Raw genomic sequence first — 97,348 nt, forward strand, 5'->3', positions numbered from 1 at the left:
AAGCGGAGGTGTAAACAAACTTTTTCATAATAGTAGGATTTTGGTATTGTTATTTCGTATTGACAAGACAAACATACGACATAGAACACATGTGAACGACAAAATGCATATATATTTAACAATAAATTAACAAATAGAATGATCAAGCGGGGTTATAGATGATCATAAATCGCGCTAAAATAGTTTTATAACTATCATGATATCAGTATTATAATTACTAAATAAACAGTTAAACGAGTTGATGAATGTATTTCTTTGACGAAAATGCATTTTGTCGGTGAAAGTTCGTCTTGTCGGTAAATGACACAGAAGTTGAAGAAAACTTCTTACTGGTCTATAAAAAGAGATTTTAATTCTGGTGTTGGGATCATACAACTGTCTTTTTTGCCGAACCACTTATAGCGGTAATTGGCAATAAAGTCATACACTCCATTACGAATAAACTTAGGAAATATCATAAAGCCATATAGTGCGGGATAGCCCCCTTTGAGGTATTTTGAAATTCGTAGCGCCGCAGATGATTTTACATAGACTTTTCCTACATCGATCAATATGATCGAATCGGTTTCCTTAGGACTAATGTGGTATTTATCCAGTAAAAAAACGCCGATATCACTTTGTAAAGCCGCGTATCGAAATACCTTGTTTTTATCCCTACGTATGATAAAAGTTACAGCACTATTACAAAGATTACAAACTCCGTCAAATAGTATGATCTTTTTATCTTTTGGATATTCCATTTGCAAATTATCCTTTTTTTCGTTCCACTAACTCTAATAAATCTAAGCTTACATTTGTGGTAAAGATACCATAATTCACGGTAGCCTTTCCTTTCTCTATGTCGTCAATACTACCTACTGCCTTACCGTCAAACATGCGAACTTTGTCCCCAAGCTCTAAAACAGGTTTTGGTTTAGCCGCTTCTTTTGTCTCTTCCGTTTTTTTTGCCGCTTTTTTCTTTACTCTTATTTTCTCAATCTTTTGCTTAGCTTCATTTGCGACCTGCTTTTTATGGGCGTCTTCTTTCTTTTTTTCTTTTACATTTTGTTTTTTACGTTTCGCATTTTCTACTTGTACGATTTTAAAAAGCTCATCCATAAGCGGTCGCTTCTTCTTGTTTTGAGCATAACGATCACTAAGTGTATCCAACTTTTGTCCTAAGTAAATTAAACGCTGGTTGGTATCATACAACTCTTGATAGTTTTCTAGCTTACGCTGAATTTTAGCATTAGTCTCATCAAATTGATCCACCTTCTTTTCTAATTCCTGTTCCTTCTTTTGAATCGAAGAAACCTTTTTTGTAAGCTTGCTGCGTTCCTTTTGAAGGTTAGCAATACTTTTATCAAACCGAATTTTTCCGCGTTCTACCTTCTTTTTTGCTCTGTTTATAAGCGAATAAGGGATGCCGTTTTTTTGAGCGACTTCAAACGTGAACGAACTTCCGGCTTCACCGTAATGAAGTTTGAATAAAGGCTGAAGTGTTTTAGCATCAAACATCATATTGGCATTTACGATCTCTGGCGTGCTTGCTGCCATTGCTTTTAGATTTGCGTAATGCGTTGTAATCACTCCAAAGGATTCGCGCTCATGAAACACTTCTAAAAAAACTTCGGCCAGCGCACCACCTAATTCAGGATCTGTTCCTGTTCCAAATTCATCAATCAGAAATAAGGTATTTTCATTGCACTTCCGCAGGAAGTAATTCATGTTTTTCAATCGATAACTATAAGTGCTCAATTGATTTTCAATACTTTGGTTATCACCAATATCTGTGAGAATGAGCTCAAAAAGTGACATACGCGTGTATTCGTGCACGGGTAACAGGATCCCACTTTGCAGCATGATTTGCAACAAGCCTATGGTTTTTAACGTTATACTTTTACCACCTGCATTGGGTCCTGAAATGACGATGATTCGACCTTCCTGTGATAATCGTATATCCTGGGGATAGGTTTTTTCGTCTTTAGCTTTGTTGTTGAGCAAAAGCAATGGATGATACGCATCCTTAAGTTCCAGTTCTTTTTCTTCTACTATTTTAGGGAGTACCCCATCGTATTGTTGGGCATACTTGGTCTTGGCCGCGATCATATCAATATCACTAAGAAGCTGTTGGTATTCCACCAGTAGCTCTCTGTACGGCCGAATGGTTTCAGTCAGCATAAAGAGAATACGTTTGATTTCTTCGCTTTCTTCAAATAATAAATTATTTAATTCACGATAGGACTGGGCTGTAGTTTCTGGCTGAATGTAAACAATACTACCTGTTTTAGAACTACCCATGATGGACCCCTTTACTTTTCTCCTGTGCATGGAGCTTACCGCAAGCACGCGTACATTATCAACAACACTTTCTCTAATTTCATCCAGATATCCATAACCATTATAGGTGGTGAGCGCTTTACCAAAACTACTGTTGATTTTTCCTTTAACTCGATTGATGGATCTTCGGGTTTGTTCTAAAAGTGGAGAAGCGTCATCCTTGATCTCACCAAAATGGTCAATGACTCTATCTACGGCTTCTGTAATTTCTTTAGAAAACACAACTTTTTGTACGGTTCGATGAAGGGTAGGATATAATTCGTGTTGTTTTTTAAAGAAGGATAGGTGATCATTTACGGTTACTTGAAGTGCGCCTATGCGTCTTATTCCACCTACCTCTAACTGGCTGTCTTCTATATTGAGCAATTTGATTTCGTGGGATACGTCATCAAAACCATGATTAGGAATGCGCTTATCCTGCATAAAAGAATCTGTATATTCTTTAGTTTGACGTAATCCAAATTTAACTGCGTTAGCAGAGGTGTAGGGAGTAAAATTTAACGCCTTTTCTTTTCCTAATGCTGTGGTGCAAAATTCACTTATTTGGGCTAGTACGGTGGGATATTCTAAATCGGTAAGTGTTTTCGAATGAATTTTAATCATAGTTTGAGTCCTGTGGACGGATGCAGACGTTAATTGTGTTACAAAACAACAAACTATCCTGCCGGGCTTCTTTATTTTTGATACAAATTTAACGATAAAATACCTATGAATGTTCAGATCGATGAATCCTGGAAAGAATATCTTCAACCCGAATTTGAAAAGCCGTATTTCGAATCTTTAGTTCAATTTATAAAACAGGAATATCAACAGTTCAAGTGCTTTCCTAAAGGGAGTCAGATCTTTAATGCTTTTAATCACTGCTCTTTTGACGAGACCAAAGTTGTTATTTTAGGTCAGGACCCTTATCATGGTGCCGGTCAGGCAAATGGGTTATGTTTTTCAGTAAATGATGGGATTGCTATTCCTCCATCTTTAGATAATATTTTTAAGGAATTGACAAATGATATTAAAATTGATTATCCGTCAAGCGGAAACTTATCGTCATGGGCAGATCAAGGCGTACTTCTTTTAAATGCTACCTTGACAGTAAGAGCACATCAAGCCGGATCACATCAAGGTAAAGGATGGGAATTGTTCACAGATAAAGTAATAGAAATGATTTCTATAGAAAAGGAACATGTAGTTTTTATGTTGTGGGGAGGGTATGCTAAAAAGAAAGGAGCGGTAATAAACCCTGAAAAACATCTTGTCTTAACTTCGGGTCATCCTTCGCCATTAAGTGCAAATAGAGGATACTGGTTTGGAAATGCTCATTTTTCTAAAGCGAATGAATACTTAGTTGCACACGATAAAAAGCCTGTAGCGTGGTAAGCTATGCTGCTTGAGAATCCTCTTCTTCCTTTACTAGTCTTGGTTTGTAATACGCCTTTTCATTTGTAGAAACTTCTTCATCACAATCATTGCAACTATATGTAAACAAAAGTAAGTTTATAACAAGCAGGATTCCTATAATAATAAATACGATGGTCATGTACTTTGATTGGTTCCTTTATAGTATTGATGCAAAAAATACCTTAAGGTTGCCTCAATTTAACACTTATTTTTGAAACAGGCAGTTTTTTCTCAATTAAGTTGAGCGAATATAACTTTTCCTGGACCTCATTTATGGCAGAATCATCTAATTGGGTTTGGCTCCATTCGGTAAGTGAAAGCCACTCCCTAATGTCTTCTAATTTTTGATTATAGCGAAAAGCCAGCATTCTATCAATCGCAGGGATTTGTTTAAACTCCCGGGTTGTGGCATTGAGAATAGTTAACAGTGCTTTTAATTTTGTAGATCTTTGTTGGATAAGCTTATCACTCGCTAAGATCACAAAACAAGGCCAAGGTGTAGGGCAATCTGCAATTCGTCTAAATACGCCTTCATCGACCATCGGTTTAGTAGTAAAGTGCTCCCACATAAAATACTGCGCCTCATCTGCGGGTAATGCTTTGATAGCTCCCTCAAGATTGCGAACTACTTTAAACGAAAGCTTGGAAGTGTCCCAACCTTGATTTTCTGCATTTACATACGCTAAAAGATGTGAGCCTGATCCATACCGGCTAATGGCAGCAGTTGTATTCTGTAAGTCATTTAACGTTTGATATATGGAGTCATTCGCCACATGAATCCCCCAAATAAGGGGACTTGCAATGTAGGATTGAACGATTTTAGCAGGATTACCCTCTACTATATCTTTTACAGCACCTTCGGTTAAGGTAATAGCGATATCAATTTCGTCATTTCTTAATGCCTTACACATAGCTCCGGTGCCACCCGGAAAATCCCTCCAGGATACCTCAATTCCTTCCGTATTGAAATCACCAAGTTCCATACATAAATGCCAGGGAAGATTAAAATGTTCCGGAACTCCGCCTACGCGAAAATGTGTCAACTCATTACTCAAAAGGAAGAAGCAATTAAGGTTAAGGTTTTTTGAATCAAAAGATCTACGGTTTCAAGAGGTGTTTGGCTAAAGCTTCCGTTTGAACGATTGGCTAAGATGGCATTAAGTGAAATAGCTTTATGTCCTAAAAGCTTGGACATGGCATAAATACCGCTGGTTTCCATTTCTAAATTGGTTATTTGCTTACCATGGTGGTCAAAAAAGCTAAGTTTAGACATTAGATCTTTTTCTCTTAGCCGAAGCCGTAAAACTCTTCCCTGCGGCCCATAAAATCCTACATTGGTAGCTGTGATGCCTTTGATAAATGTATCATCTTTCATAAAAACCGAAGCCAATTCCTGGTCTGCATCAATCACATAGGGGCTGGCAAAGTCTGCTGGTAAATCTAAATGACTGAGTAAAGCCTCATGAAAGGAATCTCCAGCGGGTTCAGCTTTATCGTAATAGTGGTAAAGTGCATCAAACCCTATAGCCTTACCTGAAAGGATAAATGAATCAATGGCAATTGAAGGTTGTACGGCACCGCTAGTGCCAATACGTATGATCTTAAGTGAGGTAAGTTCTTTTTTGATTTTTTTTGTGTTGAAATCAATATTGACCAAAGCATCAAGTTCATTAAAAACGATATCAATGTTATCGGTTCCAATACCGGTAGAAATTACAGTAATACGTTTGCTGTTGTAGGTTCCTGTTTGTGTTTTAAATTCTCTGTTATGAACCGTGAATTCAATTTCTTCAAAGTATTTAGTAACCTCGCTCACGCGCTCTGGATCACCTACAGTAATTATGATAGGAGCAATTTGTTCTGGACGCAAATGCAAATGATAAATACTATCATCCTCATTTAGAATAAATTCTGAAGGGGCTAAAGCATTCATAAATTACCCTCCTACACGTTTAGTAATGAATCCTTTATGTTGCAATATTGATATAATTTTATCTCTGTAATCTCCCTGAACAATAATTTGATCATTTTTAAATGATCCGCCTACACCAAGCTCAGTTTTTAGTTCTTTAGCCAAAGCCTTAAAATCATGGGTAGCGCCGGTGTAGCCCTCTATGATCGTAATAGGTTTACCCTTGCGTTTTTCATATTTACAGATAAGAGGCTCATCTTGAATCCACAATCCATCTTGAGATGTGTTGGTAGTATCTGTTTCGGGCTCACTCACCTGATCAGGAAATAAATTTTTGAGTTGATCTTGTAAATCCACTGGAGTTGTATTTAAATTTTTGGGAGTATGATTTAGCTCCCTTATTTTTTAAGCAGGCCTATTTCCACCAAGCGTTGATGTAAAAACTCTCCAGCTGTGATATCAGCATAATGTTTAGGGTGATCTTCATCAATACATTCTTCCAGGCAATTCAATTTCATATCGCTTCTGGGGTGCATAAAAAACGGAATTGAGTATCTGGGCTTATCCCAATCGTCTCTTGGTGGGTTGACTACACGATGTATGGTAGAGCGTAATTTATTGTTGGTATGTCGTTCTAGCATATCACCCACATTAATCACAAGTTCATCTTCTTGCGGGATAGCGTCAATCCATTGGCCATCTTTTCTCAATACTTGCAATCCGCCTGAAGATGCGCCCATGAGCAGAGTGATTAGGTTAATATCTCCATGCGCACCTGCACGAACTGCACCATCTGGTTCGCTGGTAATAGGAGGGTAATGGATTGGACGCAAGATGCTGTTTCCATTTTTTGCCCATGGGTCAAAATAAAATTCATTCAATCCAATGTATAACGCCAGGGCTCTTAACACATATATACCTGTTTTCTCCAGCATGCGATAAGCTTCCATGCCGATTTTATTGAAGTCATCTAGTTCAGTGACCTTGACATTTTTAGGATATTCTTCAATCAAATTTGCATCGGCTTCAGGCTCTTGTCCAAAATGCCAAAATTCTTTTAAATCTGCTTTCTTACTATCTTTAGCGTGTTCTTTTCCGAAAGAAATATATCCGCGTTGTCCACCTCCATCTTCAATTTCATATTTCTTTTTTGTCTCAATCGGTAGAGCAAAAAAGTCTTTCACCTCCCGGTACAAATCTTCAACCAGATCATCGGTAAGAAAATGATTTTTTAGAGATACAAAACCTATATCTTCATAGGCACTCCCTATTTCCTGCACGAACTTTTCCTTTCGCTTAGGATCGTTCGATAAGAAATCGGCTAAATCTACACTTGGGATATTATTCATAAACGTAGGATATCATTAGTGGAACACAAAGGTAAGCATTTAGACAAATTGTATAAAAGTTTAGCGAATGCGATTTTGTCGATCTTGAGAAAGTGTTACTTTTGATTACAATGATTTCAACAAAACAAAAAACCAAACTTCTTTTTAACCGCAATAAACTATCAAAAACAAAATTGCTAGAATTGTATCAGGCAATGTTGCTCCCGCGTTTGATTGAAGAAAAGATGTTGATCCTACTTAGACAGGGTAAAATATCCAAATGGTTTAGCGGGATAGGGCAAGAGGCGATCTCTGTAGGAGTGACTATGGCGTTAGAGAATGATGAGTATATTCTCCCCATGCACCGTAATTTAGGAGTATTCACCACACGTGGGATTCCTTTATACAGACTATTTTCCCAATGGCAGGGCAAAGCAAATGGATTTACTAAAGGACGTGACCGTAGTTTTCATTTTGGGACTCAGGAGTATCGCATTGTAGGAATGATTTCACATTTAGGACCTCAATTAGGTGTGGCAGATGGGATTGCATTGGCACATAAATTAAGAGAGGAGCAAAAAGTAACGGCAGTATTCACTGGAGAAGGCGGAACCAGCGAAGGAGATTTTCATGAAGCCTTGAATGTAGCATCAGTCTGGGATTTGCCGGTATTGTTTTGTATTGAAAATAATGGTTACGGATTATCAACGCCTACTCGGGAACAATATAGGTGCGAAAATTTAGCCGATAGGGGGAAAGGATATGGCATGGAGTCTCACGTGATTTTTGGTAATAATATAGTCGAAGTATTTACTAAAGTCTCAAGAATTGTCAAAAGCATGCGGAAAAATCCGCGACCGGTGTTGATCGAGTTTAAAACTTTTAGAATGCGTGGTCATGAAGAGGCCAGCGGAACGAAATATGTACCCGAAACACTGATGAACGAATGGGCAGAAAAAGATCCGGTACACAATTTTAGAGAGTTTCTTTTAAATCAGGAAATCCTAACCGAAGCCTTAGACGAGAAATTCACGACAGAATTTAAGTCCAGCATCGATCATCATCTTCTTAAAGCGAATACTGAAGATCACATAACATCAAATCAAAGCATAGAATTAAATGATGTATTTAAATCGTTTGATAATAAGGAGGTTGATCATGGAATTGAAAAAACAGAAATACGTCTTGTCGATGCAATTTCAAACGGACTAAAACAATCCATGCAACACCATCATAATCTTATTTTGATGGGACAAGATATTGCAGATTACGGCGGAGTCTTTAAAATTACTGAAGGCTTTGTGAAACTCTTTGGAAAGCATCGCGTGCGCAATACACCTATTTGTGAATCAGCAATTGTGGCGGCAGCAATGGGATTGTCCATCAATGGAATGAAGGCTGTGGTAGAAATGCAGTTTGGGGATTTTGTAAGTTCAGGCTTTAATCCTATCGTGAATTACTTGGCTAAAGTTCATTACCGGTGGAACCAACCCGCAGATGTCGTGATACGAATGCCATGTGGTGCTGGAGTAGGTGCCGGTCCATTTCACAGCCAGACTAATGAGGCATGGTTTACTAAAACTCCGGGACTAAAAGTTGTCTACCCTGCATTTCCGTATGATGCTAAAGGTTTACTGGCGACGGCGATTAACGACCCCAATCCGGTTCTCTTTTTTGAACACAAGGCCTTATATCGCAGCATTCGGCAGGAGGTACCCACAGATTACTACACCTTACCGCTGGGGAAAGCTGCTAAGCTAAAAGAAGGAAATGGGCTATCTATTATCACATACGGCGCCGGAGTTCATTGGGCAATAGAAGAAACTGAAGAACAAAGTTTGGATGCAGATGTGATAGATCTGCGTACATTGTACCCATTAGACCGGGAGGCGATCTTTGCTTCGGTTAAGAAAACGGGAAGAGTACTTGTGCTTCAGGAGGATTCAATGTTTGGCGGGATAGCTTCAGATATTGCTGCACTTATCGCAGAGCACTGTTTTGAATTTTTAGATGCACCTGTAAAGCGTGTGGCGAGTATAGAGACACCTATTCCATTTGCTGCTAATCTTGAAGAAGATTACCTTCCGCGAAAGCGATTAAAATATGCAATTCAAGAACTCTTAGCGTATTAATTCTCCAGATTAACCAAAGAATAACTCGTGTAAGTATCTGCCCGGAGCAAGGGTAAAACCTCCTGCAATTACAATAGCTCCTACATACAACAGGATCATTGAACGTTGGTGAGCTTTAATATTTCCTTTTTTAAGTGACCAAATCGTTTGAGGAACAGCTTGTATGGTGATGACGCTAAAGAGATGGATCCAACCAAAATGAGATAAAAATTGTGGTCCAACCTGCGCGGGTATAAACAGCGTTATAATAGCCGTAAAAAACATCAGGCTTAGATAAATTTTACCTAATAATCGATGAATACCTGCACCCTTTTTAGATATTAATAAAAGATAGGCACCTAAGAAAATACAAGGTATCACAGTGATTAGATGCGTATACATCAAAAAATTATAGAGACTCATTAACGTTAGATTAAAGACGGTTAAAGTTAACGCTTCTTAACAAAATGCCGTTAATTTGTTGTAAAGTATGCTATTCTTAGGTCAATTTATAACATATTCGTAATACAGGAAAGACTCCTGTTTAGGCGTTTTAAATTATTTTAAGGGAATGATTTGAGCGCCGGTTAAACTAACTTAATATTTTAAATTGATTACGTATGAAACGATTAATAGCAAGCGCCTTAGTTGCCCTTATGCTGGTAAGTTGTGGATCTTCTAAAATTGTTCGGCAAGCAACCCGTACTTTCAAGGGAGACTGGAATTTGACAACTATTACTTACCCCGGGAGTTATGGGACATTTGATGTGACATTACTAGGTGAAGCTTCTGCTGAATGCTTTGAAGGAAGCAGTTGGAAATTTGTTCCTAACAACGATACAGGGACATATACCATTAATGACGTAGCATGTTCCCAGGAAACAGGTTTTTTCAAATGGTTTGTAGATGAGGTAGACGCTTCTACCGGAAACTACGATTTTTTACTTAAGCCTACCGACGAACGTTACAAATCTGATGATACAAACACGGGCTATCGTATTAGCTTAATGACTCTTACCGAAAATGACATGGTATGGGAACAGACCGTTTCCTTAGATGGGAAACCATTCAAGATCAGATGGAATTTTATTAAATCAATCCAACAATAGAAACAATGAAAAAAATATATATCACATTACTGTCGGCAACCTTGATTTTAGGAAGCTGTGATTCAGTTAGAAATGCAAATAATACTCAAAAAGGTGGAGCAATAGGAGCTACCGGTGGAGCCGTTATCGGCGGAGTGATTGGAAATAATGTAGGAGATGGTGACAACTCTGTACTCGGTGCCATTATTGGCGGAGTAGTGGGAGGAGCTGCCGGTGCGTACATTGGTAATCGAATGGACAAAGAAGCTAAACGAATTGAAAACGAAATTCCTGGTGCTGAAGTAGAGCGCGTAGGTGAAGGGATTAGTATTGTATTTGATGAGAAAAGCGGAATTTATTTCGACACAAACAAATCAAATATTAATGCAGAATCTGCGCAAACGCTGGATAAACTGGTTGATATTTTTAAAGAATATGAGAAAACCAAAATCATAATTGACGGACACACCGATAATGTAGGTGCAGAGGAGTACAATTTGACGCTATCAAAAAAACGCGCCACTTCTGTTACAGATTATCTTAGAAGTCATGGAATAGATGCCGGACGATTAACGACAGATTGGCATGGTGAAAGCCAGCCGAAATACGATAATAGTACGCCTGAAGGTCGTTCTAAAAACAGACGTGTTGAAATAGGTATCGTCGCCAATGAAGAGCTTATTCAAGAAGCTGAACAAAAAACAAACTAGGTAGAACATTTTTCGGGGAGTATCCCTCCCCGAATTTTTTTAGATAATGACCCCCAATCTAAATATGTTCATGTTATGCAAAATTTTACGCAAATCAATATTGTTGGAGGAGGCCTTGCCGGGCTTACCGCTGCAATTCATCTGGCCAAAAATAAGGCCAACGTAACTGTATTTGAAAAACAACAGTATCCCTTTCATAGAGTTTGTGGTGAATACGTCTCTAATGAAGTATTACCTTACCTGGACAGCCTGGGAGTAGATGTGATCGCGCTTAATGCACAACCGATTTATGAGCTCAAGGTATCTTCAGAAAGTGGTAATACAATGACATCTAAACTGCCTATGGGTGGCTTTGGGTTGAGTCGATATGCCTTTGACAATGCGCTTTATGAGCATGCCAAGAAATTAGGAGTAAAGTTTGTCCATGAAGAAGTAACTATGGTGCATCACAACGATGCTGGATTTACCATAAAAACCAAACAAGGAGGCACCTATTCCTCTTTATTTGCGATTGGATCGTATGGAAAGCGATCTATCTTAGATAAAACCCTTAACCGAGACTTAACGAAAGACAAGTCTTCTTGGATTGGAGTAAAAGCACATTATACACATCCTGATTTTCCTGATCACCAGGTAGGATTACATAATTTTAGTGGCGGCTACTGCGGTCTTTCAAAAACCGAAACAGGTGCAATTAATGCCTGCTATCTGGTTTCTTACGAAAGTTTTAAGCAACACAAGAATGTAGAAGAATTTGAAAAAAAGGTGATGATGAAGAATCCACACCTTAAAAAATTCTTTGGGGAAGCAGAGATGATCTTTAAATCTCCTAAGACCATTGCACAAATATCTTTTGAAGAAAAATCGCCGGTTGAACATGATATGTTGATGTGTGGTGACGCTGCACGGCTTATTCATCCATTGGTAGGAAACGGGATGGCAATGGCTATACATAGCGCTAAAATAGCGTCAGAGTTGATTTTAGAAAGTCTTGCCTGCGACTACCACAAATCCAACCTCACGAATAACATTTATATGTTTAAGTGGAATAAAGCTTTTCGCAGGAGATTACAAACCAGTAGATTTTTACAAAAAGTATTGTTGTCAAAAACCCTGTCAGGTTTTGCAATTAACGGAATGACTAAAATTCCGGGAGCATTTTCAAAGTTAGTCCAATTAACACACGGTAAACCCATTCTTACATGATGTTAACGACCCGTAGTACGCAACGGGAACTCATGGATGATCTTAGTCTTGAGAAAGATCATCTACGCAATGTGCTTAACGATATCAGCACCGCGAATAAACTGTTAAATGGGGATCAGGCTACGTTACAAGCTGTCCTCAAATACATAGATGAAAACCCTAAACCTTCGTATAGGTTTATGGACGTAGGTTGCGGGAATGGTGATATGCTCATTAAGTTGCATAGTGCCTTGGAAGAACGGGAGATTAATGCCGAATATATAGGGATAGATTTAAATCCAACCTCTATTGAAATTGCCCGTGAAGAGACTTTGCTCTATCCTAAGATTAATTTTTTACAACAAGATATTTTCACCTTGGATGCAAAACGATTTGAGTGTGACGTATTGCTGTGCACACTAACCTTACATCACTTTGCATCGCATGAAATCCCCAGGTTTTTAGAAACGTTTAGGGTACTAGCAACTGATCTGGTTATTGTGAATGATTTACAGCGTAACAAAGTGGCGTACCAGCTATTTAAACTGTTTAGCGCAGTGTTCATGAAAACTAAAATTGCCAAGCAGGACGGATTAACCTCTATCGCCAGCGGATTTACCGAAACCGAACTGCATGAACTGGCAGAAAAAGCAAATATCCCAACGTCTCAATATAGCATCGAATCTAAGTGGGCTTTTCGCTATCTTTGGTCAATAAATGCCCACAGATGAACATACGCGTTGTTAACGTCACTACCCAAACTCCTTCATATTCAAAAAAAACCGCAGACATCATCCCTTTTGTAGAGGAATGGCTGAGTGATCAACCAGAGCGTTTTCAGCGTAAAGTGGTCAAAATCTTTGAGGGTGCCGGGATTGATGAACGTTTTTCCATCATGCACCCGGAAGAAGTTTTTACCGCGACTTCCTTTCAGCAAAAAAATGATATTTATGCACGTGAAGTAAAAACACTTGGTTCGCAGGTGTTACAAAATGCATTACAAGATGTCTCCTGGGAGGCAGGCACGATAGATTTTATCATTACGGTAAGTTGTACGGGGATTATGATTCCGTCTTTAGACGCCTATCTGATCAATGAATTACAGCTAAAGCAAGATATTGTCCGCCTTCCGGTAACAGAAATGGGTTGTGTAGCCGGGATTTCGGCAATGATCTATGCTATGAATTTTTTAAAGGCCCATCCGGGGAAGAGAGCTGCAATTGTAGCTGTAGAAAGTCCAACAGCGACTCTGCAACTCAATGACTTTAGTATGGCTAATATGGTAAGTGCAGCTATTTTTGGCGATGGTGCAGCCTGTGTTTTGATGAGTTCAGAAGAGCAGGATAAAGGACCAAAAGCAGTAGCTTCTTCTATGTATCATTTTTATAACGCTACTCAAATGATGGGCTTTAATTTAGTAGATACCGGCTTGCAGATGGTATTGGACACGGAAGTTCCACAAACGATCTCAGATCATTTTCCGGCTATTGTACATCCTTTTTTGGAAGAAAATAACAGCAGTATCCAACGCATTGATCATCTTATTTTTCACCCCGGGGGTAAGAAGATCGTACAAACCGTAGAAGAACTTTTTGGCGCATTGGGTAAAAATATAGAGGACACAAAAGAAGTTTTACGCACCTATGGTAACATGAGCAGCGCCACGGTATTATTTGTGCTAAAGCGATTTTTAGAAAAAGAAATCAAGACAGGAGAGCAGGGACTAATGCTTAGTTTTGGTCCGGGGTTTACCGCACAACGTATTTTATTAGAATGGTAGTTTTGGAGGATTTGGTCAAAAATTTACCTTACGGACCAGAGTTTACCTTTGTAAACCGCATCAAACAAGTATCTCTGGATCATATTGTGGGCGAATTTCGCTTTCGCGGAAGCTTATCCTTTTACCAACATCACTTTAAGGATCACCCGGTGACTCCCGGTGTGATCTTAACTGAATGCTGTGCACAGGTTGGTTTAGTTTGTTTTGGAAGTTATTTACTCCGTGAAGATGATCCCGAAGGATCGGGAGATGCTGAAAATGCAACAATTAAGAAGCAATCCTCCATCGCTTTTACATCTAGCAGTATGGAGTTTTTAGAAGCCGTTTACCCCGAAGAAGTTGTTACCGTTACCGCCAAAAAAATCTATTTTAGATTTAACAAACTCAAAGTCCGCGTAGTAATGACGAATTCTGTCGGCAAAAAAGTCTGCTCAGGCACTTTAGCTGGGATGTTGACATAACGTCTTTTAAATCTCAACATGGGGTGAGCCCTCTTTGTATTGGAACTAGGTTCAATGACCACCGGTGGCAAGAAGTCATAATGCGCTTTGTAAGCTGATTTACTATAGATCCTACGACGATCCAACAGTTGAGGTAATTAATGCAGCTAATGCAAACACAGCACTATTTTGTCTTACTCTCATTTTATTTGTCGGAGAATGTCCGAAAAATATCCACTAAATATTCTCTTCACTCTTGGAGGGAGGTGTCTAAATATTTGAATCTATTTTTTTAATCTTGTTTTTAGTTTTAAAATTCACAATAGTACTGATTATTCCAATAAATTTGCCTTTTATGAGAATGCAACCGAAAATCTCGCTAAAGGTCTTATATAAAACTAAAATAGTATCTTGCTATACGTTGATCTGAAACTATTTAAAATATTTGAAATGAAAAAAATCTACGCTCTCCTCACGTTAATTTTTACCTCATACATACTTTCTGCGCAGTGTTCATATGATACGATGATTACTTCTTCTCCAGACCTTAGCGGGGGTAATGAGATACAATGTAGTGACCAGGTGATTACATTTACAGCGCCTAGTGGATATGATGCCTATCAGTGGAAATATAAATTCTCTCCTTCAGGATCACCAAACAATTTTAATGGGGAGACCAGTAACACGCTAAGTATAGTTGCCGGAGATTTAGGCTTTGGCTATGTCTACGTAACCATGACTGATAACGATTGTACTGCCGATTCTAATGATATACTATTCGATACGTGGGTATTTCAGTTTCCTGCCATTAGCCATGATGCAGATACAGATCTATGTTTTAATGAAACTTCTGTAATTTCGAGTGCGTTTGCTGGACCTTCTAATTTTAGATGGTTGCGTAATGGTAGCGTTGTGCAGGAGGGTCCTCAGAGTTTCTATACTGTTTCAACTGCAGGAGCATATTTGCTAGAAGTTAGTTACGCTCAATGTCCGCAGCAATGGATTTCTAGTGGGGTAGAAGTAGTCTTTACCGTTACTGGCGAAGAGGTAACAATTGAAGAGGTAAATGGTACCCTTGAGACAACACCTAATGGTTCAAGCTATAGTTGGTTTTTGGATGGAAACGAAATCCCGGGTGCAACAGCTTCATCTTATACTCCAACAGAATCCGGAAACTATACAGTAACAGCACTTTTTTCAGGCGTTGAAACCTGTTCTGTAACCTCAGATGTCTATTTCTTTCAAGAATTATCTGTAGTGGATCAGACGTTTGATGAGCGTGTTTTCTTTAGTAATACTGTTGCTAAAGAAGGCGAATTTTTATTGAATAATTTAAGCAGTGAAAAACTAGTGTATACGGTTTTTGATCTTACGGGGAGACAAGTGATCAAAGATATTACTTCTGATGCCCAAATTAGTATAGATGCAGGCACCTGGCCTGCGGGTATCTATCTTTGTAGATCAACGATAGGGGTCAATTCAAAAATAGTTCGATTAGTAGTGCCTTAGGGCTATCGTAGCTATGAATTGCGTTTCATATTAATATAAAATGTAATTCATGAAACAAATGGGGTAATGGCCTTGATCGTAGAATTAGCTTTTACATAGATAGATTACCTATTATTATCTTTTGTAGCTAGTTTAGGTAATGCTAAAATAGTTTTAATTGCTGTGTGGATGACTATGGTGAAATTTTTCGATTACCAATAAACTGAAGAATCGAAATGAAGCAAGATACTCGATTGTTATTCCTTGCCTAATGCGGATTTTTATATTCAACTACTAAAGATGTAAACTTATAACAGTTGCCGGCATCGAATAGTAGAGTATTATATGACATGAAATCACATCCCGTCTGGATGCCATGCTCTTCCTGAATTATTTGGTTCGTTGGAGGCAAGGGGTAGAGAAGCTATTCCCAATCACACTTAAAAATTAAAATTATAAATTAATTGCTTGCATCGAGTAGCGGAGCGTAGCCAGATGCGGAGTCTAATTCTAACCAAAGTATATTTCTATTTTTCCAATTGCTTGTTTTTTAATTATTTACAACCAGAGTGAAACGAAGTATGAGAAATCTTACGATTCTTTCTAAATTACATTTAATTCAACTATGTTTATCTTTTAGAAATTGCAAAACATCAACATGATTTCCTACTCCCCCCGCACCGTCATCACCGGTTTAGGTATTTGTGCTCCCAATGGCATTGGGATAGATCAGTTCCATACCGCTATGCGTGATAAGGTATCGGGGATACGGCATCACAGTGAATTAGAAGCGCTAAAGTTTTCTTGTCAGATAGGAGGGATGCCCCTGGTCACAGAACAGCACTTAACCAATGTCTTTACGCCATTACAACTCCGCGGACTCAATGCCAGCGGGATTGTCTACGGATGTATTGCGGGTATGGAAGCCTGGAATAATGCCGGGTTTGCCGCTCAATCCAACGAAAAACGACCCAACACGGGAGTCATCTTTGGAGCCGGGATCAGCGGGACCGATAAATTTAGAGAAGCTATTCATCATATTGACGATCATAACGTACGGCGTTTAGGCAGTACCAGCGTACTCCAAACCATGACTAGCGGAGTGAGTACCTATTTGGGCGGAATGATTGCCGCCGGGAATCAAGTTACTGCAAACTCCAGTGCCTGTGCTACCGGAGTAGAAGCTTTATTGATGGGTATAGAGCGTATCAGACATGGAAAAGCCAAGGTGATGCTGGTTGGCAGCACCAGCGACAGCGGACCATACATTTGGGGAGGTTTTGATGCCATGCGTATTTTACCATCAAAGTATAATCAAAATCCCACTCAAGCCAGCCGACCTATGAGTGCTTCGGCCAGTGGTTTTGTTCCGGGGAGCGGGGCAGGAGCTATGGTGATAGAAGACTACGAACATGCCAAAGCCAGAGGGGCAACCATCTATGCAGAAGTGCTGGGTGGACATATCAATAGCGGCGGACAAACCAATGGCGGCAGCATGACGGCTCCTAATCCAAGTGCTGTCCAGGAGTGCATTATTAAGAGTTTGCAAAATACTAACATACAGCCAACAGAAATAGATTACATCAATGGTCACTTGACAGCTACAACAAAAGATACTGAAGAGATACAAAATTGGGTCAGCGCGTTGGATCGTAGCGGAAATGACTTCCCTGCCATCAATGCCACTAAGGCGAATATAGGGCATGGTTTGGCAGCTTCGGGCAGTATGGAGTGTGTGGCTACTGTACTTCAGTTAAAATATCAGGCGCTTTACCCGCAACTCAATTGTTCCGATCTGCATCCTAACATTAAGGAGCTCATCGCTCCAACCTGCATTCCGCAGGAATATACTTCAGCAAAAATAGATACTGCCATAAAAGCCAGTTTTGGATTTGGGGATGTCAATGCTTGTGTTATCTTTAAGCGGTTTGAATAATAGTCGATGAGGTGATGAGTGTTGAGTGTATGAGTGGCGATTTTATTCGCGTTGAAGACACGTCATGATCGATAATCATTAACTCAATAACCGATAACGATTAACAATTTTCGATTTCTGATTTTTGAATAATCCATTACCAGAATACCAATAACCCAATAATCCAATAACTCAGTGCCCAATAACCCAATAACAAATAACCTTCCACATTGAATCTTCCCATGAACAACACCCATTACAATAAACTGAAAACAATTATCATACCCTATTTACCAGATGATGTTTTGGTTGAAGAAATAACACCTAAAAGTCATTTGATCAATGAATTAAATATAAATTCAGCTAACTTGGTTGATATCATTTTAGATGTTGAGGATGAGTTTGGGATCAGGTTAGAGAATGAGGATATGGAACAGTTGGAAACCGTAGATGATGCCCTTCGTATTATTGATGAAAAACTAACACGCGCGTAGACTTCTCTTAAATCTCTATTAAACGTGCCGTTAAAATTCCTTAAGGATCTTTGTCAAGATGCCTTCTACAACTACATTGTTTAAAAAAACAAATGAGTGAAGAAAAGTTAAAGGTATTTAGCCGTTTGGATCAACTACGAACTGCAGTATACGGGCATCCTGAGAAAATTCTTTCAGACACCTTTTTGATGAAAATTCCTAAGCATGTTTATCGCTTTGGCAATACCTATGCCATACGACATTTAGATTATCAAAAAATACTCTTGATTGATGCGGTACGACCTGAAAACAAAGAGGCCTTACAACATTTTAAAGATAGTGGCTATGAGATAGCAGGTATTGTTTTAACCCACGGTGATTTACTTGATCAGGCTTACACTTCTTTAGATGAGATTGCTAATGAGTGGGATACAACAATTTATATGCACTTGATGGATGCTAAAAACCAGTCTGGAGCAGTAGAAGATGTAATGACAGAGCCAGATGCGCTTAAAGCATTTGGACTTAAGGTATACCATATGCCCGGACATACTTCGGGAAGCATTATGCTATATACAGGTATCAATGAGGGAATGCTATTTACAGGGGATAGTGCAGTTGGCTCACCTTATGAGAGTGATGAATATTACTTTGAGCGTCCACCAATCACTAATGAACAAACCGATTACGGTCTTATTGAGGCATGGCGATCGTTTAACGAACCTGTACGACACATGTTACCTTTACACGGTAAGCCTCAGTTCGATATGACAGATCAACAACAGGCCGATATGATTAGAAATTTAATCAAAGATGAACCTACAAAATCCTTATAAATGAACGCCAAAGAAACTGATTTATTAAAAAAAACACCTACAGAATACGATATTCATCCTTTAATTAAAAACCGTTGGAGTCCGCGTAAATTTGCAGATACCCCAATCACCGAAACTGATTTAAATCATTTATTTGAAGCCGGAAGATGGGCACCAAGTTGTTACAACTGGCAGCCTTGGCGTATTGTATGGGGAATAAAAGGAAGTGAAACCTATGATAGGATTTTTTCGCATTTATCAGAATTTAATAAAGACTGGGTAATAAACGCTCCTGTTCTTCTGCTTACCGCTTACAAAAAAACTACACCTGAAGGTAAAGATAATTTTCATGCGCTGCACGATTTAGGGCAGTTCGTTGCTATGATGAGTATACAGGCTCAGCATATGGGCATTGCCGTACATCAAATGGCTGGTGTAAACCCAGACAAAGCTAAAGCAGAATTTGGATTCCCTGAAGAATACCATGTAGCTACGGCGGTGGCATTGGGACATTATGGAGGCGATATGGATGATCTTTCTGATGATTTAAAAGATCAAGAAAAAGCAGAGCGCAGCAGAAACAGAGTGGAATATTTCACGTTCCAAGGAAATTATGTTGATCGCGCTGAATTGGATAAGTAATGAGTAAACGATTAGTACATAAGAAGGCTTTAGTGACAGGCAGCGCACAAGGAATCGGCTTCGCAATAGCTAAGAGACTGGCTAGTGATGGAGCAGAAGTGATTTTGAGTGACATTGACAAAGATCAATTAACTGTAAAATCTAAAGAGCTTAATGATCTGGGATATAAAACATCTTATGTATTACTGGATGTTACTAATACTGATCAAATCAAATCGGTTGCCAAATACCATGCATTAGATATCCTGGTAAACAACGCCGGAATTGCAAATGACAAGAAAGCTGAGAATCACAGCAATGAAGACTGGCAAAAAATGATGGATCTCAACTTAAATGGTGTTTTCTATTGTTGTCGGGACTTTGGTAATTCAATGCTTGAGCGAAAATCGGGTTGTATAATAAATATTGCGTCTATTGCGGGAGTTGCTGTAGTTAGTCCAGAGCATCACATTGGGTATGATGTTGCGAAGGCAGGGATTATCCAGATGACTAAAACACTAGGAGTAAACTGGGCTCCTAATGGAATACGAGTAAATAGTGTTTCTCCAGGATATACCAATACGACTATTTTGGAGGAGGTAGGGAGTGAAAGTCCTGAAACCTTGGAACAATGGAAATCTCAAATTCCTAATCATAGCTTTAACGAACCGGAAGAAATCGCAGCAGTAGTTGCCTTTCTGGCAAGTAATGAGGCAAGTGCGATCAATGCTACAAATGTCATGGCAGATGGAGGTTACAGCGTTAGTCAATAATGTCTAATTCAAAACTAGCATATTGGTGTTTCAAACTTGTTTTGGGGATTAGTTTCGCAGCTCATGGAGCAGTACGAATCCCTAAATTACACGATGTAGCTCAAGGTATCAGTGACCAATTTGCTGAAACAGTATTATCTGGAATGCCTTCATTGACAATGGGGTATGTGATTCCCATAGCAGAAGTCGTATGTGGTATGTTCATTCTTGTGGGAAATAGAGTAATGCGTTATGGTTTAGCGGGAGGTATTTTGCTCATGGGAGTATTAATGTTTGGAACGTGTATCTTGGAGAAGTGGGAGTGGTTACCTTCACAACTTTTACACGCACTGGCATTTTATTTGCTGTTACAGAATAAACATACACCATCAGAAAAAAATTGGATGAAAAATGATGGTACTAAAAATGAAGTTTAATAAAAATAGTATACAATGAAAAAACATGGACTCATGCTGGTAGTTTTTCTTTCAGCAGTATTAGCTTTACAAGCTCAGGATCCTTTTTTACAAAAGGGTGATCTTGCAAAAGATGAACAAGCCAGAGAATTAGTTAAAAAATACGATGCTGAGCTGGGCTTACGCGCAGAACAGCGGATGAAGATGGCAATTAAGATTGAAGAATTTTTAATCGATCGTGAAAATGTGATGAATAGTCGCAAGACTGAAGAAGCTAAACTTGACGCACTATATGAATTACAAAAGGCAGAAGAAGCTTCAATGCGCAATATTCTTACCGGAAATCAATATCCTCTTTACCTCGAAGTAAGAGAAAAAATACAACCGCTTAAAATGGTGAACAATGAAGAAAAGAAGTCTTCGAGTAAATCCATGAAGAAGAAGAACGATTTGAGAAAAATGGACGAAGATGAAATGAAACGTAAGCAACAGTAGTGATTAGACGTTCTCATGAGGATTACATGCGTATGGCAATATCACTTGCATACGAAGGAAAACAAGCGATAGGCGGAGCCCCTTTTGGGGCTGTTGTCGTTTTAAATGATGACGTGATTTCGGCGGCGTACAACCAGGTCAACATACAGAACAATTGTCTTTTGCACGCTGAAACATACGCTATTCAGCAGGCTTGTAAACGCCTACGATCAAAAGATTTGTCACAGTGTATTCTCTACACCAGTTGTGAACCCTGTATGATGTGCTTGGGAGCAAGTTACTGGGCAGGATTTAAAAAAATTTATTTTGGTGCTTCGGCTGGGGATGCCAAAAAAGCCGGATATCAATATGCTAACATGTATTATAACTCAACTGAAGAAAAACGTCGTGAGGAATTTAACCTTCATCAACTTTTGCGCGATGAGGCACTTCAGGTTTGGGGGAATGACTAAGATTTAATATTACAACGAACTAACTAATACCAATTATGTCTGAAAATACAACTGATAAAGTAGACGAGGGTTTAGAAGATACCGAAAAGAACCATTCGTCTGAGGAGGGTCATATGCGTTCACATGGTGAAATTTTAAACACTCAAATTAGTGAAGGAATTGAAACCTATGAGCAAAGTAATTCAAGTATATTTTTAAGTTCTCTTACGGCGGGATTGGAAATAGGCTTTAGTTATATCCTTTTATGTGTAGTAGTGTTCTTTTTTAGAGATCGTGTAGCAGATGATACGATATGGAAGTTAACTGCATTTGTATACCCTGTGGGATTCATTTTGATCGTATTAGGGAAATCAATTTTATTTACAGAACAAACCTCACTGTTATTTTTACCCGTACTTAATAAGAAAAAAACTGTTGGGCAGCTACTTAAATTATGGGGAGTGGTTATTGCCGGTAATTTAGTAGGTGGATTTATTATGGCAGGAGTTGCGATATTATTGGGTCCCGCCTTGGGTCTTTTTGATTTTGAAGCAATTGAGAAAATTGCGAAGCACGTTTCACATTATTCGGCAACCGTTATTATGGGTAGTGCAATTTTAGCTGGATGGTTGATGGGGCTTTTGTCATGGTTATTGACCTCTGCCGATAGTACGATTAGTAGAATAGTAATTATTTACTTAGTGACCGCGGTCATTGGTGCTACCGGATTACACCATAGCATCGTGGGTAATATCGAAGTGTTCGCAGGCATGGTCACTTCTGGCAAAGTTGGATTTAATGACTACGCAATATTTCAAAGTATAGCGCTCATAGGCAACGCGATTGGCGGAGTCGTTTTTGTAGCCGTATTGAAATACACCTCTTTTGCATATAATTTTACACGATGATTTATGGCGGAAAAAGATGAAGAAAAGTCAGATGACTTATATACAGATGCTAATCCTGAAACAACAGTAGAAGGATTAGGATTTAAAGACAAAGAAACTGCCGAAGAGAGTGTAGATAAATTGAAGCATCTCTTAAAAGAAGAAGTAATCACGCGTGATCATGCGAAGCAGATTTGTGTCACGATGGAACAGCGTTCCAAGCATCATCCCCATCGTAATGAGGATATGAAGAAGGCAGAAAAGATATACCGTGAATACCTGGAAAAACTCAAAAATAACGATTAGCCTTAGGTCTAGGCCGTTTTAGTGTTGGATTTACTACTCGCTTTCTTTTGCTTTCTCTCCTTGTACATGCGGTATGCCTGATAACCAACTTGAAAAACAGTGAGCACTCTAAAGAACTTTTTCATGCGTTTTATTTTAAAGGTACATGCATAAAAACGTGTTCACTAAAACTATAACGATCCTTAACATAAAAATGTTAAGGATCCCTTAGAGACTTCGCAGATAGTAAATTTTTTAATCAGTAAATCTTTACGCTATAGCATTTTAGACTGGCCTCAGGTTTCAAACAACGTTAGTTACATTGAGACAATGGTATACTTCGGTAATAGAATACGTATTAGTGAAGTGTTCAGGAGTTGTGTAATTTAGTTTTAGTACAGAGAATATCAAGGTTTGGCATATTTTTCCGCAGAAAAAAAAGCACCATTCGTTAAAATAGTGCTTAGTAATTAGTCGATTCGTAATTTTACGGTATTCGTATATCTGCCGAATCACTTTCGATAAGTTTCAGAACATCAGCATATGTTTTTGCCTGTATCGTTTGATCGCCACGAATCAGAATAGGGTAAACCACTATTTCGGGATGTTTATTGAGTAGTTTAATCGCATCGTGATCATCAGTAAGCTGAATCTCCTTATTCCCGTAAGCTTCTCTAAATATTGGGTGATCTTGTGAAATAATATCTCTTAGAGGTTTTCCCAAAAGACTAGAAATTTCTGCCCACTCACTATCTGCCAAGGTTTGATTAGACAAGTCTACAACCTGTAGCACAGCCTTTGATGAAGCTGCATAAGCTCTAACTTGCTTGCCAAGGGATGTTTCGGGATTATAGATCAGTGTGATCTGATTATCATCTTTAGCAATGATTCCCATAATTAAAACGATTTCATTTTTTCCTTACGCTTTTTTAGTTGGCGCGTTAACTCGTTAACACAGGTTTGGATACCGTCTTCGAACGTATTTGTATTGGTATCTGTAAACAAACGGGGTCCTGGGGCGCTTAGTCTAATACTGGTGACCATACCGGTATCTGTGCTGGTAGTGTTTTCAGTTTTAAAAAAAACATCTGCACGGATTAGAAAATCATAATGTTCAAATAGCTTTCCTAATTTTTCTTTTGAAAAGTCTTCAAGGCGTTCACTTTTAGTAACACCGTCATAATTAAAGTTAATCTCCATAGTTTTATTTTGTTCATCTAAGATACGATAGGATAAAAGCATCCCAAAATCTTAAAGAATAGTTTAACGACATCTTAGCAATTTTTGGCCTTTGAGAAATAAAGTTACGCCAACAATAATTATTATCAACGCGTATTATTATGCTTCCTGCTTAGGCAGTACGCTACTTTTCTTAGGAATAAAAATAGAGGCTAAAATACCACCCACTAACGCTGTGACTATGATCGTCAATGAAAGCCATTCTGGTATTTCAATGTGATGTGATAAAATCATTTTTACTCCTACAAAACCAAGAATAACGACCAGGCTATAATTGATAAATCGAAATTTATCCAGCATACGGGCGATCAGAAAATACATCGATCGCAAACCAAGAATTGCTAAGATATTACTGCTAAATACAATAAACGGATCTGCAGTAATAGCGAGAATCGCAGGGATACTGTCCAACGCAAAGAGGACATCAGTAAGCTCAATAATAATTAGCGCAACAAAGAGTGGAGTCGCCATACGAACTCCCATTTTTGTGATAAAAAAGTTGTCCCCGTGTATCGTAGCAGTAAGCGGAAATATCTTTTTAATTCGATTAAAGATAAAGGAGTTCTTAGGATCAAACTCTGTATCTTTTGACACCAACATTTTGTAAGCCGTGTAGATTAAAAACGCACCAAATACGTAAATAATCCAGCTTACCTGATTGATTAATGCCACGCCAAAAACAATCATCAAACCTCTAAATATGATAGCGCCTAAAATTCCCCAAAACAATACCCTGTGTTGATGTAAAGCGGGAATGTTAAAAGCACTAAAAATTACCGCAATCACAAACACATTATCAATGCTCAAGGATAATTCTATCAAGTACCCTGTAATGTATTTTATTGTAGCTGTTTTGGGAGTAATATTCGTAGGATTATCGATAAGTCCGGCATCGAATAAATAATAAATCACACCTGAAAATGCAAGAGCTACTGAAACCCATAGAGTGGTCCATCCCGCCGCTTCTTTAGTTTCAATAACATGAGCTTTACGATTGAATACGCCTAAATCCAAGGCTAAAAAGAAAATTATAACAACGATAAATCCTGTCCAAATCATGGCACAAAAATAGTAGTACTTATTAATGAATTTCGCACAAAAGACTGTTAATTAATCAATAAGTGATCGCTAATAAAATACTTTTGCGACCGTAGTAGTTTAGCGACATATTTTTAAACTAAAGTTTAGACTGTGTTATCCATTTTACTAACATAATCATTTTCTGCTCTTATAACAAAAGGGATGACTGATCACAACCTTGGCCGTAATTTGCAACCAATGTCAATGTAATTTTGTTAATTAAAGTAAGATAGCATTTGCTATACCTATTGTTTTTATTATATTAATTTTTATGAAAAATAAAATTATACGTTACCTACTTTCTGCGGTTTTGACGCTTAGTGGCATATTTCAATTTCACGCACAAGAAAATGATTTACCTCTTGATATCCCTGGAGAAATTATCAAACTTAAGGATTTGTGCGACGAAACACTTCGCGTAGCACTCACTAAAGAAATAAACAAGAATAAACGCTGGAAGTCCTTAATCGCTAAAAAGAAAATGGCTGTTGGAATTGTAGATTTATCAGATCCCGAAGCCATTCAATACGCCGGCATCAATGATAATGTTATGATGTATGCAGCTAGTCTGCCCAAAATTGCTATTCTTTTGGCGGTTATGGATGCGGTTGAAGATGGTACACTGGAATATACTGCTGAGTTGAAAAGAGATCTAAGACTTATGATAAGTAAGTCGAATAATCAGGCTTCTACCAGAAACATTGATCGGGTGGGGTATGAAAAAATAGAAGAAGTACTTCGCGCACCTCGCCATGAACTCTATGATGAAGAAACCGGAGGAGGATTATGGGTAGGTAAACGCTATGCTGCCGGAGGGCGAAGATATCCAGATCCTCTCAAAGGACTTAGTCATGCCGCAACAGTAAGACAAGTATGTAGTTTTTATTACCAGCTGGCTGTAGGTAATTTGATTAGTACAGAGCGATCTGAACAAATGCTGGATATAATGAAAGATCCTGCCTTGCATCATAAATTCGTCAATACATTGGATAAGGTAGCTCCTAAAGCCACATTTTACCGAAAGTCTGGCAGTTGGAAGAACTATCACGCAGACTCTGTTTTAGTATGGGGCCCAGAGCGAAAATATATCATTGTGGCTTTAGTAGATAACGATTTTGGAGAGCAAATTATTCGAAATTTAGTCAAACCCCTTGAAAAAGTACTCAAAGATTCCCGTTCTTTAACCAAGATATAGGTGTGTTAAAGTATGAGGCATTGGATTACTAAATTATTTGATTTAAAAGAAGGTGAGACGCGGATTACGTTGCTAATGCAAGGCTATATCTTTTTGCTGATTACGGTTCTTTTAATTGTTAAACCTACTGTAAACGCCGTATTTTTATCACAGTTAGGTGCCTCAAACTTGCCGTGGGCTTTTTTACTATTAGCCGTAACAGCAATTATAAGCTCTTATTTTTACACCTTAGCTGTACAACGATTTAGGCTGATTAAGGTCATTCAATGGTCGATTGTATTTTTTAGTCTCAGTTTTTTTTTACTTTCCTATCTATTGCATCTGGGCGTATTGCCTGGCGGGGTTCTGTATGCGTATTACGTTTTAATTGCACTATTTGCTGTGCTTACTACCTCACAATTTTGGCTATTAGGAAATACAATTTACAATGCCAGGGAAGCCAAACGTTTGTTTGGCTTTATTGGTGCAGGAGCCATCGCCGGTGGAATAGCCGGGGGATATTTGACCTCTATATTTGTTCCGATTCTTGGTAATGCAAATATGATCATCATTGCAGGAGTCTTGCTTATATCCTGTCTACCAGTGTTGAATTACATCTATCGGCATAAATTACGTACGATTGTGCGTCAACGTGTTAAGCACAGAGTGGGATTAGAAAAAACTGAAAATGTATCTTCATTTACCATCATTAAAAAATCTGGGCATCTCACCTTACTTGCGTCCATCGTTGGAGTAGGGGTGATAGTCGCAAAACTAGTGGATTATCAATTTAGTGATTTTGCCCAAAAGGAAATTCCAGAAACAGCTCCTTTAACCGCTTTTTTTGGATTCTGGTTTTCTACATTTAATGTGATCGCGCTTTTAATTCAGTTATTTCTTACCAATAAAATTTTAAAATATATTGGCGTCACTTCTACACTTCTTCTACTCCCGTTAGGTATAGCGATAGGAAGTTTAATGGTTCTAACAGTACCAGAATTATGGGTGTTGATCATAATCAAAGGATTAGATGGTAGTTTTAAACAATCCATCCATAAAGCGGCGACAGAGCTTAGTATTTTTCCTATTCCGTATCATTTAAAGAATAAGGCTAAGTCTTATATTGATGTGGTGGTGGATAGTATAGCAACCGGTATCGCTGGTTTTCTATTGTTGTTTATTGTTAAGCGCCTCAATTTAAGCTCACTCTACGTTACAGTCATTATTCTTTTCTTCTTGTTTGTATGGTTAGTATTAATATATCGGTTACGAGGGGCTTATTTTAATTCTTTTAGAAAGAACATACAACGCGGGATTACAAACGATGGACTAAAAAACAAACGTATTAAATCCCTTTCTGCCGCAAAATATGTATTGCAATCAAAAGATGATCAACAAATAGCACACTTTTTTAAAAATGCTTCAAAAGAGTTGTTGTTCTTGTTAAAGGGTGACATCATTTTATGCCTTCAAGAATCTTCAGACAAAACAAAGCGTCTTATTATAAATGCGTTATATAATTTCAAAAAAAATACAGCCAAAAATGAAGTCATGCAATTGGTTGAGCATTCAAACCCAAACTTGGTTCAGGATGCGCTCAAGTATGAATTGACACATACCTCAATTTCGTTTGAGGGTTTCTTCGGAAAATATTTAGATCATACAAAACGTATCGTAAGGGATTCAGCGTTAGTGTTATTAGCTAAATACAAAAAGAGAGATAATACATTAGCCTTAAAATTTCAGCTTGACAACAGGATTAAAGCGCAAGCGGAAGAAATCACATTTCAACATCTTTCACACAAAGACGATCTTCTGCACATCAATCAGGTTCTTAAGGTTATTGCCCACGCTGAAAAGTCTAACTACTATATTTTGATAACTCAGGCGTCAAAAAGCGAATATACTTTTTTGGTTAAAGGAGCAATTAAAGCGATGGGAATTAGTAGAAATCACGATTTTATTGATGACCTGCTTCTATTTCTTAGACAGGCTCTTTATGAAAAAGAGGCAATTCAAGCACTACGTAAATTTGGAGATACGTTAGCAGAGCATATCATAGCGCTGTACACCAATGAAGAACTGAATCCTTTAATGATCAAACATCTACCTTCCCTGTTGTTTGGCTTTACGTATAAATTGCCCAAAAAGATTGTTTCAGAATTGCTCTATAGTAAAAAGATTAATTTGAGGTTAGAAACATTCAAAGCGATTCAACGAAGTCAATCTTATTCTAAACGATTTGATTTCATTAAAAAGGGAGTTATTTCATTAATCTTAAAGGAATGTACTTACTACATGAATACGGCTATGGTGTTAGAAAAGTTGAGAGAGGATGAAAAAAATAATATTTCACAATCTAGTGAAAATGCAGCTTCCAGGCTTGTCGATATTATCCAAAAACAGCGTAAGGATAGTTTTGAATTGCTCTTCAAACTACTCAAGATGCATTATGAATCAGCTGACTTAGATATGATTTATACTGCACTTCGACATGGAAATGAAGAGGCGCAAACCAGTAGTCTTGAACTTTTAGAAAACTTGGTAGAATTCAAATTAAAAAATGAAGTTTTAGGTGTGGTTGATTATCAACTTGATCGAAGTCTGTTTTCTCAACATGAATCCTTAAAAGCAAACTTTGAGACAACCTCTAAGTGTCTTGCTTTTTTATTAAAGAATAGGGGAGCTGCTGTTAAATCAGCCGTTCTTGATGTGATTTTAGAACATAAATATGAACGTTTGATCCCTCACGTAAGTAAATTAAAGGAACATCATAATAAAAAAATCTCATTGAAAGCTACGCAAGTAGTAGATCACTTTGCTGCTTCGGCTAAGGTCTGATCAATCTTTCCCGCTAAATACATATGTGCACCAGCTGAGTTCTTACTTAATACATTGGTCATTAGGCATACAATGTATTTTCTTCCGTTAGGGTGTTCAACAGTAATGACAGAATTCATGTAATTAAAAACGTTACCTGCATAATCATTACAATAAGTTCCTAATGAGCGGTTGCATTTATAAAAACTTCCCGATTTAAAATACACTGCAGCACTATCAAGAGATGGTGAAGCCGCATAACGAATCCTGCGATCGGTCAAATATAAAAGTCGTTTAATTTCAAGGCTTGAAGAAGTATCTACTACCTTGCCCTGTTCTAAATTAACCATATATTTCATCAACCCAACCGGGGTACCTATGCTACCGCCTTTTCTACTAATATACTTATCAGGTCCGTTGGTGAAAAAACCACCTAATCTCCATTCGTCTTTATCAATTCCTAATTCTCTAAGAGGTTCATTCACTACATCGTAGGATAAGTTAGTTAAGGAATCCCGCGGAGTCTCTTTAAAAAAAGCATTCGCCTCTTCTTGAGTTAAATTTTCGTAGTCTCTTCCAAAAGCTTTCATCAGTAATGCTTCACGATATATAACACTTGCCGCCCCGTTGTTGCTTACTGATAACATGTGATCTGCCCATTCGTACAGTGAGAAGGTATCTGTGGCCACTACCTGCCGTTTTAATACATTCTTTTTTTCAGCATTATATACGGGTATAGTATGATGATCTCCAGTTCCCCAAAAACCGGCTCCCACCCGTTTGTTTTTAAGAATATGTACGCGTTCCTCAAATGAATCAGGACATACCTTAGCCAGTTGATCAAATAATGCATTGATAACTGCTATTTTTCCCACGCTTCCCGGTTGATAACCTACATTTTCTCTAAAATCTGCGTACAGTAAATTTTTAGGATCTGTCATGTCCAACACTGCAGCAGAATATCCGCTTGTGGGGAACAGGGGTCTCAACAATTCTTCTAATGCTTTATCTTCTTTAAGTAAGGTTGAAGCACTGTCACCTTTTCTTGAACGTAATTGTAGTTTAATATCTTCTATGCTGTAAAACGCACCGTAACGAATCCTACTATTTTCTTTTTCTTGTAATAACTTTTCTTGTATAGGCAATAACCTTTTAATGCCTGTGCGGGAGTAGCCATCTATAGGATAGTAAAACGTAAACCCCAGGCTGAAAAAGGCCAAAACAAATAATAGAAGTAGTGTTACTTTTTTCATAGCATTAATTTAGTTGAGTCGTCGTCAAGATTTGTTTATCCAGATCTATCTCTGGAGAAATACTCTTTAAATAAGTCGAGTAAAGCGCATTTTTATTTTCTACAAATGGTCTTATTTGAAATAGCCACAATTTATCATTCTTAAATCCTAATTCTATATCCCATGGACCTTGATAATCATTGCTGGTATACTGCGGCATTTTTTCTTGTACTTCTCCCACCATTCGCGTGATTTTTTCAAGGTGACTTTTAGAAAGCACGGGATTTGAAAAGTCGTTATATTCTTTATTTGTTCCACCATCTGTGGGTAAACGATTATGATAAGGTTGCCTAGACGGATTGATCAATTGATTGTTCGCTGAATATACAATCCTTGTTTCTGCGGCTTGACCATCTACGGCGCCGCCAGCACCTCTGCTAAATGCTACGGTAATTCCATCATTTGAACCGGTTTGAACATTTTTAGTAATGATCACTCCAGATCGATCTACATCTACGCTTGGAATTACGAGAATAGAAGGGTACACATTTTCGGGATTGGTCAAATATTGCTGTCTCCAGGTAAAACTGCGTTCAGTATAGGGAGAAGCCCACACTTTTTTAATTCCGTTCATGATTTGTTCCCGATCCTTTACATTAAAAAGAGTAAGATTAAGACCGGCACCGGTAAATTGTTCCAAGTCTTCCATGTTCGTATCGCTTCTTAGAAATACGGGCACGTTACCAACATAATTTCCCAGCTCTTTTTGGAATTTTGCCTGAAAATCCACGACAAACCCTATATCCAATGGCATCTTTAAAATGGCTTCGCGGAGTATTGCTAATTTGTTAAGCTGAAAATCCTGTATTTCAGCTTCAGATGCACCATTATTCTTCATAGTTTCTGCCTGCCGGAAAGTATCTGTAAGGAAATACCAATAACTTCCTTGTGTAGCAGGCATAAGTTGATCCATGTGTGATCTAAAAATCCCAAATGGGATAACAATTCCTTCGACTACATGGTTAGGAAAAATTTGTTTTAATTGTCCAAGATTTGCGGCTTTAGGTCCACAGGTCACGCCGGAAGCGGAAGATTTCACTTCACGTAATGAAAGTACATTTTTCTCATTGAGATTAATACGATTAATGGGTACAGTAACCATCTCTGTATTACGTTGTTTTTCTTCAAAGAGCACCTGCTCTTCATTTGTCATATCCTTTTCCAGCTTCATAAGAACATTTCCTTTATCGGTAACAGCTAGAAATACGGTTTCACCATCATATTGCTTAAGCTCCTGAAAAATTTCGTCGGTTATGGTGACATTTGGTATAGCCAGATTGCGGGCAAGAAGTTGTACGTGAGATACAAGGTTCCCTTCAGAAACAGATAAAATACCAGCTACAGGTTTGAGATCTGAAGGAGGCTTTTGAAAAACGTAGATGTCATTTTTATTCGCTCTTTCAAGTTCTTTTTCAGTTTGAACTACATGCAACACCCCTTTAGAATATCCGGGATTAATTCCCTTTAATCCGCTTTGATCTGAAATATCCAAAACTTGATTTGTGATTCCGGCCTCTTCATTTAAAAATTTACTGAGTGTGGTAATTGTATTACCCAAAGCTAATGCAACTGAAGATCTTATGCGATCATCAATAAACCCTACTGCTATAGGTTCAAATCCTGCGTACTCATCAACTACCTCATTGTAGGTTGCTTTAACGGTAGCCGCACTCCAACCAACTACGCGCGATGCAAATTGATTGTAACGCTCCAGCTGCCCGATGCTCATGGGATTATTATCTATTAGCCCTGTCATTTGATGATCCACAGTCTCCCATTCCCATAATTCTATTAAACCAGTTCCAGCAGTGGCCAGGCTTAAAGTATAAATTTTTTGTAGAAGTTCATCCACTTCTCTGGGTTGCCATGAATTACTCTCTCGCATCAAGATAATTTCTAATTCTGTAGATAGGTCCAGGAAGACTAATCGGTCTAAAGGAGATTCAACCTGTGTAATTGACGTACGAATATGGCAAAGTAGATCAGCTATATCTTTTACCATATAAGACACCTCTTGAGGAGTTTGATAGGTGTTAAAAGAATCCAGCAGTAAGGTTTTCAAGTCAGAATCATTCACAGCGTTTAATTGGGACGATAAATCGGTAAAGTCAATGGGTTTATAGTAAGCTCTAAGTGATTGCTTTAAATTATTCATTTCGATCATCAGAGAAGGTGGCAACTTTTTTTTATGTTCATCATAAAAATTTTCAACACGAATAATATCACTTTTATCCGGATTGCCGTGGATCTTTATCCTAAGATCCATAAAAGGTGTGTAGTTGTCTGCAATAATTTTAGATTGGCTTCTTATTTCCTGGGCAAGGTTAGAGTCCTCGTTGTGTGGAATATCGAGCAAAGATTGCCGAATAAGATAGTAGCTTTCTGCTAATACATCATCATTCCCTAATATCGTTTTGTAAAATGTATTTCCCCAGGCTTTTTCATCTTCAATTTGTACCGCACCTCGATAATACTGTCCCTTTCGTAGTATCCATCCATCATCAATGCTTTCCAGATATTTTCCAAGTTGGTATTGTTTGAGTCGGGAATATTGATCTTTTTTATTCCAAAATTCATCTATAGCTGTAGCCGATAAGATTTGTCCAAAATAGACACTTCGTTTTTCAGCCAGCGCAAGCACATCAGCTCTGTAGGTGGCATGTTGTATTCCTAAGGATTTGCCTCCGCGCTCAGGACAGGGATCTTTTGGATCACGTATAGTGCCATCATCACAGAACCATTTAATTCTAAAATACGGTCCGCGGGGATCTTGCTTTAAAGTTTGAATTAATGATTTAATGTCTTCATTAGAAACGTTTTTCTGTGCCTGAATATAGCTAAAGGAGAGTAAGAGAAAGAATAAATAAAATGTAGTTCTTTTCAATAGAGTAGTATTTCGTTTTACATTTCTTTCTATAGAAATGAATACATCAAAAGTACTAATCTAGAAACAGTGTTAATGTTGCAGTAGCGTTAAAGTTAGTTTGGAATCACTAATAGCTTACTATAATACCCATTGCGCGTTGCAAGTCTATACATATAAGTTCCCGGTAAAATTGTTGCATTTTGAGTGATACTTTTGACAGGGACTTTATACTCACCCGCGAATAAAAATTCATTTTTCAGCGTGGCAACTTGCTGACCTGTCATCGCATATAACTTAATGTCTACATGTTGATCTTGTTGTAATTGGAAGCCAACAAAAACCTGGTTGTTTTCATATAAAGCGCCGTGAATAAATTGAGAGCCTGCTACTATTTCTTCGTTCCCTAAATTTTGACATGTAAATCCTAGGGGCAAGCTGTCAAAATTCTCTCCAAGTAAAGCGACATTAATTAAAGCTGGATCAAGACAAAGCCATTCTGATAATACAGTATGGTAGACTTGTCTAAAGTCAATAAGATAGTCAAGATTACCTTGTTGGTTGAGATTGCTTAAATCAGGATGTGTTCCCACAAAACCCTGATCGTTCAAGGCTGCTCCAAAGAGCATCATTTGTGAAGAGGCTCCATGATCAGTTCCATTAGAGCCATTTTCAAAGGTACGTCTGCCAAATTCTGATATTGTCATTGATAATACACGATCACTAAATCCTGCATCATCCAGGTCATCATGAAATGCTTTCATAGAGGTGGCTAATTCATTCAACAAATATTCATGATCTCCCTGTTGATTTACGTGAGTGTCAAAACCATCAAGTTCAACAAAATAGATTTTAGTTCCTAAATTTCCCTTGATCAGCCTGGCAACTAGGCTTAATTGTTCTGAAAGCCTACCATCTGTGTATCCCGTAGCAGCATCTGTTGACGCATCATACGCATCCTTGATGACACCTGCATAGCTCAAGGTTGAATTTGCTTGTGCTCTAAGAAATTCTGCTTGATCTCCATAAAGACCATCAGGAATATTATCCATGCTAAATAGAACACCTTCACTTGCAATTTGAAAAAGTTTTTGTGGGTTAGCTACAGTCATTGCTAAGTTCACATCACCACCTTCAAAAATTCTATTTCCCTGATTACCTATTTGAATAGCGGGAGGGATTGTAGGTGGATTAAAGATATAATCCGGGTAAAGTTCATTGAGGTACCTGCCCATCCAACCTGTAGTTTCCTGTTCGTTTACTACATCTGTAGTAGCCCAATTATCTGATCCTTGAAAATGAGAAAGACTGGAATCGTTATACCCAACACCGTGAACAACTTTCATTCTCCCGGTATCCCACATAGCTTTAGCGTCTTGCATGTAAGGTGGTAATCCAAAATTTGCGTTGAGGTTTAAGACCTGATTTTCTAAAATCCTTAGCGTAGGTCTGTAATTCGCGTAGGTATCATAATCGTACTTTGGTATGATGGTATTTAAACCATCATTACCTCCTTTAAGCCTAACAATAATCAATATCCTATCGTTATCAGAATTGCTTAAGGCTGCTGAAAGTAATGATGGTTTGGCAGCACTCACAAGAGTATTTGATAGCATCATTCCGCCGGCGGTAGATAGTCCCAGCGTTTGAACAAAAGCTCTTCTGCTCCAGGTTTTGTGTTCGTGATCATGTTTTTTTTGATCTTTTAAGGATGCATTGGGTTGGTGGTTAGAACACATAATTATTGGAGTTGAAATTCAGGAATGCGTAATATGTATTTGAGTAAAAGTCTAGTTTGATTTGGTACAGTGTCCCAATTCATATTCCATGAACCGTCATCAAAATAATTTTGAGGAACATTAGCTTTAAAAATGTCGGTAGCAGCTTCATATTCTGAATATGCCAGTAAAGGTTTGGCAAGTAAGTGATTTACTATACGCTCAGTAATTAAAAAAGGATCGTTGCCATCTCCTGCTATTTGAATGGCCCAGTTTCTAAGTTGTTCCTGTTCAAATTGCCAGTATTTATTAATGAGTCTTTCGCTATATTCCCAGCGACCAACTAATAAACTAGAACTGATCCAACTTTGATCCATTTGCCATCCTGCTACATCAATCGGATTGTAAAGCTCCTGACCTGTAAATCTGGCATGGTTTCTTATGCTGCTTGCAATATCATAATCATTTGGAACACTAAGAGAAGATTCACGGTGCAATGTGATTAAAAGATCAAGCGGACTTTTTATGAGAACTCCGCAATTTTCTTGTGCAAAGAAATCTTCACTTTTTAGAAGCTGACGCAAAACGGGCGCGATTTCGAAATCATTGTCTTTAAAAGTTTGTGCCAAGCCGTTGACAACATTCGTATTTACCTGTGGCGATATAAAAAACCTATATAATTTATTACAAATAAAGTCAGCAATTTCATCAGCGCGTTCTGCAAATAGGATATCAATTACATCATCATAACCCCAATTGCCGGTTTGACCAAAAATTGTTTTTTCAGTACCATCAAATGTATCTGGATTAAAAATAATTGGGCCCCAGCCCTCATCGCGTTGATTATAACCCGTAAATGCTCTTGAAGCTTCTACGATATCTGCTTGAGTATATCCATTATTTTCTCCTAATGTAAACAACTCAAAAAGCTCTCTGGCATAATTCTCATTTGGGCTTCCTGCAACATTTTCATATCCGTTGAGATAGATGAGCATAGAATTATTCAATCCGATTGCTCTTGTGAAATCTTTAAAATTTCCAACTGCATGAATTTGAAGAAGTTCTACGTATTTTACAAGATAGGGAGGCGTATCGACAGAAGAGAATTGAGTTACAAAGTGGTTAGACCAAAATAAGGTCATCTTTTCTCTAAGTTTATTTTCAAGAAAATAATATACACTACTATTCATCCATTCATATTGAAGGGTGAACGGCTCTTCGTCATTGTCTATAAATTGATCCCACGTCCATTCTGCCCAAAATGGAGTCCCAGATGGAGGTAAAGCAATAGCTTCATCTACCAATAAATCAACAATATCAGACGGATTTTGATCGAGATAATCTAAGATATCCTGAGAAGGGATACCAAATGAAGTCCGTCTAAAGAGATGTTGAATTTTATTTTCATTCCACGGGTTTTGGTCAGAAGGGAGGTATGGATCAATATCATTGATTAACGTAGAAATAAATCCTCTCATAGTTAATAGTTAGTTAATTAGATCATTCAAGAAGTGTACCTCACACAATTAGGAAAGATACATGCCATTTAAATAGTTGTCTTTCAACAGCTCAAGCCATCATTTAATGGATTAAGAATTCAAATGCCCTGTGTAAAATATATACACTTTGTTCCTAATCTATACAGAAGATATTGTTTTGATGAAGTGTTAATTCATTACTAAGAAGGGTTTCTCTTTGCGCGTTAATTGCGACTTTTATCCAAAAGAAATTAAATAAATCCATCATGAATTATATAATTATTGCTTTGCAACTTATTGTGGCCTTGAGTCTTCTTAATGTATGGCTCATACAATATAATAAACCTACACAGTGGCGTGGAGGAAATGCTCAAAGTATACAAGAAGAATTTAAGGTATATGGATTACCGGTATGGATGTGCTATGTCGTAGGTTTTCTAAAAGTAACAGGCGCAATCCTTCTTATAGTGGGAATATGGTTTCCTCAAGTCATTGTGCCCGCAGCAACTATGCTTGCAGTACTCTTGTTAGGATCAATTATCATGCATGTTAAAATTAGTGACCCGTTAAAAAAATCTTTCCCTGCTGCACTGTTTTTAACTATTTGCTTGATAATTATTTTCTACTACAACTAAAGAATAAGTGTTAACCATCTATAAGCTAAATAAGAATTAAATGCTGCATAGAATAGCGCAGGAAAGGAAGCTAAGAAGGGATCTCTGATCTTTATTCGCACACCATATCCTAAAATCATAATTAACGCTAAACCAGTACTGGCTGCTAATGCCAACATAGTTGAATAGAATACTCCAATCAAAAGACTTATTCCTCCAATAAACTGTAATATTCCTACGATTCTTCTATGTTTGGCTAGACCATACCGTATAAATTCATTTTTCATGAAAGGGCTTAACAAGCAGCTAATCCCGAAATAAATAAATGATAGTGCCGCAAAAAGTGAGAGGTAATCAAGTGTATTCATTCCTTAAATGTACTGGGATTTTAAGATAATTGCTTTTCATTAACGTAAGCTTATCATATTGGTGGAGTAGAAATAAAGAAGTACTTTTAAAATCAAAATCAGTGCATGCCTTTATTTAACTCTTCAAGATCATTTGCCATAAAGCAAAAACGCCTATTCAATTATTTGCTTTATGCCCTTGGCGAAATTATTCTTGTCGTTACAGGAATTCTTATAGCATTATATATTAATAATCAGAGTGAGCTCTCAAAGAAAAATAGGGAGCTTATGAATAGTGCAAAATTAGTGTATTCTGCAATGGCCCGTGATACGTTAGTAATACATCAATTTTTTCAAGAAAGCCATTACCGAGTTTCTCAAAACTTCCTGTCTTATTTAGATCGCCCTTATGATAGCTCTGCCGTGATGGGTAGAGGAGGTAAGATAAACATGATATTATTTGACATGTATACCCCGGGGCTTACAAATGAAGTAGAGGATATTGTCACAAACGCACCCTTGAATAACTCTGCCCTTGCAAATCAATTAAATGCAATAAGAAGAACGTATACTTCTAATTTTGAAATCGATACAGAAGTCAAAAATCTGGTGTTTGACACATCTAAAGAAAACTTAGCGTATCTAAGTGAAACGCAACCTTGGTATACAGACTTTATGCTTGATCGCTCCTGTAACGATGATTGCATTAATTTTCTTAATAATAATGTGACGCATAAAAAACTAGCAACAAAATATTATTTTTACTACACTACCTTATATAAAAGTTCGCTGCAAAAATTTAAAAGGAGTATCATTAAGCAAATGGAACAATTAAAACCTTTACTTAAAGCCTAAACTCACGCTATATTCATGACCAAAAAGAAAAACGTCACCATGGCTACGGCTTTTAAAACCATTATCTGGCCCCACAGAAAGTTGGTTATTATAGGATTGATTCTTATTGTCATTAGCAGATTAGCAAGTCTGGTTTTACCATGGAAATCAAAAGCGCTGTTAGATGAGGTCATACCTCAGCAAGATTTTGCGCAGCTTAAAAATTTATTATGGATTGTAGGGATTGCCCTTTTAGTACAGGCAGTAACCTCTTTTTTATTAACTAGAATTTTAAGTGTACAAGCTCAGTTTTTAATTTCAGAACTGCGGGCACAGGTTCAAAAGAAAGTGCTCTCACTCCCCATAAGCTTTTTTGACAATACAAAGTCGGGTTCACTGGTTTCGCGTATTATGAGCGATGTGGAGGGTGTGCGTAATCTCATAGGGACGGGTCTCGTTCAATTGGTAGGAGGAACCATTACAGCGGTAATTTCGTTGGTGCTTTTAATTAACATCAATGCCTGGATGACGCTGTTTGTGTTTCTTCCGGTATCTATCTTTGGATATGTGGCCTTACGTGCGTTCAAATACATACGGCCCATCTTCCGCGAACGCGGAAAAATAAATGCCGAAGTACAGGGCCGTCTCACCGAAACTTTAGCTGGCGTAAGAGTCATTAAAGGCTTTAATGCTGAAAATCAAGAGAATAAAACCTTCGAAGAAGGTGTAGACCGTCTGTTTCAAAATGTAAAACGAAGTCTCACTGCCACCGCTGCCATGACAAGTTCTTCTACTTTTTTATTGGGGCTGGCCTCTGTAGGGATTATGGGTATTGGGGGGTATTACATGATTGAAGGCGATATGACCACGGGAGATTTTTTGTCGTTTACACTGCTGTTAGGCTTTATGATTGCCCCCATCGTACAAATGAGTAATATCGGCAGTCAATTGACCGAAGCCTTGGCTGGTCTTGATCGTACTGAAGAACTCATGAACATGACACCAGAAGAAGAGTTGGCACATCGCACGATTTCGCTTGACCACATAAAAGGCGAAATCGTTTTTGATGATGTATCTTTTGAGTATGAGGAAAACAAAAAAGTCCTTCACAACGTCTCTTTTACGGCAAAAGCAGGTGAGGTGGTGGCCCTGGTGGGGAGTTCAGGTTCAGGTAAATCAACCATTGCGGGTTTAGCAGCTTCATTTTTAAATCCCCTATCGGGGAAGGTGACCATCGATGGTCAAAATTTGGGAGAGATTGTATTAAGTAGCTATCGAAGGTATTTAGGCGTAGTCTTACAAGATGAATTTCTTTTTGAAGGCACCATACGCCAGAATATCTTATTTGCCAATCCCGATGCAACCGAAGCTGAACTACAAAATGCTATAAAGGCGGGTTATGTCAATGAATTTACAGATCGTTTTGAAGATGGGCTGGATACCCTAATAGGAGAGCGCGGAGTAAAATTAAGTGGGGGACAACGCCAACGTATTGCAATCGCCAGAGCCATATTGGCAGATCCTCGCGTAATTATTTTAGATGAGGCAACCTCAAATTTAGATACCGAGAGTGAAGCACTCATCCAAAAATCGTTGGCTACACTGGTAAAGGACAGAACGACCATTGTTATTGCACACCGATTAAGTACGATAAAAAAAGCAGATCAAATTTTAGTCATAGAAAATGGGCAAATCGCTGAACGCGGTAACCACGAGACCCTTATCGCTAAAGAAGGCAGGTATTATGATCTGTATACCTATCAAGCTAAAATTTGATAAAAAAGTTTAATTTAGAAATATAATAGAAGGACTTGAAGCATAAATATCCAGAGCACGTAGCACAGTATAAATATCAAAGTTGGCAGATTGAAATAGTCATTGCAGGAGGTATTTTATATGGATTGTTTCAAACAACTGATGTATTAAAGGAATTTTTCTATTTTTTTTATCCTATTTCTGAGGTAACCTCCAATAAAATTATCCTTTTATTTGGGTCTTATATTCTTACCTGGGTATTATTAATTGGGTTCACCGCAAATCTTATCTTGAGAGCCATATGGTTGGGATACTTAGGAATATCCTTTTGGTTTCCCGCAGATATTAATTACGATAAACTAAGGGCGGGCAACGCGTATAAAATTAAGCTTAAAAATCAACCTACGGTAGATCTTCGGCTAATTACTTTAGAGAAGTGGTGCAACTTGAGTTTTTCATTTGCAATTTTGCTTGGCTTTATTGTATTTGGATTATTGGTGTCTTTATCTCTAATCATTTTTACATTAGACAGTTTATCGATTGATCTAGCAAACAATGCCTTATTTACATATGTACTTGGAGCGATATTACTCATCGCACAGCTTGGGTTCATAGACCGGCTTTTAGTGTATAATCCAAATAAGAAAACTCTATGGAGTCGTATCAAAATCGTAATCATTAAATTCTTTAGGATTGTTACGCTTTCTTTTTTATATCAACGAGAACTATTAGTACTTCTAACAAATACAAGAAAATGGCTATTAAACACCTTCATAATACTTTATATTGCTATCGCAGTGCTAATCTCAGGGAATCAAATTGGTCAATTTTTTGATAGCGGTACAATTCGGCTGAGCTTATTTGATGATAGAGAAAATTATTTTCTTAGGACCTCTCCAAGACTAGTTTCTAGTGAATATGAGAATAATCTACAGTCCGGAGATAAGATTTACTCTGCCTGTATCCAAGATGAAATTATTAAGGACGACTATATAAAGTTTTTTATGGTTGGATGGAATGATTTTGATAACTATCTAGGTAGAAAACTTACAGAGAATAATTTCAAGAAAGATATACCCTGGCAACAACTTGAAACGAGTAAAGAGGTTGATTCTTTTGTACAAATAAATATATCACAATGGCAAAAAGCCATGAACCAAACATTTCAACTTTCCATAGATGGAGATGCTAGAAAAGAGTTAGAATGGTACAGGTATAAGCATCCTCTCACCAATGAAACCGGCTACATAACTTATGTATTCATTAATGATATAGAGAAAGGAAATCATATTATTTCCTTAAACACCGTGATTCTGTTTAATAATGGCAAACTTAGAGAACGAAATTTTATTAATATTCCATTTATAAAAATGTAGTACTAAACCTAATTTAGCTTGATTTCTACGAATTTTTTCGAAACAAAAGTGATTCCCTATCATGCTTAAGCAATAGAGTTTTATCAGCTAGATATTTTTTGAGCAGTTCAACTACTTGACGTAATTCTTCATCATTTAAGTGCTTATATGCGGGTTTCTTGAGTTTTGTATCCCATTTAGCACCCATGACTTGATCCAGAGCAATCCGCAGATAACAATGAAAATCAAAGTTAAGATGGACATTTTGCTTCGTAAGGCGCTCCGGGAGTCCTTGGTAAACATCGGGATATGATCTGGGGCGCATAAAATTTTTGATAAAAATAAAGTTTTATTTAAAAAAAATGGTCTTGTATTTGCTTTTATGGTTTTATAAAGTTATTATGGACACTTATAAAATTGTAAAGCAGTAAATGGCAAAATCTCAACAAACCTTTAGTAAATCAGAAAAGGTAAAAAAAAGACTCAAAAAACGAGAAGACAAAAAGAAAAAGAAAGAAGCACGTAAGGCAGAGGCCGAAGCCAATGGTGGCGGAATCCCGTTTGCTTATGTAGACTTTAATGGTAATATTGTCGATACTCCGCCAGATCCTTCCCAAAAAGTAGAAGTAGAGGCTGAAGATATTGTACTAGGTATACCAAAGAAAGAAGATAGCGATGAAGAATTTGATCCTATGAGAAAAGGAAAGGTTTCCTTTTTTGATACCTCCAAAGGATTTGGATTTATTATAGATGCAGAAAATCAAGAGAAATACTTCACCCACGTAAGCGGTTTAATTGATGAAATCGCTGAAGGAAATCAGGTTTCATATGAACTTGAAAAGGGAATGAAGGGCATGAATGCCGTTAAAGTAAAAAAGATTTAGGCATCAACCGCCCTTTTTATGGGCAGCGCACAGATAATTGATATAAATTGTAGTAAACTCAGTTTATGGCAGTATCTTTGCATTATTAAAGTATATTAACAAATTATAATACAATGAGTAAAGGAACAGTAAAATTCTTCAATGATACCAAAGGATTTGGATTTATTAACGAAGAAGGAACAGACAAAGAACATTTTGTACACATTTCTGGATTAATCGATGAGATTCGTGAAGGTGATGAAGTAGAATTCGATTTGACAGAAGGTAGAAAAGGATTAAATGCAGTGAACGTAAAAGTAATCTAGTATATCTCTTATTTTACAAAAAAGCTCCTCAATTGAGGGGCTTTTTTTATGACCTGTTCTAAAGTAATCCTGTCTTAAACGTCCATGCCAGTATACGGCTCTTTTTGTTTCCCTGACTCATAGGGATGATGCGATAGGAGACAGGGAGCTTCTTTAATTGTTTTTCAAGTTTAGGCAAATGTCTTGCTTTGGAAATCAAGCTGCTAAAAACCCCAACCTGGTCTTTCATCAAAACACTTTCTTTGATCATACGTTTTACAAAAAGGGCTTCCCCGCCATTACAGTACAATTCTTTAGTCTGACCAGAAAAGTTTCGGGAGTCTGAGATAGCTATGCTTAGATTCTCGTTTTTAAGTCTCGTGGCAGCATCTGCCTCTTTCTGAGAACTATAAAACGGAGGATTGCACAACGTAAAATCAACGTATTCTTCAGCAGATAAAATTCCGCATAAAATATTCCCGGGATTTGATTGTAACCTCAATTCAATGTGCTTTGATAATGCCGGGTTGAGCTGTACATTTCCTTCCGCGTAAGCGAGAGCATCTCTTTGAATATCCACTCCAATCATATTCCAATCATATATCGCTACTCCTAACAAGGCGTAAATTGCATTCGCTCCAGTACCTATATCTAAACCGGTGATGTTAGATTTTTGACGTATCGAGATAAGATCGGCGAGGTGGTGAATATAATCTGCTCTTGAGGGCACAGCAGGACATAAATAACCACCGGGTAAATTCCAGTCATTTAATGCGTAGTTGCTCATTAAAAGGGCTTTGTTTAACAAATAGACTGCTGTTGGATTAGAAAAGTCAATACTCAACGTGTTGGCAGGTGTTGAAATGAGATACTTTTTAAGTTCAGGAACTTGTAGTGTCAGCTTAGTGAGTTCATAACCGTTACGATGAATATTCTTAGTATGCATAGAAGTTAACCCTTGAGCGATCTAACACCACAAACTTAAGGATAAAAATGATGTTCTATATTTATACTATATTCGGCAAAATTCAAACTTACATGACACTACAACAATTAAATGAATTATTAGAGGGAGAGATAATAGGTTCAACCGATGTTAACATCAGTGGCATAGGAGATATTGAAAACGCTACAGAAGGTCAGCTCACCTTCATTCGAAATAGAAAATATGCCCGATATTGGGAAAATTCTTCGGCCAGTATTGGAATTGCTGCTAAAAACTTGTCTCTTACTCCCAAAGATAATCAAGCAATCATTAAAGTAGATCAGGTAGATCTTTCTATGATTAAAATTTTGAACGCTCTCGCACCTAAACCACCCGTTTTTGATATGGATGTTCATCCCAGTGCGGTGGTAGATAAATCTGCGATTATTAGTGAAGGCGCTAAAATTGGAGCGGGTTGCTATATTGGTAAGAATGTTTTCATTGGCAAGGAAACTATACTATACCCAAATGTTACTTTATTGGATGACGTAATGATTGGCCATCAAACCACTATATGGTCTGGAGCTGTGGTAAGAGAGCAGTGCGTGATTGGTGATGCTTGTATTATCCACTCCAATGCCAGTATTGGTGCAGATGGATTTGGTTTTGTCCCGAGTCCAGATGGTCGTGGACTGGTTAAAATGCCTCATATAGGAAATGTAATCATAGGTAATGGTGTAGAGATAGGCGCAAATAGTTGTGTCGATCGTGCTAAATTTGGATCTACTGTTTTAGGCGATGGTACTAAGATTGATAATCTCGTGCAGATTGGTCACAACTCTATCTTGGGGAGATCTTGCGTTATGGCCGGGAACAGTGGATTAGCAGGATCTGTTACGTTGGGTGATGGTGTTATGATTGGTGGCAGTGCATCGATTAAAGATCATACAACGATTCACAGTGGGGCAACAGTAGGGGCAGGATCTGGTGTTATGGCTGATGTAGAGGCAGGTAAAACTGTTTTAGGATATCCTGCAACCGATGCCAGAGACATGCTGAAACAATGGGTAGCACTTCGTAAGCTTATTGAATAAAGAAGAAATGTAAATTCATTGAGCCTTATGAAGCTTCCCCTTTTTTAAGGCTCTTTTTTTCTTTGTTTTTGTCCATTTGAGATTTTCCTTCGGGAGCAGACATGTCAGCAATACGTACCGGGAACTCACGTTCACCACCGTACAACTTAATCTCCTGAATATCTGCAGGCATGTAATATCCAGCTTCTTCTAGTGCTTCTTTCACCATTCGAACCACATTACCCTTTGTCACCAACGCATTCTTTCTAAAGTCTTTGGTATCAACCCAAAAAAACACCTTAAGATTGACCGTACTGGTCGCTAATTCTTCTTCAATAACAAAGTTTTCATGGGCATCGTCTTCAATCACTGTGGGCTCTGATCTCAAGGCTTCTAGTACGACCTTTTTAGCACCTTCTATATTATCCTCATAAGCGATACCAATAACAAAATCCCATCGATAGAATCCATCTTCAGTATAATTAGTCACTGGTTTAGTGAGGACATCAGCATTGGGTATATACACATCCTTACCATTAAATGTTTTTAATTTAGTATATCTAAAATCCAAAGCTTTTACTTTTCCAAAATTTTCCCCTATTTCTACTGTATTGTCGATGTTGAATGGTCGATTAAATGCCAAAATGATTCCCGCAATGAAATTTTGACCAATGTCCTTAAAAGCAAAACCTAATACTACAGCGCTTGCCCCGGCAGCTGTGAGTATCCCGCCGGCTATACTGCCAAGTCCTGCTGCTCTTAGTGCAATCATAATTGCTATGACAATTAAAATATACTTAATCGCCTGTCCCAAAAACCTACTCATGAGAGGATCTTCAGTACGACCTAGAATTCTTTTGCGTGCAAAATTGCTGATAACTTTAGCAATAAGGCTCCCCAACACTATAATAATCAATGCTAAACCTATTCCTGGAAGCTGATCAATAAAATCGTGATAAAAGTTTTCAAATGAAGTAGTGACTTCTTCTATTTGAATTAGGCTCAAAAGATAGAACAGGTTCATTTTATGTGGTGATTTTAGAGAAAATGCCAGATCATATTAAAATAATCCTACGTAATTTAAAATTGAAATATACAGGTAGTTAATCTACTTTAGGCTTATTTTAAGTAAACGCTAACATCAATTTAAGTCGGCTTTAAGGCTTATGCAGCTAATTTTAAAGCGCATCAACCACATATAATATGATTTCTATCCCAGCCAAACAAAAACTATTTAATATAACTGCTTTTGTCCTATTGCTTTATTTTATATTTCTGGGATTAACTAAGGCACAATCGTTTTTTGGGCCCGTTGTTGTCTCTATAATTTTGAGTTTGATCATTCTACCCCTTGTTCGTTTTTTTGAACGAAAACTTAATAGAAGCATAGCCTCTTTATTAGGTGTATTAGTTTTATTACTTGTATCTGCCGGATTTGTTACGCTTATCATTATACAAGGAAAAAACGTTGTAGATGATTGGCCGATGATTAAAAAGGAAATGATCCCTAAATTAGAACGGTTTGAGTCTACAATTATAGATTATACTCCAATTTCAAAACAGGATATCAATGAATTTAAGGATAGTCCTATGCCCGCTGGTAATAGTGGATCTTCTAAAAAGGCAGCGAAAGAAGTGAGTTCATTATTTACATCGGTATCAGGTTTTTTTGCAAATTTTTTACTTGTGATGGTATATATTTATTTTATACTGCGATACAGAGCACGTTTAAGAAATTTTTTATTAAAGGTGTTTGATGATCAAAAAAAGGAAGTAAGTAAAACCATTACAAAAAGTACTGCGGTTGCTCCTCAATATCTTATTGGCAAATTAATTCTTATTGGACTATTAGCCATTGTTTACTCCATTGGTTTAGGGATCTCTGGAGTAAGTAATTTTATATTGGTAAGTGTTATAGCTGCTGTACTTACCTTGATTCCTTTTGTGGGAAATATTATAGGATTTGGAATGGCAATTGTATTTGGATACTTAAGTACGGGAGAAGTTTCTACCTTAATAGGGATAGTACTGACCTTTAGTATATCCCAATTTTTAGAGAGTTATGTATTGCAGCCGTACATTGTCGGCGATAAAGTAGAAGTTCATCCCTTTGTCGTTATTATTGCCGTAATTATTGGAAGCATGGTATGGGGTATCATCGGGATGGTAATTGCCATACCGGTAATTGGTATTGTGACGGTCATCCTTATTCATTTAAAATCTACGCATGCGTTAGGAATATTGTTAAGTGATAAAAAATTTGATTGATAATACATTTTATACATTATACTATGATAAATCCCAGAGCAAAAGCACCTGAACTATCCTTAAGTTTAATTAACGGCACCCAATGGAAACTATCAGAACAGGATGCCAAGCAGTTTACTATGATTGTGGTTTATCGCGGCTTACATTGTCCTGTTTGTAAGAACTACCTCAAAAATCTGCAAGATCACATCGACGAATTTATAGATCGAGGCGTAAATGTTGTAGCAGTGAGCAGTGATACCGAAGAAAAAGCAAATAAGGCCTTCAGCCAATGGAAAATAGGAGATTTGCCCGTTGGATATCAGTGGTCGTTGGATGAAGCCCGAAAGTGGGGATTATTTATTAGCGATGGTATCAATGATGAACCTGATCAGTTCATCGAACCCGGACTTTTCTTAATAAGATCAGATCAATCGATGTATTACCAATCCATTCAAAATATGCCTTTCGCGCGTCCTTCATTTGAAAAACTTTTAAAAGCAATAGATTTTGTTGTAGAGAAAGACTATCCGGCTAGGGGAGAAGCGTAAAAAATTTGACGATGAAATCAAGATTACCCAGACTTAAATTCTGATATCATCAAAAAACTCTTTTTTAAATTTGTCTTTAATGTCGTATCTTGAGTATATGTTGAAGAACTTTGTTAGTAGTATAGTATGTATTGTTGCGTTTATTGCCTGTGCTCCTAAAATGAGCCTGGCAGATCGAGAAAAGGCACATAGCGAACATATTGAACAACTAAAAGAAGGTGCACTACGTATTGAAATAAACACAGCATATCCTTTTCAAACAAATGCTGTCAATCAAGTATCTAATGTAATCTGGCAATTTACGGGGAATACAGCTAACCGTGTAATCGTATCAGGAAGCGGTGATTTTATTGAGATAAAAAATGATACACTTCATGGTGATTTGTCATACATCGGTGAGCGTCAAATCAGTTCTCCGTATAGTAGTACAGACATTGGGATACGATTTAACAGTGTACCCAGAGAATTTGAGATCATAGAAGATTCGCATCATAAGTTTATTGAACTGGTAGCCAATATCTCTGATCGTATCGAAAACTACGATATTAGAATACGACTATACCCTACAGGAAACGCTTCTGCGTACATCAACAGCTCCCTTAGAACACCAATACGCTATGACGGAATTATAGTGAAATCTAACGATAGTGAATCTACTGAAAAGTCTTAAATCCGGTAGCTAATTTACACAACGTACAACCTAGACTACCTTTACCACCATCTTACCTATATTATCGCCATCAAATAATCCAATAAATGCCTCAGGTATAGTGTCAAAACCTTCAACAATCGTTTCCTTATGTTTTAACTTACCATCTTGAAGCCATTGTGTAAGCGCCTCACGTGCTTCGCTAAATTGATCTTTATAATCCCGAACGATAAATCCTTGCATTGATGCACTGTTTTTGATTAAGAAGGGTTGCGGACTTATACTTTGAGGCATTTCAGTTTTATTGTAAACTGCTATTGCGCCACAATTTATAATTCGCGCTCCGTGGTTTAGTAAGGGGAATATCGCATCAGCAATTTCACCGCCTACATTGTCGTAATAAATGTCTACGCCATTGGGACAGGCCTCCTTTAAGGCTTTTTGTATATCAGCTGTAGTTTTATAATTAATGCCTTTATCCATTCCAAAATCTTGGGTGAGTAACTGCACTTTTTTATCAGAACCGGCGATACCTACCACGTGGCAGCCCTTAATCTTTCCGATTTGACCAGCGACACTTCCAACCGCTCCGGCAGCACCAGATACCACTTGTGTCTCACCATCTTGTGGTTTTCCGATATTCGTCATACCAACGTAAGCCGTAATACCTGTCATTCCTAAAACTCCCAGATAGGCCGAAAGTTCAGCCTGATCACTAGGTATTTTTTGAAGACCTTTTCCGTTGGACAATTGATGCTCCTTCCAAGCTAATTCTCCCATGACTACATCACCCTTTTTAAAATCCTTATGGTTTGATTCTCCTACTTCTGCAATAATAGCCGAGGTGATGGGTTCATTTAATGCAAAAGGCTCAATATAGGATTTTTGATTACGCATTCTTCCGCGTAAATAAGGGTCTACAGAAACGTATTTCGTATGTAGAATAAGTTGACCTTTATCTGGCGACTCAATCATTTCGGTAATAAACTTAAAATCGTCTTTAGTAGGTTTTCCGTCTGGTCTGTTCTTAAGAAGTATTGTTTGTGTTTTGTGCATGGTATATGGTTTTACTGAATATCCGCATATTGACATAAAATAAAAACTGTCACATTGAGCGAAGTCGAAATGCATTGAAAATGAACGATTTAAAATTTTCGATTGTTCTCAAATTGGTAGGGAATTGTACTACATGTCAATATGCAGATATTCATATGTTTATATTGTAGCGTTTATTTTTTGCAACTTGCTTCCGAAGAAAAAATCTAAGAAATAGTATCCAGTATTTCTTTAATAGGATGATCTCCAGACAGAATTTCAAAGGTCACATTAGGAGCTACATCATCTGGAAGGCAGTGAACCAGTACATTTGCTACATCTGCTCTGGGTATTTCTCCTTGTGGGTCAATGTGTTTCCCACCTCTAATTTTGTGAGTCGCTTCCTCATTATTTAGTGAACCAGGACGTAAAATAGTATAGGATAACCCGCTGTTTTTCAAATATTCATCTGCTTGATGTTTTGCCTTAAGGTATTCTTGTAGCTCATCGGCTTCTTCAGGTTTATCGGCTCCAATAGAACTTAACATGACAAATTTTTTGACACCATGTTTCTTAGCGGCATCAATGAGCCGTTTAGCACCATCGCGATCTACTGCTTTAACCTTTTGACCACCAGAACCGGCAGCGAAAATCACTTTATCCACATCGTTTAGGGCAAAAGAAAGATCTTGTTCTAAGTCTGCTAAAACGACCTCTATACCATCCAATTCAAATTGAGCAGTTTGTTCATGTTTTCTTACCATTGCGACGGGCACATATACTTCGGCTTGATGTAATTGTTGAACGATCATTTTTCCTGTAGTACCATTTGCACCTGCGACTAATATTTTTTCCATATTTAAAAGTAAGGCTTACCCTTTTAAATATAAGAGTTTGCCAGCGTTTTAACCCTAGTTTGGCAATGAGTTGCGAAAGACTACTGATTTATTAAATATTTAGCAAATATTCAAGGATTTTTAAGAATTCTTTACCGGTCTGAGAGCTGTATATCCCTTAGGTTAGTGGTGTTTGGCTTTCGCCGAAGAATACACCTTTTAATAATCCATAATTACGACACATGAATTTTAGTAGAAAAGCATCCGCTAGCTGGGAAGGCAGCGGAAAAGAAGGAAAGGGAAGCATTTCAACCGGAAGCGGTGTAATGAGTAAAGTCCAATACTCATTTGGTACTCGTTTTGAAGATGGGAATCCCGGCACTAATCCTGAAGAACTTATTGGAGCAGCCCATGCCGGTTGTTATACCATGCAACTAAGTTTTTTGTTGAATGAAGATGACTTTACCGCTGATCATTTGCATACTGATGCTACAGTAACCTTTAAAGACGGTGAGATTACTGAGGTTTTATTACATCTCACTGGTAAAGTGCCCAATATTAGTAAAGATAAATTCGTAGAAATTGCAGAAAAGGCAAAGGATATCTGCCCTGTTTCGAAATTGCTAAATACATCAATTGTTTTAGCGGTCAAATTAGAGGAATAAAAATTACTTAGGTTGTCAGTTTGAGTTTGTCGAAGACGAGTAGTTAGAGTATCTAATCCTTAACTTAGGCTTCAACAAACTCAACGTGACATTCTTTAAATTTTTGTCAGTCCAAGCCTATCTAAGACAGTTTGGTAGTGAAAATACCTCTAAACCCGAATTATGATAAATCAATTACTCGCTGTCTTCCATCGTGTGATAGACATTTTGAACATCATCGTCTTCTTCCAATTTTTCAAGTAACTTTTCGACGTCTTCTACCTGCTCTGGAGTTAGTTTCTTAGTCACTTGTGGGATACGCTCAAATCCGGATGAGATGATTTCGATATTGTGTTCTTCCAGATAGGATTGAATACTTCCAAAACTTTCAAAGGGTGCATAGATCATGACGCTTGTTATTTCATTGCCTTCCTCATCTTCATCGGTATCTTCAAAAATTTCTTCTACGCCAAAGTCAATGAGCTCCAGTTCTAATTCTTCTAAGTCTAAGTCATCTCCTTTGATTTTAAAATTACACGTATGATCAAACATAAACACTACAGAGCCTGACGTCCCCAGGCTTCCATCTGTTTTATTAAAGTAAGAACGAACATTCGCCACCGTGCGTGTATTATTATCAGTTGCCGTTTCAATTAAAACAGCAACTCCGTGTTGCGCATAACCCTCAAAAATCACTTCTTTATAATCTCCCTGACTTTTATCTGATGCACGTTTAATTGCACGTTCAATATTATCCTTGGGCATGTTTACTGCCTTGGCATTTTGAATAACTGCACGTAGTCTGGAATTTGCATCTGGATCGGGACCGCCTTCTTTGACAGCCATCACAATATCTTTGCCTATTCGTGTAAAAGCTTTGCTCATGCTCGCCCAACGCTTCATTTTGCGTGCTTTTCTAAATTCAAATGCTCTTCCCATAAATCATAATTTAATGAGGGTAAAAGTAAGAAAAGAAAAAGATAGGGTGCAAGGGGAGTATTGATATGATATTATTACTTCTTTCACATTTAAAAAGCATATCTATTTATATATTTAAATTTAATGTGTCAATCTTATCAGACCAATATTCAGGGAGAGGCATTTAGACATCATTCAAAAGCTATGTTCAAAAAATCAAGTTATATTATGCTGTTTTGCAGCCTTTTACTAAAAAGTAACATGTTACTAAGTCAGAAGATAAAAGCACTGCCGGGCAGTTACGGAGTAGATCGCGGGAATAAAGTAATTATTTGGCACATTCCATCAGAGGACAGTTTTTCTTCTCTAAATACTGAAATTGAATTTGACTACGTTTATCAGTTTTTAAAGAAAAATTCAGCGCTTTCATACGATCAGGCTTTTGAACTTACACACGAAGCAGATAAGTACACATTATACTTAACTAAATTACCGGTTGTAAAGGTAGCATTTGATGAAGTCAAACTTGGAACAAATAAAAAAATTCCCGGATGTTTAAAATATTATGAAAAAGAAACCTTAGTTGAAAGTATCATTGGTATAAGGCAAAGAGGTAATTTATCCCTAGGCTTTCCTAAAAAATCATATGACATTGAGGTGTGGAAGGATTCAATTTCTAAAGAAAATAAGGATATTAAAGTTAAAGGATTACGCTCTGATGATGATTGGATTCTCGATGGACTTTATAACGAACCCCTGCGATTAAGATCTACGGTAGCGATCCAGCTATGGACAGATATTCATAAAGTATATTACCATGAAGAAGAACCAAAAGCCATTAACGGATTCAAGGTAGAGTTCGTAGAATTATTTAGAAATAGTGAGTATATAGGCTTGTATAGTTTATCTGAATCCGTGGATAGAAAACAACTTCAACTAAAAAAACCTAATGGTAAAGAAATTTACGGAGAATTATTTAAAGCCAATTCGTATGAAGGCGGACCATCTTTTAAAAAGGCAGGAGAATACAACAATATTTTTCCGCACTATCTAGGATTTAAGATGGAATACCCCATCATAGATTATAATTCACATTGGGATGGGTTGTCTAAACTACTTGATCTAGTCGTAAATTCGTCTGATGCTACTTTTAAAGAAAAAATAGCTAAAGAGATTCATTTGCCAAATGCCATTGACTATTTTATTTACATAAATCTATTGCGTGCCACCGACAACTTTGGTAAGAATTATTATCTGGCGAAATATGATTTAGATAAACCTTATTTTTTTGTTCCTTGGGATGTAGATGGAGTGTTTGGCATAATACAACACGGTAAAAGAATAAGGACTACCAATGATATTTTAAGTAATCATCTATTTGATCGTCTATTACAGCTGAATCCAAACCATTTTAATGACAACCTTAAGCAGCGGTGGAAGGATTTACGAGAAAATGAGTTTAGTAAAATAAATATTCTAGCGCGTTTTCAAAAATTTCATGATCATTTTACTGCTGAAAAAATATATGAGCGAGAATATAATTTATGGAAAAATGAAATCATTAAAGAAGATGATTTTGATTACCTGAATGAGTGGATTATTGATCGATTGGGTTTTCTTGATACGTACTTTAAGGACTTATAAACTATTTAAGTGAAAATCGTTGACCCTTATCATTTATGATGTATTCCTGCCCACGTTCAATAAGTAATCCTTTGGTTTTACCAGAGAATTTACTTAGGCCGTGTGATACATCAATTCGAATGACTTTTCCATCGTAATCCGTCGAGATATTTTTAACTGGAGTATGTCCAACTACTATTTTTTTTGCGTTGTAAAAAGACAAAATCTTATCTAACTCTTCGGATCCTATTTTAGGATAATAAGGTCTTTTCGTCACAAGCCCTCTGTACCAAATTGGACCTTTTGAACTGTATAAGAACTGAATAGATCTAGACGAACTGTTTTCAGTAGAGGTATATTCTCGACGCATTTTTTGATTTATATCGTCGATGCTTAACTTAAAATCTAATAGTTGCGGGCTAAGTCCTGCATGGACAAAAATATACGATCCAATTTTTTCAATTACATTTTTAGAGAGTAGCCATTTTCCTAATTCTGACTGTTCTGAAAACATATAGCGAATGGCTTTTTTCTTATTTTTTTCACCACTTATTTCTTGTGCAATTTTGATATACTTTGCTCTATTGTAGGTGTAATCACCTTTGAAATTCAGGACTTCATGATTGCCTAAAATGAGATGTACACTACCACCAGCATCACGTGCCTGTTGCTCCAATTTGTAAATAAGCCATAATACCTGTGTAACATTCTTACCTCGATCCACAAAATCTCCCACTAAAACAAGCCTACCAGTTCTATAGATCCAGTCATACTGTGCATCAATTACTCCGTTAGCGGCTAAAAAACTAGAAAAGGCGTTGAAATTACCTTCAATATCAGAAATAACGACCATTTTATCAGCAGCTTCAAATGTGCTCTTTGTAACCGTATATTTTGGTCGTAACGCTAAAAAAAAATTGTCATCATATCCATTACCGGGGCATACAATTAAAGAGTCTTTTTTAAAATTAGTGCGTTTGATTAGTTTATTTAGAGCATTTACACGGTACAATGTGTCTTTAATAATATAAGGTCCATCGGTCCCGTTGAAGGAAACAGTTTTGTAGTTTGTGTTTTTTCTAATAGAATCCTTTTGTTGGCCATTTACATAATTCGTAATTAAAACGAGGCATGTAAAAAATACTGCAATAGGACTAAAAGGGTATTTTGTATTACTTTTTAGCAAGATATAGTTAGCTATAATTATACTAAAAATACGAAATTTAGTCCGATATAGTCTTGAGTAACGTTATCTATCTAACAAAGCTGTTTGAATTTAATAAATATTGCGAGAATTCAAGTCGTCCTTCAATAGCCAGCGTGTCACTCAGATCCGCATATTAACGTAGACGAATCCTTCTATAATGAGGGTTTAAAAAACAGTACAAGAGATAGTAAGACTTCTATCCTCAATGAATTGAGAATCGTAATGACAACAGGGTTTTAAATATCGAAACTTTCAAACTAGTTTTCAAAACATTTATTCTTCAGAAGTAATGATTCCTTCAATGGTTTTTGCCAGTTTGAAATCCTTCTCTGTTACTCCGCCGGCATCGTGAGTAGAGAGATAGATACTCAATTTGTTGTACACATTGGTCCATTCAGGATGGTGTTGTTGAGCCTCGGCTTCAAACGCAATACGAGTCATGGCACCGAAGCAATCCTTAAAATCTTCAAACTCAAAGGTAGTATTGATAGCGTTATCCTCGTATTCCCAGCCTTCTAAATGAGTTAGGTGTTCTTTAATTTGTTCTTCGTTAAGTGGTTTCATTATTTGATGTATTATAAGTTGATTAATTCCATGCTAAGATTAATATAGATTTTTTATTGTCTAAAATCTTACTAAAGAATTAAGACTTTCCCCAACGCGTTAGGAACTGTTAGAATTAGGAACCAAGACAATTTTTTTCACTAAAGAAGTCTTTAATGCTAAATTAGATATCTCAAATTACAAATCATGAATCCTGAATCCTGAATCCTGAATCCTGAATCTAAAATACTGATTCTTCAACCACCTCTTTGATAGAGATGTGATAATTTTTTGGTAAAATATTATCTTTTGGGATCACGGCTAAGTAGCGATCATCGTTAGAGTCGAAGACATTTTTAAGGATAGGCTGATCGTGCCCGCTTGCCTGACAGATATCTAGAATTAAATCATCGTGATGGATAAGATCATCACTGCCTAGATGAAAGACTCCGCGCCGGCTTCGGTTAATAATATAATGCAATTGTTGGGTAATTTTTGAAATTGTGGTCGCATTGACGACTACATTTGGAAATACCTCTATGGGCACCTCATTTTTGATGTATTCTTTAATTTCTTCTATTCGAGGTGATTTTTTTCCAAAAACCATCGGTAAGCGCACAATCGCGTAATTCTTATTGGGTAAGCGCAGCAACGCATTTTCAATTTTTATTTTAAATCTTCCGTAGACACTTTCTGAAAGCGTTTTATCATATTCATACGACGGAAAATTGCTGAATGCATCAAACACATTTGCACTGGATAAAAAAATGATTTTAGCGTCATATCTTAACGTATATTGGATCAGGGATTGGTGTTGATGTACCAACGCGTCAAAATCACCTCTAAGACATGAAATAATAATAGACGGACGGATTGATTGGAGCATAATTCCTATATCTTCGGTCTCCAGATCCCACTGAATAAATTTATGGTTTTTGCTTAATCCTCTATCGGTATTAAAATAGGTGGCGTAGGTGTCAAAGTAGGCATATAGCTCTTTGTAGAGGGCATTCCCAATGAATCCACTACCACCTAAAATGAGTATTTTCTTCTTCTTTTGACTCAAGGATATGTATTAAAAAAGCTGCTTATGGTATTGAGTAAGCAGCTTAAATATATAAGTAGCTAATATTATTTTTTATAAAAAGGAAGTTTCACCACAGTGGCGGGTACGTCTTTTTTTCTAATACGAATGAATAGTTCACTACCGGGACTACTTACTTCTTTTGGGACGTATCCCATCCCAATAGCTTTCCCGGTAGAAGGGGACATTGTACCACTGGTTACTCTACCTATTACGGTTCCTCGCGCATCGACAATGTCATAATCGTGCCGTGGAATACCTCGTTCAGTTAACTCAAAACCTACGAGTTTGTTATCAATCCCGCGTTCTTTTTGCGCTTTAAGTTCGGTAGAATGAACGAAATCCTTGGTAAATTTAGTTACCCAACCTAATCCTGCTTCTAAAGGATTAGTTGTCTCATCGATATCATTACCATAGAGGCAATAACCCATTTCCAATCGCAGTGTATCCCGGGCAGCTAATCCAATTGGTTTAATCCCATACTCAAGACCTGCCTTAATCACATTATTCCAAATTTGCTCAACTTCATTATTCTTACAATAAATTTCGAATCCTCCACTGCCTGTATATCCAGTTGCCGAAATAATTACATGTTCTATCCCGGCAAAATCGGCAATTCTAAAGTTGTAAAAATCAATTTCACTAAGATCGATAGAAGATAATGATTGCATCGCTTCAACGGCCTTAGGACCTTGAATAGCGAGGAGAGAATAATCCTCAGAAAGATCACGCATGGTTGCACCCACACTATTTTGTGCGCTTATCCAGTCCCAATCTTTTTTGATGTTGGACGCATTGACGACTAATAAATAGGTCTTTTCTTTTATTCGATAAATAATAAGGTCGTCTACGATCCCACCTTTGTCATTTGGTAAGTAACTGTATTGGGCTTTTCCAATAACTAATTTGGAGGCGTCATTCGCACTTACTTTTTGAATTAATTCCAGGGCATGAGGACCCTCAATCAAGAATTCGCCCATGTGCGAAACATCAAATACACCAACTAGATTTCGCACCGTTTCGTGCTCTGCATTAACCCCTTCATACGAGACGGGCATACTGTACCCTGCAAACTCAACCATTTTAGCACCAAGGGCTTCGTGAATAGGGGACAAGGCGGTTTTTTTCATCGTATTAAATTTAGAGCAAAAGTAGTTTTTTGTGCTCTTACATCCGAAGGAGTTTTAGAAAATTATATATTTTATACCATAAAAAATCCGCCATTCTATACTAAAATGGCGGATGACCCCAAAACTCGTTTATTACTATTGATTTATAAGTAACGGAGTTTTTCCATCTGTGATGATGATTTTTGCATTTGATGATTCTGAAAGTTTATTAAACGCCTCAATACTTCTAATCTTAATGATTTGATCTGTAAGTCCCTGAGCCAATATTTTTTGTGCGTCACGAGTTCCAGTAGCCGAAATGATCTTACGCTCTGCCTCTAATTTTTCTTGTTGTAAAACAAACTCCATTCGCATGGCGTCCTGTTCAGCCTGTAATTTTTGCTCAATAGAAGTAGAAAGACCCCTTGGTAGGCTGATACTTTTCATAAGAACACCTTCAATTAGGATGCCCTGTTTAGCAAGCGTTTCATCCATTTTAGATTTAATAGATTCTTCAATATTCGCTCTCATACCAGAGTGCATGTCTTTAGCAAAGAATTGCGCACACACATCTGAGGCTGCCGATCTAAATACGCTGGTAATGACCTCTGGATATCCTTGACCAATATTTCTTAGGATACTGGGAATCATATCCTGCTTAAGCCGATAAAGAATACTTATTTGTGAGTCTACACTTAGCCCCTCTTTGCTGGGAAGGTTTAAGGACAATTCCAAATTATTGATTTTGATGGATTCTTTGACTACCTTAGAGGTAAAGGGGTTGTATACTAGGGTGCCTTCGGTTTTAACATCATCTTGTAATTGACCTAGGTGTTGCTTAACTCCGGCTTCTCCGGGTCGAATCACCGCGCAGTTGAGTAGGGTAAAAGAAATAAGGACGACTGAACTAATAAGAGCGAATTGTTTCATAGTAGTATAATTTAATAATGATAGTAGTACTATTACTACAATGAATATTTATCAAAGATTATTCCCACTTTTCCTAAAATCTGCTAATATTTTAACTACAGCAAATTTTTGGATCAGTATGAAAATGGAAATGTTTTATTCAATGCTATAATTTATTCCTGTATATTTCCTTTATGAAAATATTCTCTTCTGCCCAATTGCAAAAAGCAGATCAGCTCACTGTAGAACGTGAACCTATTGCCTCCATTGATTTGATGGAACGCGCAGCTACAACTGTGTTTCAAGAAATTCATCAACGTCTGCAAGGTGCCCCCATACCCATCAAAATTTTTTGTGGCATCGGGAATAATGGTGGTGATGGATTGGTAATTGCACGCAAGTTGATCGAACACGGTTATCATGTGACGACCTATATAGTCAATTACAGTGACAGACGTTCCAAAGATTTTTTGATCAACTACGATCGTATAAAAAATGTAACTAAAGATTGGCCGATATTGATAAAAGGTAAAAATGATTTTCCTACGCTTACGCGGAATGATTTTATCGTCGACGCCATGTTTGGATTGGGATTAAACAGACCGGTTTCAGGATGGACTAAAGATTTAATCGAACATATCAATGCTGCCGAAGCATTTACGCTTTCCATTGACATACCTTCAGGATTATTTTCAGATCAGGCGTTAGCAGAAGAACATGCCGCCATCCAGGCAGATTTTACCTTGACCTTTCAATCGCTTAAAACCTCATTCTTGCTTCCGCAGAGCGAAGCGTATGTAGGGGATTTTCAAATTGTAGACATAGGTCTAGATCGTGATTTCTTGCAAACAGCCATAGTTCATAAGTTTTTTATCACCCGTGAAGAAGTCATAAAACGATATAAACCCAGAAATAAGTTCTCTCATAAAGGAATGTATGGTCATGTGGCGATAATAGGCGGAAGTTTAGGAAAGATGGGTAGTATCGTATTAGCGACAAAAGCCTCTCTAGTTGGTGGTGCTGGATTAGCAACAGCATTCGTACCTCAATGTGGAATTTCAATCTTACAAACTGCATTGCCAGAAGCAATGGTTGTTGCCGTTGCTTCTCACGATCACCTGAAAGCCGATCAAAAGACCATGGATGTTCTAAGCGACTTACAACCGACTACAGTTTGTTTTGGAATGGGAACAGGGCAGGAGCAAGCGACCATTGATACCTTTCACCATATTCTTAAGAACACAAAAAATGCCATGGTGATTGATGCAGATGGAATCAATATCTTAGCGGCATATCCAATTATGTTGAAGGATATACCGGCAAAAAGTGTGTTGACGCCTCATCCCAAAGAACTGGAGCGTTTAATTGGATCTTGGGTAGATGATTTTGATAAGCTAAAAAAAACAAAAGAGTTCTCAAAACTTCACGACCTAGTTGTGTTAATTAAAGGGGCACATACCGTTGTGGTGGATGGGGACGATTTGTACTTCAACAGTACGGGTAATCCCGGTATGGCAACGGCGGGTAGTGGGGATGTTTTAGCAGGAATTATAAGTTCCTTGATAGCACAGGATTATATATCAAAAGATGCAGCCATTATTGCAGTGTATTTACATGGGAAAGCAGGCGATTTTGCAGCTGATAAGGTAAGTATGCAGGGTGTAATGGCATCTCATCTTGTAGAATATCTGGGAGAGGCTATACTAGATTTATTTAAACCACAGGAACCAAAAACCTAAGGATTAAATGCGAGAAAGAATTTGTTTAGCAAATTCTATTGTTGCGTCAAGATCTTCAAAAACCTCAAAATGCTTGTCAAAAAAATTCTTTTCAATAAGTGTATTCTTTTTAGTGAGGCTTTTTTTTTGTGACTACTAAAACTGCTTTTATAGATTTGACTTTACTCGCCCATAAATACACCATGGGATTGATAGAGTATGTGTTTGATCGATCTGAAATGTAGACGTAATGTTGATCTCCAAAGTGTCTATAACAGGCATGATACAATTTATTACCGATGCTTATCCATTAAAGTAACTTCATCTAAACGACCGATCACAAATTCCTTAAAGAAGTAAATTCACCAAAGGATAATTTTACTCCGTGCATGAGAGTAATAAGGAGTTCTTTTTCGTTCACTGAGACAGGTTAGACGAATAGCTTTATGAAGATCGTAAAATTCTTTTAAGGCAGCATGACTTAGTTAAGGGTGGAGACCCAAATTTTAGCTTCGGTTAAGCTTTCAAATGCTTCAAAGGGTTTTTGAAAGAAATGTTTTTCTATTGCTGTATTTAACCGTTGTGATTCTTTTTCGGCAACAACCGCAATTCCTTTAAGTTGCTTTATTCTGCTGCATTGCAGGTAGATCATAGGATCTACAGCATACGATTGCATTCGATTAGAGATGTACACAAAAGATTTTGTACTATAATGATCCAGGCACAGATCAATCATCTCTTTATTCAATTTCTTATCTAGTAAAATCCCTTCCTTGAGTTCACCAATAACATAATCCTCAAAAAAATAAAAACACCCGAAAGGGAGTTCTTTTTTTACTTCTTTCATCTTATTCATAATCCTCTTCTACTATTGTGCAAAAATCATATAATTAACAATAATATGCAATACAATAAGAGTAATTTAGGACGGTCAAAAAATCACTTATTTGAATGTTAGTAGCTTAGAAAATTGGAGATAATGTTAATTAACATTAGTTGAATGATTGCACAAAAAAAGCTCCTACATTAAGTGCAAGAGCTTTACTAAAATGATTAATTCTTAGGTATTCTATGATTTTGTTTCTTCTTCTTCAGATTTTTCAATTTTGATCGTAAGTTCATCGTTCTTTTCGTCTAAGTCCATAAAGATTTTATCTCCTGTTGATAAACCTGAAGAAACGATTTCTTCCGCCAGTGCATCTTCAATATATTTTTGAATAGCTCTCTTTAGTGGACGCGCACCATAGTCACGATCAAATCCTTTATTGGCAATATAGTCTTTAGCCTTTTCAGAAAGTTTAAGATCATACCCAAGATCCAGGATGCGCTCAAAGAGTTTTTCTAATTCAATGTCAATGATTTTATGAATATCTTCTCGCTCTAACGGATTAAAGACAACTACATCATCTATACGATTTAAAAACTCTGGTGCGAAACTCTTTTTGAGGGCATTTTCAATTACGCCTTTAGCATACGAATCTGCCTGAGATTTCTTAGCGCTGGTTCCAAAACCAACACCTTGACCAAAGTCTTTTAACTTACGTGCGCCAATATTACTGGTCATAATAATAATCGTATTTCTAAAATCGATCTTACGCCCTAAGCTATCGGTAAGGAATCCATCATCCAATACTTGCAGCATCATATTAAATACATCTGGATGAGCTTTTTCTACTTCATCCAGCAGTACAACAGCGTAAGGTTTGCGTCTAACTTTCTCTGTCAATTGACCACCTTCTTCATATCCAACATATCCCGGGGGTGCTCCAATCAATCTTGAAATAGCAAATTTTTCCATGTACTCACTCATATCAATACGAATGAGATTATCTTCACTATCAAAGAGCTCTTTCGCCAGTACTTTTGCCAATTGTGTTTTACCTACCCCGGTTTGACCTAAGAATATAAAGGAACCAATGGGTTTATCAGGATCTTTCAATCCGGCACGATTCCGCTGTATCGCTCTAACCACTTTTGTAACCGCATCGTCCTGTCCAATCACTTTACCTTTAATAAGTTGTGGCAATTCGGCTAACTTGTTACTTTCGGTTTGGGCGATCTTATTTACTGGGATACCGGTCATCATAGAGACTACGTCAGCCACATCCTCTTCGCTTACTTTTTCTTTGTGAAGCTTAGAGTCTTCTTCCCAACGTTCCTGCGCTTCTTGTAGTTCGCGTTCTATGCGTTTTTCATCATCTCTTAGTTTTGCAGCTTCCTCATATTTCTGTTTTTTAACTACAGAATTTTTTGTATCACGTACTTCTTCCAATTTATTCTCTAATTCCAAAATTTGTTTTGGTACATCAATGTTAGTTATGTGAACGCGAGAACCGGCTTCATCTAATGCGTCAATAGCCTTGTCTGGTAAAAAACGATCTGTCATGTAGCGACTGGTGAGTTTTACACAGGCTTCAATAGCTTCATCGGTATATGAAACATTATGGTGATCTTCATACTTTTCTTTAATATTATTTAGGATTTCAATCGTTTCTTCAACATTGGTGGGCTCAACAATTACCTTTTGAAAACGTCGCTCTAAGGCACCATCTTTTTCGATGTATTGTCTGTACTCATCTAAAGTCGTCGCTCCTATACATTGAATTTCTCCCCTGGCTAACGCAGGCTTGAACATGTTACTGGCATCTAAACTTCCTGTAGCTCCACCTGCACCTACAATAGTGTGAATTTCATCAATAAACAGAATGATATCATCATTCTTTTCTAATTCATTCATCACCGCTTTCATGCGCTCTTCAAACTGACCTCTATATTTCGTGCCAGCCACAAGACTAGCCAAATCTAGTGTTACAACACGTTTGTCATAGAGTATTCTGGAAACTTTTTTCTTTATAATGCGAAGCGCCAGACCCTCTGCAATGGCAGATTTACCTACACCGGGTTCACCAATGAGTAGGGGATTATTTTTCTTTCTTCGGCTCAAAATTTGCGAAACACGTTCAATTTCTTTTTCTCTGCCTACAACAGGATCAAGTTTTCCGTCGATCGCATGAGCAGTGAGATCTCTACCAAAATTATCCAAAACAGGTGTTTTAGATTTCTTGTTTGATTTGCTGCCAGAGCTTTCAAACGGATCGTCTTTACTGTCATTAGACAGATTTTCTTCATCAGAAAATGATTCTGCCGTAGGAGTATTTAAAAAATCATCTTCAGGATTGTTAGAAATCATCGCTTTAAATTCTTCCTTCACACGGTCATAATCCACATGAAGTTTATTTAATAATTTAGTCGTAGGGTCATTCTCATTCCGTAGAATGCACAAGATCAAATGTGCCGTATTGATGGAAGTACTTTGAAATAATTTCGCTTCTAAGAATGTTGTTTTTAGAGCTCTTTCCGCTTGACGGGTAAGGTGCAAATTCTTTTTTTCGTTTGAAACCCCTGTATTACCCGGATTCGCAGGGCTGAGTATTTCGACTTTCCTACGTAAAGTATCAAGATCTACATCTAAGGACTCTAAAATTGAAATAGCTTTACCATCCCCATCGCGAAGTAAACCAAGTACCAGATGTTCTGTTCCTATAAAGTCATGACCCAACCGCAAAGCTTCTTCCTTACTATAGGTAATCACATCTTTTACTCGTGGTGAAAAATTATCGTCCATCTTTATCCTTTCTTCTAATAATTAATATCATTGTTGGCATTGAAGTGTTCAAAAACTATTCCTTTTGTAAACCAACCTAGCTAATAGACAAAATAACGTCCATATAACCAACTTTAAATTAACGAACTTATTAACGAAAGAACAATAAAAATTTGTTAATAAAAAACAGGCAAACCTTCATGCTTAACGGGGGTTATGCTCATGAAATAATGTAAATTGCCACGTTAGTAAATTGTCTTAAAATTAAAATTTATATGGCAGAAGGAGAAAAGTTAATATCCATTAACATTGAAGATGAAATGAAATCGGCTTACATCGATTATTCGATGTCGGTCATTGTGTCACGTGCACTGCCAGATGTGCGTGATGGTTTAAAACCTGTTCACCGTCGTGTTCTTTACGGAATGTATGAACTAGGTGTTTTATCCAATCGTCCTTATAAGAAATCAGCTAGAATTGTTGGAGAAGTATTGGGTAAGTATCACCCACATGGTGATACCTCTGTCTATGACACTATGGTACGTATGGCTCAAGAGTGGAGTCTTAGATATATGTTAGTTGATGGCCAGGGAAATTTTGGATCCGTAGATGGTGATAGCCCAGCTGCGATGCGTTATACTGAAGCACGTATGCAAAAGATCAGCGAAGAAATGCTCTCTGATATTGATAAAGAAACCGTAGATCATCAACTTAATTTTGACGATACGCTTAAAGAGCCTACTGTGCTACCGGCCCGTGTTCCTAACTTATTAATCAATGGGGCCAGTGGTATTGCTGTTGGTATGGCGACAAATATGCCGCCTCATAACCTTAGTGAGGTTGTTGACGGCACGGTTGCTTACATAGACAATAATGATATTGAAATCGATGAGTTGATGACTCACATTAAAGCACCAGATTTTCCCACAGGCGGGATGATTTATGGGTATGATGGTGTACGCGAAGCCTTTAAGACAGGTCGCGGCCGTGTCATGATGAGAGCTAAAGCCAGATTTGAAGAGATTAAAGGAGCAGAGTATATCATCGTGGATGAAATCCCTTATCAAGTGAATAAGGCTGATCTTATTAAAAAGACAGCCGATTTGGTGAACGAGAAAAAAATCGACGGAATCTCATTGATCAGAGATGAGTCTGACCGAAACGGGATGCGTATCGTTTATAAACTTAAGCGAGATGCAATTCCCAATATTGTACTTAATATGCTGTATAAGTACACCGCGCTACAAACTTCCTTTAGTGTAAATAATATTGCGCTAGTCCACGGCAGACCGCAGATGTTGAATCTTAAAGATATGATTCATCATTATGTAGAACATCGCCATGAGGTGGTTGTGCGTAGAACAAAATATGAGCTGCGTAAAGCCGAAGAAAGAGCGCACATCCTTGAAGGACTGATCATTGCATCAGATAATATTGATGAAGTTATTGCACTGATCAGAGCTTCTGCTAATGCTGATGAAGCCCGCAATAAGTTAATTGAACGTTTTGAACTTTCAGAACTTCAAGCTAAGGCAATTGTAGAAATGCGTTTAAGACAATTAACCGGTCTTGAGCAGGATAAGCTTAGAGCAGAGTATGATGAACTCTTAAAAACTATTGAGGATTTAAAAGACATTCTTGCAGATGAAAGCCGAAGAATGCAAATTATAAAAGACGAACTGCTTCATGTCAAAGAAAAATATGGCGATGAGAGAAGAACGACTATTGAATATGCCGGTGGAGATTTGAGCATTGAAGACATGATCCCCGATGAAAAAGTAGTGATTACCATTTCTCACGCGGGTTATATCAAACGTACTCCCCTAACGGAATATAAAACGCAGAACAGAGGCGGAGTAGGTCAAAAAGGGTCTACTACACGTAATGAGGATTTCCTGGAGCATTTGTTTGTTGGAACAAATCATCAGTACATGTTGTTCTTCACACAAAACGGAAAGTGTTTCTGGATGCGTGTTTTTGAAATTCCAGAAGGAAGTAAGACCTCAAAAGGTCGTGCGATACAAAATCTGATCAATATTGAAAATGATGACAAGGTCAAGGCCTTTATCTGTACACAGGATCTTAAAGACGAGGACTACATCAATAGCCACTACGTAATTATGGCAACTAAAAAAGGTGTGGTTAAAAAGACATTGTTGGAGCAATATTCACGTCCCCGTGTAAATGGAATCAACGCCATCACCATTAGAGAAGGAGATGAGCTCTTAGAAGCTAAATTAACCACTGGCGCGAGTCAGGTAATGTTAGCGCTTAAATCTGGTAAAGCTATTCGGTTTGAAGAAGCTAAAACCAGGCCAATGGGTAGAAATGCTTCTGGAGTCCGTGGTATTACTTTAGGTAGCGATAAGGATGAAGTAGTTGGTATGATTGCTGTAAATGACATGGAAACAAATATTCTAGTGGTATCAGAAAACGGTTACGGAAAACGCAGTAGTCTTGAAGATTACCGTGTAACTAATCGGGGAGGTAAAGGAGTTAAAACCATATCTATCTCTGATAAGACAGGAGAGTTAGTTGCTATTAAAAATGTGACTGATTTAGATGATCTTATGATCATCAATAAATCTGGTGTAGCAATACGTATGGCTGTCGCAGATTTACGTGTGATGGGAAGAGCTACTCAGGGAGTTCGCTTAATCAATTTAAAAGGTAAAGATACTATTGCCGCAGTCGCAAAAGTGAAGCATGATGAAGATGATGTGGATGATTTAGAAGAGGTTACTGGATCATTAGAAGATGGCACGGCAATTGCAAAAGATAGCGAAGAATAGTATTTTTGAATTTTAAACCGAAAATTAAACACATGAAAACTAAATTTATAACACTAACACTTTCTATGTTGGTCGCCGTTGGATTTGCACAAAAAAAAGAAATAAAAAGTGCAGGTAAGGCTATCAGTTCAGGAGATTTTAAAGAAGCTAAGGCGTCTCTTGAAGCGGCTAAAGCAATGGGAGCAGATAATGATGAGAAATTAAAAGAAGATTACTATTATTACAAAGGTCAGGCGTATTATGGAACAGGTCAAAATGTTTCTACAGAAGATTTAATGACGGCTGCTGAAGCGTATAAAATGGCTATGGATGCAGGAAACGATGAAGCGCAAGCAGGAATCGATCAAGTTAGAGCATCCTTAGTAAACGGTGCCGTAGAAGATCAAAAAAATGAGTCATATGAGGATGCTGCTAAGAAATTGATTACCAGTTATAATTTAAATAAACAGGATACGATCTATTTGTATTATGCGGCTTCCAATTATATCAATGCTCAGGATTATGATAACGCATTAGTCTATTATACAGAGCTTAAGAATCTGAATTTTAATGGAAGTGAAACACAATATACTGCCGTTAACAAAGAATCAGGAGAAACTGAGTCTTTTCCGGATAAAACGCAGCGTGATTTAATGGTGAAAAGTGGTACATATATAAAACCAAGTACTGAAACTACACCTTCAAAAGCAGGTGAAATTGCAAAAAATATAGCATTAATTTACATTAGTAAAGACGAAACAGATAAGGCTATTGCTGCTATGGAAGACGCTAAAGCAGCTAATCCCGGCGATGCTAACCTTCTGCAAGCTGAAGCTGATATGTATTATCGTATGGAGAAGTTAGACAAGTATGCAGAAATAATGCAACAGATTATTGCGGCTGATCCAAACAATCCAACCCTGTTCTATAATTTAGGAGTAAGTACAGCGCAAATGGGTAATGCTGATAAAGCCATTGAGTATTATCAAAAAGCTTTAGAATTAGACCCGGCTATGTCTAATGCCAAAATCAATATTGCTGCTGTATATTTAGGTAAAGAAGCTCCAATTGTAGAAGAAATGAATGGTCTAGGGAATTCAGCTAAAGACAATAAGCGTTACGATGAATTATCTAAAGACCGCGAGGATATATACAAACAAGCTGCACCTTACTTGGAGGACTACATAAAAGACAAGCCAGATAATATTGAGGCTATAAGAACATTAATGAATATCTATTATCAGATTGATGATCCAAGAGCTGATGAGCTTTCTAAGAAATTAAAGGAAATGGAAGGAAGATAATATTATCGACTCTACTTTTTAAAAAGCGCTCAACTATATTGAGCGCTTTTTTTTTGTAAAAAGTTTTTTGATTAAATAATTTTCTTGATCACGCGTAATTGATGTGAGTATTCTTTTGTTTCAGTATTAAAAATCCCGGTGTGATCAATACGATCGATGCGCACTTTGCCATGAGCGTGAATAATGTAATTATCTTTCATAATGATGCCTACATGAATAATATTTCCTTCCTTATTATCAAAAAAAGCTAAATCACCCGGTTCACTTTCTTCAATAAAGCTCAATGCTTCGCCCTGAGTAGCTTGCTGTGAAGCATCTCTTAAAAGACTATACCCATTAATCTTATAGACCATTTGGGTAAAGCCACTGCAATCTATACCACTGGTGGTTTTTCCTCCCCATAAATAGGGTGTATTTTGATAGAGGAGGGCAGTAGTAATCAATTGTACTTTACCTTGTTTTCCAGTAGTTATATTTCCCTCATGTAGATGCTTAAGAAAGAGCGCGCTGGATACCGTTGCCCCAAGCGGAATACTGATCAGCTGTTCTTGCTCTGTATAGACAAAATCCATCAAGTCAGCTGTAAATTTTGGAGTGATTTTTTGGAGAGAAGAGAACTCTTCTTTGGTTATCTCAAGGTATTGTTTATCATCAATCCAGCCTTCATACTGGTCATATGCTAATCGTATTTTACTCCACTTTTTTCGTTGTTCCAACACCTTAAAGAATTCTCCATACAAAACCTGAGTAACCATTTCACTCGGATCATGAGGCTCAAAACGTAGTGGAACTATACTTAGTGGACAGATACCGTACTGCATGTGGTATGAGTGGGTTACATTCTTTTGATCACCATAGCAGAAGCACCGCCTCCGCCATTGCAAATAGCTGCAGCTCCTGTGCTTGCGTTGTTTTGTTCAAGAACATTAAGTAATGTTATGACGATACGTACGCCAGAACAGCCCAGGGGATGGCCAAGAGATACTGCTCCTCCATTGACATTTACAGTGTCGTCGTTAAGACCCAACAGTTTCATATTTGCCAGTCCAACTACAGCAAAAGCTTCATTAAATTCAAAAAAATCAATATCGTTCTGAGTTAATCCCGCTTTGGCTAAGGCTTTAGGTAATGCTTTTGCAGGAGCCGTAGTAAACCATTTTGGTTCCTGAGCGGCATCTGCGTAGCCTTCAATACTTGCCAGAGGTTTTAGGTCTAGGCTTTTTGCTTTTTCTTCACTCATCAGGATAACAGCACCTGCACCATCATTAATTGTAGATGCATTGGCAGCCGTGACTGTGCCCTCTTTAGAGAAAGCCGGGCGCAGAGAAGCTACTTTATCCATGCGAACATTTTTAAACTCTTCATCTTCGGCCACAATGACAGGATCTCCTTTGCGTTGTGGAACCTCAACGGGAACGACTTCATTATTAAATTTTCCTTCTTCCCAAGCTTTTGCAGATCGCTCATAAGATTGTATTGCGTAGGCGTCTTGCTCTTCTCGACTAAAGTTGTATTCAGTGGCACATAAATCTGCGCAAACTCCCATGGCATTGTTATCGTAAGCATCTACAAGACCGTCTTTTTGCATACCATCTTCCATGGCTTTAGAACCAAATTTATGTCCTGATCTCAAGTGCATATAATGCGGAATCAAACTCATATTTTCCATTCCGCCGGCTACTACGACCTCAGCATCACCAAGCGAAATTGCTTGTGCTCCTTGCATCATAGCTTTCATCCCACTCGCGCATACTTTATTTACCGTACTACACGGAACATTTTCTGCGATGCCAGCACCCAAGGCGGCCTGTCGTGCAGGAGCTTGTCCTGTACCAGCCTGTACAACATTGCCCATAATTACTTCATCTACGTGTTTGGGATCTAATCCTATTTTTTCAAGTGCACCGGTGATTGCGATAGAACCCAATTTTGTTGCAGGAATAGAAGATAGCTTACCCAGGAAACTTCCAATTGGAGTTCGTGCAGCACTTACAATGACAACTTTTTTACTCATTTGAATCTTTATTTGGAATAGCGCGAATTTAGTGATTTTATAACGAAATAGTATAACAAAACAAGCTGTCTTATTTTTAGTACTTTTGAGTTTTGCTGCTTAACTTTATGAAACAACACATTGAACGTGTTTATAAAAATCAGTCTCTTATTTATAAGGGAGTCTTATTTTTATTGACTACATTTTTGATTGTCTATCTTTTCCCAAAGGGAGGAAAATTTAAGTACGAGATTATTCAGGGTAAACCCTGGCAATACGAGAACTTATATGCTCCTTTTGATTTTGCTATACGTAAGACAGATGAGGAAATAGTAGAAGAAAAACAACTTATAAAAGCAACTCATGTTCCCTATTATTATTACAATGATGAGATTGCTAAAACAATTATTGATAATGTATCTGGTTCACTAAAGAAAAGTTTTTCTGATAGTTTGTTCAACGCAAACGAAAAACGTCTTGTTCGCTTTGGCAAAACAGTGCTGGAAAAAATCTACGATAAAGGTGTGCTACAAGATGTAAATGCACTAAATGATGATCAAGTAATCTTTTTGAGGAAAGGTAACACCGCTAAAGAAGTTACCTACGGAAGTATTTTTGGACAGGATGAAATTAAATCATTTGTAGAGCGCGAAATAAAGCGAAATAATCTTGAAAAGCTCAAAATTCCTTTATTAAATACGTTCTTCAATACAGTTGAACCCAATGTGTTTTTGGATGAAGACCTCACCCAAATGGAGCTTGATGCCAAGTTGAATGATATTTCCTACACCAGGGGCAGCGTTACAGAAAACAGCCGAATCATAGCCAAAGGGGAGGTAGTAAAAGATGATAAATATATCATCCTCAATTCTTTAAAATCAGAGTTCGAATCAAGAATCTGGAGTGAATCCAATTATTATTGGTTGGTATTAGGATATAGTATTCTGGTTGCTCTCGCATTGCTTATGTTATTATTGTTCATTAAAAAATATCGTCCATCCATATTTGAAAACAATACAAAGGTTACCTTCATTTTCTTCAATATTCTTTTAATGGTCGTATTAACTACGCTAGTAATACGATTTAATACAGATTACATTTATGTCATTCCATTAGCGATTCTACCCCTGACACTAAAAGCATTTTTTGACGCACGTCTTGGACTATTTGCCCATGTACTTACCGTCTTACTATTGGGTTTTATAGTCCCGAACAGCTATGAGTATATGTTTCTTCAGATTATTGCAGGGATAGTTACAATCCTGACTGTTTCAGAATTGTATAAGAGAGCTAACCTTTTTATTTCTGTTGGACAAATTACAGGTATTTACATTTTAGCATACTTTGCATTCTTCATCATACATGAGGGTAATCCTAATCTCATTGACTGGGAAACATTCTTATTGTTCATTTTATGTGGTTTAGCAACGCTGTTCGTTCAGCCGTTAATTTACGCGTACGAGAAAATCTTTGGTCTTGTATCAGACATGAGCTTACTTGAATTATCTGACACGAATGGAAAATTACTCAAAGAGTTATCAGATAAAGCGCCGGGAACGTTCCATCACTCTTTAAATGTGGCGAATCTGGCGGAAGCTGCTGCCAGTGAAATTGGGGCGAACTCTATGCTAGTTAGAGTAGGGGCGCTATATCATGATATGGGTAAGATGAATAATCCCACTCTTTTTACCGAGAATCAAACCTCTTCTGTCAATCCGCATGATGAATTATCACCTAAAGAAAGTGCCGAAATTATCATTAATCATGTGATTGACGGAATTGAAATCGCCAAGAAGAATAATCTCCCTGATCGTGTGATCGATTTCATACGAACGCACCATGGCACCAGTACAGTTTATTATTTTTATAAAAAGGAACTAAGCATTGATGAAGAGGCGAAGGTAGAAGACTTTCAATACCCGGGTCCTAAACCTTACAGCAAAGAAACGGCGATACTCATGATGGCAGATAGCGTTGAAGCTGCAAGTAAGAGTATTAAAGATCCAACATCAAGTTTGATAGAAAAGCTGGTAGAGAAAATCGTAAGCAAACAGATGGAGGAGGGGCAGTTTTTAAATGCTGATATTACCTTTAAAGAAATCCAGGTAATTAAAAAGGTTTTAAAAAATAAACTAAATAACATGTATCACTTACGAATAGAGTATCCAGAATAAGTTTTGGGTTTCAGGTTTAATGTTGAAGGTTTAGATTTCTACAGTGTTAGGATTACGAGAATCATAGCTGATGCAATGATATTAAAAAAGCGCTACAACTACTTCTAAGTGGGATTCCCTGAATTTCTATTCCCTTGCCATCATGACCCACCACCCTAAGGATTGATCAGCTCCTGTATAGAATAAAATCTCTTCTCCAGTTTCTGGCACAATAAAAATTTGAGGTGCGATGATTTGATCTTTCTCAAAAGGGGCTCCTGCCTGAATCAGAATGGGATCCTCCTTTTCCATCCACGGACCAAAGGGGTGTAGGGCAGAGGAGTAAAAAATGGCCTCTTTATCTTCATATTCACCGGTGCGAACCGCAATAAAACGATTATCGGTAGTTTTCGTAACCTGACCTTCCATTCCAATTCTAGTGTCCACCAATTGAAAATCGCTCCAAGAATGACCTTGATCGGTAGAGGTGGCTCCAATGATCCAAACTTCCGTTACATTTTCTGGAGAATCGTTCCAGCCAATAAATGCCATGTATAACTTGCCCTCATGTTCTACAACACTTGGTGAGGTAATACTGTAGACATTTTTACCAGCTAATAGTCCTTTAGAGACCAACGGGGCGTCCTGTTGGACATAAGGTCCTTCAAGTTCATCTGCTTCAGCGAGAAAGATTTGAGATTCATACGCATCTTCATCGTTATACCCTATATAATAGATTTGATGTTTCCCGGTTGAGGATTTTCTGTAAAAACCGGTTTCTTTATATATATCAAGGCCTGATGGTCCTAAGGATCCCAATAGCGTTTTTTCTATAGTCCAATTATTCAACGCATTACCGGTAGCCAATTTTATAGAGGGAATTCCATCAGCATCTCCGGTGTAGATCATGTTGAGCGTTCCGTTCTCCATAAACACATGGGGGTCACTAGCGACCTGATAATTAATTCCATCAATAGAATCTCTAAGCACAGGCGCTGTTTCTCTTTTCCATTGTGTGGTATCTAAGGCTTGATCAGACTCATCCTCACAGGACAGAAACACAAAAGCCATCACCAGTAATATCAAGACTAGCTTTTTCACGATGCTTTTGTTATTTAATTAAAAATAGGTTAGCCATACTTCAATGGGAAATTTTAGGGATCTACAATGCTACATTAGTAGCTAAATTACTGATTATAAAATATCTAAACAAGTAGAACGAAAAAAGGAAATTTTTATGCGAGGTATAAACCTCGCTCATGTATTCAACCATCAGGCAAAAGGAATGTACTCGCTTATGTCAACTGAGGAGCTCTAATGATATGTTTTAAACTCTATATTAAGTAGATCTTATAAACGGATGGCATTCGTATAATCCCCCCGTTAGAGATAACTTATGTCAGTGGTGAAAGGGAAAACCGTGTAATTGAGCTTAAGAATACATTTAAATTCTTTGTCATTCAAAATCGTGGTGGTTCTGCAGCAGTAAAATTTCTGCGGAGCGGGTTTTATTATTTCTTGCTCTTTTTCCTTTCGTTCACATATAAATACATAAAAATTACTGAAGCCGTGAGCCATAATAGCCTATGCAGCCATACACTCCCAAAAATGGTTTCAGGAGTAGAGGTGGAGGATATTAGCTCTGTCATTGCACTTAGAAACACAATGATGGATAATACAGCAGCAATCAAAAATATGATTTTCTTATTCATATAAAGGTGTGGTTGAGTTTATAGATTTACAATCTTCTTATTATAGAAGAAGTTATGCATTTTTAATCAATGCCTGTGCGAATATAGGCTTTCCTCCAAGGGTAACCGAAACTCCACCTTGCAATGACCAACCTTCATTGATTTTTGCTTGAACTTTTTCTACAAGTTTCTCATTGGTACTCGCATCTGCAATCATATAGTGTGTGGTCATATTCTTTAAATTTCATGGAAAGTACAGATATATCACCAATTTATAAAAGATCAATCATGAAATTATAAGAAATAAATATGATTGGTTGTATTTGCTTCAATCAAACAGCCTTTGGAAGAAGCGCAATAGTACAACTTCTGCGGAGCGAATTGTCTAAATTATTTGGTTGTTCTCTAGCTACACAATTAATAAGTACTCATTATATAAAAAATTCAGGTCTCTTAGATATCATAAATTTCAATTCAGATCTGATTTTTTTAATCATATATTCTGCACTATCAACTTCTTTTCCAAGTTCACCAAAATAAGTTCGCCACAATTTTTTATATTCAGCTTCTTGTAGTGTTACTCTATTTAAATGCCAGAGATTTTCAAAACCAATTTTTTCATCCGTAGTATTATTTAAAAAAGATATCTAATATTCCCCCGGGCCATAGCCTGATTTAGCTATTATCTCACCTTTTGAAATTTCGGGAATTATTTTACTCTTAGTTATTTTAAAACCATAATTGTTGATCAACCATTGTAGATTTTCTATAATACCTGTTCTTACATGTTCCATTTTCACATTCCTAAAGGTGCTCATCTATTTCTCAGATAATTGAAAGTTCAATATATCATATTTATTTAAAGAGAATTAAATAAATTTTGAACTCACAAAAAAAGCACCCACAAACTGCAGGTGCTTTTGATATACACATGTACTATAATTTAGCTTCCTAAATAATCTTCTTTAGAGTCCAGCTTCATCATATCAGTACCTTTTTTACCTGCGTACTTTTCAACTTTAGCAAACTCTTTACTTTTGATTTCTTCCAGGTCTTTTTTGGCGTTATTAAAACGCTCTTCTAACAATGCCAAATTGTCTAATTGTGCACTACTGGGTGCTTCATAGCTTTGAGCAATGTCTGCATACAACGCACTAAGCTTTTCACGTAATTCCGGCGGAGCAGTGCCCACATAATTGTCACCTGTAGTTACCACTAAGGTCTTTTTTAAGTCTGTAAGAGCTTCAACCGCTTTATTGGCTACTTTAGTGGCGCCTTTGTCATCCTTCATCAGGTTTTCTGCAAATTCAATCATTTCATCCACTTGATACACCATATAGGCCAGCTCTTCCTGCATGTTATACAGCTTCATGGTTGTTTCATACTGGGTAATACGTTCTTGAGGAGTAATTACAGATGTTGGATCGTTCTTAATCTCAAACGTAGTTTCATAGGTTTCTTTCCCTTTAGTAAGCACTGCTTTATACTGTCCTGCCGGTACTCGGGGAGAGGTGAATCCTCCAAAAGCAAAGGTCTTACCTTTTGCCATTTTAGGAGCTTCAGCTTGATAATTCCACGTTACTGTATTGATACCCTTTGATTTTCCGGGAGAAAGAGAAACAATTTTGTTACCCTCCATATCCTGAATTTCCAGATTCATTTTTCCAAACGTATGTCTCTTTTTTAGATAGTATTTTATGTCTACCGAAGTTCCTGGATTTGGACCTACGAACTGAAGTTCTGTGCTTCCGCCACCAAAACCACTTTCTTCGACCATAACACCCGGCTTGATATCAAAGAAATGAACGTTTTTCTCAACAACTTGTGGAGTTAATTCGCGCAGTACACTAATATCATCCACAATTATGACTCCTCTACCGTGAGTACCACAAACTAAGTCATTGGTTTGTTTTTGCAGATCTATAAAATGAACCGCTGTCGGCGGAAAGTTATTGGTAAAGTGTGACCAGTTTTTCCCTCCATCAATGGTGATGTATAATCCGTATTCGGTTCCAAGAAAGAGGAGATTTTCATTTTCATAGTCTTCTTGAATGTTCCTGGCAAAATGCTTAACATCTGGAGATACAATACTCATCCAGGTTTGTCCAAAATCGGTTGTTTTATATACATAAGGTTTCATGTCTCCGCGTGCATGGCCATCAAATACAGCATACGCAGTACCTTTACCATGAACACTGGCTTCAATATGATATACCCAGCTGTTTTTAGGAAGACTAGGAATGTTACTCACCACATTCGTCCAGTTTTTACCTCCGTCTTTGGTAATTTGAACATTACCATCATCAGTTCCAACCCATATCACATTTTGATCCAACGGCGACTCTGCTATCGTAAAAATAGTAGTATGTGTCTCTGCACCAGAGTTATCTACAGATAAGCCTCCAGAATCTTTGGGTTGTTTGTCTTTATCGTTTGTTGTTAAATCTGGAGAGATGATCGTCCAGGTATTTCCCATATCCTCACTCTTGTGCAAGTATTGACTCCCAATATAAAATCGATCCGGTTGATGAGTGCTCACAGCCATCGGAGCATTCCAGTTAAAACGAAGCTTGTCGTATCCTTTAACCGGCAAGGGTTTGACATTCTTAGTGTAATTACGTTCCATATCGTAACGCCACACATTATCTGCTCCCTGCATTTCAGAATACAAAATCTCTTTGGTGGGGTGTTTTAGTACTCTAAAACCATCACCTACGCCAATACGCACCCAGTCTCGTGCTTCTATACCACCAGGACTGGAAGAAGGTCCATACCAGCTCCCGTTATCCTGTAAACCACCGTAGATGCGATAGGGTTCAGCATCATCTACGCTAATGTGATAAAACTGGGATAAGGGTAAATTATCTACAATGTCCATGGTAGTACCTCCATCATAGCTGCGGTAGATTCCGCCATCAGTTCCCACATGCATGATATCGCTATTTTTTACGTCAAAGACGATGTCATGAATATCAGAGTGCATGTTTCCTAAATTCTTAAAGGTTTTCCCTCCATCTCTTGAGATAGAACCTTGTAAACCCGCCTTTACGATCAGATCAGGATTCGTGGGACTTACCACAATACGTGAAAAATAGAAGGGCCGAACGACCAATCCAAAATCACCATTTGTTTTTGTCCAGCTTTCACCTCCATCTGTACTTCTATACAACCCTTTATCATCTTTTGCTTCAATAACAGCATAAACAATATTAGGGGAGGAGGGAGCAATCGCCACTGCAATACGACCTAAATCTCCTTGTGGAAAGCCGTTGTGAATTTTTTTCCAGTTCTTGCCGCCATCGGTGGTTTTGTAGAGGGCACTGTTTTTTCCGCCGCTATTAAAGTTCCACGCTGTACGTCTATGCTCCCACATAGAAGCATAGAGTGTGTTGGGATCATTAGGATCCATAATGAGGTCTGCGACACCGGTGGTATCGTCAATGTAAAGAACTTTTGAAAATGTCTTTCCTCCATCTGCAGATTTAAACACACCTCGTTCTTCCCCGGCACTCCATAATGGTCCTAGTGCTCCTACATAAACAATATTTTTATTTGTAGGATGTATTTCAATGCTTGAGATACGTTCTGAAGCATCAAAGCCCAGTTTGGTCCACGACTCACCTCCATCAGTAGTTTTGTATAATCCATCTCCTACGGAGACAGAATTTCTCGTCCATATCTCTCCTGTACCTACATAAACAGTGTTATCTGGATCATTGGGGTCTATGGCCACAGTCCCAATGGATTGGATATAATCATCAAAAACCGGGCTGTAACTCGCTCCGCCATTGCTTGATTTCCAGACTCCGCCACCGGCTGTACCAGCATAGATGATACGTGGATCAGTGGGATGATTTTCAAGGTCAATAATACGACCACTCATAAGAGCAGGTCCTATTTGTCGTGCCTGCATGTCACCAAAAAGCTCTTTGCCTTTTAAGTCGACTTCTTGCGCGTTTAATGAAAGTGCCACCATTCCAAAAAGAAATAATAGCGATAGAAGTTTTTTCATAAGAAAGTGATTTTGATTGATATAAAAAATCCCCACCAAGTGAGGATTTTATTGTATTTAATTTGAATTATTCTTTCACGGGCATTTTGAACATTGCCTCATCAATATCTGGATTGATTTCAATTTTTTCAATTTTAATTGTTTGTCCAACCTGACCGTTAAATTTTTGGGTAATACTATAGGGGTAGTAAATATCTCCGGCCTCCTGGTAATCACTAAAAATAGTCTGAGTTTGCATGCCTTTTTGAGGTCCCATTTTAACGGTTTGCTCACTCATAATAGGAACAAAGTTCTCTTTGTCAAAATAAAACGTAGAAAAGTTTTCTACCTCTTTCCCGTCTACCATTACCGGCTTTTTGAGGACTTTGATTTTAAATGCTTCTGTCCCTTCAACGGTTTCTTCACCCATGAGCTCTAACGAATATCCTTTTTCTTTGTAATTTAAAAAGGTATCGATCATGTCTTGAGCTTCCTGCTTGAAATTATCTGAGGTTTCTTTATCGGCTGCTTCAGCCTCCATCGATTGAAAATTTGTGGTCCACATCATTTCTCCGTCAAACGCTTGTGGAACAAACTGCTGCCCCTGTAGATCAACAACGATGGCCATTTTGCCTTCATCAGTTACCGTTTGTACAAAGGGAAACTCTTGAGGTCCCATACCCGCTTTACCGGTAAGTCTCATTGCTTCAATATTCTGCCATGCTTCTTCACCACCAGTATTTTCAAAATAGTTTTCTACAATTTCATCTGCTGTCTGGGCATTGGTTGTGAATCCTATGGTAATCGCAGCGATAAATAATAGTTGTTGTATTCGTTTCATGTTAATGTATTTACAAGTTTTTTGTTTGACTGAAAAGTTACAAAATTGTTACAGTTTAGTCAAACCTTTTTTAGCTTCTTATCTTTAGCCAAAATTCATTATGAAATTTGGTAAAGTAGATCATCCTGAAGAGCTTAATCTTAGCTTGCCTCTAGATCATCCTGAGACTGAAGCAGTTTTGGCAAGAGCAACCGCTAAGGAGCTTTCGGTCTATGTGGGATGTGCTAAATGGAATAGGCAAGACCTTAAAGGTTTCTATCCCAGAGGGACAAAAGATGAATTGACGTATTATGCGTCTCAATTCAACGCTATTGAAATGAATGCAACATTTTACCGACTTTTCCCTAAGGAACAATTTAAAACGTGGAGAGAGAAAGTACCTGAAGGATTTAAATTTTTTCCAAAAATCACCCAGAATATCAGCCACCTTAAGCGCCTGCTTGATCCCGAACCTTTGATTGATGAATATCTGGATCATACATTGATATTAAAAGAAAAATTAGGTACGATTTTCTTGCAGATGCATAATAATTTTATGCCGAAGAATTTTGATCGCGTAGAAAACTTCTTGAATCACTGGCCTGATCATGTGGCATTGGCAGTAGAGTTTCGCCACACCGATTGGTTTAATGATGACGTAGTTTCACATAAGTTATATCATCTATTAGAACAAAACAATGTGGCAAATGTACTGGTAGACACCGCCGGAAGAAGAGATATCATGCATATGCGACTAACCAATGATGAAGCATTTATTCGGTACGTGGGAGCCAATCACAGCAGCGATTACGATAGATTAGATGAGTGGGTAGATCGTTTACTTTTATGGAGAAAACAAGGGTTAAATCATATTCATTTTTTTATTCATCAAAATATTGAAAAAGAGTCCCCCTTGTTATCGGCATATTTTATCAAAAAGTTGAAAGAACAATTGGGTGTAGAATTGCGAGTACCACAAACTTTGACCGATCAAGCTAAGTTGTTGTGATTAGAGTATTAAGTATGAAGAATCAGGAGTCAGGAATCAAGAATCATGAGTCAGGAATCAAGAATCGGGAATTGGGATGTACAATAGAAAAGAGAAAATAGAGATTAGAAAATAGAAAAAAATAAGATACCTATATACTTGAGTGTACCAAGATATGATTTTTAAATCTTCGACACCTAGTTGACACTTGGTCAACATTCTTCTCCAAGTATACATATTATTTATATTAAACATTTTGTATGAAAACTCTTTCGAAATATATTGAAGAAAGTCTCCTGACCTCAACAAGTATCGGTAAGAGCCGAGAAGACTTGTGGAGTACTAAATCAAGGTCAAACAAGGATATTGAGAAAAAGATATCCAACGAGGATGATAGTAGTGACTCTGATTCTGAATAGACGAAAGATTTCATCTACTATATAGATTCTTAGTATCTGACTTCTCTATATTTCTTCTTAAATTTTGTATTTGTCAAAAATTATTACCTAGTTTTGTACCATGAGTTACGATGTTATTGCGCTTGCGAACAAGATTATAGCTAGCACAGATACTGAAAGGGGCGAGCTAATTTCTAATCTAAAATTGCAAAAATTACTGTATTATGTCCAAGGATATAATTTAGCGGTATTTGGGAAGCCCTTATTTAATGACAGCATTGAGGCCTGGCAGTACGGTCCTGTGGTTAAAACAGCATATCATCATTTTAAGGACTTTGGTTCTAGTGCTATTACTTTAACAGAAGATGATCAGATTGCTGAACTCGAAGATGAAGAAGAAGGTCTCTTTCAGGAAGTTTTAGACGAGTACAGTCAATTCTCTGCAATTCGACTTATGGAAATGACTCATGACGAAGCCCCTTGGAATGATGCCTTTCACACGAATCCTCAAGTTGAAATCTCTCAAGATTCAATGAAAGAGTTCTTTAAGACCCAACTTGCCTAGTAAGAAGCTCAAAAAACGTAAGAATATCTCATCTCCTATTGACCCTCAATCGATCAAGGGTAAGAGGATTGACTATCCGATATTTTGTTTCAAACACCTGAAATTAACATTCAACAGAGAGTACAAATACTATTACAAATTTATTGAGAGAATCCAAAAACTGTCGACTCTTTCATGGAATCAAATTAATAGGGAAAGTAAACATGGATATGGGTTTGAAAAAATGCCTTTGAATCAAATACGTAAAGATATGCCTCCTTTCATTACTCCTGATGTTCAGCATTTACAAGTATTTAGAGCTACTGGCGACAATAGAGTTTTCTTAGGTCTACGAAAAGAAAATATCTTTCATGTCATTTTCATGGAAGAACAGTTTGGTGATATTTATAATCATGGTTCTAAATGAAACAAAGGGAACATTGTGACATGTTCCCTTTGAAGATGGTAATAGTGAATCTTGAATCTAATGATGAATCATTATGACACTAAAGTAGATTTGTTGGTACCTGTCCCATCTTTTTGATCCTAAGGATACGACAAAGATCGAATGAACAATTCATACTTTTGTGACAAACAAATAGATGGTTATATATAATATAGGTATTGATTCTAATAGATCATTCCTTATTTGAAGCCAATCTATCCTTTCGGAGATTGAAGTTAGGGTTTGTTCTAACAGCCAAGTCATCGCAAACTCTAACATCTTATGTAACCTTCTCCACCTTGTGGACTTAGGTTGGTATGATTCTTTTCTCACAAAGCTATGTATCATTGCATAGCTTTTTTCTTGTTTAGAGATCAGTCAGATGTCAGCATATATCAGAGATATCTAAAAATGAGATCAAGGATTCAAAAGATCTGATGAAAAGTTGATATTTAACTAGACTTTAGTATCTTAGAAGTCTATTTGCTCCATGATAGAGCAGAAAAGTATGACCAGTCTAACTATCTAACCAACTAATGACCATGAAAAACTTTATTCTCTTTCTCTTTGTATTTGTACTATTCTCATGCAGAACAACAAAATTACCTAAAGGAACAACTGCATTAAGTCAAAAAACTTCAGCAGGTTTTATTCCGAACCGATTAGTTAACGAGGCAGCACAAACTTCATATGGAACCGTATTTTTTGACGCATCAAAGAGAAGTGCTGTTACTACAATTTATGACACTGCAAAAGTTCGTCCTATGTATTTAGCAGAAGAACAGCCCGATGCTGTGGTTAGTTTTGTTGAAAATGTTACAGCAGGATTAACAGCTAGTTCAGATGCCAATGACATACAGGCTACAGCTAATTTGACTCGCGCCTTGAGTACAACTGTACAAAAGATGACTACAAAGTCTAATGCGTTAAACTATTTAAGAACGTCTCTATATCGACTTAATGAAAGTTTTTATAATAACACCGTGGACACTACGTATGCACATCTTTATAAAGAGTCATTAAAATATGCTAAAGAAATTCAACTAAAAGAATTACAGTTACAAATACTTCAAGAGCAGAATGATACGATTCCGAATGTCGAGGAGTCATTGACAACCTTACGAGAAGCAAGGACCCAAAATGAAGTGACACCTATAGAATCAGAAGAAAAAGAAGATAAATAAAATTCCATATTGTGACATAATTCCATAATTTTGGATCATGTCCTATCAAGTAAATTTCGTCAATGAGTCTCCACATGAATTAAGTCGGTTGATTCGATCAATGCACCGTGATCGAATCGCAGAAGCCTGCAAAGACAAAGGCTTACCCTATCCACAAAATCCAGATTGGTTTCTGCTTTGGGTCAGGAGGGGTAAAATCTGCTTAGCATATAGATATACTAAAGGTGGTCATCCAACTGAATTGCTTGATATTCATCCAGTCGAATTGCCGCAATCTGGTTGGACAATGCATTTGACTAATAAGTAGCCATTAAAAACCGTAAACCGCTTAATCCAACCGTACTTTTAACCATTATTTTAACCGTTCTTAGGATGTTAAATTGAGATTGATGATTAGAGTGTAACCCGCATTATACCTGTGATATCAGAAAATCAACTTGTTAAACTATACAGAATCAGCGGTTTGGTATAATTATAGATACGGTTACGATTGAAATATTTTACTTACTTTTACGCCCTACAACCGCCACATGAATACATTCAAACTTGATTCCGATAAAGCCAAAAATGCTTTGTATTTTGTCATTAATGAATTAATTACTAATGTTGGTAATGCCGATCTTCATAAAATAATGAAGATTTTATACTTCGCTGAACAGAAGCATTTGTCGAAGTATGGATTACCTCTCACAGGTGATGATTTTATATGTATGGATTATGGACCCGTTCCATCATGGACCAAAAATGAAATTGAGTTAAATGATTTAATTGAGAGAAATTCTAATGATATACATTGCACAATTGAACCTGATACAGACTACCTATCAGAGTCTAATCTTGAGTGTCTACGTGAATCGATAGAAGAAAATAAATCTTTAACTTTTCGAGAATTGACTGACAAATCTCATGATAGTGCATGGCATTTAACAAATCCTAACTCCCCGATAAGTACGTTACAAATTTATCAAGCTACTATTACAGAGAATATACAAGATGATCCTGTATTAGAACTTCTCAAGCTTAGACTCCAAAACGATCAATTAGAATTGCAATAAAAATAGTTAGTTGTTTTGGGTTTATTAGGAGACAGTTTTCCGCAAAAAATTCGTCAAGAAAGTACTGACCGAAAGTTACAGACTGGTAATGTTCTTAAAGTACAATTACAGATTGTAGAAACACATGAAAAATATATAGTCATTCTTCAAAATGTTGATTCTACATCAGATACAATTGGCTACTTAATTATAAATTCTGAAATCAATCAAAACGTATTTAAAACAGAGTACTTACGACAACAACATGTTGAAATTAAATGCACGGATCATACCTTTCTACATCATGACAGCTATATTGATTGCGCTAATATAAAGTACGAGTCAAAGGAGAAGATTAAAGAACTTTTACTCCAAGAACCTTTTCGTCATAAAGGTTCTGTTTCTAATGATTGTTTTAAACAGATTAATCTAACGATATCGACTTCAACTGTTTTATCTAAGAAAATAAAAGAAACTTTTGGGTTCTAGCATTGAATCAACTAATTTCATTAAGTATTAGAACTTACTTTGAAAAACTATCACAAAAATGATCCTCGACTTTGGTGGGCCTATTCCTCATGGGGTAAATGGATAGTTAGAATCCTACTCTTTGCACTTGCGATACTTGTCTTTTTAGAAATATTAGGTTTCGACGTATGACACTCTACGAATATAAATCCCTAGAAACCGAAGAACAATTCGACCACCTCTGGAAACAGGGTCAATACTTGACTCAACGATCAACGATCGAACGAAGATTTGCAGTCTATGCCTTGCATGACTTCTTTGTTGAAATCGTTTACGACAGGCATTCAAATTCTATTGTTAAACATACTTCATTTATTGAAGGAGATATTCTGAATAAGTACGCCAACTTAGGGAAGCTTCTGTGAAACTATATCAATCATTTTATAATATACAATTATATTGAATTGAATATAAAGTAGATGATTACTAGGAAAAAGACACTCCATAAACAGCCTTGAATCTTTTTGCTTTTATGATCTTTTGGTGAATCTACTCGATCTACAATAATTGACTCCTTCTTCAATCTATTTAGTTCCTTCTGAAAATTCTGCTCCCATTCTGGAGGCAATTCAAACACAATTTCGGTTCTAATTTCCTCATATTCTTCATCATCGTTTTCTTTTTGATCAAGCAGTAGAAGCAATTCTTCCGCTTTTTTTGGAATGATTGACAATTTATTGATTTGAGATCCTATCTGTCCTATGAGTAATTGATGCAGTCTCATGTAATCTTCAGGAACCCTAGTGAAATGGAGCTTCTCTTCGAACTTCACAATTTGCTGAAGATAGTCTTGAAACAGAAGACAAACATGATGAATTTCGTTAACATCTCCTTCAATTCCAGGTTCTCCCCAACTAGCTGTCATTTTAGCCAGTAACCCATTGACAGGGGCCAATATCTCTGACATTTCACCAGTTATTTGACCAATCCAATCTAGAGCATCATCCTCGGATATGTTAGTTTTCTCTCGAAGATAGAGCCCATTATGAAGATCTTGTAATCGACGATAGATTGGATCATTTAAATGCTTCATTAATTCTGCAGTTAATCTCCATTCCCATCCCGGACTCTTATCAATCACAATTCTCCTAATAATCGGTGGGTATTCTTGAAATTGATCCAGTTCGACAGATTCTATTTGATATAAAAATTGATCACTTGTTGTACCTAGAGCAGAAGCAACATATTGCTCATGGCTTTCTCTCCATTTGTAAAGTAAAGACACAGGATATCTATGTTCGTCTGTGTCAATGAGTTTATGACAATTTCTACAAAGCCAAATTGCATTTGTAATTTCTGCCCTTGTAGCATCATTCATTTTAGTGTCAAACCTTGGAGAACCCATCCTAGCGCCATGGATATGAGCAGCTTCTCCAATTACGGTTGCTTTTTTCGGGTTCTCATTAGGACCCACTGTGGATACTCTACAATCTGGATTAGAACACAGAAATGAAGCTCTTTTGGCTAATGTTTCGACAGTAGTACGACTAAAATCAGGAATCAAGCTAAACAGATTTATTTTGAATAGTTAAATATACATATAAAAGAAAAGGATCGTCAAGATTGACGACCCTCTGTTTTTAGCTTGTCCATCTTTCGATGACAAACTCGATGATCTGTTCTGCTAGTTGCTTCATAACATAACTGATCATCTCTTTTATGAGCCTTGTCCACCTAGTGGATTTAGGCTCTTTTTGAGTTTTCATCCACTATGTAGCAGATGGGTCGATTTTTCTACTCTATTGACTTCTTCTTTGTCAACATATATCCGACATATCAAAAGGCGTAACTCTACTGCCCTGAAATTGTCAGGTGTCGTCAATTTTAATTAATTTTGTATTAGATAAAATATTGTGCTTTATAGCATTGTTGTTGAACCTAAATTACCACATTGACCCAACTTAGGTTGAGTCTCTAAAAGAAAGCAAACAATGTATATGAGTGCGCCTGTACGGCGTGGCTTGTATCATTGCTTTCTATAGGATGTGGTAATCCTTGGTTTAACGTGGTGCAATGTCCACGCTTTTTTATTGAAGAAACATCGAGTTAAACCTAAATTACCACACCATGAGTCACTTATTCACGAGGCTGACCCTAGTCTCTATTGTCCTAACCCTAGCAACACATCGTTCCAATGCCCAAGAAGTCACGATACCAGAAGGTTGGTTCCAAAAAGATCACATTAAGGGTCAACTGAAAAGAGGCCTAGGTGCAGTTGTCGTCAACGTAACAGAGGTTGATTGGTATCCAATGATAGAAGGTGAAGTTGAGACTCTAACCTATCAATCATGGAGGAAAGACCTAGAAGCTCTCCAACCGCATTATGATGCCTACCTAGAGGGCAAGAAGCAAGACTCCATCAGAGCCTATCAGTTTCAGGAAATTGATAGATTGATTGGAGAGTATCTAAAGGGCAAGAATAAGACCCTATTGATCGAGGCACAAGCCTTAGCAGATAGTCAACAGTTAAAGATTGAAGTTGAAGATTCGAGTCCGCAATACCGTGGCTATGCAAATAAACCTCAAATAGAATTGAGACTGGCAGAAAAAGGTCGTGTCTCATCTAGGAAAGAGATTCAACTGTATCAATCTCAATTAGAGAAACAGAAGCCACAAGAAAGAGTCACCAATTATCAAGCAAAAGAGTACTTGAGACTCATGGAACAACAGGCTTCAATTCCAAAGACAGAAAAGGGGAAAGTCCAATCCAAGGTGGCTCAAAAGAGACTGGCATACCTGCCAACTACTAAAAAGATTGAATTAGGAACCATATCAGGAACATTTGAACTGATTGGTAATGATTTCTCGTATACCCAAGAAGAGATTCCAGGAGTGGCACAGGCTAAAGAGTTATATCCAGCCCAAGAGACAGGTTCAATCCCTGCTTGTTGTACGATCATCAAAGACACAGAGTCAGGACAATTAATCACTATCAATTCAACAGAGGTCTTTCAGTTAATGGAAAGAGACATGAATCAGGCAGCATACGTGGAGGAGGTTGAAGCATTGGGATATCAAACCCATACAAGAGACTGGGAAGTCTATCTGAATACTAATCACTACGAAGTCAAGGTCGATCGTTTCCTGATGGAGGCTCTCAAGGAGAACCCAAAGGTCCTACAAACTCTTGACGCTCATTATGGGCACTTGAAAGCAGTTTGGAATCAATTGCCCAGTATCACATCTGCTTTAACAGAGTCTATCAGAGTCTATCGAATCAAGAAACAAAACATCTCCAACTCTATGATTGAAAAATGGAAAGCAGAGACAAAAAAGGCCATCAAACTGAATGACCAGTTGATGACCCTAAATATGAAAGAGTTCCCACTATCTCAATACTATCCCCTAGATGCCTCACAGTCCCAAGAGATTGACACTTTTACGGATGCCTTAATTGCCTCTCGTGGGATTCTGATGCTTTAGGCTGTCAATTCTTGGTACTGTAAGCGATGAGTGGCTCCTTGGAGAGATAGGATGAATCGTACACCATCAGGCATGTGTCGAGTATTGTAACGATAGGCAAATTCATCACAATAAAGTTGTAAATGCTTGGCACTAGCAACATGGTAGATACCGAAAATACCCCTTTTCAGGAGACTCCAAAATCCTTCGATACTATTGGTATGGTATCCATCTTGCATAAAACTACCCTTGCTATGATCAATGACTCGGTGTTGATACATTCGATGGAGACCCTTGTACCCCACCCAACCATCAGAGACCACCGTAGAACCCTCTTCAACGGTATCATTAATCACACCTTTGAGAGTTCGGCCTCGGGTATTAGGGACAATTTCAGTTTTGACCTGACCATCGCTTAAGAGTCCGAAAACAACGGTCTTTGATTTGGTACTACGACCTTGAGTACCTTTCTCTTGTTTAGGCTTGGCCTTGTTAGCATTCCGTCCTCCGACATAGGTTTCATCAACTTGAACGACTCCATCCATTTTTTGACTGCTTCGATCGCTAAAAGAATTTCTGATTCTACTCAACATGAACCACGCTGTCTTTTGAGTGATGTTGAGGTCTCTATGAAGTTGAAGACTACTAATCCCTTTCTTATGTGAAGCAAAGAGATAGATGGCTGTAAACCATTTTCGGAGTGGAATGTGAGAGCCTTCAAACATCGTACCTACAGTTACTGTAAATCTACGTCGACAGGTTCGACATTTATAGAGACCCTTAAAGATGCCTCTTTGTTTCAATTTATAGTGACCCGTGTGGCAATGTCCACAATGGGCACAGCAGGGTTCACCGCCCCATCTAATAGCCTCTAAATATTCTCGACAAGCGGCTTCGGTATTCAGAGTATCAATCATCTGTAAGATTGATTGAAAGACAGGAACTTCTTCATCTTGGGTGTAATTGTCTATCATCCTTGTTTTATTAAATTTAATACTTTTTGTTGACATCCGAAACTTTTTATACATATAAGTTATTGTAAAACAATAAGATACGGCTGATATTGACGCCAGTATAGTTTAATATAATATCGGTAATGGATTGGCTCCATTGGTGGAAGTCACAATCTCGACAAATCAAATAGAAGGCAAGAACCCCTTCAATTCGACAAACTAGATTGATAGTCCGATTCATGAACGACCCGATTCGAAGCTTTTGGAAAGAGCGGCGAATAGATGATTCTATTTTTCTAAATAGGTTCTTTGTGGAATTGAGAACCTTGATTGAAGAATCGATTGAGAACTGAAAGTTGAATGAAATTTGTAAATGCATGATTTTAAAATTTTGTGTTGTTGTATGCACGTATTCAACTATATGGTCTCGAAATTTGAACTCAAATGCTCCAGTTGAAGATTGAGCTGATTAATTGTCACATCTTCAACGGGTTAAAAGAGTCCAAATTGAAAAATCCGACCCCCAAATGGGTCGGATTTTCTTTTAAACGAAATGAAGAAAAGGGTCTAATATGTCAGATTTAGCCCATTAGGAGATAAAAAGAATCCGACCATAAAAGGGGTCGGATGTTTGGATGAGTGACCAGAAGATTGGATATTGGTACACTCAAGTATATAGGTATCAAAAATAATTCCAAAGTCGTTTACTAAAAACTAATAGCTAAATAATCAATAACTCAATAATCCAATAACGAATAACCAAACAATGAATTTTCACACGCGCAAATGGGTCAAGCCCGAAGATTTAAATCCTAACCGTACCCTGTTTGGGGGAAGACTGCTGGAGTGGATCGATGAAGAAGCTGCTTTGTATGCGATTATTCAATTAGAGAATAGCAATGTAGTGACTAAGTATATAAGTGAGATTGACTTTAAAAGTAAAGCCGAAGAAGGAGACATCATTGAAATTGGAATTGAGCCGGTCAAATTTGGCTCCTCATCGTTAACGCTGCGTTGTGAAGTGCGCAATAAAATGACCCGCGAAGTTATCATTACCATCGATCAAATCGTGATGGTTAGTTTAGATGCAGCCGGAAATGCTAAACCACATGGTAAAGCAAAAATAGAATACGTTAAAAACCGACTAAGTGATTAGACTCATGTGGCGGTTGAGCTTGTCGAAGTAACAAAATGTGGTCGACTAAGTTGAAGTGATTAGCTTGGTTAAGTTCAATTGATGATTAAAAGAATATTTAATAGATTCCCGCATTCGCGGGAAGTTAACAAGATCAACGTTTACGCGGAAAATGAATATGCAAAAAGAAGATTATAAAATTCACATTATTGGTGCAGGAGTTAGCGGACTTATCGCCGCACGCGTACTTGAAAATCATGGGTATGCGCCAACTATTCTTGAAGCATCTGATCGGGTAGGTGGCAGGGTAAAAACAGAACATGAGGATGGGTTTGTATTGGATCACGGCTTTCAGGTTTTGCTAACTGCGTATCCTAAGGCTAAGGAGTACCTTGACTTTGAAGCATTGAAGCTGGAAAAGTTTCTTCCCGGGGCGGTGATCTTCGGGGAGGGTTCCAAGCAAACCATAGGAGATCCACTCAGGAATCTCTCCTTATTATTTCCCACAATTTTAGCCAGTGTCGGAACGATTTCCGATAAGTTAAAAGTGCTTAAACTCAATATACAGCTAAAGAAGAAGTCACTGGAAGAAATTTTTGACTCTCCGGAGAAAACAACTTATGACTACCTAAATGAAAAAGGCTTTTCAAAAGGAATGATTGAACAGTTTTTTAAGCCTTTTTTTAGCGGAATTTTTCTGGAGCCTAACCTTGAAACCTCAAGTCGTATGTTTGAGTTTGTCTATAAGATGTTTGGCGAAGGCTACGCGGCGGTACCTCATGATGGTATTGAGGCTATTTCCCAACAGCTCAAAGCGCAATTAAAACAAACTACGTTTAAATTTAATACAGCAGTACGTGATGTTCAAGACGATGAAATTAAACTAGTTAACGGTACTAATATAAACTCACACTTTAGTATCATTGCTACTGAAGCTTCTTCACTCGTTTCTAATTTAAGTAATCAACAAACGTCCTGGAAAGGGTGTGACTCACTTTATTTTGAGGTAGAAAATAAGGTGCTGGATAAACCCGTTATTGGACTTATTAGTGCTCCAGAAGCGCTTATCAATAACCTCAATTACCCTAAACAGGCTGGAGCAACACACCTACTTTCGGTCACTGTTGTTAAGGATCATGCATTGTCCATCGAGGATTTAAAAATCAAGGTTGTACAGGAATTAAAACAATATTGCGGTATAAGTGTAAAGCGTTTTATCAAGCATTATATGATCAAAAAAGGCTTGCCTAAACTCACCAACTTGCAATACAGCATTGACCCGACTGAGACTCAGCTTAAAGAACAAGTGTTTTTAGCCGGCGACATATTATTAAATGGATCTTTAAACGCAGCGATGATTGCCGGTGAGGCGGCAGCTATGGGGGTGATTAAAAATATTGAAGAAAATGTCTTTTGAGAACTACAGTAGATCTGTAATATATTGGTAATTCTCAAAACATAGGTGCTTCTAAATTTGTAATCTTGGTATCTCTCCATTATTTTAGGCATCTATACTCTCTTAGAAACAAGAGATATAGATTGCAAAACCATCCTTTATGAAGAAAATTCTATTTTACCTTATTCTCTCAGTGAGTTTAAGCTGTTTTGCACAAGATTCATCTACACTAAAAAATCAATTAAAAGGGCTTATAGATTCTTCAGATGTTTATTATGCCTTTGACAAACAAAAAGCGAATATATTTCTACAAAAAGCTTTAGTTCAAGCAGAGCAGAATAATTTGATAAATCTACTCGCACCCATTCATAAGAAAATAGCCGTAGTTTATAGTAATTATGGCAGTAGAGAAGATATTGACAAGTCATTTTATCACAACACTACTGCATTAGAGCTCTATCGTAGAATCGGTGATTCTACCGGGGTTTTTCAAGTATTGAGTAATAGTGCAAATCTATATAATCAACAAGGGGACTATAACCAGGCAATACGATATAACAGGTGGGCTAGAGATGTACTTGATGTGTTAGCAGAGTATGATGAATTAAACCTTGATAAGTCAGCTTCTTATGCCACGGCAGCATTCACTTATCATAATTTAAAATTGTACGATTCCGCTGTTATAAATTATAAAAAAGCATATGACTATGCTCAACGCTATAATCTTGATAAACCCATTGAGAAGAAATCTAATTTTGAGGTTTATTCACTGGCAAACATGGGTCAAAGTTATCTTCGTTTGGGAGAACGGGAACAAGCATATATCGCTTTTTCTGAATCCTATAGCGCAATTAAGAAAACTAATGATTCTCTCGGAATTGCGCAATTAGCGAATTTCTTTGGAGGTCTATTATTGAAAGAAGAAGAAGAGCAGAAAGCTATCACCTACATTAAAGAAGCCCTCAATCTATCTAAAAACAGCTCAGCTTATCCCATACACATGGCATCTTTAATCAAGATGACTCAGGTGTACATGAAGGGTGATATATCAGATAGCAGTAGTTTTTATATAGATAAAGCGATCGAACTGGGTTTAGAAAAGAGTCTATCAGGTAAACTCGCGTTTGCCTACGAACTCAAGGCGAAAATTCTTGAGAAAAAAGGAGACAGTGTTTCAAGTTTGCACTATTATCGTTTAGCTGATAAACTTGAAGATAGTCTCAATTTAGTAAAAAATGCAAATGATGCATTGGTTTCGATGGCCAACGAAGAGGTAAAGGAAAAACAGAAAATCATTGCAGAGAATTCTGTTGAAAGAGAATGGTTCATGTTTGCTGTTATAGTATTATCCGTCATTACACTAGGGCTGGTGGTCTTGTTAGGTAAGCGTTATTATCATGCTAAACAAAATAAAGTAGCCGAATCCACTCATACTATTAAACATAGGGTTCTAGTAACTGAAAATGCCCGTACTGCTATTCAAGCGGATACTCTTACAGAGATCAATCGATTGGTCGATTTATTAATAAAAAATAATCTTAGTGAAGAAGAAAGATCAACACAAATTAATAAAATAAGAGATCTAACACGGCACCAAATAGAACTCGAGGATAACTGGGAACAATTCTTTGTCCATTTTAATAAAGTGCATCCTCAATATATGAATAAACTTAGTCGTACCTACGATCTTTCTACCAGCGATTTAAAATTATGTGCATTTATTATCATGAATTTGACCAATAAAGAAATCGCTCAGATACTTAATATCACCCCAGCTAGTCTTCACGTAATGGTTCATCGACTAAAGAAAAAATTTGATCTTCCTAAGAATAAAAATGTATACCAATTTCTTAAGCGATTGGCAAATTAGACGTTTTGTAAGCTTTTGTTAAGACAATATGTACCGCTGTAAGCTTTCTTGAGTTTATGGGAAAGAAGGTTCATGTAGTTTTGGTCAACCCAGAACAACACTGAATCATCTTTATGGAAAAAAATCTACCTATCCGGATTTTATTTATTCTATTTTTCACTTCTGCTTTACTATCATTTACTACCTCGACCGGCTATCCTTATGATGGGGATGTTCTAATAAATGATGTTAATATAACGCCAGAATTAATTGATGTAAATAGAGATGTAATGTTGCATCCATCATCAGATTTGGGTCTTTCTAAATGGACATTCCAACGCATGTCCAATGAAAATGACGTATCGCCTGAAATATTCTCTAGAATTAACGACAATGTTGCACAGGAATCCTTAAAAATGGATTTTATTCTGGTAAATGATGGTAATCTCGTTCCCAATGCTAGTTTTGAAGAGTTTGATGTTTGTCCCCCACCTGGTATAAATTCCTGGGGAACCCCAAGAATTAAAGATTTCATTCGTTATTGGCAGGATCCGCCCTCTACAGCAACTCTGGGGCCTTCGTCAGATTATAAACACTACTGCTCGACAGGGTATAATTCAAATATTGCTGCGGCTACCGGTTCTGGACACATGGGAATTTTTACTTATTACAACGGGGGGTATCGTGAGTATATTCAAACTAAACTCAAAACACCATTGTGTAGTGGGCATACTTATGAAATTAAACTTAAACTTGCAGATGATCTTGGAACCGATGTCCATACGGATCGTATTGGGGTTTACTTTTCTGCCGACGAGGTGGAGTCTCCGGGAATCACACATATTGATGTTACCCCACAGGTAACCACACCGGCAGGGCAGTTTATTGACAATCAAAACAACTGGACAGAATTTACTATGAACTTTACTAATACCGGGGGTGGAGAAGAATATATCACTATTGGTAATTTTTTTAGTAATGCAAACACCAATACGCAAACCGGTTCAGGACATAAAGGGGGATACATTTACATTGATGACATCTCTGTAGTGGATATTACTCCTGCAGTAAATATCTCTTCTGCTGCTATTTCTCATGCTACATGTGCTTCTTCAAATGGATCAATTTCCGGAATCACGGTAACAGGAGGTAGTGGTTCTTATAGTTATCAATGGATAGATACAAGTGGAAATGTAATAGCAACTACATTAGATGTTTCAAACCTAAATCCGGGAACATACGAATTGCTAGTGGACGACGGTAGTTGTGTCACGCTATCCAGTACTTCTTACACTATTGATGAAATCGGATGTTATGATCCTTGTGCCCCTGGTAATATGGTACCCAATCCAGATTTTGAAGATTATAAAAATTGTCCTTCCAGTAGTGCAAATAATGGTAATACGTTGGGCAACCAACTACATGACTGGTATTCCCCAACCTCTGGCAGTACGGATTATATAAACTTTTGCGACCCGACTAATCTTATTCTTGGACCACCAGATTTTCCTGATAGAGGATACATTAGAATGCACGTTTGGTATCCGGGAGACCTAAGAGAATACGCGCAGGTAAAATTAAATCAGCCGTTAAGCGCCGGTGAGGTATACGATGTCAGCTTAGAGGCAAGTTTGACCTACAGTAGTAGGTATGAAATAGATCGTTTAGGGATACATTTTTCAGCAACGCCTGTAACGACCGGGAATAATCAGGTATTACCTGTAACTGCTCAACTGGAAACCCCGGTCAATGGTTTTATTGATAATAAAGGGACATGGCGAACATTTAGTTGGACCTATACCGCTACGGGAGGTGAGGAGTATCTCACCGTGGGTAATTTTCGTGATGACACTGACACCAATTATAACGATAACGGAAATGGTTCAGGTTGGTCATTGCTATATATTGATGATGTAAATGTCATATCGCACAGCAGTACGCCTAGTGTAGATGCTGGAACAGATATGACCATTAATAGTGGTCAAACGATAGCGTTAAATCCTTCCATCACTGGAGCTACTCCTGTTAGCTACACCTGGACTCCGGCTACGGGTCTTGATGATCCTACTGTAGTCAACCCGGTCTTCTCACCGCCGGGTCCGGGTTCTTATATATTTGATTTATTAGTTGATTTTGGCGGTTGTTACGAACAGGATACAGTTACTATTACTGTAAATGACTCTCCAGTCTCCTGTACAGGTCCCAATTTAATCCCAAACGGAGATTTTGAAAATCCACTTAAATGTCCAACTGAAAGCATTGATAATACCTCAGATACAATAGGTGACTTCTTACCAGGCTGGTCCATACCAAACGAGGCTTCAGCAGATTATTATAACACTTGCAATTACAGTGGTAATGACCCATCTGTAGGACCTGCCAATGGCGACGGTTTTGGAGGCATTTTTTTAAAAAATGGTGGAGAATACAGAGAGTATTTTCAAATTGAACTTACACAGACTCTAACAGCAGGCACAACTTACAATATCGATTTTAATTTATATAGAAGTAATACCAGCGGATGGTGTGATTTTAGTGAAGTAGGAATTTATTTTACAGACAGTCCTGTATCGGTATCGGGAAATCAAGTTTTACCTTTAACACCACAGGTCACAACACTTCCCGGAGAATTCTATTCAAATTTTAGCTGGCAAGCTGTAAGTACGGTATCCTATACTGCCACGGGTAATGAGCAATATGTCATTATTGGTAATTTTCAAGATAATGCGAACACTAATTGTCAAAATGGTCCACCAAATATTCAAGGGTACTATTATTTTGATGACATTTCTATAAGAGCAAGTAGTGACCCTAGTTTGACCGTTGATGCTGGTGCCAACCAAACCATATCCGATACCCAAACCGCTCAATTACAAGCAACGCCTTCTGGTGGTACTCCAGTAAGCTATACATGGACACCAGCTACAGGATTGAATGATCCAAATATTTCGAATCCAGTATTTACACCTCCATCAGGACCTGGTACCTATTCCTTTACCGTTACAGCAGATTTTGGTGGTGGGTGTTTATCAACCGATCAGGTAACTGTTATGGTAAACACTTCCTGTTCGCAAATTATTGATGCCGGTGTAGATCAAACTATTATCCCAGGAGAAACAGCTACTCTCATCGCCACACCAAGTAGTGGTGCTCCTACCTATATTTGGACGGCCAGTCCAGCAGACCTATCGCTTGTAGGACAGGGAAATGTATACAATCCAACAGTTTCACCAACCGTAACTACAACTTATACAGTTGAAGCAGATTTTGGAGGTGGATGTGTAGATACTGATACGGTTGTTATATCAGTCAATGCTGTTAATGTATGTAAAGGTCCAAACCTCCTTCCCAATCCAAGTTTCGAAAATCCTAGTACCTGTCCAGTGTTTTCTAATTCTACAACGATCAATGATTTTTATCCGGATTGGACGCGCCCTACTTTAACAACACCAGACGGCTATCATCCCTGTGGTGATCCAGAACTTGGAACACCTAACAATTATTTTGGTTTCCAAGATCCTGCGGATGGTAACGGTTATGCAGGAATGTATGTGCTTTCTCAGTTTGGGAGTAGAGAGTATATTCAAACTGAATTGACCACTCCTTTAGCGAGTGGCAATACTTACAGTGTGCGTGTACGATTTAGTCAAGCTGATAACACTTCTCTAGCCGTCGATCAAATTGGAATTTACTTTTCTACCTTAGAGGTTTCAACAGGAAATAATAGTAACCTGACATTTACTCCTCAACTAACAACACCTGCCGGTACTTTCATAGAACAATCTGATCAGTGGGAAACCTTCACATGGCAATACACGCCTACTCAAGATAATCTCACGCATATCATTATAGGAGGTTTTGGAAATTTCAATACAACTCAGATCCGACCTCCGTTATCGGGTTGGGGAAATAATGCTTATTATTATATTGATGATATAGAAATTAGCGAGCTTAGTGTGTCATCGACCATTGACGCAGGATCAGATCAGACTATCAACTCAGGAGGAACAGCTACTCTCATCGCCACACCAAGTAGTGGCACACCTACTTTTACCTGGGCAGCTAGTCCGGTAGACCCTTCCATATCAGGACAAGAAAATTTGCAAAATCCAACTGTATCTCCAACACAAACAACAACCTACACAGTTACGGCTGATTTTGGTGGTGTTTGTGTAGATACCGATACGGTAATTGTAAATGTGAATAACGCTTTTCCTCCACCAGGTGATTTTGATAATGATGGTATAGCTAATGTTGACGATGTTGATGATGATAATGACGGGATTTTTGATGTAATAGAATGTGGTGAGGTATCCATGTGGGACACTAATGGTAGTTCTAATGGAGCAGGGAACCAACAGGCCTTTCTAGAGTCGAATGTTGGCGCAACAACCATTACGATAAGTACGGCCGGAGGCGATTTTGATGGAACAGGAGATAGTCGTTTTATCTCTATTAATGAAAGAACAGGTGGTAATGGTACGTATACTATTAATTTCAATGAAGCTCCCGTCACTGATCTCCAATTCTACATTAGAGATTTGGGAAGGCGTAACTCTGGAAATGGATACTTAGGTAATTTTTCAGTGACGTTGGAGAATGGAACGGTATTAAATAATTTGAATTTTAACATACTTGCAGGGACAGGACCTTTTCCGGGTGCGGGAGGTGGAAATACTGAGATCATTCAACAAGTCAATATCGCCGGTGTTCTTTATGCTGAAGATCCAACGGCTAATGGTAATGGTAATGAGGCCTACGGGCTTATAGACTTTCCTTCAATCCTTCCTAGCGTAGTACAATCTGAAGCAATTACATCCTTAAGTTTTGACATCGTTGGTGATGGAGAGAATTCTGTATTCATTGGTGTACTAGCCAATGTCAGCGTCGATACCGATGGTGATGATTTATTAGATTGTTACGATCTGGATAGTGATAATGATGGTTGTAGTGATGCCAATGAGGCCTATAGTGATCCCACTGCAGATGGTGGCGATGGCGGTGAGTACGGTACCGGAGTGCCTCCTGCAACAAATCCTGATGGGAGTGTCATAGCAGCAAGTTATCCCGGTACGAATGCGATGGTGATTGATGCAAATGTCTTGACAGTATGTACTATCGAAGATTTTGACAATGATGTGGTAGAAAACAGCGACGATGTTGATGATGACAATGATGGGATTTTTGATATAGTAGAATGTGGTGTAATCAGGACTTGGGATACAAATGGGAGTAGTGCAGGAACAGGGAATCAACAGGCATTTTTAGATTCAGATGTTTGGGCTACAGATATTACTCTATCAACCGTTGGTGGTCAGTTTACAGGTACAGGGGATGATCGTTATATTGCCATTAGTGAAAGAACAAGTGGCAATGGTACGTATACCATTAATTTTGATGATGCTCCTGTAAGTGATTTAAAGCTTTATATCCGTGATTTAGGACAGCGTAATTCGTCAAATGCCCGCTTAGGTAACTTTACCGTCACGTTAGAAGATGGCACTGTGCTAA

85 protein-coding genes are annotated in these 97,348 nt (G+C 37.6%); 49 read left to right on the forward strand and 36 right to left on the reverse strand.

Annotation, left to right across the window (positions count from 1 at the left end; all coding sequences use genetic code 11):
* Nucleotides 1-326: 326 nt before the first annotated feature.
* Nucleotides 327-740 (reverse strand): thiol-disulfide oxidoreductase DCC family protein, encoded by a 414-nt coding sequence (locus tag ABD000_RS04155; protein ID WP_343764237.1) that lies wholly within the window; start codon nt 738-740, stop codon nt 327-329.
* 7 nt (nt 741-747) lie between these two features.
* A complete protein-coding gene (locus tag ABD000_RS04160) occupies nt 748-2,922 on the reverse strand; it encodes an endonuclease MutS2 (RefSeq protein ID WP_343764240.1) in 2,175 nt (724 codons plus the stop codon).
* Nucleotides 2,923-3,027: 105 nt separating this feature from the next.
* Here ABD000_RS04160 and ABD000_RS04165 point away from each other — a divergent pair, with 105 nt between their 5' ends.
* Nucleotides 3,028-3,693: a uracil-DNA glycosylase gene (locus ABD000_RS04165; protein ID WP_343764243.1), complete on the forward strand. Its 666-nt coding sequence runs from the start codon at nt 3,028-3,030 to the stop codon at nt 3,691-3,693.
* A 203-nt stretch (nt 3,694-3,896) separates the two neighbouring features.
* Here the strand turns inward: ABD000_RS04165 and ABD000_RS04170 are convergent, their stop codons facing one another.
* From ABD000_RS04170 to ABD000_RS04185, 4 genes are read right to left on the reverse strand one after another with little or no spacing between them, the layout of a single operon-like run.
* Nucleotides 3,897-4,769 (reverse strand): substrate-binding domain-containing protein, encoded by an 873-nt coding sequence (locus ABD000_RS04170; protein ID WP_343764248.1) that lies wholly within the window; start codon nt 4,767-4,769, stop codon nt 3,897-3,899.
* Nucleotides 4,766-5,647, reverse strand: coding sequence for a nucleoside phosphorylase (locus tag ABD000_RS04175; protein WP_343764254.1), 882 nt, complete (start codon nt 5,645-5,647; stop codon nt 4,766-4,768). Before ABD000_RS04175 ends, ABD000_RS04170 begins: the two co-directional genes overlap by 4 nt.
* A gap of 3 nt (nt 5,648-5,650) precedes the next feature.
* A complete protein-coding gene (locus tag ABD000_RS04180; protein WP_343764256.1) occupies nt 5,651-5,983 on the reverse strand; it encodes a translation initiation factor in 333 nt (110 codons plus the stop codon).
* 41 nt (nt 5,984-6,024) lie between these two features.
* Nucleotides 6,025-6,975, reverse strand: a complete 951-nt coding sequence (locus ABD000_RS04185; RefSeq protein WP_343764258.1) for an isopenicillin N synthase family dioxygenase — start codon at nt 6,973-6,975, stop codon at nt 6,025-6,027.
* Nucleotides 6,976-7,085: 110 nt separating this feature from the next.
* Between ABD000_RS04185 and ABD000_RS04190 the strand changes: the two genes are divergently transcribed.
* Nucleotides 7,086-9,086: an alpha-ketoacid dehydrogenase subunit alpha/beta gene (locus tag ABD000_RS04190; protein WP_343764261.1), complete on the forward strand. Its 2,001-nt coding sequence runs from the start codon at nt 7,086-7,088 to the stop codon at nt 9,084-9,086.
* A gap of 9 nt (nt 9,087-9,095) precedes the next feature.
* Here the strand turns inward: ABD000_RS04190 and ABD000_RS04195 are convergent, their stop codons facing one another.
* Nucleotides 9,096-9,488, reverse strand: a complete 393-nt coding sequence (locus ABD000_RS04195; RefSeq protein ID WP_343764264.1) for a DUF2306 domain-containing protein — start codon at nt 9,486-9,488, stop codon at nt 9,096-9,098.
* Nucleotides 9,489-9,685: 197 nt separating this feature from the next.
* Here ABD000_RS04195 and ABD000_RS04200 point away from each other — a divergent pair, with 197 nt between their 5' ends.
* The 17 genes from ABD000_RS04200 to ABD000_RS04280 all read left to right on the forward strand — a co-directional run bounded on the left by ABD000_RS04200 (nt 9,686) and on the right by ABD000_RS04280 (nt 22,867).
* Nucleotides 9,686-10,174 carry a lipocalin family protein gene (locus ABD000_RS04200; protein ID WP_343764267.1) on the forward strand — a complete coding sequence of 163 codons (489 nt, stop codon included), beginning with the start codon at nt 9,686-9,688 and terminating at the stop codon, nt 10,172-10,174.
* Between the two features lie 5 nt (nt 10,175-10,179).
* A complete protein-coding gene (locus ABD000_RS04205; RefSeq protein ID WP_343764270.1) occupies nt 10,180-10,863 on the forward strand; it encodes a YiaD family glycine zipper/OmpA-like lipoprotein in 684 nt (227 codons plus the stop codon).
* A 75-nt stretch (nt 10,864-10,938) separates the two neighbouring features.
* Nucleotides 10,939-12,069 (forward strand): NAD(P)/FAD-dependent oxidoreductase, encoded by a 1,131-nt coding sequence (locus tag ABD000_RS04210; protein ID WP_343764272.1) that lies wholly within the window; start codon nt 10,939-10,941, stop codon nt 12,067-12,069.
* On the forward strand, nt 12,066-12,779 hold the full coding sequence (locus ABD000_RS04215) for a methyltransferase domain-containing protein (RefSeq protein WP_343764275.1): 714 nt from the start codon (nt 12,066-12,068) through the stop codon (nt 12,777-12,779). Before ABD000_RS04210 ends, ABD000_RS04215 begins: the two co-directional genes overlap by 4 nt.
* The gene (locus ABD000_RS04220) at nt 12,776-13,828 is read left to right on the forward strand and encodes a type III polyketide synthase (protein ID WP_343764278.1); all 1,053 of its coding nucleotides are present in this window, start codon (nt 12,776-12,778) and stop codon (nt 13,826-13,828) included. The genes ABD000_RS04215 and ABD000_RS04220 overlap by 4 nt, the downstream gene beginning before the upstream one ends.
* Nucleotides 13,822-14,289, forward strand: coding sequence for a 3-hydroxyacyl-ACP dehydratase FabZ family protein (locus tag ABD000_RS04225; protein ID WP_343764282.1), 468 nt, complete (start codon nt 13,822-13,824; stop codon nt 14,287-14,289). Before ABD000_RS04220 ends, ABD000_RS04225 begins: the two co-directional genes overlap by 7 nt.
* 429 nt (nt 14,290-14,718) lie before the next feature.
* Entirely contained in the window at nt 14,719-15,777 is a 1,059-nt protein-coding gene (locus ABD000_RS04230) for a T9SS type A sorting domain-containing protein (RefSeq protein ID WP_343764285.1), read from the forward strand.
* A gap of 637 nt (nt 15,778-16,414) precedes the next feature.
* Nucleotides 16,415-17,692, forward strand: coding sequence for a beta-ketoacyl-[acyl-carrier-protein] synthase family protein (locus tag ABD000_RS04235; protein WP_343764289.1), 1,278 nt, complete (start codon nt 16,415-16,417; stop codon nt 17,690-17,692).
* Between the two features lie 221 nt (nt 17,693-17,913).
* A complete protein-coding gene (locus ABD000_RS04240) occupies nt 17,914-18,165 on the forward strand; it encodes an acyl carrier protein (protein WP_343764293.1) in 252 nt (83 codons plus the stop codon).
* A 92-nt stretch (nt 18,166-18,257) separates the two neighbouring features.
* Nucleotides 18,258-18,980 carry an MBL fold metallo-hydrolase gene (locus ABD000_RS04245; protein ID WP_343764295.1) on the forward strand — a complete coding sequence of 241 codons (723 nt, stop codon included), beginning with the start codon at nt 18,258-18,260 and terminating at the stop codon, nt 18,978-18,980.
* Entirely contained in the window at nt 18,981-19,601 is a 621-nt protein-coding gene (locus ABD000_RS04250; RefSeq protein WP_343764297.1) for a nitroreductase family protein, read from the forward strand.
* The gene (locus ABD000_RS04255) at nt 19,601-20,353 is read left to right on the forward strand and encodes an SDR family NAD(P)-dependent oxidoreductase (protein WP_343764299.1); all 753 of its coding nucleotides are present in this window, start codon (nt 19,601-19,603) and stop codon (nt 20,351-20,353) included. Before ABD000_RS04250 ends, ABD000_RS04255 begins: the two co-directional genes overlap by 1 nt.
* Nucleotides 20,354-20,394: 41 nt before the next feature.
* A complete protein-coding gene (locus ABD000_RS04260) occupies nt 20,395-20,769 on the forward strand; it encodes a hypothetical protein (RefSeq protein WP_343764301.1) in 375 nt (124 codons plus the stop codon).
* Nucleotides 20,770-20,784: 15 nt separating this feature from the next.
* The gene (locus ABD000_RS04265; RefSeq protein ID WP_343764303.1) at nt 20,785-21,243 is read left to right on the forward strand and encodes a hypothetical protein; all 459 of its coding nucleotides are present in this window, start codon (nt 20,785-20,787) and stop codon (nt 21,241-21,243) included.
* Nucleotides 21,243-21,695: a nucleoside deaminase gene (locus ABD000_RS04270; RefSeq protein WP_343764305.1), complete on the forward strand. Its 453-nt coding sequence runs from the start codon at nt 21,243-21,245 to the stop codon at nt 21,693-21,695. The genes ABD000_RS04265 and ABD000_RS04270 overlap by 1 nt, the downstream gene beginning before the upstream one ends.
* Nucleotides 21,696-21,730: 35 nt before the next feature.
* Nucleotides 21,731-22,582: a formate/nitrite transporter family protein gene (locus ABD000_RS04275; protein WP_343764307.1), complete on the forward strand. Its 852-nt coding sequence runs from the start codon at nt 21,731-21,733 to the stop codon at nt 22,580-22,582.
* Nucleotides 22,583-22,585: 3 nt separating this feature from the next.
* Entirely contained in the window at nt 22,586-22,867 is a 282-nt protein-coding gene (locus ABD000_RS04280) for a hypothetical protein (protein WP_343764309.1), read from the forward strand.
* A gap of 466 nt (nt 22,868-23,333) precedes the next feature.
* On the opposite strand, the gene ABD000_RS04285 is transcribed toward ABD000_RS04280, so the two are convergent.
* The 3 genes from ABD000_RS04285 to ABD000_RS04295 form a co-directional block, all read right to left on the reverse strand.
* Nucleotides 23,334-23,741 carry an arsenate reductase family protein gene (locus tag ABD000_RS04285; RefSeq protein ID WP_343764312.1) on the reverse strand — a complete coding sequence of 136 codons (408 nt, stop codon included), beginning with the start codon at nt 23,739-23,741 and terminating at the stop codon, nt 23,334-23,336.
* Between the two features lie 2 nt (nt 23,742-23,743).
* Entirely contained in the window at nt 23,744-24,088 is a 345-nt protein-coding gene (locus ABD000_RS04290; RefSeq protein WP_343764314.1) for an HPF/RaiA family ribosome-associated protein, read from the reverse strand.
* A 96-nt stretch (nt 24,089-24,184) separates the two neighbouring features.
* Nucleotides 24,185-25,144: a TerC family protein gene (locus ABD000_RS04295; protein ID WP_343764316.1), complete on the reverse strand. Its 960-nt coding sequence runs from the start codon at nt 25,142-25,144 to the stop codon at nt 24,185-24,187.
* Nucleotides 25,145-25,436: 292 nt separating this feature from the next.
* Between ABD000_RS04295 and ABD000_RS04300 the strand changes: the two genes are divergently transcribed.
* The gene (locus tag ABD000_RS04300; RefSeq protein WP_343764318.1) at nt 25,437-26,360 is read left to right on the forward strand and encodes a serine hydrolase; all 924 of its coding nucleotides are present in this window, start codon (nt 25,437-25,439) and stop codon (nt 26,358-26,360) included.
* A 12-nt stretch (nt 26,361-26,372) separates the two neighbouring features.
* Nucleotides 26,373-29,180 carry an NTP/NDP exchange transporter gene (locus tag ABD000_RS04305; protein WP_343764320.1) on the forward strand — a complete coding sequence of 936 codons (2,808 nt, stop codon included), beginning with the start codon at nt 26,373-26,375 and terminating at the stop codon, nt 29,178-29,180.
* On the opposite strand, the gene ABD000_RS04310 is transcribed toward ABD000_RS04305, so the two are convergent.
* The 4 genes from ABD000_RS04310 to ABD000_RS04325 all read right to left on the reverse strand — a co-directional run bounded on the left by ABD000_RS04310 (nt 29,153) and on the right by ABD000_RS04325 (nt 36,510).
* Nucleotides 29,153-30,412, reverse strand: a complete 1,260-nt coding sequence (locus tag ABD000_RS04310) for a serine hydrolase (RefSeq protein WP_343764322.1) — start codon at nt 30,410-30,412, stop codon at nt 29,153-29,155. The two genes, ABD000_RS04305 and ABD000_RS04310, sit on opposite strands and share 28 nt — an antisense overlap.
* Nucleotides 30,413-30,416: 4 nt before the next feature.
* On the reverse strand, nt 30,417-33,335 hold the full coding sequence (locus ABD000_RS04315; RefSeq protein ID WP_343764324.1) for a PEP/pyruvate-binding domain-containing protein: 2,919 nt from the start codon (nt 33,333-33,335) through the stop codon (nt 30,417-30,419).
* 95 nt (nt 33,336-33,430) lie between these two features.
* Nucleotides 33,431-35,053 carry a DUF1501 domain-containing protein gene (locus tag ABD000_RS04320; RefSeq protein WP_343764326.1) on the reverse strand — a complete coding sequence of 541 codons (1,623 nt, stop codon included), beginning with the start codon at nt 35,051-35,053 and terminating at the stop codon, nt 33,431-33,433.
* Between the two features lie 2 nt (nt 35,054-35,055).
* Nucleotides 35,056-36,510 carry a DUF1800 domain-containing protein gene (locus ABD000_RS04325; RefSeq protein ID WP_343764328.1) on the reverse strand — a complete coding sequence of 485 codons (1,455 nt, stop codon included), beginning with the start codon at nt 36,508-36,510 and terminating at the stop codon, nt 35,056-35,058.
* A gap of 266 nt (nt 36,511-36,776) precedes the next feature.
* On the opposite strand from ABD000_RS04325, the gene ABD000_RS04330 reads away from it, so the two are divergent.
* The gene (locus tag ABD000_RS04330; protein ID WP_343764330.1) at nt 36,777-37,145 is read left to right on the forward strand and encodes a DoxX family protein; all 369 of its coding nucleotides are present in this window, start codon (nt 36,777-36,779) and stop codon (nt 37,143-37,145) included.
* On the opposite strand, the gene ABD000_RS04335 is transcribed toward ABD000_RS04330, so the two are convergent.
* The gene (locus tag ABD000_RS04335) at nt 37,142-37,492 is read right to left on the reverse strand and encodes a DoxX family protein (protein WP_343764332.1); all 351 of its coding nucleotides are present in this window, start codon (nt 37,490-37,492) and stop codon (nt 37,142-37,144) included. The two genes, ABD000_RS04330 and ABD000_RS04335, sit on opposite strands and share 4 nt — an antisense overlap.
* A gap of 105 nt (nt 37,493-37,597) precedes the next feature.
* On the opposite strand from ABD000_RS04335, the gene ABD000_RS04340 reads away from it, so the two are divergent.
* The 5 genes from ABD000_RS04340 (at nt 37,598) to ABD000_RS04360 (ending at nt 42,604) form a co-directional block, all read left to right on the forward strand.
* A complete protein-coding gene (locus ABD000_RS04340; protein ID WP_343764334.1) occupies nt 37,598-38,326 on the forward strand; it encodes a hypothetical protein in 729 nt (242 codons plus the stop codon).
* A gap of 15 nt (nt 38,327-38,341) precedes the next feature.
* Nucleotides 38,342-40,081: an ABC transporter ATP-binding protein gene (locus tag ABD000_RS04345; RefSeq protein ID WP_343764336.1), complete on the forward strand. Its 1,740-nt coding sequence runs from the start codon at nt 38,342-38,344 to the stop codon at nt 40,079-40,081.
* Between the two features lie 35 nt (nt 40,082-40,116).
* Nucleotides 40,117-41,436, forward strand: a complete 1,320-nt coding sequence (locus ABD000_RS04350) for a hypothetical protein (RefSeq protein WP_343764338.1) — start codon at nt 40,117-40,119, stop codon at nt 41,434-41,436.
* Between the two features lie 410 nt (nt 41,437-41,846).
* Entirely contained in the window at nt 41,847-42,299 is a 453-nt protein-coding gene (locus ABD000_RS04355; RefSeq protein ID WP_343764340.1) for a cold-shock protein, read from the forward strand.
* 113 nt (nt 42,300-42,412) lie between these two features.
* The gene (locus tag ABD000_RS04360) at nt 42,413-42,604 is read left to right on the forward strand and encodes a cold-shock protein (RefSeq protein WP_343764342.1); all 192 of its coding nucleotides are present in this window, start codon (nt 42,413-42,415) and stop codon (nt 42,602-42,604) included.
* A gap of 58 nt (nt 42,605-42,662) precedes the next feature.
* Here the strand turns inward: ABD000_RS04360 and rlmF are convergent, their stop codons facing one another.
* On the reverse strand, nt 42,663-43,529 hold the full coding sequence (rlmF, locus tag ABD000_RS04365) for a 23S rRNA (adenine(1618)-N(6))-methyltransferase RlmF (protein WP_343764344.1): 867 nt from the start codon (nt 43,527-43,529) through the stop codon (nt 42,663-42,665).
* Between the two features lie 92 nt (nt 43,530-43,621).
* On the opposite strand from rlmF, the gene lpxD reads away from it, so the two are divergent.
* Entirely contained in the window at nt 43,622-44,602 is a 981-nt protein-coding gene (gene lpxD, locus ABD000_RS04370; RefSeq protein WP_343764346.1) for a UDP-3-O-(3-hydroxymyristoyl)glucosamine N-acyltransferase, read from the forward strand.
* A 25-nt stretch (nt 44,603-44,627) separates the two neighbouring features.
* Here lpxD and ABD000_RS04375 read toward each other — a convergent pair whose 3' ends face one another.
* Nucleotides 44,628-45,605 carry a mechanosensitive ion channel family protein gene (locus tag ABD000_RS04375; protein ID WP_343764348.1) on the reverse strand — a complete coding sequence of 326 codons (978 nt, stop codon included), beginning with the start codon at nt 45,603-45,605 and terminating at the stop codon, nt 44,628-44,630.
* A 179-nt stretch (nt 45,606-45,784) separates the two neighbouring features.
* Between ABD000_RS04375 and ABD000_RS04380 the strand changes: the two genes are divergently transcribed.
* The 3 genes from ABD000_RS04380 (at nt 45,785) to ABD000_RS04390 (ending at nt 48,049) form a co-directional block, all read left to right on the forward strand.
* Nucleotides 45,785-46,849 (forward strand): AI-2E family transporter, encoded by a 1,065-nt coding sequence (locus tag ABD000_RS04380; RefSeq protein ID WP_343764350.1) that lies wholly within the window; start codon nt 45,785-45,787, stop codon nt 46,847-46,849.
* A gap of 23 nt (nt 46,850-46,872) precedes the next feature.
* Nucleotides 46,873-47,379 (forward strand): peroxiredoxin-like family protein, encoded by a 507-nt coding sequence (locus tag ABD000_RS04385; RefSeq protein WP_343764352.1) that lies wholly within the window; start codon nt 46,873-46,875, stop codon nt 47,377-47,379.
* A gap of 79 nt (nt 47,380-47,458) precedes the next feature.
* On the forward strand, nt 47,459-48,049 hold the full coding sequence (locus ABD000_RS04390) for a DUF4251 domain-containing protein (RefSeq protein WP_343764354.1): 591 nt from the start codon (nt 47,459-47,461) through the stop codon (nt 48,047-48,049).
* A gap of 30 nt (nt 48,050-48,079) precedes the next feature.
* Here ABD000_RS04390 and ABD000_RS04395 read toward each other — a convergent pair whose 3' ends face one another.
* A complete protein-coding gene (locus ABD000_RS04395) occupies nt 48,080-49,084 on the reverse strand; it encodes an NADP-dependent oxidoreductase (RefSeq protein WP_343764356.1) in 1,005 nt (334 codons plus the stop codon).
* Nucleotides 49,085-49,290: 206 nt separating this feature from the next.
* A complete protein-coding gene (locus ABD000_RS04400; RefSeq protein ID WP_343764358.1) occupies nt 49,291-49,920 on the reverse strand; it encodes an SDR family oxidoreductase in 630 nt (209 codons plus the stop codon).
* A gap of 221 nt (nt 49,921-50,141) precedes the next feature.
* On the opposite strand from ABD000_RS04400, the gene ABD000_RS04405 reads away from it, so the two are divergent.
* Nucleotides 50,142-50,564: an OsmC family protein gene (locus ABD000_RS04405; RefSeq protein ID WP_343764360.1), complete on the forward strand. Its 423-nt coding sequence runs from the start codon at nt 50,142-50,144 to the stop codon at nt 50,562-50,564.
* Between the two features lie 174 nt (nt 50,565-50,738).
* Here ABD000_RS04405 and ABD000_RS04410 read toward each other — a convergent pair whose 3' ends face one another.
* Nucleotides 50,739-51,482: a YebC/PmpR family DNA-binding transcriptional regulator gene (locus tag ABD000_RS04410; protein WP_343764362.1), complete on the reverse strand. Its 744-nt coding sequence runs from the start codon at nt 51,480-51,482 to the stop codon at nt 50,739-50,741.
* 240 nt (nt 51,483-51,722) lie between these two features.
* Between ABD000_RS04410 and ABD000_RS04415 the strand changes: the two genes are divergently transcribed.
* Complete coding sequence (locus ABD000_RS04415; RefSeq protein WP_343764364.1) at nt 51,723-53,105, forward strand: CotH kinase family protein; 1,383 nt, start codon at nt 51,723-51,725, stop codon at nt 53,103-53,105.
* Between the two features lies 1 nt (nt 53,106).
* On the opposite strand, the gene ABD000_RS04420 is transcribed toward ABD000_RS04415, so the two are convergent.
* The 5 genes from ABD000_RS04420 to ABD000_RS04440 all read right to left on the reverse strand — a co-directional run bounded on the left by ABD000_RS04420 (nt 53,107) and on the right by ABD000_RS04440 (nt 57,957).
* Nucleotides 53,107-54,270 carry a metallophosphoesterase gene (locus tag ABD000_RS04420; RefSeq protein WP_343764366.1) on the reverse strand — a complete coding sequence of 388 codons (1,164 nt, stop codon included), beginning with the start codon at nt 54,268-54,270 and terminating at the stop codon, nt 53,107-53,109.
* A 294-nt stretch (nt 54,271-54,564) separates the two neighbouring features.
* On the reverse strand, nt 54,565-54,855 hold the full coding sequence (locus ABD000_RS04425) for a 4a-hydroxytetrahydrobiopterin dehydratase (protein ID WP_343764368.1): 291 nt from the start codon (nt 54,853-54,855) through the stop codon (nt 54,565-54,567).
* A gap of 220 nt (nt 54,856-55,075) precedes the next feature.
* Nucleotides 55,076-55,900 (reverse strand): sugar nucleotide-binding protein, encoded by an 825-nt coding sequence (locus ABD000_RS04430; protein WP_343764370.1) that lies wholly within the window; start codon nt 55,898-55,900, stop codon nt 55,076-55,078.
* 65 nt (nt 55,901-55,965) lie between these two features.
* Entirely contained in the window at nt 55,966-57,048 is a 1,083-nt protein-coding gene (gene gcvT / locus ABD000_RS04435; protein ID WP_343764372.1) for a glycine cleavage system aminomethyltransferase GcvT, read from the reverse strand.
* Nucleotides 57,049-57,183: 135 nt separating this feature from the next.
* Entirely contained in the window at nt 57,184-57,957 is a 774-nt protein-coding gene (locus ABD000_RS04440) for a prohibitin family protein (RefSeq protein WP_343764374.1), read from the reverse strand.
* 173 nt (nt 57,958-58,130) lie between these two features.
* Here ABD000_RS04440 and ABD000_RS04445 point away from each other — a divergent pair, with 173 nt between their 5' ends.
* Nucleotides 58,131-59,675, forward strand: coding sequence for an NAD(P)H-hydrate dehydratase (locus tag ABD000_RS04445; protein WP_343764376.1), 1,545 nt, complete (start codon nt 58,131-58,133; stop codon nt 59,673-59,675).
* Nucleotides 59,676-60,135: 460 nt separating this feature from the next.
* Here ABD000_RS04445 and ABD000_RS04450 read toward each other — a convergent pair whose 3' ends face one another.
* Together ABD000_RS04450 and ABD000_RS04455 are read right to left on the reverse strand one after the other, a co-directional pair.
* Complete coding sequence (locus tag ABD000_RS04450) at nt 60,136-60,501, reverse strand: STAS/SEC14 domain-containing protein (RefSeq protein WP_343764378.1); 366 nt, start codon at nt 60,499-60,501, stop codon at nt 60,136-60,138.
* 222 nt (nt 60,502-60,723) lie between these two features.
* The gene (locus ABD000_RS04455; RefSeq protein ID WP_343764380.1) at nt 60,724-63,279 is read right to left on the reverse strand and encodes an ATP-dependent Clp protease ATP-binding subunit; all 2,556 of its coding nucleotides are present in this window, start codon (nt 63,277-63,279) and stop codon (nt 60,724-60,726) included.
* A gap of 254 nt (nt 63,280-63,533) precedes the next feature.
* On the opposite strand from ABD000_RS04455, the gene gyrA reads away from it, so the two are divergent.
* The gene (gene gyrA / locus ABD000_RS04460; protein ID WP_343764382.1) at nt 63,534-66,050 is read left to right on the forward strand and encodes a DNA gyrase subunit A; all 2,517 of its coding nucleotides are present in this window, start codon (nt 63,534-63,536) and stop codon (nt 66,048-66,050) included.
* A gap of 32 nt (nt 66,051-66,082) precedes the next feature.
* The gene (locus tag ABD000_RS04465) at nt 66,083-67,333 is read left to right on the forward strand and encodes a tetratricopeptide repeat protein (RefSeq protein ID WP_343764384.1); all 1,251 of its coding nucleotides are present in this window, start codon (nt 66,083-66,085) and stop codon (nt 67,331-67,333) included.
* Between the two features lie 71 nt (nt 67,334-67,404).
* Here ABD000_RS04465 and ABD000_RS04470 read toward each other — a convergent pair whose 3' ends face one another.
* Both ABD000_RS04470 and ABD000_RS04475 read right to left on the reverse strand, forming a co-directional pair.
* Nucleotides 67,405-68,154 (reverse strand): C40 family peptidase, encoded by a 750-nt coding sequence (locus ABD000_RS04470; RefSeq protein WP_343764386.1) that lies wholly within the window; start codon nt 68,152-68,154, stop codon nt 67,405-67,407.
* A 14-nt stretch (nt 68,155-68,168) separates the two neighbouring features.
* Complete coding sequence (locus ABD000_RS04475; protein ID WP_343764388.1) at nt 68,169-69,347, reverse strand: acetyl-CoA C-acyltransferase; 1,179 nt, start codon at nt 69,345-69,347, stop codon at nt 68,169-68,171.
* 107 nt (nt 69,348-69,454) lie between these two features.
* Between ABD000_RS04475 and ABD000_RS04480 the strand changes: the two genes are divergently transcribed.
* The gene (locus ABD000_RS04480) at nt 69,455-71,500 is read left to right on the forward strand and encodes an HD family phosphohydrolase (protein ID WP_343764390.1); all 2,046 of its coding nucleotides are present in this window, start codon (nt 69,455-69,457) and stop codon (nt 71,498-71,500) included.
* Between the two features lie 126 nt (nt 71,501-71,626).
* Here the strand turns inward: ABD000_RS04480 and ABD000_RS04485 are convergent, their stop codons facing one another.
* The 5 genes from ABD000_RS04485 to ABD000_RS04505 form a co-directional block, all read right to left on the reverse strand.
* Entirely contained in the window at nt 71,627-72,580 is a 954-nt protein-coding gene (locus ABD000_RS04485) for a glycoside hydrolase family protein (RefSeq protein ID WP_343764392.1), read from the reverse strand.
* Nucleotides 72,581-72,990: 410 nt separating this feature from the next.
* Nucleotides 72,991-73,191: a hypothetical protein gene (locus ABD000_RS04490; RefSeq protein ID WP_343764394.1), complete on the reverse strand. Its 201-nt coding sequence runs from the start codon at nt 73,189-73,191 to the stop codon at nt 72,991-72,993.
* A 52-nt stretch (nt 73,192-73,243) separates the two neighbouring features.
* Nucleotides 73,244-73,402: a DUF1737 domain-containing protein gene (locus tag ABD000_RS04495; protein WP_343764395.1), complete on the reverse strand. Its 159-nt coding sequence runs from the start codon at nt 73,400-73,402 to the stop codon at nt 73,244-73,246.
* A 711-nt stretch (nt 73,403-74,113) separates the two neighbouring features.
* The gene (locus tag ABD000_RS04500; RefSeq protein WP_343764396.1) at nt 74,114-77,182 is read right to left on the reverse strand and encodes a WD40/YVTN/BNR-like repeat-containing protein; all 3,069 of its coding nucleotides are present in this window, start codon (nt 77,180-77,182) and stop codon (nt 74,114-74,116) included.
* A gap of 67 nt (nt 77,183-77,249) precedes the next feature.
* Complete coding sequence (locus tag ABD000_RS04505) at nt 77,250-78,002, reverse strand: LolA-like protein (protein WP_343764398.1); 753 nt, start codon at nt 78,000-78,002, stop codon at nt 77,250-77,252.
* 100 nt (nt 78,003-78,102) lie between these two features.
* Between ABD000_RS04505 and ABD000_RS04510 the strand changes: the two genes are divergently transcribed.
* The 7 genes from ABD000_RS04510 (at nt 78,103) to ABD000_RS04540 (ending at nt 83,467) form a co-directional block, all read left to right on the forward strand.
* The gene (locus ABD000_RS04510) at nt 78,103-78,990 is read left to right on the forward strand and encodes a DUF72 domain-containing protein (RefSeq protein WP_343764400.1); all 888 of its coding nucleotides are present in this window, start codon (nt 78,103-78,105) and stop codon (nt 78,988-78,990) included.
* 582 nt (nt 78,991-79,572) lie between these two features.
* Complete coding sequence (locus ABD000_RS04515; RefSeq protein WP_343764402.1) at nt 79,573-79,932, forward strand: Panacea domain-containing protein; 360 nt, start codon at nt 79,573-79,575, stop codon at nt 79,930-79,932.
* A 250-nt stretch (nt 79,933-80,182) separates the two neighbouring features.
* Nucleotides 80,183-80,338, forward strand: a complete 156-nt coding sequence (locus ABD000_RS04520) for a hypothetical protein (RefSeq protein WP_343764404.1) — start codon at nt 80,183-80,185, stop codon at nt 80,336-80,338.
* Between the two features lie 554 nt (nt 80,339-80,892).
* Nucleotides 80,893-81,540, forward strand: a complete 648-nt coding sequence (locus ABD000_RS04525; protein ID WP_343764407.1) for a hypothetical protein — start codon at nt 80,893-80,895, stop codon at nt 81,538-81,540.
* A gap of 530 nt (nt 81,541-82,070) precedes the next feature.
* Nucleotides 82,071-82,595: a Panacea domain-containing protein gene (locus tag ABD000_RS04530; protein ID WP_343764408.1), complete on the forward strand. Its 525-nt coding sequence runs from the start codon at nt 82,071-82,073 to the stop codon at nt 82,593-82,595.
* A 15-nt stretch (nt 82,596-82,610) separates the two neighbouring features.
* Entirely contained in the window at nt 82,611-83,063 is a 453-nt protein-coding gene (locus ABD000_RS04535) for a hypothetical protein (protein ID WP_343764411.1), read from the forward strand.
* Between the two features lie 167 nt (nt 83,064-83,230).
* Entirely contained in the window at nt 83,231-83,467 is a 237-nt protein-coding gene (locus ABD000_RS04540; protein ID WP_343764413.1) for a hypothetical protein, read from the forward strand.
* Nucleotides 83,468-83,496: 29 nt separating this feature from the next.
* Here the strand turns inward: ABD000_RS04540 and ABD000_RS04545 are convergent, their stop codons facing one another.
* Nucleotides 83,497-84,606, reverse strand: a complete 1,110-nt coding sequence (locus ABD000_RS04545; RefSeq protein ID WP_343764415.1) for a hypothetical protein — start codon at nt 84,604-84,606, stop codon at nt 83,497-83,499.
* 563 nt (nt 84,607-85,169) lie between these two features.
* Here ABD000_RS04545 and ABD000_RS04550 point away from each other — a divergent pair.
* Complete coding sequence (locus tag ABD000_RS04550) at nt 85,170-86,525, forward strand: hypothetical protein (protein ID WP_343764418.1); 1,356 nt, start codon at nt 85,170-85,172, stop codon at nt 86,523-86,525.
* Here ABD000_RS04550 and ABD000_RS04555 read toward each other — a convergent pair.
* Nucleotides 86,522-87,478, reverse strand: coding sequence for an IS1595 family transposase (locus ABD000_RS04555; protein ID WP_425545347.1), 957 nt, complete (start codon nt 87,476-87,478; stop codon nt 86,522-86,524). The two genes, ABD000_RS04550 and ABD000_RS04555, sit on opposite strands and share 4 nt — an antisense overlap.
* A gap of 745 nt (nt 87,479-88,223) precedes the next feature.
* On the opposite strand from ABD000_RS04555, the gene ABD000_RS04560 reads away from it, so the two are divergent.
* From ABD000_RS04560 to ABD000_RS04575, 4 genes are all read left to right on the forward strand, one after another.
* Complete coding sequence (locus ABD000_RS04560) at nt 88,224-88,613, forward strand: acyl-CoA thioesterase (RefSeq protein ID WP_343764427.1); 390 nt, start codon at nt 88,224-88,226, stop codon at nt 88,611-88,613.
* 157 nt (nt 88,614-88,770) lie between these two features.
* Nucleotides 88,771-90,009, forward strand: a complete 1,239-nt coding sequence (locus ABD000_RS04565) for an FAD-dependent oxidoreductase (RefSeq protein ID WP_343764431.1) — start codon at nt 88,771-88,773, stop codon at nt 90,007-90,009.
* 139 nt (nt 90,010-90,148) lie between these two features.
* Nucleotides 90,149-91,858, forward strand: a complete 1,710-nt coding sequence (locus ABD000_RS04570) for a tetratricopeptide repeat protein (protein WP_343764435.1) — start codon at nt 90,149-90,151, stop codon at nt 91,856-91,858.
* 113 nt (nt 91,859-91,971) lie between these two features.
* Nucleotides 91,972-97,348: PKD domain-containing protein (locus tag ABD000_RS04575; RefSeq protein ID WP_343764437.1), on the forward strand; the 5,377-nt coding region annotated here is incomplete at its 3' end.

This window comes from Gangjinia marincola (assembly GCF_039523415.1).
Taxonomy (GTDB): Bacteria; Bacteroidota; Bacteroidia; order Flavobacteriales; family Flavobacteriaceae; genus Gangjinia; species Gangjinia marincola.

Bases quoted from the DNA above. Each gene is read 5' to 3' on its own strand.
- ABD000_RS04360 (WP_343764342.1), top strand. From the start codon at position 42,413: ATGAGTAAAGGAACAGTAAAATTCTTCAATGATACCAAAGGATTTGGA.
- ABD000_RS04525 (WP_343764407.1), top strand. From the start codon at position 80,893: ATGACCATGAAAAACTTTATTCTCTTTCTCTTTGTATTTGTACTATTC.
- ABD000_RS04230 (WP_343764285.1), top strand. From the start codon at position 14,719: ATGAAAAAAATCTACGCTCTCCTCACGTTAATTTTTACCTCATACATA.
- ABD000_RS04440 (WP_343764374.1), bottom strand. From the start codon at position 57,957: ATGAAACAATTCGCTCTTATTAGTTCAGTCGTCCTTATTTCTTTTACC.
- ABD000_RS04395 (WP_343764356.1), bottom strand. From the start codon at position 49,084: ATGCACAAAACACAAACAATACTTCTTAAGAACAGACCAGACGGAAAA.
- ABD000_RS04345 (WP_343764336.1), top strand. From the start codon at position 38,342: ATGACCAAAAAGAAAAACGTCACCATGGCTACGGCTTTTAAAACCATT.
- ABD000_RS04410 (WP_343764362.1), bottom strand. From the start codon at position 51,482: ATGGGAAGAGCATTTGAATTTAGAAAAGCACGCAAAATGAAGCGTTGG.
- ABD000_RS04355 (WP_343764340.1), top strand. From the start codon at position 41,847: ATGGCAAAATCTCAACAAACCTTTAGTAAATCAGAAAAGGTAAAAAAA.
- ABD000_RS04385 (WP_343764352.1), top strand. From the start codon at position 46,873: ATGATAAATCCCAGAGCAAAAGCACCTGAACTATCCTTAAGTTTAATT.
- ABD000_RS04310 (WP_343764322.1), bottom strand. From the start codon at position 30,412: ATGAAAAAAGTAACACTACTTCTATTATTTGTTTTGGCCTTTTTCAGC.
- ABD000_RS04285 (WP_343764312.1), bottom strand. From the start codon at position 23,741: ATGGGAATCATTGCTAAAGATGATAATCAGATCACACTGATCTATAAT.
- ABD000_RS04520 (WP_343764404.1), top strand. From the start codon at position 80,183: ATGCCTCCTTTCATTACTCCTGATGTTCAGCATTTACAAGTATTTAGA.
- ABD000_RS04165 (WP_343764243.1), top strand. From the start codon at position 3,028: ATGAATGTTCAGATCGATGAATCCTGGAAAGAATATCTTCAACCCGAA.
- ABD000_RS04375 (WP_343764348.1), bottom strand. From the start codon at position 45,605: ATGAACCTGTTCTATCTTTTGAGCCTAATTCAAATAGAAGAAGTCACT.
- ABD000_RS04320 (WP_343764326.1), bottom strand. From the start codon at position 35,053: ATGTGTTCTAACCACCAACCCAATGCATCCTTAAAAGATCAAAAAAAA.
- ABD000_RS04475 (WP_343764388.1), bottom strand. From the start codon at position 69,347: ATGAGTAAAAAAGTTGTCATTGTAAGTGCTGCACGAACTCCAATTGGA.
- ABD000_RS04490 (WP_343764394.1), bottom strand. From the start codon at position 73,191: ATGAATAAGAAAATCATATTTTTGATTGCTGCTGTATTATCCATCATT.
- ABD000_RS04240 (WP_343764293.1), top strand. From the start codon at position 17,914: ATGAACAACACCCATTACAATAAACTGAAAACAATTATCATACCCTAT.
- ABD000_RS04335 (WP_343764332.1), bottom strand. From the start codon at position 37,492: ATGAATACACTTGATTACCTCTCACTTTTTGCGGCACTATCATTTATT.
- ABD000_RS04415 (WP_343764364.1), top strand. From the start codon at position 51,723: ATGTTACTAAGTCAGAAGATAAAAGCACTGCCGGGCAGTTACGGAGTA.
- ABD000_RS04555 (WP_425545347.1), bottom strand. From the start codon at position 87,478: ATGATAGACAATTACACCCAAGATGAAGAAGTTCCTGTCTTTCAATCA.
- ABD000_RS04455 (WP_343764380.1), bottom strand. From the start codon at position 63,279: ATGGACGATAATTTTTCACCACGAGTAAAAGATGTGATTACCTATAGT.
- ABD000_RS04175 (WP_343764254.1), bottom strand. From the start codon at position 5,647: ATGAATGCTTTAGCCCCTTCAGAATTTATTCTAAATGAGGATGATAGT.
- ABD000_RS04250 (WP_343764297.1), top strand. From the start codon at position 18,981: ATGAACGCCAAAGAAACTGATTTATTAAAAAAAACACCTACAGAATAC.
- ABD000_RS04570 (WP_343764435.1), top strand. From the start codon at position 90,149: ATGAAGAAAATTCTATTTTACCTTATTCTCTCAGTGAGTTTAAGCTGT.
- rlmF (WP_343764344.1), bottom strand. From the start codon at position 43,529: ATGCATACTAAGAATATTCATCGTAACGGTTATGAACTCACTAAGCTG.
- ABD000_RS04300 (WP_343764318.1), top strand. From the start codon at position 25,437: ATGAAAAATAAAATTATACGTTACCTACTTTCTGCGGTTTTGACGCTT.
- ABD000_RS04195 (WP_343764264.1), bottom strand. From the start codon at position 9,488: ATGAGTCTCTATAATTTTTTGATGTATACGCATCTAATCACTGTGATA.
- ABD000_RS04205 (WP_343764270.1), top strand. From the start codon at position 10,180: ATGAAAAAAATATATATCACATTACTGTCGGCAACCTTGATTTTAGGA.
- ABD000_RS04340 (WP_343764334.1), top strand. From the start codon at position 37,598: ATGCCTTTATTTAACTCTTCAAGATCATTTGCCATAAAGCAAAAACGC.
- ABD000_RS04265 (WP_343764303.1), top strand. From the start codon at position 20,785: ATGAAAAAACATGGACTCATGCTGGTAGTTTTTCTTTCAGCAGTATTA.
- ABD000_RS04155 (WP_343764237.1), bottom strand. From the start codon at position 740: ATGGAATATCCAAAAGATAAAAAGATCATACTATTTGACGGAGTTTGT.
- ABD000_RS04445 (WP_343764376.1), top strand. From the start codon at position 58,131: ATGAAAATATTCTCTTCTGCCCAATTGCAAAAAGCAGATCAGCTCACT.
- ABD000_RS04245 (WP_343764295.1), top strand. From the start codon at position 18,258: ATGAGTGAAGAAAAGTTAAAGGTATTTAGCCGTTTGGATCAACTACGA.
- ABD000_RS04305 (WP_343764320.1), top strand. From the start codon at position 26,373: ATGAGGCATTGGATTACTAAATTATTTGATTTAAAAGAAGGTGAGACG.
- ABD000_RS04190 (WP_343764261.1), top strand. From the start codon at position 7,086: ATGATTTCAACAAAACAAAAAACCAAACTTCTTTTTAACCGCAATAAA.
- ABD000_RS04225 (WP_343764282.1), top strand. From the start codon at position 13,822: ATGGTAGTTTTGGAGGATTTGGTCAAAAATTTACCTTACGGACCAGAG.
- ABD000_RS04390 (WP_343764354.1), top strand. From the start codon at position 47,459: ATGTCGTATCTTGAGTATATGTTGAAGAACTTTGTTAGTAGTATAGTA.
- ABD000_RS04405 (WP_343764360.1), top strand. From the start codon at position 50,142: ATGAATTTTAGTAGAAAAGCATCCGCTAGCTGGGAAGGCAGCGGAAAA.
- ABD000_RS04280 (WP_343764309.1), top strand. From the start codon at position 22,586: ATGGCGGAAAAAGATGAAGAAAAGTCAGATGACTTATATACAGATGCT.
- ABD000_RS04200 (WP_343764267.1), top strand. From the start codon at position 9,686: ATGAAACGATTAATAGCAAGCGCCTTAGTTGCCCTTATGCTGGTAAGT.
- ABD000_RS04235 (WP_343764289.1), top strand. From the start codon at position 16,415: ATGATTTCCTACTCCCCCCGCACCGTCATCACCGGTTTAGGTATTTGT.
- gyrA (WP_343764382.1), top strand. From the start codon at position 63,534: ATGGCAGAAGGAGAAAAGTTAATATCCATTAACATTGAAGATGAAATG.
- ABD000_RS04425 (WP_343764368.1), bottom strand. From the start codon at position 54,855: ATGAAACCACTTAACGAAGAACAAATTAAAGAACACCTAACTCATTTA.
- ABD000_RS04510 (WP_343764400.1), top strand. From the start codon at position 78,103: ATGAAATTTGGTAAAGTAGATCATCCTGAAGAGCTTAATCTTAGCTTG.
- ABD000_RS04295 (WP_343764316.1), bottom strand. From the start codon at position 25,144: ATGATTTGGACAGGATTTATCGTTGTTATAATTTTCTTTTTAGCCTTG.
- ABD000_RS04500 (WP_343764396.1), bottom strand. From the start codon at position 77,182: ATGAAAAAACTTCTATCGCTATTATTTCTTTTTGGAATGGTGGCACTT.
- lpxD (WP_343764346.1), top strand. From the start codon at position 43,622: ATGACACTACAACAATTAAATGAATTATTAGAGGGAGAGATAATAGGT.
- ABD000_RS04470 (WP_343764386.1), bottom strand. From the start codon at position 68,154: ATGCAGTACGGTATCTGTCCACTAAGTATAGTTCCACTACGTTTTGAG.
- ABD000_RS04550 (WP_343764418.1), top strand. From the start codon at position 85,170: ATGAGTCACTTATTCACGAGGCTGACCCTAGTCTCTATTGTCCTAACC.
- ABD000_RS04290 (WP_343764314.1), bottom strand. From the start codon at position 24,088: ATGCTTTTATCCTATCGTATCTTAGATGAACAAAATAAAACTATGGAG.
- ABD000_RS04450 (WP_343764378.1), bottom strand. From the start codon at position 60,501: ATGAAAGAAGTAAAAAAAGAACTCCCTTTCGGGTGTTTTTATTTTTTT.
- ABD000_RS04215 (WP_343764275.1), top strand. From the start codon at position 12,066: ATGATGTTAACGACCCGTAGTACGCAACGGGAACTCATGGATGATCTT.
- ABD000_RS04210 (WP_343764272.1), top strand. From the start codon at position 10,939: ATGCAAAATTTTACGCAAATCAATATTGTTGGAGGAGGCCTTGCCGGG.
- ABD000_RS04560 (WP_343764427.1), top strand. From the start codon at position 88,224: ATGAATTTTCACACGCGCAAATGGGTCAAGCCCGAAGATTTAAATCCT.
- ABD000_RS04325 (WP_343764328.1), bottom strand. From the start codon at position 36,510: ATGAGAGGATTTATTTCTACGTTAATCAATGATATTGATCCATACCTC.
- ABD000_RS04330 (WP_343764330.1), top strand. From the start codon at position 36,777: ATGAATTATATAATTATTGCTTTGCAACTTATTGTGGCCTTGAGTCTT.
- ABD000_RS04400 (WP_343764358.1), bottom strand. From the start codon at position 49,920: ATGGAAAAAATATTAGTCGCAGGTGCAAATGGTACTACAGGAAAAATG.
- ABD000_RS04185 (WP_343764258.1), bottom strand. From the start codon at position 6,975: ATGAATAATATCCCAAGTGTAGATTTAGCCGATTTCTTATCGAACGAT.
- ABD000_RS04275 (WP_343764307.1), top strand. From the start codon at position 21,731: ATGTCTGAAAATACAACTGATAAAGTAGACGAGGGTTTAGAAGATACC.
- ABD000_RS04505 (WP_343764398.1), bottom strand. From the start codon at position 78,002: ATGAAACGAATACAACAACTATTATTTATCGCTGCGATTACCATAGGA.
- ABD000_RS04540 (WP_343764413.1), top strand. From the start codon at position 83,231: ATGACACTCTACGAATATAAATCCCTAGAAACCGAAGAACAATTCGAC.
- ABD000_RS04530 (WP_343764408.1), top strand. From the start codon at position 82,071: ATGAATACATTCAAACTTGATTCCGATAAAGCCAAAAATGCTTTGTAT.
- ABD000_RS04380 (WP_343764350.1), top strand. From the start codon at position 45,785: ATGATTTCTATCCCAGCCAAACAAAAACTATTTAATATAACTGCTTTT.
- ABD000_RS04160 (WP_343764240.1), bottom strand. From the start codon at position 2,922: ATGATTAAAATTCATTCGAAAACACTTACCGATTTAGAATATCCCACC.
- gcvT (WP_343764372.1), bottom strand. From the start codon at position 57,048: ATGAAAAAAACCGCCTTGTCCCCTATTCACGAAGCCCTTGGTGCTAAA.
- ABD000_RS04255 (WP_343764299.1), top strand. From the start codon at position 19,601: ATGAGTAAACGATTAGTACATAAGAAGGCTTTAGTGACAGGCAGCGCA.
- ABD000_RS04565 (WP_343764431.1), top strand. From the start codon at position 88,771: ATGCAAAAAGAAGATTATAAAATTCACATTATTGGTGCAGGAGTTAGC.
- ABD000_RS04480 (WP_343764390.1), top strand. From the start codon at position 69,455: ATGAAACAACACATTGAACGTGTTTATAAAAATCAGTCTCTTATTTAT.
- ABD000_RS04465 (WP_343764384.1), top strand. From the start codon at position 66,083: ATGAAAACTAAATTTATAACACTAACACTTTCTATGTTGGTCGCCGTT.
- ABD000_RS04220 (WP_343764278.1), top strand. From the start codon at position 12,776: ATGAACATACGCGTTGTTAACGTCACTACCCAAACTCCTTCATATTCA.
- ABD000_RS04495 (WP_343764395.1), bottom strand. From the start codon at position 73,402: ATGACCACACACTATATGATTGCAGATGCGAGTACCAATGAGAAACTT.